104 protein-coding genes and 1 tRNA gene (2 of these 105 only partly in view) are annotated in these 113811 nt (G+C 72.3%); 32 read left to right on the top strand and 73 right to left on the bottom strand.

What is annotated here, in order from left to right; genetic code table 11:
• The 3 genes in view from EV562_RS19330 to EV562_RS19320 are tightly spaced (at most 55 nt apart) and all read left to right on the top strand, a layout consistent with a single transcriptional unit that may run on beyond the window.
• Window positions 1-317, top strand: partial view of a ferredoxin reductase family protein gene (locus EV562_RS19330; protein WP_166661880.1) — the 3' end only. It extends 1066 nt beyond the left edge of the window; 317 of the gene's 1383 nt are visible here — the last part of the coding sequence; its start codon lies beyond the left edge, outside the window; it ends in the stop codon at window positions 315-317.
• Between the two features lie 27 nt (window positions 318-344).
• Complete coding sequence (locus EV562_RS19325) at window positions 345-1127, top strand: FMN-binding protein (RefSeq protein WP_133888050.1); 783 nt, start codon at window positions 345-347, stop codon at window positions 1125-1127.
• Window positions 1128-1182: 55 nt separating this feature from the next.
• The gene (locus EV562_RS19320; RefSeq protein WP_133888049.1) at window positions 1183-1923 is read left to right on the top strand and encodes an FAD:protein FMN transferase; all 741 of its coding nucleotides are present in this window, start codon (window positions 1183-1185) and stop codon (window positions 1921-1923) included.
• Between the two features lie 172 nt (window positions 1924-2095).
• On the opposite strand, the gene EV562_RS19315 is transcribed toward EV562_RS19320, so the two are convergent.
• From EV562_RS19315 to EV562_RS19285, 7 genes are all read right to left on the bottom strand, one after another.
• Window positions 2096-2635, bottom strand: coding sequence for an arginine repressor (locus EV562_RS19315; protein WP_133888048.1), 540 nt, complete (start codon window positions 2633-2635; stop codon window positions 2096-2098).
• Window positions 2636-2642: 7 nt separating this feature from the next.
• The gene (locus EV562_RS19310) at window positions 2643-3851 is read right to left on the bottom strand and encodes an acetylornithine transaminase (RefSeq protein ID WP_133888047.1); all 1209 of its coding nucleotides are present in this window, start codon (window positions 3849-3851) and stop codon (window positions 2643-2645) included.
• Window positions 3848-4756 carry an acetylglutamate kinase gene (gene argB, locus EV562_RS19305; protein WP_133888046.1) on the bottom strand — a complete coding sequence of 303 codons (909 nt, stop codon included), beginning with the start codon at window positions 4754-4756 and terminating at the stop codon, window positions 3848-3850. The genes EV562_RS19310 and argB overlap by 4 nt, the downstream gene beginning before the upstream one ends.
• Window positions 4753-5904, bottom strand: coding sequence for a bifunctional glutamate N-acetyltransferase/amino-acid acetyltransferase ArgJ (argJ, locus tag EV562_RS19300; protein ID WP_133888045.1), 1152 nt, complete (start codon window positions 5902-5904; stop codon window positions 4753-4755). Before argJ ends, argB begins: the two co-directional genes overlap by 4 nt.
• On the bottom strand, window positions 5901-6929 hold the full coding sequence (argC, locus tag EV562_RS19295) for an N-acetyl-gamma-glutamyl-phosphate reductase (protein WP_133888044.1): 1029 nt from the start codon (window positions 6927-6929) through the stop codon (window positions 5901-5903). The genes argJ and argC overlap by 4 nt, the downstream gene beginning before the upstream one ends.
• A gap of 93 nt (window positions 6930-7022) precedes the next feature.
• The gene (locus tag EV562_RS19290; protein ID WP_133888043.1) at window positions 7023-7547 is read right to left on the bottom strand and encodes an AAA family ATPase; all 525 of its coding nucleotides are present in this window, start codon (window positions 7545-7547) and stop codon (window positions 7023-7025) included.
• A 62-nt stretch (window positions 7548-7609) separates the two neighbouring features.
• The gene (locus tag EV562_RS19285) at window positions 7610-10084 is read right to left on the bottom strand and encodes an alpha-L-arabinofuranosidase C-terminal domain-containing protein (RefSeq protein WP_133888042.1); all 2475 of its coding nucleotides are present in this window, start codon (window positions 10082-10084) and stop codon (window positions 7610-7612) included.
• Between the two features lie 156 nt (window positions 10085-10240).
• Here EV562_RS19285 and EV562_RS19280 point away from each other — a divergent pair, with 156 nt between their 5' ends.
• Window positions 10241-10693, top strand: coding sequence for a DUF6314 family protein (locus tag EV562_RS19280; RefSeq protein WP_166661878.1), 453 nt, complete (start codon window positions 10241-10243; stop codon window positions 10691-10693).
• On the opposite strand, the gene EV562_RS19275 is transcribed toward EV562_RS19280, so the two are convergent.
• Both EV562_RS19275 and EV562_RS19270 read right to left on the bottom strand, forming a co-directional pair.
• On the bottom strand, window positions 10656-11276 hold the full coding sequence (locus EV562_RS19275; protein ID WP_133888040.1) for a histidine phosphatase family protein: 621 nt from the start codon (window positions 11274-11276) through the stop codon (window positions 10656-10658). The genes EV562_RS19280 and EV562_RS19275 overlap by 38 nt on opposite strands.
• Window positions 11277-11396: 120 nt before the next feature.
• Entirely contained in the window at window positions 11397-12836 is a 1440-nt protein-coding gene (locus tag EV562_RS19270) for a PLP-dependent aminotransferase family protein (RefSeq protein WP_166661877.1), read from the bottom strand.
• On the opposite strand from EV562_RS19270, the gene EV562_RS19265 reads away from it, so the two are divergent.
• A complete protein-coding gene (locus EV562_RS19265; RefSeq protein ID WP_133888039.1) occupies window positions 12835-13770 on the top strand; it encodes a DMT family transporter in 936 nt (311 codons plus the stop codon). The two genes, EV562_RS19270 and EV562_RS19265, sit on opposite strands and share 2 nt — an antisense overlap.
• A 36-nt stretch (window positions 13771-13806) precedes the next feature.
• Entirely contained in the window at window positions 13807-14001 is a 195-nt protein-coding gene (locus tag EV562_RS19260; RefSeq protein ID WP_133888038.1) for a DUF1918 domain-containing protein, read from the top strand.
• Between the two features lie 22 nt (window positions 14002-14023).
• On the opposite strand, the gene EV562_RS19255 is transcribed toward EV562_RS19260, so the two are convergent.
• A complete protein-coding gene (locus tag EV562_RS19255; protein ID WP_133888037.1) occupies window positions 14024-15268 on the bottom strand; it encodes a family 10 glycosylhydrolase in 1245 nt (414 codons plus the stop codon).
• A 176-nt stretch (window positions 15269-15444) separates the two neighbouring features.
• On the opposite strand from EV562_RS19255, the gene EV562_RS19250 reads away from it, so the two are divergent.
• The gene (locus EV562_RS19250; protein WP_133888036.1) at window positions 15445-16317 is read left to right on the top strand and encodes a 3-hydroxybutyryl-CoA dehydrogenase; all 873 of its coding nucleotides are present in this window, start codon (window positions 15445-15447) and stop codon (window positions 16315-16317) included.
• Here EV562_RS19250 and EV562_RS19245 read toward each other — a convergent pair whose 3' ends face one another.
• The 9 genes from EV562_RS19245 to infC all read right to left on the bottom strand — a co-directional run bounded on the left by EV562_RS19245 (window position 16318) and on the right by infC (window position 26299).
• Window positions 16318-16878, bottom strand: coding sequence for an NUDIX domain-containing protein (locus EV562_RS19245; protein WP_133888035.1), 561 nt, complete (start codon window positions 16876-16878; stop codon window positions 16318-16320).
• A gap of 117 nt (window positions 16879-16995) precedes the next feature.
• Complete coding sequence (locus EV562_RS19240; RefSeq protein ID WP_133888034.1) at window positions 16996-18336, bottom strand: transcriptional regulator; 1341 nt, start codon at window positions 18334-18336, stop codon at window positions 16996-16998.
• A gap of 434 nt (window positions 18337-18770) precedes the next feature.
• On the bottom strand, window positions 18771-21284 hold the full coding sequence (gene pheT, locus EV562_RS19235) for a phenylalanine--tRNA ligase subunit beta (RefSeq protein ID WP_133888033.1): 2514 nt from the start codon (window positions 21282-21284) through the stop codon (window positions 18771-18773).
• Complete coding sequence (gene pheS / locus EV562_RS19230; protein ID WP_133888032.1) at window positions 21284-22405, bottom strand: phenylalanine--tRNA ligase subunit alpha; 1122 nt, start codon at window positions 22403-22405, stop codon at window positions 21284-21286. The genes pheT and pheS overlap by 1 nt, the downstream gene beginning before the upstream one ends.
• 170 nt (window positions 22406-22575) lie before the next feature.
• Window positions 22576-23715, bottom strand: coding sequence for an ATP-binding protein (locus EV562_RS19225; protein WP_133888031.1), 1140 nt, complete (start codon window positions 23713-23715; stop codon window positions 22576-22578).
• A gap of 49 nt (window positions 23716-23764) precedes the next feature.
• Window positions 23765-24613 carry an RNA methyltransferase gene (locus tag EV562_RS19220; RefSeq protein ID WP_133888226.1) on the bottom strand — a complete coding sequence of 283 codons (849 nt, stop codon included), beginning with the start codon at window positions 24611-24613 and terminating at the stop codon, window positions 23765-23767.
• Window positions 24614-24841: 228 nt separating this feature from the next.
• The gene (rplT, locus tag EV562_RS19215) at window positions 24842-25225 is read right to left on the bottom strand and encodes a 50S ribosomal protein L20 (protein ID WP_004002577.1); all 384 of its coding nucleotides are present in this window, start codon (window positions 25223-25225) and stop codon (window positions 24842-24844) included.
• Window positions 25226-25322: 97 nt separating this feature from the next.
• A complete protein-coding gene (gene rpmI, locus EV562_RS19210; RefSeq protein ID WP_003977225.1) occupies window positions 25323-25517 on the bottom strand; it encodes a 50S ribosomal protein L35 in 195 nt (64 codons plus the stop codon).
• A gap of 113 nt (window positions 25518-25630) precedes the next feature.
• On the bottom strand, window positions 25631-26299 hold the full coding sequence (gene infC / locus EV562_RS19205; RefSeq protein ID WP_133888225.1) for a translation initiation factor IF-3: 669 nt from the start codon (window positions 26297-26299) through the stop codon (window positions 25631-25633).
• 384 nt (window positions 26300-26683) lie between these two features.
• Here infC and EV562_RS19200 point away from each other — a divergent pair, with 384 nt between their 5' ends.
• Window positions 26684-27049, top strand: a complete 366-nt coding sequence (locus tag EV562_RS19200; protein ID WP_115741251.1) for a DUF1844 domain-containing protein — start codon at window positions 26684-26686, stop codon at window positions 27047-27049.
• 39 nt (window positions 27050-27088) lie between these two features.
• Here EV562_RS19200 and EV562_RS19195 read toward each other — a convergent pair whose 3' ends face one another.
• From EV562_RS19195 to EV562_RS35620, 4 genes are all read right to left on the bottom strand, one after another.
• Window positions 27089-27820 carry an SseB family protein gene (locus EV562_RS19195; protein WP_133888030.1) on the bottom strand — a complete coding sequence of 244 codons (732 nt, stop codon included), beginning with the start codon at window positions 27818-27820 and terminating at the stop codon, window positions 27089-27091.
• A 47-nt stretch (window positions 27821-27867) separates the two neighbouring features.
• Window positions 27868-28317 (bottom strand): DUF6281 family protein, encoded by a 450-nt coding sequence (locus EV562_RS19190; RefSeq protein ID WP_133888029.1) that lies wholly within the window; start codon window positions 28315-28317, stop codon window positions 27868-27870.
• A 211-nt stretch (window positions 28318-28528) separates the two neighbouring features.
• On the bottom strand, window positions 28529-29710 hold the full coding sequence (gene mycP, locus EV562_RS19185) for a type VII secretion-associated serine protease mycosin (protein ID WP_133888028.1): 1182 nt from the start codon (window positions 29708-29710) through the stop codon (window positions 28529-28531).
• A complete protein-coding gene (locus EV562_RS35620) occupies window positions 29707-31053 on the bottom strand; it encodes a hypothetical protein (RefSeq protein WP_243860094.1) in 1347 nt (448 codons plus the stop codon). The genes mycP and EV562_RS35620 overlap by 4 nt, the downstream gene beginning before the upstream one ends.
• A gap of 765 nt (window positions 31054-31818) precedes the next feature.
• On the opposite strand from EV562_RS35620, the gene EV562_RS19175 reads away from it, so the two are divergent.
• Window positions 31819-33027: an amino acid deaminase/aldolase gene (locus EV562_RS19175; RefSeq protein ID WP_133888027.1), complete on the top strand. Its 1209-nt coding sequence runs from the start codon at window positions 31819-31821 to the stop codon at window positions 33025-33027.
• Window positions 33028-33042: 15 nt separating this feature from the next.
• On the opposite strand, the gene EV562_RS19170 is transcribed toward EV562_RS19175, so the two are convergent.
• The 4 genes from EV562_RS19170 to glnA4 are packed head-to-tail and all read right to left on the bottom strand — an operon-like array spanning window position 33043 to window position 37675.
• Window positions 33043-34068, bottom strand: coding sequence for a DUF2510 domain-containing protein (locus tag EV562_RS19170; protein ID WP_133888223.1), 1026 nt, complete (start codon window positions 34066-34068; stop codon window positions 33043-33045).
• 37 nt (window positions 34069-34105) lie between these two features.
• Window positions 34106-34897, bottom strand: coding sequence for a 3-oxoacyl-ACP reductase (locus EV562_RS19165; protein WP_133888026.1), 792 nt, complete (start codon window positions 34895-34897; stop codon window positions 34106-34108).
• A complete protein-coding gene (locus EV562_RS19160; RefSeq protein ID WP_133888025.1) occupies window positions 34894-36300 on the bottom strand; it encodes an aldehyde dehydrogenase family protein in 1407 nt (468 codons plus the stop codon). The genes EV562_RS19165 and EV562_RS19160 overlap by 4 nt, the downstream gene beginning before the upstream one ends.
• A 7-nt stretch (window positions 36301-36307) precedes the next feature.
• Window positions 36308-37675, bottom strand: coding sequence for a gamma-glutamylethanolamide synthetase GlnA4 (glnA4, locus tag EV562_RS19155; protein ID WP_133888024.1), 1368 nt, complete (start codon window positions 37673-37675; stop codon window positions 36308-36310).
• A 74-nt stretch (window positions 37676-37749) separates the two neighbouring features.
• Here glnA4 and EV562_RS19150 point away from each other — a divergent pair, with 74 nt between their 5' ends.
• Window positions 37750-38484 (top strand): FCD domain-containing protein, encoded by a 735-nt coding sequence (locus tag EV562_RS19150; RefSeq protein WP_133888023.1) that lies wholly within the window; start codon window positions 37750-37752, stop codon window positions 38482-38484.
• 76 nt (window positions 38485-38560) lie between these two features.
• Complete coding sequence (locus EV562_RS19145) at window positions 38561-39262, top strand: gamma-glutamyl-gamma-aminobutyrate hydrolase family protein (RefSeq protein WP_133888022.1); 702 nt, start codon at window positions 38561-38563, stop codon at window positions 39260-39262.
• A gap of 732 nt (window positions 39263-39994) precedes the next feature.
• On the opposite strand, the gene EV562_RS19140 is transcribed toward EV562_RS19145, so the two are convergent.
• Window positions 39995-40849 (bottom strand): LysR family transcriptional regulator, encoded by an 855-nt coding sequence (locus EV562_RS19140; protein ID WP_243860101.1) that lies wholly within the window; start codon window positions 40847-40849, stop codon window positions 39995-39997.
• Window positions 40850-41054: 205 nt separating this feature from the next.
• On the opposite strand from EV562_RS19140, the gene EV562_RS19135 reads away from it, so the two are divergent.
• Window positions 41055-42227 carry a TDT family transporter gene (locus EV562_RS19135; protein WP_133888020.1) on the top strand — a complete coding sequence of 391 codons (1173 nt, stop codon included), beginning with the start codon at window positions 41055-41057 and terminating at the stop codon, window positions 42225-42227.
• On the opposite strand, the gene EV562_RS19130 is transcribed toward EV562_RS19135, so the two are convergent.
• The 4 genes from EV562_RS19130 to EV562_RS19115 form a co-directional block, all read right to left on the bottom strand.
• Window positions 42154-42873 carry a helical backbone metal receptor gene (locus EV562_RS19130; protein ID WP_133888019.1) on the bottom strand — a complete coding sequence of 240 codons (720 nt, stop codon included), beginning with the start codon at window positions 42871-42873 and terminating at the stop codon, window positions 42154-42156. The two genes, EV562_RS19135 and EV562_RS19130, sit on opposite strands and share 74 nt — an antisense overlap.
• A gap of 10 nt (window positions 42874-42883) precedes the next feature.
• Window positions 42884-43453: an XRE family transcriptional regulator gene (locus tag EV562_RS19125; protein WP_133888018.1), complete on the bottom strand. Its 570-nt coding sequence runs from the start codon at window positions 43451-43453 to the stop codon at window positions 42884-42886.
• Window positions 43454-43908: 455 nt separating this feature from the next.
• Window positions 43909-46524, bottom strand: coding sequence for an ABC transporter permease/substrate binding protein (locus tag EV562_RS19120; RefSeq protein WP_133888017.1), 2616 nt, complete (start codon window positions 46522-46524; stop codon window positions 43909-43911).
• On the bottom strand, window positions 46517-47626 hold the full coding sequence (locus EV562_RS19115; protein WP_133888016.1) for a betaine/proline/choline family ABC transporter ATP-binding protein: 1110 nt from the start codon (window positions 47624-47626) through the stop codon (window positions 46517-46519). Before EV562_RS19115 ends, EV562_RS19120 begins: the two co-directional genes overlap by 8 nt.
• A gap of 194 nt (window positions 47627-47820) precedes the next feature.
• Here EV562_RS19115 and EV562_RS19110 point away from each other — a divergent pair, with 194 nt between their 5' ends.
• Both EV562_RS19110 and EV562_RS19105 read left to right on the top strand, forming a co-directional pair.
• Window positions 47821-48726, top strand: a complete 906-nt coding sequence (locus EV562_RS19110; protein WP_133888222.1) for a 5'-3' exonuclease — start codon at window positions 47821-47823, stop codon at window positions 48724-48726.
• A 106-nt stretch (window positions 48727-48832) separates the two neighbouring features.
• Window positions 48833-49675 (top strand): siderophore-interacting protein, encoded by an 843-nt coding sequence (locus tag EV562_RS19105; protein WP_133888015.1) that lies wholly within the window; start codon window positions 48833-48835, stop codon window positions 49673-49675.
• Window positions 49676-49726: 51 nt separating this feature from the next.
• On the opposite strand, the gene EV562_RS19100 is transcribed toward EV562_RS19105, so the two are convergent.
• On the bottom strand, window positions 49727-50308 hold the full coding sequence (locus EV562_RS19100) for a GNAT family N-acetyltransferase (RefSeq protein ID WP_133888014.1): 582 nt from the start codon (window positions 50306-50308) through the stop codon (window positions 49727-49729).
• Window positions 50309-50403: 95 nt separating this feature from the next.
• Here EV562_RS19100 and EV562_RS19095 point away from each other — a divergent pair, with 95 nt between their 5' ends.
• Entirely contained in the window at window positions 50404-51375 is a 972-nt protein-coding gene (locus EV562_RS19095; protein WP_133888013.1) for an RluA family pseudouridine synthase, read from the top strand.
• 72 nt (window positions 51376-51447) lie between these two features.
• Here the strand turns inward: EV562_RS19095 and EV562_RS19090 are convergent, their stop codons facing one another.
• The 16 genes from EV562_RS19090 to EV562_RS19015 form a co-directional block, all read right to left on the bottom strand.
• Window positions 51448-52944: a cytochrome P450 gene (locus EV562_RS19090; protein WP_133888012.1), complete on the bottom strand. Its 1497-nt coding sequence runs from the start codon at window positions 52942-52944 to the stop codon at window positions 51448-51450.
• Window positions 52945-53001: 57 nt separating this feature from the next.
• Complete coding sequence (locus tag EV562_RS19085; protein WP_133888011.1) at window positions 53002-53622, bottom strand: ATP/GTP-binding protein; 621 nt, start codon at window positions 53620-53622, stop codon at window positions 53002-53004.
• Window positions 53603-54055 carry a DUF742 domain-containing protein gene (locus EV562_RS19080; RefSeq protein WP_133888010.1) on the bottom strand — a complete coding sequence of 151 codons (453 nt, stop codon included), beginning with the start codon at window positions 54053-54055 and terminating at the stop codon, window positions 53603-53605. Before EV562_RS19080 ends, EV562_RS19085 begins: the two co-directional genes overlap by 20 nt.
• Window positions 54052-54459: a roadblock/LC7 domain-containing protein gene (locus EV562_RS19075; protein ID WP_003977197.1), complete on the bottom strand. Its 408-nt coding sequence runs from the start codon at window positions 54457-54459 to the stop codon at window positions 54052-54054. Before EV562_RS19075 ends, EV562_RS19080 begins: the two co-directional genes overlap by 4 nt.
• Window positions 54456-56084 carry an ATP-binding protein gene (locus EV562_RS19070; protein ID WP_133888009.1) on the bottom strand — a complete coding sequence of 543 codons (1629 nt, stop codon included), beginning with the start codon at window positions 56082-56084 and terminating at the stop codon, window positions 54456-54458. The genes EV562_RS19075 and EV562_RS19070 overlap by 4 nt, the downstream gene beginning before the upstream one ends.
• A gap of 369 nt (window positions 56085-56453) precedes the next feature.
• A complete protein-coding gene (locus EV562_RS19065; protein WP_133888008.1) occupies window positions 56454-59306 on the bottom strand; it encodes a DEAD/DEAH box helicase in 2853 nt (950 codons plus the stop codon).
• Window positions 59307-59373: 67 nt separating this feature from the next.
• Window positions 59374-60324 (bottom strand): twin-arginine translocase subunit TatC, encoded by a 951-nt coding sequence (gene tatC, locus EV562_RS19060; protein ID WP_133888007.1) that lies wholly within the window; start codon window positions 60322-60324, stop codon window positions 59374-59376.
• Window positions 60325-60371: 47 nt separating this feature from the next.
• Window positions 60372-60659: a Sec-independent protein translocase subunit TatA gene (gene tatA / locus EV562_RS19055; RefSeq protein WP_102930518.1), complete on the bottom strand. Its 288-nt coding sequence runs from the start codon at window positions 60657-60659 to the stop codon at window positions 60372-60374.
• Window positions 60660-60936: 277 nt separating this feature from the next.
• Window positions 60937-61131 carry a hypothetical protein gene (locus tag EV562_RS19050; protein WP_133888006.1) on the bottom strand — a complete coding sequence of 65 codons (195 nt, stop codon included), beginning with the start codon at window positions 61129-61131 and terminating at the stop codon, window positions 60937-60939.
• Between the two features lie 10 nt (window positions 61132-61141).
• Window positions 61142-61402: a hypothetical protein gene (locus tag EV562_RS19045; RefSeq protein ID WP_133888221.1), complete on the bottom strand. Its 261-nt coding sequence runs from the start codon at window positions 61400-61402 to the stop codon at window positions 61142-61144.
• A 92-nt stretch (window positions 61403-61494) separates the two neighbouring features.
• Window positions 61495-62556: a WYL domain-containing protein gene (locus EV562_RS19040; RefSeq protein ID WP_133888005.1), complete on the bottom strand. Its 1062-nt coding sequence runs from the start codon at window positions 62554-62556 to the stop codon at window positions 61495-61497.
• A gap of 18 nt (window positions 62557-62574) precedes the next feature.
• On the bottom strand, window positions 62575-63528 hold the full coding sequence (locus EV562_RS19035) for a WYL domain-containing protein (RefSeq protein WP_133888004.1): 954 nt from the start codon (window positions 63526-63528) through the stop codon (window positions 62575-62577).
• A 137-nt stretch (window positions 63529-63665) separates the two neighbouring features.
• On the bottom strand, window positions 63666-64037 hold the full coding sequence (locus EV562_RS19030) for an FKBP-type peptidyl-prolyl cis-trans isomerase (RefSeq protein ID WP_109033664.1): 372 nt from the start codon (window positions 64035-64037) through the stop codon (window positions 63666-63668).
• A 58-nt stretch (window positions 64038-64095) separates the two neighbouring features.
• Entirely contained in the window at window positions 64096-65100 is a 1005-nt protein-coding gene (locus EV562_RS19025; RefSeq protein ID WP_133888003.1) for an FKBP-type peptidyl-prolyl cis-trans isomerase, read from the bottom strand.
• A gap of 164 nt (window positions 65101-65264) precedes the next feature.
• Complete coding sequence (gene pafA, locus EV562_RS19020; RefSeq protein ID WP_133888002.1) at window positions 65265-66626, bottom strand: Pup--protein ligase; 1362 nt, start codon at window positions 66624-66626, stop codon at window positions 65265-65267.
• 9 nt (window positions 66627-66635) lie between these two features.
• The gene (locus EV562_RS19015; protein WP_133888001.1) at window positions 66636-67895 is read right to left on the bottom strand and encodes an MFS transporter; all 1260 of its coding nucleotides are present in this window, start codon (window positions 67893-67895) and stop codon (window positions 66636-66638) included.
• Window positions 67896-67998: 103 nt separating this feature from the next.
• Between EV562_RS19015 and EV562_RS19010 the strand changes: the two genes are divergently transcribed.
• A complete protein-coding gene (locus EV562_RS19010) occupies window positions 67999-69009 on the top strand; it encodes a LacI family DNA-binding transcriptional regulator (protein ID WP_166661875.1) in 1011 nt (336 codons plus the stop codon).
• A gap of 14 nt (window positions 69010-69023) precedes the next feature.
• Here the strand turns inward: EV562_RS19010 and prcA are convergent, their stop codons facing one another.
• The 6 genes from prcA to arc form a co-directional block, all read right to left on the bottom strand.
• Entirely contained in the window at window positions 69024-69788 is a 765-nt protein-coding gene (gene prcA, locus EV562_RS19005) for a proteasome subunit alpha (protein ID WP_133887999.1), read from the bottom strand.
• A gap of 61 nt (window positions 69789-69849) precedes the next feature.
• Window positions 69850-70695 carry a proteasome subunit beta gene (gene prcB, locus EV562_RS19000; RefSeq protein ID WP_133887998.1) on the bottom strand — a complete coding sequence of 282 codons (846 nt, stop codon included), beginning with the start codon at window positions 70693-70695 and terminating at the stop codon, window positions 69850-69852.
• Entirely contained in the window at window positions 70647-71252 is a 606-nt protein-coding gene (locus EV562_RS18995) for an endonuclease VII domain-containing protein (RefSeq protein ID WP_133887997.1), read from the bottom strand. The genes prcB and EV562_RS18995 overlap by 49 nt, the downstream gene beginning before the upstream one ends.
• A 51-nt stretch (window positions 71253-71303) precedes the next feature.
• Window positions 71304-71522: a ubiquitin-like protein Pup gene (locus EV562_RS18990; RefSeq protein ID WP_053128307.1), complete on the bottom strand. Its 219-nt coding sequence runs from the start codon at window positions 71520-71522 to the stop codon at window positions 71304-71306.
• Window positions 71523-71699: 177 nt separating this feature from the next.
• Entirely contained in the window at window positions 71700-73211 is a 1512-nt protein-coding gene (gene dop / locus EV562_RS18985) for a depupylase/deamidase Dop (protein WP_166661874.1), read from the bottom strand.
• Window positions 73212-73442: 231 nt separating this feature from the next.
• Window positions 73443-75209: a proteasome ATPase gene (gene arc, locus EV562_RS18980; RefSeq protein ID WP_007447848.1), complete on the bottom strand. Its 1767-nt coding sequence runs from the start codon at window positions 75207-75209 to the stop codon at window positions 73443-73445.
• A gap of 245 nt (window positions 75210-75454) precedes the next feature.
• Here arc and EV562_RS18975 point away from each other — a divergent pair, with 245 nt between their 5' ends.
• The gene (locus EV562_RS18975; protein WP_133888219.1) at window positions 75455-75760 is read left to right on the top strand and encodes a ferredoxin; all 306 of its coding nucleotides are present in this window, start codon (window positions 75455-75457) and stop codon (window positions 75758-75760) included.
• A gap of 74 nt (window positions 75761-75834) precedes the next feature.
• Here the strand turns inward: EV562_RS18975 and EV562_RS18970 are convergent, their stop codons facing one another.
• The 3 genes from EV562_RS18970 to EV562_RS35350 all read right to left on the bottom strand — a co-directional run bounded on the left by EV562_RS18970 (window position 75835) and on the right by EV562_RS35350 (window position 79500).
• Entirely contained in the window at window positions 75835-76425 is a 591-nt protein-coding gene (locus tag EV562_RS18970; protein ID WP_133887996.1) for a hypothetical protein, read from the bottom strand.
• 219 nt (window positions 76426-76644) lie between these two features.
• A complete protein-coding gene (locus EV562_RS18965) occupies window positions 76645-77547 on the bottom strand; it encodes a tRNA (adenine-N1)-methyltransferase (protein WP_133887995.1) in 903 nt (300 codons plus the stop codon).
• Window positions 77548-77634: 87 nt separating this feature from the next.
• The gene (locus EV562_RS35350; protein ID WP_208298379.1) at window positions 77635-79500 is read right to left on the bottom strand and encodes a site-2 protease family protein; all 1866 of its coding nucleotides are present in this window, start codon (window positions 79498-79500) and stop codon (window positions 77635-77637) included.
• A 173-nt stretch (window positions 79501-79673) separates the two neighbouring features.
• On the opposite strand from EV562_RS35350, the gene EV562_RS18950 reads away from it, so the two are divergent.
• Both EV562_RS18950 and EV562_RS18945 read left to right on the top strand, forming a co-directional pair.
• On the top strand, window positions 79674-80666 hold the full coding sequence (locus tag EV562_RS18950) for a RecB family exonuclease (RefSeq protein ID WP_166661873.1): 993 nt from the start codon (window positions 79674-79676) through the stop codon (window positions 80664-80666).
• Window positions 80667-80688: 22 nt separating this feature from the next.
• Window positions 80689-81360, top strand: a complete 672-nt coding sequence (locus tag EV562_RS18945; RefSeq protein WP_007447882.1) for a response regulator transcription factor — start codon at window positions 80689-80691, stop codon at window positions 81358-81360.
• 93 nt (window positions 81361-81453) lie between these two features.
• Here the strand turns inward: EV562_RS18945 and EV562_RS18940 are convergent, their stop codons facing one another.
• The 3 genes from EV562_RS18940 to metH form a co-directional block, all read right to left on the bottom strand.
• Window positions 81454-83055, bottom strand: a complete 1602-nt coding sequence (locus EV562_RS18940) for an ABC transporter substrate-binding protein (RefSeq protein WP_133887993.1) — start codon at window positions 83053-83055, stop codon at window positions 81454-81456.
• 478 nt (window positions 83056-83533) lie between these two features.
• Window positions 83534-84235: an HAD family phosphatase gene (locus tag EV562_RS18930; RefSeq protein WP_133887992.1), complete on the bottom strand. Its 702-nt coding sequence runs from the start codon at window positions 84233-84235 to the stop codon at window positions 83534-83536.
• A gap of 127 nt (window positions 84236-84362) precedes the next feature.
• Complete coding sequence (metH, locus tag EV562_RS18925) at window positions 84363-87875, bottom strand: methionine synthase (protein ID WP_133887991.1); 3513 nt, start codon at window positions 87873-87875, stop codon at window positions 84363-84365.
• 652 nt (window positions 87876-88527) lie between these two features.
• On the opposite strand from metH, the gene EV562_RS18920 reads away from it, so the two are divergent.
• The 5 genes from EV562_RS18920 (at window position 88528) to parJ (ending at window position 94841) form a co-directional block, all read left to right on the top strand.
• Window positions 88528-89292 carry an IclR family transcriptional regulator gene (locus EV562_RS18920; protein ID WP_133887990.1) on the top strand — a complete coding sequence of 255 codons (765 nt, stop codon included), beginning with the start codon at window positions 88528-88530 and terminating at the stop codon, window positions 89290-89292.
• A gap of 327 nt (window positions 89293-89619) precedes the next feature.
• Window positions 89620-90414, top strand: a complete 795-nt coding sequence (locus EV562_RS18915; protein ID WP_133887989.1) for an MIP/aquaporin family protein — start codon at window positions 89620-89622, stop codon at window positions 90412-90414.
• A 108-nt stretch (window positions 90415-90522) separates the two neighbouring features.
• Window positions 90523-92058, top strand: a complete 1536-nt coding sequence (gene glpK, locus EV562_RS18910) for a glycerol kinase GlpK (protein WP_133888217.1) — start codon at window positions 90523-90525, stop codon at window positions 92056-92058.
• An 8-nt stretch (window positions 92059-92066) separates the two neighbouring features.
• Window positions 92067-93683 carry a glycerol-3-phosphate dehydrogenase/oxidase gene (locus EV562_RS18905; RefSeq protein WP_133887988.1) on the top strand — a complete coding sequence of 539 codons (1617 nt, stop codon included), beginning with the start codon at window positions 92067-92069 and terminating at the stop codon, window positions 93681-93683.
• 150 nt (window positions 93684-93833) lie between these two features.
• Complete coding sequence (gene parJ / locus EV562_RS18900) at window positions 93834-94841, top strand: filament polymerization regulator ParJ (RefSeq protein WP_133887987.1); 1008 nt, start codon at window positions 93834-93836, stop codon at window positions 94839-94841.
• A 66-nt stretch (window positions 94842-94907) separates the two neighbouring features.
• Here parJ and mshC read toward each other — a convergent pair whose 3' ends face one another.
• The 4 genes from mshC to EV562_RS18880 all read right to left on the bottom strand — a co-directional run bounded on the left by mshC (window position 94908) and on the right by EV562_RS18880 (window position 98396).
• Window positions 94908-96137, bottom strand: a complete 1230-nt coding sequence (mshC, locus tag EV562_RS18895; RefSeq protein ID WP_133887986.1) for a cysteine--1-D-myo-inosityl 2-amino-2-deoxy-alpha-D-glucopyranoside ligase — start codon at window positions 96135-96137, stop codon at window positions 94908-94910.
• Window positions 96138-96239: 102 nt separating this feature from the next.
• Window positions 96240-97070 (bottom strand): SCO1664 family protein, encoded by an 831-nt coding sequence (locus EV562_RS18890; RefSeq protein ID WP_208298378.1) that lies wholly within the window; start codon window positions 97068-97070, stop codon window positions 96240-96242.
• Window positions 97034-97624, bottom strand: a complete 591-nt coding sequence (locus EV562_RS18885; protein ID WP_007447870.1) for a DUF3090 domain-containing protein — start codon at window positions 97622-97624, stop codon at window positions 97034-97036. The genes EV562_RS18890 and EV562_RS18885 overlap by 37 nt, the downstream gene beginning before the upstream one ends.
• An 85-nt stretch (window positions 97625-97709) precedes the next feature.
• Window positions 97710-98396 carry a histidine phosphatase family protein gene (locus tag EV562_RS18880; RefSeq protein WP_133887984.1) on the bottom strand — a complete coding sequence of 229 codons (687 nt, stop codon included), beginning with the start codon at window positions 98394-98396 and terminating at the stop codon, window positions 97710-97712.
• Window positions 98397-98457: 61 nt separating this feature from the next.
• Here EV562_RS18880 and corA point away from each other — a divergent pair, with 61 nt between their 5' ends.
• On the top strand, window positions 98458-99453 hold the full coding sequence (gene corA / locus EV562_RS18875) for a magnesium/cobalt transporter CorA (RefSeq protein WP_166661872.1): 996 nt from the start codon (window positions 98458-98460) through the stop codon (window positions 99451-99453).
• A gap of 12 nt (window positions 99454-99465) precedes the next feature.
• Here the strand turns inward: corA and EV562_RS18870 are convergent, their stop codons facing one another.
• Together EV562_RS18870 and EV562_RS18865 are read right to left on the bottom strand one after the other, a co-directional pair.
• The gene (locus EV562_RS18870; RefSeq protein ID WP_133887982.1) at window positions 99466-100254 is read right to left on the bottom strand and encodes a ferritin-like domain-containing protein; all 789 of its coding nucleotides are present in this window, start codon (window positions 100252-100254) and stop codon (window positions 99466-99468) included.
• A gap of 235 nt (window positions 100255-100489) precedes the next feature.
• Window positions 100490-101545, bottom strand: a complete 1056-nt coding sequence (locus tag EV562_RS18865) for an LLM class F420-dependent oxidoreductase (protein WP_133887981.1) — start codon at window positions 101543-101545, stop codon at window positions 100490-100492.
• Between the two features lie 113 nt (window positions 101546-101658).
• Here EV562_RS18865 and EV562_RS18860 point away from each other — a divergent pair, with 113 nt between their 5' ends.
• A complete protein-coding gene (locus EV562_RS18860) occupies window positions 101659-102645 on the top strand; it encodes an aldo/keto reductase (RefSeq protein ID WP_133887980.1) in 987 nt (328 codons plus the stop codon).
• Complete coding sequence (locus EV562_RS18855) at window positions 102642-104945, top strand: helix-hairpin-helix domain-containing protein (RefSeq protein ID WP_133887979.1); 2304 nt, start codon at window positions 102642-102644, stop codon at window positions 104943-104945. The genes EV562_RS18860 and EV562_RS18855 overlap by 4 nt, the downstream gene beginning before the upstream one ends.
• Window positions 104946-105344: 399 nt before the next feature.
• On the opposite strand, the gene EV562_RS18850 is transcribed toward EV562_RS18855, so the two are convergent.
• Complete coding sequence (locus EV562_RS18850) at window positions 105345-106061, bottom strand: hypothetical protein (protein ID WP_133887978.1); 717 nt, start codon at window positions 106059-106061, stop codon at window positions 105345-105347.
• Between the two features lie 47 nt (window positions 106062-106108).
• On the opposite strand from EV562_RS18850, the gene EV562_RS18845 reads away from it, so the two are divergent.
• Window positions 106109-106297, top strand: a complete 189-nt coding sequence (locus EV562_RS18845; RefSeq protein ID WP_007388288.1) for a DUF5703 family protein — start codon at window positions 106109-106111, stop codon at window positions 106295-106297.
• 94 nt (window positions 106298-106391) lie between these two features.
• Here EV562_RS18845 and EV562_RS18840 read toward each other — a convergent pair whose 3' ends face one another.
• The 3 genes from EV562_RS18840 to EV562_RS18830 all read right to left on the bottom strand — a co-directional run bounded on the left by EV562_RS18840 (window position 106392) and on the right by EV562_RS18830 (window position 109039).
• Entirely contained in the window at window positions 106392-107171 is a 780-nt protein-coding gene (locus EV562_RS18840; protein ID WP_133887977.1) for a chaplin, read from the bottom strand.
• Between the two features lie 178 nt (window positions 107172-107349).
• On the bottom strand, window positions 107350-107583 hold the full coding sequence (gene chpH, locus EV562_RS18835) for a chaplin ChpH (protein WP_003977150.1): 234 nt from the start codon (window positions 107581-107583) through the stop codon (window positions 107350-107352).
• Between the two features lie 130 nt (window positions 107584-107713).
• Window positions 107714-109039 (bottom strand): M20/M25/M40 family metallo-hydrolase, encoded by a 1326-nt coding sequence (locus tag EV562_RS18830; protein ID WP_133887976.1) that lies wholly within the window; start codon window positions 109037-109039, stop codon window positions 107714-107716.
• Between the two features lie 173 nt (window positions 109040-109212).
• On the opposite strand from EV562_RS18830, the gene EV562_RS18825 reads away from it, so the two are divergent.
• Both EV562_RS18825 and EV562_RS18820 read left to right on the top strand, forming a co-directional pair.
• Window positions 109213-109300: transfer RNA gene (locus tag EV562_RS18825), tRNA-Leu, on the top strand.
• Between the two features lie 92 nt (window positions 109301-109392).
• Entirely contained in the window at window positions 109393-109764 is a 372-nt protein-coding gene (locus tag EV562_RS18820) for a YchJ family metal-binding protein (RefSeq protein ID WP_133887975.1), read from the top strand.
• Window positions 109765-109780: 16 nt separating this feature from the next.
• On the opposite strand, the gene EV562_RS18815 is transcribed toward EV562_RS18820, so the two are convergent.
• Window positions 109781-110482, bottom strand: a complete 702-nt coding sequence (locus EV562_RS18815; RefSeq protein WP_133887974.1) for a FadR/GntR family transcriptional regulator — start codon at window positions 110480-110482, stop codon at window positions 109781-109783.
• Window positions 110483-110619: 137 nt separating this feature from the next.
• Between EV562_RS18815 and EV562_RS18810 the strand changes: the two genes are divergently transcribed.
• Window positions 110620-111147 carry a gluconokinase gene (locus EV562_RS18810; RefSeq protein WP_133887973.1) on the top strand — a complete coding sequence of 176 codons (528 nt, stop codon included), beginning with the start codon at window positions 110620-110622 and terminating at the stop codon, window positions 111145-111147.
• A gap of 90 nt (window positions 111148-111237) precedes the next feature.
• A complete protein-coding gene (locus tag EV562_RS18805; RefSeq protein ID WP_133887972.1) occupies window positions 111238-112635 on the top strand; it encodes a gluconate:H+ symporter in 1398 nt (465 codons plus the stop codon).
• 184 nt (window positions 112636-112819) lie between these two features.
• Here EV562_RS18805 and EV562_RS18800 read toward each other — a convergent pair whose 3' ends face one another.
• Window positions 112820-113811 carry the 3' portion of an APC family permease gene (locus EV562_RS18800; RefSeq protein ID WP_133887971.1) on the bottom strand. The gene runs 547 nt beyond the window's last position, so the window shows 992 of its 1539 coding nt (coding positions 548-1539); its start codon lies beyond the right edge, outside the window — the gene reads right to left on this strand; its stop codon occupies window positions 112820-112822.

Here is a 113811-nt window from a genome sequence, read left to right as displayed (position 1 = left end):
TGTTCGAGACGCTGCCGGGCGCGTCCGGCGACATCACGCTGCTGTACCGGGCCAACAGCACCCAGGACCTGGCGCTCTGGGACGAGCTGGCCGGGATCGCCGACGAGCGCGGGGCCCGGTTGATGTACGCGGTCAACAGCCCGGACGGGGAGCGCCCGGACATCTCGGCCGAGACCCTGGCCCGGAAGATCCCGGACGTCGAGCGCCACGACGTCTTCCTGTGCGGGCCGCCCGGTTTCGCCCAGTCGGTGTACGAGGCACTGCGCGGCGCGGGGGTCCCCGCTCGCCGTATCCACCACGAGTCGTTCGAGATGTGAGCGACGGACATCGGGAGTCCAGCACAGATGAGGAAGAGCCACCCCGTTCGGCGTGCCGTGCTCGCCGGGGCCGCGACCGTGTCCGGGATCGTGCTGCTGCTGTCGCTCAAACCGGCGTCCGACCCGGGCTCCGCCTCGGCGGCCGGCGGCGCCGCTCCGCCCGTGGCCGCCCAGTCGCCGCAGGGCGGGCGGGGCGCCGGGGCCGGCACGGTCACGGGTGACGCGGCCGACACCCGGTACGGTCCCGTGCAGGTCCGGCTGACGGTGAGCGGCGGGAAGATCACCGGGGCCGAGGCCGTGCAGGCGCCGAGGGGCGGGCAGAGCGACCGGGTCACCGCGGACGCCGTGCCCGAGCTCAACCGCGCCGCCGTCGCCGCGGGCACCGCCGACATCGACGCGGTCTCCGGCGCCACCTACACCAGCGCCGGATACCGGCAGTCCCTCCAGTCGGCGCTCGACAAGGCGGCCGCGGCGGACAAGGCGGACTCCGGGGCCGCCGCGGACGCCTCGGGCGGCGCCGCCGGCATCCGGCAGGGCACCCAGGTCCTCACCGGGGACGCCGCGCAGACGCAGTACGGGCCCGTGCAGGTCCGGGTCACCGTCAGCGGCGGGAAGATCACCGACGTCGAGGCCCTCCAAGCGCCCAGGGGCGGCCGCAGCGACCAGGTCACCGCCGACGCCGTACCCGAGCTCAACCGGGCCGCCGTCGCCGCGGGCACCGCCGACATCGACGCGGTCTCCGGCGCCACCTACACCAGCGCCGGATACCGGCAGTCCCTCCAGTCGGCACTGGACCGGGCCGGTGGCTGACCCGGCGGCCGGGTCCGCCGGGGCTCCGGCCGCGGTGCGTCACGTGGAGGAGACGATGGGGACCGTCTTCTCCTTCGACGTCCGCGGCGGGGAACCCGCGGCCGTACGGGCGGCGCTGGACGACGCGGTCGCCGCTCTGCACCGGGCCGACGAGGTGTTCAGCACCTACCGGGACGGCAGCGAGATCTCCCGCCTTGCGCGCGGCGAGCTGACCGTCGACGCGTGCGCGCCGGAGGTCGCCGAGGTGCTGGAGCTCGCGGCCGAGGCGGAGCGGGTGAGCGACGGCTGGTTCAGCACCCGGTACGAGGGGCGGCTCGACCCGACCGGGATCGTCAAGGGCTGGGCCGTGGAGCGTGCCGCGCGGCGGATCGCGGCGGCCGCGGGCGTGCGGGGTGTCAGCGTCAACGGCGGCGGGGACGTGCAGTTGCTCGGGACGCCGGGTGCGGAGCGGCCGTGGCGGGTCGGTGTGTCGGATCCGCTGCGGCCGGGCGGGCTCGCGGCGGTCGTCTCGGCGGCGGGGGCGGCGGAGCTGGCCGTGGCGACGTCCGGTTCCGCCGAGCGGGGCGCGCATGTCGTCGATCCGCGCACCGGGCGCTCGGCGGTGACCGACCTGCTGTCCGTGACGGTGGTGGCACCCCGGCTGACGTGGGCGGACTGCTGGGCGACGGCCGCGTTCGCGATGGGGGCGCGGGAGGGGCTGCGATGGCTGGAGTCGCTGGAGGGCGTGGAGGCGCTGTTGATCACGGCGGGGGACGAGGTGCGGTGGACCGGAGGGCTGGCGGCTCGACTGGGCTGAGGTACCGGCGTCGGCACTCACCGCGTCGGCGGGGTGCCGCTGCGCCCACCCTCCCCCACTCTCGGCTTCGCTCGAGCGGGGAAACCCCCATCGCCCCGGCGGCACGACCCCGCAGCCGCGGCGCGACCGGCCACCGCGTGCCCGCGGGCGGCGGGCCACCGCACAGCCCCCGTCAGCCCCCGTTCTGGGCCAACCGCAGCAAGTGGTCCGCCAGGGCCTGTCCGCCCGTCGGCTCCCGGCTGATCAGCATCAGCGTGTCGTCGCCCGCGATCGTCCCGAGGATGTCGTGCAGTTCCGCCTGGTCGATCGCCGAGGCGAGGAACTGCGCCGCCCCCGGAGGGGTGCGCAGGACCACGAGGTTCGCCGACGCCTCCGCCGAGATCAGCAGCTCCGCGGAGAGCCGCCGCATCCGCTCCTCCTTGGCCGACTCCCCGAGCGGGGCCCGCGGGGTGCGGAAGCCGCCCTCGCTGGGCACCGCGTAGATGAGGTCGCCCTCGGTGTTGCGGATCTTGACCGCGTTCAGCTCGTCCAGGTCCCGGGAGAGCGTCGCCTGGGTGACGGTGAGCCCGTCGTCGGCGAGCAGCTTCGCCAGCTGGCTCTGCGAGCGCACCGCCTGCCGGTTGAGGATGTCCACGATCCGGCGGTGGCGTGCGGTGCGGGTCTGCGGCAGGGCGGGCCCGGCCGTCTGCTCGTGCTCCTGCGCGTGGCTCATCGTCGTCTCATTCTCCGGATCGTCCGTCCCCGTGGGCCGTCTCGGCGGCCTGGTCGAGGACGCCGGGCAGCGCCCCGAGGAACGCCTCCACCACGTCGTCGCCGAGGTTCAGCGCGGGCATCAGCCGTACGACATCGGGCGCGGGCGCGTTCACCAGGATTCCGGCGTCCTGAGCCGCCTGCTGCACCTGGGCGGCGAGCGGCTCGGTGAGCACGATACCCAGGAGCAGTCCGGCGCCCCGGACGTGGGCGACCAGCGGGTGGCCCAGTGCCTCGACTCCGTCCCGGAGCCTCTCGCCCTGCCGCTTGACGTTGTCCAGGAGACCCTCGTCCGCGATGGTGTCGAGGACGGCGAGTCCGGCGGCGCAGGCGACCGGGTTGCCGCCGAAGGTGGTGCCGTGCTGGCCGGGCCGGAGCAGGTCGGCGGCGCGGCCGAAGGCGACCGTCGCGCCGAGGGGCAGTCCGCCGCCGAGGCCCTTGGCGAGGGTGACGACGTCCGGCAGGACGCCCTCGTGGGCCTGGTACTCGAACCAGTGCCCGGTCCGGCCGACGCCGGTCTGCACCTCGTCCAGGACGAGCAGCGCACCGGTGGCGGCGGTGATCGCGCGGGCCGCCTTCAGATAGCCGGGGGGCGGGACGACGACGCCGTTCTCGCCCTGGATCGGTTCGATGACGACCAGTGCCGTCTCCTCGGTGACCGCCGCGGCCAGCGCCTGCGGGTCGCCGTAGGGCACGTGCGTCACGTCGCCGGGCAGCGGCAGGAACGGCTCCTGCTTGCCGGGCTGACCGGTCAGCGCCAGGGCGCCCATGGTGCGGCCGTGGAAACCGCCGTCGGTGGCGACCATGTGCGGCCGGCCGGTCAGCCGGCCGATCTTGAAGGCGCCCTCGTTGGCCTCGGCACCGGAGTTGCAGAAGAACACCTTGCCGTCGCGGCCGAAGCGCTGGAGCAGCCGTTCGGCGAGGGCGACGGGCGGCTCGGCGATGAAGAGGTTGGAGACGTGGCCGAGGGAGGCGATCTGCCGGCTCACGGCGTCGACCACCGCCGGGTGGGCGTGGCCGAGCGCGTTGACCGCGATGCCGCCGACGAAGTCGAGGTACTCGTTGCCGTCGGCGTCCCAGAGCCGGGAACCCTCGCCGCGTACCAGGGGCAGGCGCGGTGTGCCGTAGTTGTTCATGAGGGTGCCCTGCCACCGCTCGGTCAGCTCCGCGTTGCTCACGACTCCCCCTGTTCGTCCGGCACGACCATCGTGCCGATGCCTTCGTCGGTGAAGATCTCCAGCAGGATCGAGTGCTGGACCCGGCCGTCGATGACCCGGGCGGTGGTGACGCCGCCCCGCACGGCGTGCAGGCAGCCCTCCATCTTCGGCACCATGCCGGAGGACAGGTCGGGCAGCAGTTTCTCCAGCTGGGTGGCGGTGAGGCGGCTGATCACCTCGTCGGAGTTCGGCCAGTCCTCGTAGAGGCCCTCGACGTCGGTGAGGACCATGAGAGTCTCGGCGCCGAGCGCCGCAGCGAGTGCCGCAGCCGCCGTATCAGCATTGACGTTGTAGACATGGTGATCGTCCTGGGAGCGGGCGATGGACGAGACGACCGGGATGCGGCCGTCGGCCAGCAGGGCCTCGATGGCGCCGGTGTCGATGGCGGTGATCTCGCCGACCCGGCCGATGTCGACGAGCGCGCCGTCGATCTCGGGCTGGTGCTTGGTGGCGGTGAGGGTGTGCGCGTCCTCGCCGGTGAGGCCGACGGCGAGCGGTCCGTGCTGGTTGAGCAGGCCGACCAGCTCACGCTGCACCTGCCCGGCCAGCACCATCCGTACGACGTCCATGGCGTCCTCGGTGGTGACGCGCAGGCCGGCCTTGAACTCGCTGACGATGCCGTGCCGGTCGAGGGCGGCGCTGATCTGCGGGCCGCCGCCGTGCACGACGACGGGCTTGAGGCCGGCGTGGCGCAGGAAGACGACGTCCTGGGCGAAGGCGGCCTTGAGGTCCTCGTCGATCATGGCGTTGCCGCCGAACTTGATGACGACGGTTTTGCCGTGGTGCCGGGTCAGCCAGGGCAGCGCCTCGATGAGGATCTGGGCCTTGGGGAGCGCGGTGTGCTTCCGCGTGGGTCCGCTGCTCATGACGAGTACGCGCTGTTCTCGTGGACGTAGTCGGCGGTGAGGTCGTTGGTCCAGATGGTGGCGGTGGCGTCGCCCGCGGCGAGGTCGGCGACGATGTGCACCTCGCGGTAGCGCATGTCGACCAGCTCGCGGTCCTCTCCCACACCGCCGTTCTTGCAGACCCAGACGCCGTTGATGGCGACGTTGAGCCGGTCCGGCTCGAAGGCGGCGTCGGTGGTGCCGATGGCGGAGAGCACGCGGCCCCAGTTGGGGTCCTCGCCGTGGAGGGCGCACTTGAGCAGGTTGTTGCGGGCGATGGTGCGGCCCACCCGCACGGCCTCGTCCTCGGTCGCCGCGTTCACGACCTCGACCTTGATGTCCTTGCTGGCGCCCTCGGCGTCCCGGATGAGCTGCTGCCCGAGGTCGTCGCAGACGGCGCGGACGGCCTCGGCGAACGCCGCGTACTCGGGAGTGACGCCGGAGGCGCCGGAGGCGAGCAGCAGCACCGTGTCGTTGGTGGACATGCAGCCGTCGGAGTCGACCCGGTCGAAGGTGACGCGGGTGGCGGCGCGCAGGGCCCGGTCCAGGACCTCGGCCTCCAGGTCGGCGTCGGTGGTGAGCACGACGAGCATGGTGGCGAGGCCGGGGGCGAGCATGCCCGCGCCCTTGGCCATGCCGCCGACGGTCCAGCCGTCCCGCGTCACCACGGAGGTCTTGTGCACGGTGTCGGTGGTCTTGATGGCGATGGCGGCCTTCTCGCCGCCGTGCTCGGAGAGCTGCCCGGCGGCCGTCTCCACACCCGGGAGCAGCTTGTCCATGGGCAGCAGGACACCGATCAGCCCGGTGGAGCAGACGGCGACCTCTCCCGCCCCCGTCCCGAGCACGTCGGCGGCCTTCTCGGCGGTGGCGTGCGTGTCCTGGAAGCCCTTGGGTCCGGTGCAGGCGTTGGCGCCGCCGGAGTTGAGGACGACGGCGGTCAGCTCGCCGCTCTTGAGGACCTGCTCGGACCACAGGACCGGCGCGGCCTTGACGCGGTTGGAGGTGAAGACGCCCGCGGCGGAGCGTCGGGGGCCGGTGTTGACCACGAGGGCCAGGTCCGGGTTGCCGCTCTCCTTGATCCCGGCGGCGATGCCCGCCGCCGTGAACCCCTTCGCTGCCGTCACACTCACGGCGCAACTCCGATCGTCGTCAGTCCGGTGGTCTCGTCGAGACCCAGGGCGATGTTCATGCTCTGGACGGCACCGCCCGCGGTGCCCTTGGCCAGGTTGTCGATGGCGCTGATGGCGATGATCCGGCCCGCGGCGGCGTCGTACGCGACCTGCACCTGCACGGCGTTGGAGCCGTACACGGAGGCGGTCGCGGGCCACTGCCCCTCGGGCAGCAGGTGCACGAACGGTTCGTCGGCGAAGGCCTTCTCGTAGGCGGCCCGCACCGACTCGGCGGTGATCCCGGGCTTCGCCTTCGCGGTGCACGTGGCGAGGATGCCGCGCGGCATGGGCGCGAGGGTCGGCGTGAAAGAGACGGTGACCGGCTCGCCGGCGACCGCGCCGAGGTTCTGGATCATCTCGGGGGTGTGCCGGTGGCCGCCGCCGACGCCGTACGGCGACATGGAGCCCATGACCTCGCTGCCCAGCAGGTGCGGCTTGGCCGCCTTGCCGGCGCCGGAGGTGCCGGAGGCGGCGACGATCACCGCCTCGGGCTCGGCCAGCGCGGCGGCGTACGCCGGGAAGAGGGCCAGGGAGACGGCGGTGGGGTAGCAACCGGGCACCGCGATGCGCTTGGACCCCTCCAGCGCGGCGCGGCCACCCGGAAGTTCGGGGAGGCCGTAGGGCCAGGTGCCGGCGTGCGGGGAGCCGTAGAACGCCTCCCAGTCGGCCGCGTCCCTGAGCCGGAAGTCGGCGCCCATGTCGACGACGAGGACGTCCGGGCCGAGCTGCTCGGCGACGGCGGCGGACTGCCCGTGCGGCAGCGCGAGGAAGACGACCTCGTGGCCGCCGAGCACCTCCGGCGTCGTCGGCTCCAGCACCCGGCCGGCCAGCGGCAGCAGGTGCGGTTGGAGCGCGCCGAGGCGCTGTCCCGCGTTGGAGTTGCCGGTCAGGGCGCCGATCTCGACCTCGGGGTGGGTCAGGAGCAGACGCAGCAGCTCACCGCCCGCGTACCCGCTCGCTCCGGCCACCGCCGCACGTACCGCCATGGGAAACCCTCCTCCTGGATGGCATGACTATACGTATCGATGCACGTTTATGCAATCCAGTGAATACTGTCCCACGGCCGGGGGACCGAAACCTCAGCCCCTGACGGTCTCCGCGATCCGCAGCGCGGCCAGGTCGGGTGTGAGGTGTGTGGTGTCGACGACCTCGGCCTCGGCGTGCAGCCAGGTGCGGGCCGCCTCGGCATAGGGCTCGAGGTACCGGAGCCGGAAGGAGGAGTTCGGTCCCACCACGCTGTCCCCCGCGATGCGGGCCCGGAGTGTGTCCTGGTCGGCGTGGAGGACGAAGTGCCGCACGGGAATGCCGTACCCGGCGAGGCCGTCGCCGATCTCCCGCCAGTACTCCTCGACCAGCACCGTCATCGGCACCACCAGGGTGCCGCCGGCGTAGTCGAGCACACGGCGGGCGGTCTCGACGACGAGCGGCCGCCACGGCGGCCAGTGCTGGAAGTCGTCCGTCTCGGGCAGCCCCGGACGGATGTCCATGAGCGTCTCGCCGACCTTCTCGGCGTCGAACACCCGCGCATCCGGGAGCAGTCGCTGCACGAGCACGCTGGTCGTCGTCTTGCCCGCCCCGTGGGTGCCGTTGAGCCATACGATCATGCGTCCCCACGCTAGCCGGACCGGCGGCCCTTTCGGGCCCGGTCGCCGGTCCGGGGCGCGGACTACCGCTCGCGGAGCCTGAGGAACGTCACCGAGTTCGCCGGGAAGGTGTACGTGAACGTGCCCGCCGCCCCGGTGAAGGTCGAGGTCACCGGGGTCACCGGGGTGTCCGTCCCGGTGTTCACCGCGTCCTGGTCGGCGGCCAGCGTGGTGACGCGGGCCCTGGGGGCGACGTCGGCGCCGCCGAGGTCGACGGCGGTGCGGGCCGCGGTGTCCTGGGCGTTGACGACCTTGACGATCAGCTCGCCGGTGCGGTCGTCGCGCGTGACGATCTGGCGGAACGGCTCGGCCGGCTTGTCGTCGGTGAAGCTGCCCCACTCCCGGCCGTCGAGGTAGAGGGTGACCTGGCGGCCCCGGATCTTGACGTCGATGTCGTAGGCGCGGCCCGTCTCGATCGACCCGGCCTTGGACAGCAGCGTCGACTTGCCGCCGTCGGAGGTCTGCTCGACGGCGGACCGGGTGTTGTTCCAGCCGCCCAGGTTCCACCAGTAGTGGTTGCCGGTGTCCTTGACCCCGAAGGCGACGAGGAAGCCCTCTTTGCCGGCCTTCTTGGTCGCCTTCACGTGCAGGTCGTAGTCGTGCCAGGCCGGGTCGCCCGCCGTGACCATGGTGTTCTCGGCGGCCGTGTCCGACTGGAGGTACTGGCCGTCCTGGACGCTCCAGCTGCCGGTGCCCGAGTGGGTCCACCGCGAGGCGTCGCCGGAGAAGTCGTCGGACAGGAGCGTCCCGCCGTCGGCCGAGGTGACCTTCACGTCGTCGTACGCCGCACTGGTCGCCCAGGTCGACAGGCCGACGGCGCCGGTGATGGGGCCGCTGACGGCGGGGGTCGTGGTGGCCGTGGACGGGACGACGTGGTCCCCCGTGTTGGTCATGAACAGTTTCTGGACCTCGTAGTTGACCGAGCCCCAGGACGCGTGGTTGTTGAACCAGATCATGTCCGGGCTCCACTGCACGTAGTCCTCGTTGGCGAGCAGCGGGGCGTAGGAGGCCAGCTTGACGACGTCGGCGTTGCGCTCCAGGCCGGTCATGAACGCGGCCTCGGCGAGGGCGTTGCGCCAGGCGTTGCCCTGGGAGGCGTACTCGCCGAGGAAGACCTTGGGGCCGTTCCGGTCGTAGGAGTCGTAGCGGTCGTTGTTCTGGAGGAACCACTGCGGGCTGTTGTAGTAGTGCTCGTCCACCATCGCCACGTCCGCGTCGCGGTTGAGCCGCCAGGCGGTGTCGAAGGTGGCGCCGGAGTCGTCCGGGCCGGAGTTGGAGACGACGGTGATCTCCGGGTACCGCTCCTCGACGGCGGTACGGAACTGCTGGAAGCGCGCGAAGAACTCCTCGGGGAGGTTCTCCTCGTTGCCGACCTCCAGGTGGGTGAGGTGGAAGGGCTCCGGATGGCCCATCTCGGCGCGCTTGCCGCCCCACTCGCTGGTGCGGGGGCCGTTGGCGAACTCGATCAGGTCCAGGGTGTCCTGGATGTGCCGCTGGAGCAGGGCGTCGTCGTCGACGGCCTTGTTCTGGCCGCAGCCGGTGACCAGGGCGGGCACGACGGGCAGCGGCATGGCGCCGATGTCCTCGGCGAAGCGGAAGTACTCGTAGTAGCCGAGGCCGTAGCTCTGGTTGTAGCCCCAGAAGTTGGCGTTGGTGGCGCGTTCCTCGACCGGGCCGACCGTGTCCTTCCACTGGTAGCTCCGCTTGCGCTGCCAGCCGGATTCCGCGCTGTAGTCCGCCATGGAGCCGGTGTTGACCAGGCAGCCGCCGGGGAAGCGCAGGAAGCCGGGGTGGAGTGCCTCGATCTTCTCGGCGAGGTCCTTGCGCAGGCCGCCCGGCTGGTTCCGGTAGGTCTCGCGGGGGAAGAGCGACACCATGTCGAGGGCGGCGGGTGCCGTGGTGGCGACGGCGAGACGGCCGCGGCTGCTGGTGCGGGTCGCGGTGAGGGTGGCGGTGTACTTGCGCCACTTCCCCTTCGCCGCCACCTCGCGGACCTTCGCGAGGGAGCCGGCCGCGTCCCCGAGCGCGACGGCGAGGGTGGTGCCGCTCTCGGCGCGGGCCCAGACCGAGAAGTCGTACTTCTTTCCCTTCTCGACCCGGATGCCGGTGTTGTAGCCCGTGTTGGTGACGGTGGCGCCGGCGGCCAGCGAGAGGTAGGCGCGGTTGCGCGCGTTCAGCCGGCCCTCGTCGTCGAGCACCTCGGCCGCACCGTCGGCCGTCCAGGCGGTGAGCGGGGTGTACGAGCCGTTGTCGGCGGCGGAGTACTCGAAGGACCGGTTCTGCACGAGCTCGGCGTACAGGCCGCCGTCGGCGGCGCGGTTGATGTCCTCGTAGAAGACGCCGTACATCGTGTCGTCGATCGCGGCGCCCCGGGCGGACGGGTCGACGGTGATCGTGTAGTCGGCCACGGCCCGGGCGTGCGCGGGGGACGGCAGCAGGGCCGAGGCCGTCAAGAGGGCGGTGACGCCGAGACCGAGTTTCCAGCGGGTGCGTGACATGGATGCTCCGCGGCTCGAATGAATCGTCCGGACCGTTCAGATTGTTCGACATATCGGACTCTGGTCAGTACTTCGAACGGCAAGATAGGGAGGGGGATCAGGCGCGTCAATGGGTCGCGCGACAACCAGCGGGCCGGAGCGGGAAAGCGAGTGGAAATGGGCGAGTTGTGGCCGGTGCCCGACGTACTGGCGTACCTCGCGGGGCGCTGGCGCACCGAGCGGTCGGTGCGGGATCTGGCGAGCGGGCTGGAGGGACGGTTCGAGGGGATCACGTCCTTCGACGTCCTCGACGGCGGCGGGCTGATCAGCCGGGAGTCGGGCGCCTTCACCTGGCAGGGGGTGAGCCGGCCCGCCGAGCGGACCCTGCGTTACCTGCCGGGGAGCGGGCCGGGCCGCGCGGACGTGTGTTTCGCGGACGGCCGCCCCTTCCACGGCCTGGACCTGGCCTCGGGGCACCACGTGGCCGACCACCCCTGCGCCGCCGACCTCTATCGCGGCGAGTTCACCGTCCGGGGCGCGGACCACTGGCGGACGGTCTGGCGGGTGGGCGGCCCGGCCAAGGACCTGCTACTCACAACGGATTACCTTCGCGAAACACCGGATGTCTGACGCCGTCGTCCGGTGCCCCCTCGAAGCGCAGGCTCCAGCGGCCCGCGCGACCCGTCACCGTCACCGTGGACAACGGGCGGACGTCGAGGTTCCAGTAGGTCGCCGGCGGCGCGTTCAGCGCGTAGACCAGCGCGGCCCGGATCACCGAGGGCTCGGCCACGGCGACGATGCGGTCGCCGTCCTCACCGGGGCGGGTGTCGAGCCATCCGCCGACCCGGGTGATGAAGCCCAGCAGCGACTCCCCGCCGTGCGGGGCCGACCGGGGATCGGCGAGCCAGGCGTCGACGGCAGCCGGCTCGCGGGCCATGGCCTCACCCAGTGTCAGACCGCGCCAGCGGCCCATGTCGCAATCCCGCAGGGCCAGTTGGAGCAGCGGGGCGCAGCCGAGGGCGTCACCGGTGGCGCGGCTGCGGGGTGTGGGCGAGCAGTAGCGCAGCTCGGCTGCCGCGAGCGGCAGCAGATCGCCCGCCGCGCGCAGCACCTCGTCCCATCCGGCCTGGTCGAGCGGCTGATGGTCGTCGAAGCGCTCCGCGAGCAGCGATGAGCTGCGCGCGGCCGCCACGAACGTGACCCGAAGCGCCATGCCGTGATGGTGAGGCGGGGAGGCAACCAGGTCAAGAGGTGTTACCTGTGGTCACCCAGGGTGCTCGCGGCTCACCGGCCGAAGGCGCGCCGAGGCGTCGGCCTGGCGACGCGCCCGCGGTCAGCCTCCCCGCACCTCCAGCCAGGCGTCGCGCAGGCGGCGCACGCCTTCCGCGATCTCCCCGGTGTTCGCGACCGCGGCGAAGCTCAGCCGGATGTGGGCGGCCGGGGGTTCGGCGCTGAAGTACGGACGGCCCGGAGTGATCGCGACGCCGGCCCGCAGGGCGGCCGAGGCCAGGGACCGCTCGTCCGCGCCCTCCGGCAGGCGCGGCCAGAGGTGGTAGCCGCCGGAGGGGACGTGGGCCAGGGAGATCTCGGGGAGCCGCAGCTTCAGGGCGGAGGTCATGGCGTCCCGGCGCGCCTTCAACTCGGCCGAGACGGCGCGCAGGTGCCGCGGCCAGGCGGGCGAGCCGACGAGTTCGAGTGCCGCCTCCTGGAGCGGCCGGGGCACGAAGAAGGTGTCGACGACCTGGATGGCCCGCAGCCGCTCCAGGACCGGCCCGCGCGCGGCCAGGGCGCTCACCCGGAAGCTGGGCGAGGTCGCCTTGGTCAGCGAGCCGACGTGGACGACGACGCCGTCCGGGTCGTCGGCGGCGAGCGGGGCGGGCAGCGACCCCGCGTCCTCGTGCACGAGCCGGCGCACGAAGTCGTCCTCCACGACGAAGGCACCGGCCGCCCGTGCGATGCGCAGCACCTCACCGCGCCGCTCGGGGGCGAGCACGGCGCCGGTCGGGTTCTGGAACAGCGGCTGGCAGACGAAGACGCGGGCGCCGGTGGCCCGGAAGGCGTCGGCGAGCAGGGCCGGCCGCACACCGTCGGCGTCGACCGGGACCGGCACCGGGCGCAGTCCGGCCGCCCGCGCGATGGCCAGCATCCCGGGATAGGTCGGGGATTCCACGAGGACCGGGGTGCCGGGCGGGGCGAGCGCGCGCAGGGCGGTGGTCAGCGCGGACTGACCGCCCGCGGTGATCAGCACCTCGGCCGCGGTGACGGCCCCGCCGATGCCGCGGGCGAACCACTCGCGCAGCTCCGGCAGCCCTTCCATCGGCGGGCGCCCCCACGCACCCGGCCGCCGGCCGGCCCGGGCGAGGGCCGCCGCCATGGCACGCTCCGGCTGCAGCGACGGGTGCAGGTAGCCGCCGTTGAACTCCACGACACCGGGCGGCGGGGCGTCCAGCGAGACCAGCACCCCGGAGGCGTCCACCGAGCGCGGTACGAGGTCGGCGGCGCCGTCGGCGCTGAGCGCGACCTCCTGCCAGGAGGTGTCGCTGCCGGGCGCGGCCGAGGGGCGCGGCCGGGCCCGGAAGGCGCCGGCGCCGGGCCGGGTGACGACCAGTCCCTCGGCGGCGAGCTGGGCCAGGGCACGGGAGACCGTCACCGGGCTCACCCTGAACCGGTCGACGAGGGCACGGCTGGACGGGAGCTTCTCTCCGGGCGAGTAGCGGTCGAGCTCCCGCCGCAACACGGTCACCAGGTCAGCGACGCTGCTACGCTCTTGCATGAGAGCACAGAGTAGCGCTACCACGCCGTCCCGGATAGCAGTCGGCGCCACGGGCACGGGGACCGGCGGCACCTCCTCCGGCACCTCCGGCACCGCGCTGGCCGCCCTCGGTGTCGTCGCCTTCTCCCTCACCTTCCCCGCCACCGCCTGGGGTCTGGAGGGCTTCGGTCCCTGGTCCCTGATCGCAGTGCGCAGCATCCTCGCCGCCGCGGTCGCCGGTGCCTGCCTGATCGCGCTGCGGGTGGCACCGCCGGAGCGCCGGCACTGGTTCGGCCTCGCGGTGGTCGGCGCCGGGGTGGTACTGGGCTTCCCGCTGCTGACCACGCTCGCCCTGCGGACGTCGACCACCGCGCACGCCGCCGTCGTGGTCGGTCTGCTGCCGCTGACCACCGCGCTGCTGTCCGCCCTGCGCGTCGGCACCCGGCCCTCGCGCACCTTCTGGGCCGCGGCCCTGGCGGGCGCGGCGGCCGTCATCGCCTTCACGGTGCAGCAGAGCGGCGGTGCGCTGACCTCGGCCGACGCCTATCTCTTCGCGGCGCTGCTGGTGTGCGCGGCCGGCTACACGGAGGGGGGCCGCCTCGCCCGGGTGATGCCGGGCTGGCAGGTCATCGGCTGGGCGCTGGCGCTGTGCCTGCCGTTGACGGTGCCGATGGCGGCGGTGGCGCTGTCGTACGAGCCGGTGCACTGGACGGCGCACGGGGTGACCGGGCTGCTGTGGGTGGCGATCGGTTCGCAGTTCCTCGGCCTGGTCGTCTGGTACCGGGGCATGGCGGCGATCGGCATCCCGAAGGCGAGCCAGTTGCAGCTGGCCCAGCCGCTGCTCACACTGGTGTGGTCGGTACTTCTCCTGGGCGAGCACCTGACGGTGGCCGCTCCGCTGACGGCCGCGGCCGTCCTGGTGTGCATCGCGGTCACCCAGCGGGCCCGGGGTTAGGCCTGACCGGCGGCACACAGTGAGGAGGCCTCACGGATGCACGCAATCACAGGCGACCAGCTCGTCCAGCACGGCCGGGTGGTCGGCGAGCACGACAAGGTCGCGGAGATCGTCGAGGTGATGGGCCGCGACGGCGCTCCCCCGTACCGGGTCCGGTTCGAGGACGGGCACGAGGCCGTGTGCTCGCCCGGCCCCGACGCGGAGATCCGGCACAGGGAGATCCAGCTCTAGCGCCGCCGTCCGGAGACGTGGTTCAGCGCGGGGCGGTGGCCGGCTGCGCGTAGTGGTCGGCCGCCAGCCGCGTCATCGCGCCCCCGGGGTCCTCGGCGACGTCCTTCGCGGAGAAGTAGACGTGCCCGCCGACCTCGGGGTACCGCGCGGCCAGCGTGAGGTGGCGGGACAGCTCGGCCGTGTCCTGCCAGGCCGCGGGCTGGGCCGGGTCCCCCGACTTGTACAGCGCCTCGCCCACGTACAGCCGGGTGCGGCTGCCCTTCGCCACCTCGGCCCACCACGGCAGCAGCTTCGCGTAGTCGGCGCCGTCCCTGCCGATGTGCCAGTACAGCTGCGGCACGACGTAGTCGATCCAGCCCTCGCGCACCCAGGTGCGGGTGTCCGCGTACAGGTCGTCGTACGTCTGCACGCCCGCGCGGGTGTCCGAGCCGCGTTCGTCGGTGGCGGCGTTGCGCCAGACGCCGAACGGGCTGATACCGAAGCGGGCCGCCGGCCGGACCTGCTTGACCCGCTGGGCCGTCTCCCGGACCAGCCGGTCGATGTTGTCCCGCCGCCAGTCGGCCTTCGTGGCGAAGCCGGTGCCGAAGGTGCCGAAGGCCCCGCCGTCGTCGAAGCTCTGGCCCGCCACCGGATAGGGGTAGAAGTAGTCGTCGAAGTGGACCCCGTCCACCGCGTACTTCTCCACCGCGTCCATCATCGCGTCCTGCACGAAGGCCCGGACCTCGGGCAGTCCCGGGTTGTAGTAGAGCTGCCCGCCGTAGGGCACCACCCACCCGGGGTTCCTGCGCGCCGGGTGGGAGGAGACGAGGTGGGACGGGTCGTCGTGGGTGGCCACCCGGTACGGGTTGAACCAGGCGTGCAGTTGCAGGCCGCGCGCGTGGGCCTCCCGCACCGCCGTGCCCAGCGGGTCCCAGCCCGGGTCGCGGCCCTGGCTGCCGGACAGGTACTGCGACCACGGCTCGTACGCCGAGGGCCACAGCGCGTCGGCCGCCGGCCGCACCTGGAAGAAGACCGTGTTGAGGCGGTGCCGGACCGCGTTGTCGAGGTGCTCGATCAGCTCCGCGCGCTGCTCGGCGGCGCGCAGCCCCGCGCGGGTGGGCCAGTCGCGGTTGGCCACGGTGGCCAGCCACATCCCCCGCATCCCGGCGGCGGCGCGGTCCGAGGACGCCGGCCGCGGGGACTCCGTGCCCGCCGCCGACGCCGCGGGCGCGGCCGTGAACGCCGACAACGCCGCCACCGTGAAGGCACGGCGCGAGACACCGCCCATGGACAGACCTCCTGAACGCTGCGGATCCGCGTGGTCACGGATCGTGTACGGGGCCTCAGCATGCCCGACCCGGAGGACGGATCCGTGACCATTCGGAGGTAACGTGCTCGATCGGAGCAGGCGACGGGGACCCCGTGCCGCCTGCTGCCAGCCGTGGAGTCAGCGAAAGGGACGATGTGACCGGCATCTCGGGAGATATCGCACGTGTCGGCGTGGTGGGCTGCGGCCAGATGGGGGCGGGCATCGCCGAGGTGTGCGCCCGCTCGGGCCTGGAGGTGATGGTCGCCGAGACCACCGGCGAGGCTCTGGAGATCGGCCGTACCCGGCTGTACAACTCGCTGGCCAAGGCCGCCGAGCGCGGCAAGACGACCGAGGAGGAGCGGGACGCGACGCAGGCGCGCCTCAGCTTCACCACGGACCTCGGCGAGTTCGCCGACCGTGATCTGGTGATCGAGGCCGTCGTCGAGAGCGAGCAGGTCAAGACCGAGATCTTCCAGGTGCTCGATCAGGTCGTGACCCGGCCGGACGCGATCCTGGCCTCCAACACCTCCTCGATCCCGCTGGTGAAGCTGGCGGTCGCCACCTCGCGGCCCGACCACGTGATCGGCATCCACTTCTTCAACCCGGCCCCGGTGCAGCAGCTCGTCGAGCTGATCCCGGCGCTCACCACCTCCGAGGGCACGCTCAGCCGGGCCCAGCTGTTCACCGAGAAGGTGCTGGGCAAGCACGCGATCCGGGCCCAGGACCGCTCCGGGTTCGTGGTCAACGCGCTGTTGATCCCCTACCTGCTCTCCGCGATCCGGATGTTCGAATCGGGCATCGCCAGCCGCGAGGACATCGACAACGGCATGGAGATGGGCTGCGCCCACCCGATGGGCCCGCTGAAGCTGGCCGACCTGATCGGCCTGGACACGGTCGCCTCGGTGGCGTACTCGATGTACGAGGAGTACAAGGAGCCGCTGTACGCCGCTCCCCCGCTGCTCCAGCGCATGGTCGACGCGGGCCGCCTCGGCCGCAAGAGCGGCTCGGGCTTCTACGCCTACGGCTGATCACGCGCGCCGGCCGGCGGGCGGGGTGTCCTGCCCGAGCCTGAGGTGGTGCAGCAGGAGCAACGCGGCCGCCATGGTGGCGGCCGGGACCTCCCCGCGGGCGACCAGGTCGGGAACGAGCTTGAGGGGCACCCATTCCCGCCGCTCCGACTCGAAGTCGTCCACGGGGTGCCCCACCCAGGTGCCCTCGTCGGCCCAGTAGACGTGGTGCCGGGCGTCGGTGAGCCCGTTGGACGGCTCCGCGCTCATCAGGTGGTGCAGCGGGCCGGGCCGCCAGCCGGTCTCCTCCTCCAGCTCCCGCGCCGCCGCCGCGGCGACGTCCTCGCCGTCCTCGACGACCCCGGCCGCCAGTTCCCAGCCCCAGCTGTCGGTGATGAAACGGTGCCGCCACAGCAGCAGGACCTCGGCCGCCTCGTTCACGACGGTGGCCACGGCCACGGGGCGCATCCGTATCAGGAAGTGGTCGAGATGCCGGGCGTCCGGTAGCTCCACGTCGGCGAGGTTCACGCTGAACCAGCGATTCGAGTACACATTCTGTTCGCTCTGTTTCGTCCATTGCACGGTTCTGCCACCTTTCCTCGAGTAGGTGGCAATATCGCAGCAGCGGCGTCCCGGCAGCAGGCGTACGGGGGCCGCTCAGGGCGCAGGGGTGGGCGCAGGACCGTCGGGGCGGGCCGCCTACAGCGGTACGCGCAGTGCCCCGTCGATGAGTTCGGCGGCCTCGGCCGTGCCCGCGCAACCGCTGCCCACCAGGTGCTCGCGCACCGCGCGCAGCCGGTCGCGCAGCCGCTGGGACTCCATCCCCCGGGCCTGCTCGGCCATCCGTACGGCCGTCGCCACCGCCTTGTCCACGTCGCCCTGCCGCAGTGCGATCGTGCTGAGCATGGCGAGCCGGTGCACGCGCCCCCGGTCGTGCGCTGGGGTGTCGACGGCCGCCGCCGCGTGCTCCCCGGCCGCCGCGATGTCACCGAGGCTCAGCAGCGCCTCCGCCACCTGGACGTTGACCAGTCCGGGCTGCACGTAGCCGGTCTCGTCGGGCTCGTGCCCGCGCCGGATGCGCTCGGCGGCCTGCTCGGCCCGGCGGATGCAGGCCAGCGCGCTGCTGCCGTCGCCGAGGTGCGCGTACGCCTTCGCCTGCATCGCGTACAGGTCGGAGGCGAGCGCCGGGGTGATGTGCCGGCCCGCGGCGCGCAGCGCGGCCTCGGCGAACGCGACGGCCTGCCGGTACTCCCTGGTGAACAGCGCCTGGTTGACCAGCAACGCGATGACGTAGGCGCCGAGTCCCCGGTCGCCGCTGGCCTTGGCCAGCCGGAGCGCCTGGTGGAAGTAGCGCTGCGCGAGCCCGTGCGCGTCCGAGTCGTACGCGCAGATCCCGGCCACCGCCACCAGGCCCCCGGTGGCACGGTGCAACTGCCGCCCGGTGGCGTCGGTGTAGCTGCCACGCAGCAGGGGCGCGGCCTCGGAGTTGAGGAAGCCGACGATGCGGGCGCGGGTCGCGATGCCGCCGGCCTTGCGGTACATCTGCTCGTAGTGCGTGCGGGCGCAGCGCACCATCTCCAGGTCGGCCGCGGTGACCCGGTGCCGGCCGCCGCGGGAGACGTCCGTGTCCTCGGGCGGGTTCTCCCACTCCCACACCGGCAGCACGGCGGGCGTGCCGGTGAGGGCCGGGGCGCCCAGGAGGTGCGGGCGCTGCTGCTGGTCGGAGCGCCACAGCGCGGTCGCGCGCTCCACGAACCCGGAGAGCGAGCCGGTGTGCGCGGCGGCGGGTTCGCCGGGCACGCCGAGACCGACGTCGTCGAGGGTGACGGGGCGGTGCAGCCGGGAGGCGAGGACCTCGCAGATCAGGTCGGGCACCTGGCCGCGCGGCCGCTGCCCCTTCAACCACCGCGCGACAGCGGTGTGTTCGTACCTCAGTGCGAGCCCGCGGGTCCGTCCCGCCTGGTTGACGTGCGCGGCCAGTCCCGCGTGCGAGATCCCGGCCTCGTCGAGGATCGCGTCGAGCAGGGTGTTGGGCTGCATGGTGCCCCCCGGTGGATCGGTGCCGACAGCGTAGTGCGTCGGTCCTCACACGGGGTGCGAACGGAGTACGCGCACCCGCAGCGTGTGCGCGCTGTCGCGGAGAGTCCCGGGCCGGTTGACTGAAGGGCCTCGAAAGAGGCCGGCCGGGCCGCCGGCTCCCCCTCGTACAGTGCGGCGGCCCGCATCCACGCCGTCCGCCCGGCTGCCTGCCCGACACTCCGTGGCCGGGCGGACGGCTCGCCGGCTCCGCCGGGTACGGAGAGGGTTGCGGTGCGTCTTCGACTGCGGGTGCGTCGTGGTTGCCCGCGCAGTTCCCCGCGCTCCTTGAGGGACGTCAGCGCGCCTTCTTTCAGGGGCGCGGGGAACTGCGCGACCGGCCACCGACCGCCCGCAGCCGCCGAACCGGCGGAACCCCACGCCCCTCGGGCGAACCCCTAACTGCGCAGCACCGCTCCGACCCGCTCGCCCGCGAGGGCGACCGCCGCGTCGCGGGCGGCCGACGCCTCGTCGACCGTCAGCGTCCGGTCCGCCGCACGGAAGCGCAGCGCGTACGCGAGGGACTTGCGCCCCTCACCGAGCTGCTCCGCGTTGTCGTACACGTCGAACAGCCGGATGGACTCCAGCAGTTCACCCGCGCCCTCGCGCAGCGCCGCCTCGACGTCCGCCGCCGGGACGAACGCGTCGACGACCAGGGCGACGTCCTGCGTGGCCACCGGGAAGCCGGAGATCCTCGGCGCCTGCGGGGTGTCGTCGCCGACCCGTGCCACGGCGTCGAGGTCCAGCTCCATCGCGCAGGTGCGCGCGGGCAGACCCAGCGCCTTCAGGACCCGCGGGTGCAGCTCGCCCGCGTGTCCGACGACCCGCTCCTCGCCGTCGACGGTGACCGTCAGCTCGGCGCAGCGGCCCGGGTGCCAGGGGCCGTACTGGCCCTTGCGGACGCCCAGTTCGGCGCCGGCCTCGCGGGCGACGGTACGGGCGGACTCGACCGCGTCGGCCCAGTCGGCCGGACGGCCCTTGCCCCACCAGCCGGCCTGCTCACGGGCCCCGGTCAGCACCGCGGCGACGTGCCGGGGCTGGTCGGGCAGCGCGGCGTCCAGCGCGGCGAGGTCGTCCTGGCTGGGACGCCGGTCGACGGGCAGGTTCACGGCGACCCGCTGCTCGTCCTGCGGGTGGAAGACCAGGCCGGTCTCGAACAGAGCCAGGTCGTGCATGCCCCGGCCGTCGTTGCGCCGCAGCGCGCCGAGCAGGCCCGGCAGCAGCGAGGTCCGCAGGGCGGGCTCCTCGTCGCTGAGCGGGTTGACCAGCTTGACGACACGGCGGGCCGGGTCGTCGGCGTCCAGTCCGAGCTGGTCGAAGACCTGCTCGCCGACGAAGGGGTAGTTCAGCGCCTCGACGTACCCGGCACCGGCCAGCGCACGCCCGACCCGGCGGTGCAGCCGCTGGCGGGCGGTCAGGCCGCGGCCCGCCGGGGGCCGGGGCAGCGTGGAGGGCAGGTTCTCGTAGCCCTCCAGCCGGATGACCTCTTCGGCCAGGTCGTTCGGGTCGGTGAGGTCGGGCCGCCAGGACGGCACGGTGACGATCAGCTCGTCCTGGCCGTAGACGTCGCAGCCCACCTCCTGGAGGCGGCGTACGACGGTCTCGCGGCCGTACGCCACACCGGCGACCCGGTCGGGGTGGTCGGCCGCCACGGTGATCGTGTGCGGCACGGGCGGGGCGCTGATCTCGGTGACGCCGGCCTCCGCGGTGCCGCCGGCCAGCAGCACGAGGAGGTCGACGGTGCGCTGCGCGGCGGCGGCCGCGGCCTGCGGGTCGACGCCGCGCTCGAAGCGGCGGGACGCCTCGGAGGACAGCTTGTGCCGGCGGGCGGTGCGCGCGATGGCCACCGGGTCGAAGTGGGCGGCCTCGATGACCACGTCGCTCGTGGCCTTCTCGGCGTCGCCGTGGTCGGCGATCTCCGTGTTGGCGCCGCCCATGACGCCGGCGAGGCCGATCGGGCCGCGCTCGTCGGTGATGACCAGGTCCTCGGCGTGCAGCTTCCGCTCGGTGCCGTCGAGGGTGACGATGCTCTCGCCCTCCTGGGCCCGGCGCACACCGATGGTGCCCTGGACCAGGGAGCGGTCGTAGGCGTGCAGCGGCTGGCCCAGCTCCATCATCACGTAGTTGGTGACGTCGACGGCGAGCGAGATCGGCCGCATGCCGACCTTCTGGAGCCGGCGCTGGAGCCAGATCGGGGAGCGTGCCTCGGCGCTCAGGCCGGTCACCGTGCGGGCGGTGAAGCGGTCGCAGCCCGACGGGTCGGCGATCTTCACCGGGTAGCCGTAGGCGTTCGGCGCGGGCACGTCGAGCAGGGCCGGGTCGCGCAGCGGCAGGCCGTAGGCGATGGCGGTCTCGCGGGCGACGCCGCGGATGGACAGGCAGTCGCCGCGGTTGGCGGTGACGGCGATGTCCAGCACCTCGTCGACCAGTTCCAGCAGCTCGATCGCGTCCTTGCCGACCTCGGTCTCCGGCGGCAGCACGATGATGCCGTGGGTGCCGTCGTCGCCCATGCCCAGCTCGTCGCCGGAGCAGATCATGCCGTGGGACGTCTTGCCGTAGGTCTTGCGGGCGCTGATCGAGAAGCCGCCGGGCAGGGTGGCGCCGGGGAGGACCACGACGACCTTGTCGCCCACGGCGAAGTTCCGGGCGCCGCAGACGATCTCCTGGGGCTCGCCGGTGCCGTTGGCCTGCCCGACGTTCACCGTGCAGAAGCGGATCGGCTTCTTGAAGCCCTCCAGCTCCTCGATGGTCAGCACCTGGCCGACGACGAGGGGGCCCTTGAGGTCGGCGCCCAGGTGCTCGACGGTCTCGACCTCGAGGCCGGCCGAAATCAGCTTGGCCTGCACGTCGCGGCCGGTCTCGGTGGCCGGCAGGTCGACGTACTCCCGCAGCCAGGAAAGCGGGACCCGCATCAGATCTCCATCCCGAACGGCCGGGTGAACCGGACGTCACCCTCGACCATGTCTCGCATGTCCTCGACGTTGTGGCGGAACATCAGCATCCGCTCGATACCGAACCCGAAGGCGAAGCCGCTGTACTTCTCCGGGTCGATGCCGCAGGCGGTGAGCACCCGCGGGTTGACCATGCCGCAGCCGCCCAGCTCGATCCAGCCTTCGCTGGAGCAGGTGCGGCAGGGCCGGTCGGGGTTGCCGACGGACGCGCCCTTGCAGACGTAGCAGAGCATGTCCATCTCGGCGGACGGCTCGGTGAAGGGGAAGAAGTTCGGCCGCAGCCGGGTCTTCATCTCCGCGCCGAACAGCGACTGGACCATGTGGTCCAGGGTGCCCTTGAGGTCCGCCATGGTCAGGCCCTCGTCGACGGCGAGCAGCTCGACCTGGTGGAAGACGGGGGTGTGCGTGGCGTCCAGCTCGTCGGTGCGGTACACGCGGCCGGGGCAGATCACGTACACCGGCAGCTCGCGGTCGAGCGCGGAGCGGATCTGCACGGGCGAGGTGTGGGTGCGCAGCACGACGCCGGACTCGGAGCCGCCCTCGGGGCCCTGCACGAAGAAGGTGTCGTGCTCACCGCGGGCCGGGTGGTCCGGGCCGATGTTGAGTGCGTCGAAGTTGAACCACTCGGCCTCGGCCTCGGGGCCCTCGGCCACCTCGTAGCCCATGGCGACGAAGATGTCCTCGATGCGCTCGGAGAGGGTGGTGAGCGGGTGGCGGGCGCCGGCCGGTACGCGGTCGTAGGGCAGCGTGACGTCCACGCCCTCCTCGACCAGGACGCGCGCGTCGCGCTCGGTCTCCAGCTCCTCCTGGCGGGCGGCCAGCGCCTTGTTCACGGCGCCGCGGGCCATGCCGACGCGCTTGCCGGCCTCGGCCTTGGCCTGCGGGGGCAGGGCGCCGATCTCGCGGTTGGCCAGCGCCAGCGGGGAGGTGCCGCCGGTGTGGGCGACCTTGGCCTCCTGGAGCGCGTCGAGGGAGTCCGCGGCGGCGAAGGCGGCGAGCGCCTCGTCCCGCATGCGCTCGATCTCTTCCGGTTTCAACGCCTCGACCTCGACAGGGTCGTACGACTTATTCGGTGCCGACATCTCTTCCCGTGCTTCCGGTTGGCTGGCTGGGACGCCCCGTCTACGGTCCTCAGACAGCGTGGGGACGCTTCGTCTGCGGATCTGGACGCAAAGGTGCCAAAGACCGAGTCTAACGGGGCTGTGGAACGCTGATTACGCCCGTGGGGTCCGTCGGCCGTCTCAGGTGCTCGTCAGCTGAGGTACGCCGGTGCCGCCACGGGCAACGTAAATCGGAACTCGGCGCCGCCGCCGGGGGCGCGGCCGACCGTGATGGTGCCGCCGTGGGCCTCGACGATGCCCTTGACGATGTACAGCCCGAGGCCAGTGCCACCGCGCTTGCTGCCCCGCCAGAAGCGGGTGAAGACGCGGTTCATGGATTCCTCCGGGATGCCCGCCCCCTCGTCGCTCACCGTGACCGACGTGCCGGTGCCCTCCCCTTCGCGGGGGGACGCCGTGGGCGTGACGTCAATGGTGACGGTTCCCTCGCCGTGCCGCACGGCATTTTCCAGCAGGTTGCTCAGCACCTGGTCGATCTTGTCGGGGTCGGCCCACAGGTCGGGCAGCGGATGGGCGAGGCGGAGCAGGAACCGGTCGGCCTCCTGGCCGGCGGCGACGTACGCCTGGATGTGCCGGCCGACGGCGGCCCCGATGTCTACGGGCTGGCGGCGCACCTCGAGGCGGCCCGAGTCGATCCGGGAGATGTCGAGCAGCTCGGCGATGAGCCGGGTGACGCGGTCGGCGTCGGCGTCGACGGTCTCCAGCATCAGCCGCTTCTGGTCGTCGGTGAACCTCTCCCACTTGGCCAGCAGGGTCGCCGTGAAGCCCTTCACGGAGGTGAGCGGGGAGCGCAGCTCGTGGGCGACGGTGGCGATCAGCTCGGCGTGACTGCGCTCGGTGCGGCGGCGGGCCTCCGTGTCGCGCAGGGTGACCACGACGCGGTGGACGGGGCCGAGGCGCTCGGTGCGCACGTAGCGGGCGGTGACCAGGACCTCCCGCCCGCCGGGGAGCAGCAGGTTGCGCTCGGGCTGGCGGACCCGGATGGCGAGGCCGCCGTAGGGGTCGGTGAGCTGCCACCAGCGGCGGCCCTCCAGGTCCTCCAGGGGCAGCGCGCTCTCCAGCGGCTGTCCGAGGGCCTCGGCGGCGGGGGTGGCGGTGATGCGGGCGGCGGCCGCGTTGAAGCAGACGACGCGCCCGCGCCGGTCCGCGACGACCAGGCCGTCGGGCAGCTGGTCCGGGTCGACGCCGAGGTCGGCGACGTCTGCGGGGGTGCGGGGCGCGGGCGGGCGCGGCGCTCCCCGTGCGCCCGGTGCGCTGCTCGTGCCGACGCTCATCCCCGTACCCCACCTCTCAACCGCGCAGGGGCCTGAGCCGGTCACCCTACTAGCTCTCGGTGACGGAGCGGCACCCTCCGGCGGCACGCTGTGCACGCGCCGACGCGTAGAGACATACGGCGGCGGCGGTCGCGAGGTTCAGACTCTCCGCCTTTCCGTGGATCGGGACGCGCAGGACGGCGTCGGTGAGGGCGCGGGTCTCCTCCGGCAGCCCCCAGGCCTCGTTGCCGAACACCCAGGCCGTGGGCCCGCCCATGGTGCCGGCGTCCAGCTCGGCGTCCAGGTCGTGCTCGCCCGCCCCGTCGGCGGCCAGCACCCGCACGCCTGCCTCCCGCAGCCCGGCGACGGCACGCTCCACGGGGACGCCGACGGCGACCGGCAGGTGGAACAGGGAGCCGACGGAGGCGCGGACGGCCTTGGGGTTGTACAGGTCGACGGAGGCGTCGGTGAGCACGACCGCCTCGGCGCCGGCGGCGTCGGCGCAGCGCAGCACGGTGCCCGCGTTGCCGGGGTCCCGGACGTGCGCGAGCACGGCGACGAGCTTGGGCCGGGCGGCGAGGATCTCGTCGAACGGCGTGTCCAGGAACCGGCAGACCCCGACCAGTCCCTGCGGGGTGACGGTGGTGGAGATGTCCTCGATCACCGCCTCGGCGGCGAGGTGCACCCGCGCGCCCACCTCACGGGCGGCCCCGACGATGTCGGCGTACCGCTCCGCGGCCTCGACGGTCGCGAACAGCTCGACCAGGGTCTCCCCGTACTCCGCGGCCTCCCGCACGGCCTGCGGCCCCTCGGCCAGGAACAACCGCTCCTTCCCCCGGAAGTTCCGCTTCCCGAGCCGCCGTGCGGCGGCGACCCGGGGGGAGCGGGGGGAGATCAGCTCGGGGGCGGCGGGCGCCATGAGTTCCATCACCTTCACAATCGTCTCGACGCAGGGTGCGGCTTACTCGCCGCAAGGAGCAACGCCCCAGGGGCGCGGGGCTGCATCTATGTGCGGCTCCGCCGCGTGGGCGCGACCAGCCACGACGAGGCCGCGGCCGGGAACGGACAGGACCGGGCGGCAACCAAAGGGACCCGCAGGCTCGAAGCCTGCGGGTCCCTTCGACAACCGGCTAAAGCCAGCGCAGCGTCACGCCGCCTTCGGCGCGTTCACGTCGCTCGGCAGCGCCTTCTGCGCGACCTCGACCAGCGCCGCGAAGGCACCGGCGTCGTTGACGGCCAGCTCGGCGAGGATCTTGCGGTCGACCTCGACGTTGGCGGCCTTCAGGCCCTGGATGAAGCGGTTGTACGTGATGCCGTTGGCGCGGGCAGCGGCGTTGATGCGCTGGATCCACAGCTGACGGAAGTCGCCCTTGCGCTTCTTGCGGTCGTTGTAGTTGTAGACCAGCGAGTGGGTGACCTGCTCCTTGGCCTTGCGGTACAGGCGCGAACGCTGACCGCGGTAGCCGGAGGCCTGCTCGAGGATCGCCCGGCGCTTCTTGTGGGCGTTGACTGCCCGCTTGACGCGTGCCACTTGTTAACTCCTTGTAGCGGGGCCGCGGTGATCCTCACGCGGCCCGGTATCGATTGGGTCCCGGTCCTGCCGTACGGCGCTCAGTGGCGCCCGTACGTCACTTGCCGAGAAGCTTCTTGATCTTCGCGGCGTCGCCCGGGGCCATCTCGGCGTTGCCGGTGAGGCGACGCGTCACGCGGGACGACTTGTGCTCGAGCAGGTGGCGCTTGCCGGCGCGCTCACGGAGCACCTTGCCGGAGCCGGTGATCTTGAAGCGCTTGCTGGCACCGCTGTGCGACTTGTTCTTCGGCATAGCGCCGTACTCTCCTCGTCGGTGGCGCTCCGGTGCCCGGTCGTGAAACCGGGCACGGTGTGGAGCGTCGCTCTTGTATCGGTTGTGTCCTGGGGACTGGCGGCCCCCCGGGGTCACGCTTCGGCGGGTGCCTCGGCCGGGGCCTCGGCTTCCGCGACGTCGGCCTCCGCGAGGTCGGCCTCCGCGGCGTTCTGCGACTTGCCGGGGTTCGCCTTCGCGTCCGCCTTGCGCGCTTCCTGCGCCTGGCGGGCCTCGGCCATCGCCTCGGTCTTCTTCTTGTGCGGACCGAGGACCATGATCATGTTTCGGCCGTCCTGCTTCGGGTTCGACTCCACGAAACCGAGGTCGGCCACGTCCTCCGCGAGACGCTGCAGCAGTCGGTAGCCGAGCTCCGGCCTGGACTGCTCGCGACCACGGAACATGATCGTGATCTTGACCTTGTCGCCCTGCTTGAGGAACCGGACGACGTGACCCTTCTTGGTGTCATAGTCGTGCGGGTCGATCTTCGGCCGGAGCTTCATCTCCTTGATGACCGTGTGCGCCTGGTTCTTGCGCGCCTCACGGGCCTTCATGGCCGACTCGTACTTGAACTTCCCGTAGTCCATGAGCTTGCACACGGGCGGACGGGCGTTCGCCGCGACCTCGACGAGATCGAGGTCGTACTCCTGCGCAAGCTCCAGGGCCTTGGCAAGCGGGACAATCCCGACCTGCTCGCCGCTGGGACCGACAAGTCGCACCTCGGGAACGCGAATCCGGTCGTTGATGCGGGGCTCGGCGCTGATGGATCCTCCTCGGTAGCACCACGCGACGGTCTGGCGGACAGCCGCGTAACGTCTCTGTTCGATAGACCTAACCGCGCCGGCGCACAAAAAATGCCCCGGACGATCACAGGCGGGGCTCCTCGAACTGCTACCGGAGCACCGCCGCGATGACCGCGGGGCGCGATTTCGGGCTGGTCGCCGCCGCTGGGACGGGACCGCCTGACCGGTGACCCGCCGTCCTGAGGACGGCCAGGTGGGAGTTCGAAGCCTCCACTTGTGGGCCGGATCCGCTGCCGTGGGCGTACGTGTCCGACCGGTCGTTACACAAGGTTAGCAGCTCGGCGGGGGAAGGGCTAACCGAGTCCGAGTGGGGCGCGCTCCCCCGCTGCGCCTATCGTGTGCGGCATGAGTGAGACCCCTGCTGAATCCTCGGCGAATCCCGACTTCGACGCCATGACCCGCGACATCGCCGAGGTCCCGGCGGTCGAGGTGATCGTGACGGTCGCCGTCAACCTGATGAGCGCCGCCGCCGTGAAGCTGGGCCTGACCGAGGAGGGCGAGGACCACAAGGACCTCGACGAGGCGCGCAAGCTGGTGCACGCGCTGGCCGGCCTGCTGGACGCGACGGCGACCGAGATCAGCTCGTTCCACGCGGCGCCGCTGCGCGACGGCCTGAAGTCGCTCCAGCTGGCCTTCCGCGAGGCCTCGCTGGTCCCCGACGAGCCGGGCCAGGGTCCGGGCGAGAAGTACACCGGCGCGGTCTACGGCTGACCGCCGCCCAGGGCCGCGGGACAGCCCGCCGGCCCCGCGCTATCCCCGCACGTACAAGGGCTCGCCCGGAGGCGTCGCCCCGGCCGGCAGCAGTGCCAGGTCGAGGCCGCGCACCAGGCGGGCCCTCAGCGTGTCGTCGGCGGCCAGCCGCTCGGCGACCGCCCGGGCGGCCCTCGCCGCGTCGGCCTCCGGGTCCAGGACCAGCGCGAGCGTGCCGTCGGCCCGTCCCGGACCGAGGTGCGCCCGGCGTACGGCGGGCTCCGCGGCCAGGGCGGCGCGCACGGCCGATGCCACGGCCGGGTCGGCCAGCGGGTCGGTGGTCGTCCGCCCCTCGGCCAGCGCCAGCAGCACCTGCCCCGTCACCTCGAACGGCACCGGACCGGCCAGGTCCAGTACGACGGTGTCGGCCTTCTCGTGCGCGGCGGCCTCCAGGGCCTGGTGCACGGCCACGGCGACGGGGCGGGCTTCCGGATCCCAGCGGGCGAGCGACTCGGTGGACGTGAAGGCGGGCAGCGCGGTGCGGTCCCCGGCCTTCAGGGTCGGTACCGCCATGTCACTGGTCTTCTCCCGGCGCAGCCCGTTCTCGTCCTCCTCCACCTCGCCGAGCACCGCGACGACGGGCACGAGCAGCCGGGCGCCCCTGAGCGCCTCGAGCACCGGGCCCACGGCGGCGCGGTCCTCGGCCCAGGCGGCGAGCGCGGCGCTCAGCCGGGGGTCGGCGGTGCCGTCGTCGTCGGAGAAGGCGGAGTCGGGGATGTTCTTGTTCGCCACGGTCCCGACCCTATCGGGGGGCGGGTACGGCGCTCCTCACCGGTCTGTCAGCCGTCTCCGACCTGAGGCATACTTCCTCCGGCCCGCGCGCCGGTCCGGCCCTGGCCTCGCGTCAGGGCCTCGACCTCGGGAGGCAGGCTGCCTCCGGGTTGGACGGCGAGGAGCAGCACCTCGTCCGCGGCGTACCGCATCGCGATGGCCGTACGTGGATTCAAGCCGTCGACGACGAAGGCCGCGGCCGGTTCGGCCCTTACGGCCTCGTCGTCGTGGCCCGGCGTGTCGTCACAGGGCGGGACCTCGACGGGGCCGAGCGCTTCGCCCACGGTGAAGTGGACGTCGTCCACCTGCGTATAGGTGCGGCCCTCGTACAGGGCGGCGATCGCGCACGACCCTCCGGCCTCCCCGCCACCGCCCTGCGCCGTGCAGGCGGTGGTCAGCGCGGCCGCGATCACGACCGTCCCCGCGAGCCGCGGCAGCCGCCGCGACCGTGTCGACACAGCGGCATCGCGTCGGCTCGACGTGCTGTTCCGCATCAGTGGGCTCCTTCTGGAGTGTGCGCGTTCCGTCTCACCGGGCACCGCACGACCCCAGGGGCGGTTCCGACCCCGGGCACGGCTCCCGATCGATTCATGACCATGACGGAGCTCGGGGCGAACTGGTTCATTCCGCTTCAGGTGACCGGGCCGGGCCGGAGCCGCTCGGGGCCGGTCAGAAGTCGTCGGGGCGTTCGCGGCGGCCCCGCCACAGGACCACGGCGGCGACCACCAGGACGCCGCCCGCACTGCCGGCCAGCGGGGCGGCCCAGGCCGAGGTGTCGTCGTCGGAGGCGGGGGTGTCCGGTCCGGAGCCGAAGTACTCCTCCCCGTAGGCGGCCGACTCGAGGCCCTCGGGCTTCAGTTGCCCGGCCGCCTCGATGGCGGCGGCGGGGTCGACGAAGCCGAAGCCGCGGGAGTCGTCGCGGCCCTCGGCCGGGGCGTTGCGGGCGGTGTCCTCCAGGAGGCCCTTGATCTGTGCGGGGGTGAGGCCCGGGTGGGCGGACTTCACCAGGGCGGCGGCCCCGGAGACGAAGGCGGAGGCGGCGCTGGTGCCCCAGCCCTCGTAGTAGCGGTGGTCGGGGTCGGCGATGATCACGTCGACGCCGGGGGCACTGACCGTGGCGTACCAGCGGCGGGTGGAGAACGAGGCGCGGGTGCCGTAGCGGTCGACGGCGGTCGCGGCGATCACGCCCGGATAGGCGGCCGGGTAGGAGACGTGGTCGCCCTTGTCACCGCCGTTGCCCGCCGAGGCGACGACGACCACGCCCTTCTTCAGGGCGTACTGGACGGCCTCGTCCTCCGCCGGTTCCGGGTGGGCGGAGGACGAGTCGTCGCCGAGGGAGAGGTTGATGATGTCGGCGCCGTGATCGGCGGCCCAGCGGATGCCTTCGGCCAGGGCGTTGCCGCGGGTCTTGCGGGCCTTGGCGCGGGAGGGGTCGCCGTTCTCCAGGATGACGCGCACGGGCAGGATGCGGGCTTCCGGGGCGACGCCCATGACGCCCTCGGCGTGGCCGGCGCCGTGTCCGTGACCGGCGATGATCCCGGCCATGGCGGTGCCGTGCCGGGCCCAGGAGCGGTCGCCCTCGCTCGCACCGAAGCCGACCAGGTCCTTGCCGGTGAGGACGTTGCCGGCCAGGTCGGGGTGGTCGGCCTCGACGCCGGTGTCCAGGACGGCGACGGTGACGCCGGCGCCCTTGGTGGTGCGCCACACCTCCTGGGTGTGCAGGGCGTCCAGGGCCCACTGCTGGGCGCGGATGCCGTCGGCGTGCGCGGCGGTCGGCGGGACGACGGCGAGGGCGGCGGCGAGGAAGAGGCTCAGGGCCCCCGTCCTGCGGCGGATGACTGCGGGGGTCACGAGGGCTGCTCCGTGGGCGCGCCGACGTGCTTGCGCAGGGCGCGTTCGACGCGGTCGGCGAGGCCCTGCGCCTCGTGGCCGAGCCCGGCCTGAGCGGGGGCCGACGCGGCACCGGACTCGGTGGCCTCCTCGGCGGGTTCGGGTTCGTCGACGGTGCGGCCGTCGGCCCAGCCGGACACGGCGTAGACGACGACGGGAGCGTCGGTGAGGACGGAGACGGTCCACGCGGCCCGCTGCGGCGCGCCGAAGTCCTCGGCGACGGTGTCCTTCACCGCGTACGGCAGTGGCATGAGGTCGGCCCGGCGGCCGAGGTCCTCCTTCTCGAAGCGGCCCGCCAGCGAGGTCATGGCGGCGGCGTCGGCCTCGGTGAAGAGCAGGCCGACGGTGGTGACGTGGCTCTGCGTGGCGTCGGTGTAGGTGGCGCGCAGCAGGCGCGCGCAGCCGACCGGGTCGAGCACCTTGGCGAGCAGCCGGTCGAAGGCACCGGCGCAGTCGCCGTCGGGGGCGACGGCGACCCGTGTCCAGGTGCGGTCGGCTCCGCCGGGGCCGGCGCCCTTGCCCTGGACGGTGGGCGGGAACAGCTGGTCGACGGGCACGCTGTGCCACAGCTGTGCGGCCTCGGTGTACGCACTGCGTGCCCCGTCGTCCCCGGAGTCCCCGGCGAGCCAGCTGCCCGTGACGGCTCCGGTGAGCAGTCCCACCCCGAGCACGAGGCAGACCGCGGCGGCGAGGACCTGGGGGCGCGGGCGTCCACCGAGCCGGCGCGGCCGGGCCGGCCCGTCGTACCCCTCGGGCTCGCCGAACGAGATCCGGGGGCGCGCGCCGGGCGGGGGCGCCGGGGCGCTCCAGGAGAAGGCGGGGTCGGGTGCGGCCGGGGCGGGCCGGGGCGCGGGGGGTCGCGTCCGGGCCGCGGGTTCCCGTGCCGGCTCCTCTTCCGTGTCCGCCGGGACCGGGCGCAGCCGTGTGGTCGTCTCGGTCGAGGCCTCGGCGGGCGCGCCGGGACCGTGCATCGGGGTCTTCGCCGGCCCACTGCCGCGCAGGGTGTCGCTGCCGTGCGGGGTGCCGCGGCCGGCGGTGGGGGCGGTGTCGGGGAACCGGGCGGACGCGCGGGGCGGCGGGAGCGCCGGGTCGGTGGACCGGGCCGGCGGCAGGGCCGGGTCGACGGGCCGGGCCGGCGGGAGGGCCGGGTCGACGGGCCGGGCCGGCGGGAGGGCCGGGTCGACGGGCCGGGCGTCGCCGGGACCGAAGCGCGGGTAGCGGCGCCGGGTGGCGGGGCGGCCGGAGTCCTGGTCCCGGTTCCCGTCCGGGGTGGCGGACCCGTCCGCGCGGCCGGCGCCGGTCACGGTACGCCTCGGCGGGATGTCCTCGCGGTCCGGGGCGGTGGCGGCGGGGGTGCCGGTGTGCCGCCGCGGAGCGGAGTGGCCGGCCTCCGGGTCGCCGCCGCGCTCCGGTGCCTGTGCCGGGCGGGGCGGAACGCCGGGCCGGGGCGGAGTGCCCGGGCGCGGCGGCGTCCGGGGTGGTGACGGGGCCGCCAGGAACGTCGGGTCGTCGAGGCCCGGCGCGGACTCCGGCCGGGGCGCGGGCTCTTGGCGGGGCTGCGCCCCAGGGGGCGGCGCCTGCGGACGGGGTGGGGCCGGCGGGTGGGCCGGGGGCCGCGGGTGGGCCGAGGAGTGGGGGTGCACCGAGGGGTGGGGGTGGACCGCCGGCGGGGAGGGTGCCGGGCTGTCGGCGTCGGGCGGCGTCCCGGGAGAGGCGGGGGTCTCGCGACGGGGCGGTGTCTGGGGGTGCGGGGGGAGGGAGGCGCGGCGCGCTTCCGTGCTCATGCACCCCCCGTTTCCTCGGGCCCGGCCCGTTGCTCCGACGCGGGCCGGTGTGGTGTCTCCTGCCCCGGCCCGGCGCGGAACCGATCCGTCCCGGGCACGCATACCCGCACGGGAGGGCCGCCATCCGGCGCGGGGCGCGGCCCTGGCCGCCGGGTGCGGGCCCGCCGTACGTGCGCGTCACTCTACGGCGTGACCCCGCGGGAGGGGGAACCAGTCCGCACGCCCGTGGCATTGGCCCGGATCGTCCCCCTACCCCGCGGTAATCCTGTCTGGCAGGCTGCGGACATGACTGCGCGCGCCGCCGACCGGGCCCGTTACGACCGGGCCACCGCCCATCTGGACGCCCCCGTGGCGATCGTGGACCTGGAGGCCTTCGACGCCAACGCGGACGACCTGGTCCGCCGCGCCGGAGGCAAGCCGATCCGGGTCGCCAGCAAGTCCGTACGCTGTCGCGCCCTGTTGGAACGGGTCCTGGCGAGGGACGGTTTCGCGGGCGTCATGTCGTTCACGCTGGCCGAGTCCCTGTGGCTGGCGCGTTCCGGTGTCGAGGACGTGCTGCTCGCCTATCCGTCGGCGGACCGCGCCGGGTACGCCGAGCTGACCGCCGACCCGAAGCTGGCCGCCGCGGTGACCGTGATGGTCGACGACCCGGCGCAGCTGGACCTGGTCGACGCGGCACGCGAGAGCGGCGGCGGCCGGGAAGTCGTGCGGGTCTGCCTGGAGTTGGACACCTCGCTGAAGCTCTTCGGGGGGCGGGTGCGGGTCGGGGCCCGGCGCTCCCCGCTGCACTCCCCCGCCCAGGTCGCCGACCTGGCCCGCGCGGTGGCCCGCCGGCCCGGGTTCGAGGTCGTCGGCATCATGGCGTACGAGGGGCATGTGGCCGGCGTCGGGGACGCGGTCGCGGGACGGCCGCTGCGGTCGCGTGCCGTGCGGCTTATGCAGGCCGCCGCCCGCCGGGAGCTCGCCGAGCGGCGGGCGGCGGCGGTGCGGGCGGTCCGGGCCGTGGTGCCCGGCCTGGAGTTCGTCAACGGCGGTGGTACGGGCAGCGTGCAGCACACCGCCGCCGAGGACGCGGTCACGGAGATCGCCGCCGGGTCCGGGCTGTACCTGCCGCGGCTGTTCGACAACTACACGTCGTTCAGCGGCCGTCCGGCGGCGCTGTTCGCGCAGCCCGTCGTCCGGCGGCCCGGGGTGGGGTCCGTGACCGTGCTCGGCGGCGGTTATCCGGCCTCGGGCGCGGCCGGAGCCGACCGGCTGCCGGTGCCGTACCTGCCGGAGGGCCTGCGCTACGACCCGCAGGAGGGCGCCGGCGAGGTGCAGACGCCGCTGCTGGGCTCGCCCGCCGACGATCTGCTCATCGGCGACAAGGTGTGGTTCCGGCACGCCAAGGCCGGGGAGCTGTGCGAGCGGTTCGACGCGCTGCACCTGGTCGAGGGCGACGCGGTGACGGCGACGGTGCCGACGTACCGGGGCGAGGGTCGTACCTTCCTGTGACGGCCCCGGCACGGGTCACGGCGTCGGGCCGATGCCGCTGCCCACGCCGCCGCCGGTGTCCGCGTCGCCGATGGGCCGGATGCCCTTGGTGATGGTGTCCATGTCGGCCGGCGGCGGTCCGTCCTCGCCGGCGTCGAAGACGTAGCGGACGAGGATCGGGGACTCGGTGCCGACGGTCGAGGGGAAGACCATCGACTGCACGTAGCCGCCGGGCCCCTTGGCGGTCCTCACCCGCCAGCGCACGTAGTACCCGGCGCGTCCGGCGACCGCGACGGGGCCGGAGGCCACCTCCTCGTGGGACTCGATGCCGCCGAAGGGCTTGTTGCCCACCAGGTCGCGGTCGTAGGCGTCGTCGGCCGCGTCCTCGATGTCCTGCCGCGCGAGGACCTTCGGTGAGGACTCGGCGTTCGCCGTGACGGTGCGGGAGACGACCAGGCCGTGCCGGCACACGCCGCCACCGGCGGGGCAGTCGTAGGTGCCGTCCGTGGTCATCATGACGTCGTCCTCGGCGACGTACCTGGGCCGGACCCAGCCGTCGGGCAGGGGGAACGTGACGCCGTTGAGCTGGTCCTCGACCACGGCCGGGTCGTCCGCGGGGGTCTCGGAGGCGGTCGGTGAGGGGGTCGGCGGGTCGGTCACCGGCGCCGGGTCGGAGGCGGTGGCCGTGACCGGCGTGGTCCGCGTCCGCGAGCTGCCGGCGTCGTCCTCGCCGAGGACGAACACGCCGGTGACGATCGCCCCGACCAGCACGGCCGCGGCGGTGGTCAGGGCGACGGCCTTCCCGCGTCCGCCGGTGGGCGGCCCGCCCGGGGCGCCGACGGCGGGGGGCGGCGCGGCCGGAGCCGGGCCGGACTGCGCCCGGTGGTACCCGGACGCCGGATGCCGCCCGTACTCCGACGCCGTGCCCGGGGTCGGGTCCACCGCCGGTCCGTACCCGGCGGGTCCCGGGGCGCGCCGGTGTTCCGTCCAGGCCGCGCCGTCCCACCAGCGTTCCTGGTGGGGAGCCGTGGGGTCGCGGTACCAGCCGGGCGGCGGCGTCATGCTCATTGCGGCACTGTAGGACGCCGCGCACGGTGTTCTACAGCGGTGTGACGTACGCCCCCGAGATCCCGCCGTCCACCAGGAAGTCGCTGGCGTTGACGAAGGAGGAGTCGTCGCTGGCCAGGAAGGCCACGGCGGCGGCGATCTCCTCGGCCTCGGCGAACCGCCCGAGCGGGATGTGGACGAGGCGGCGCGCGGCCCGCTCCGGGTCCTTGGCGAACAGCTCCCGCAGCAGCGGGGTGTTGACCGGGCCGGGGCAGAGCGCGTTGACGCGGATGCCCTCCCGGGCGAACTGGACTCCCAGTTCCCGGGACATGGCGAGGACGCCGCCCTTGGAGGCGGTGTACGAGATCTGGGAGGTGGCCGCGCCCATCCGGGCCACGAAGGACGCGGTGTTGATGACGGAGCCCCGGCCCTGGCGCCGCATGTAGGGGATGGCGGCCTTGCAGCACAGGTAGACGGAGGTGAGGTTGACCTCCTGGACGCGTTTCCACGCCTCCAGGCCGGTCTCCAGGATGGAGTCGTCGTCGGGGGGCGAGATGCCGGCGTTGTTGAACGCGACGTCGACGCTGCCGTAGGTGTCGTGGGCCGCCGCGAACAGCGCCTCGACCTGCTCGGGGTCGGTCACGTCGGCCCGGACGAAGATTCCGCCGCTGTCCTCGGCGGCCGCCTTGCCCCGGGTCTCGTCCACGTCGGCGCAGACGACGTGGGCGCCCTCGGAGGCGAGCCGGCGGGCGGTGGCGCGGCCGATGCCGCTGCCCGCCCCGGTGACGACGGCGGTGCGGCCGACCAGGCGGCGGCAGACGATCTCCTCGGTGGTTTCGCTCACAGTGCGGGGCCCTCCGTGCTCGGCGAGGCGTTGCTGATGAAGACGTTCTTGGTCTCGGTGAACGCGGTCAGCGCGTCCGGGCCGAGTTCGCGGCCGAGGCCGGACTGCTTGAACCCGCCGAAGGGGGTCCAGTAGCGGACGCTGGCGTGGGAGTTGACGGACAGGTTGCCGGCGCGGACCGCGCCCGACACGCGCAGGGCGCGTCCGACGTCCCGGGTCCACAGCGAGCCGGACAGGCCGTAGTCGGTGGCGTTGGCCAGGCGGATCGCGTCGGCCTCGTCCTCGAAGGGCAGGGCGACGGCGACGGGTCCGAAGACCTCCTCGACGGCCACCCGCGCGTCCTCGTCGACGCCGGTGAGGACGGTGGGCGGGAACCAGAAGCCGGGGCCCTCGGGGGCCTTGCCGCGGATGCCGTCGGCGTCCCCGGGGACGTAGGAGCGGACGCGGTCCAGCTGGGTGCGGGAGATCAGCGGGCCCATGTCGGTGGCCTCGTCGGCCGGGTCGCCGACGCGGACGGCCTCGATCGCGGGGGCGAGCAGGTCGAGGAACCGGTCGTACACGGAGCGCTGGACCAGGATGCGGGTGCGGGCGCAGCAGTCCTGGCCGGAGTTGTCCAGGAAGGACATGGGGGTGGCGGCCGCGGCGGCTTCCAGGTCGGCGTCGGCGAAGACGACGGAGGGGCTCTTGCCGCCGAGTTCGAGGGTGACGGGCTTGAGCAGGGCGGCGCCCTTGGCGGCCACCCGCCGGCCCACGGCCGTGGACCCGGTGAAGACGATCTTGGCGACGTCCCGGTGCTCGACGAGCGCGTCCCCCGCCACCGGTCCGTGCCCCGGCAGTACCTGGAACAGTCCCTGGGGAAGTCCCGCGTCCAGGGCGAGTTCGGCCAGGCGCAGCGCGGTCAGCGGGGTCGTCTCGGCGGGCTTGAGGAGGACCGCGTTGCCCGCCGCGAGCGCCGGTGCCGTGGCCCAGGCCGCGATGGGCATGGGGAAGTTCCAGGGGGCGATGACGCCGACGACGCCGAGCGGTTCGAGGAGGGTGACGTCCAGGCCGCCGGCGACCGGGATCTGGCGTCCGGTGAGCCGCTCCACTCCCCCGGCGGCGTAGTCGAGCAGGTCGCGGACGTTGCCCGCCTCCCAGCGGGCGTTGCCCACGGTGTGCCCGGCCTGGCGGACCTCCAGCCGGGCCAGCTCCTCCAGGTGCTCGTCGACGACGGCGGCGAAACGGCGCAGCAGCCGCGCGCGGTCGCCGGGGGCGAGGGCGGCCCAGGCGGGCTGCGCCCGGACGGCGCGCGCGACGGCGGCGTCCACGTCGGCCGCGGAGGCGGCGGGGACGGTGGCGAGGACCTCTTCGGTGGCGGGGTTCAGTACGGTCAGTTCGGACGACTCGGGTGACTCGTGGGACACGTGGGCCTCACATGCGTTCGAAGGAGCGGCGCAGTTCCCAGTCCGTGACGGCGGCGTCGAACGCGTCCAGTTCGACGCGCGCCATGTTGCGGTAGTGGGCGACGACCTCGTCCCCGAAGGCGGCCTTGGCCAGGGTGCTGTTCTCCCACAGCTCGGCGGCCTCGCGCAGGGTGGTGGGGACGTGCTCGTAGTCGGCGGCGTAGGCATTGCCGGAGCAGGGCTCGGGCAGCTCCAGCCGCTGCTCGACGCCGTGCAGTCCGGCGGCGACCATGCCGGCCACCGCGAGGTACGGATTGACGTCGCCGCCGGGGAGCCGGTTCTCGAAGCGGAGCGAGCGGCCGTGGCCGACGACGCGCAGGGCGCAGGTGCGGTTGTCGCGGCCCCAGGCGACGGCGGTGGGGGCGAAGGAGCCGGGCTGGAAGCGCTTGTAGGAGTTGATGTGCGGGGCGTAGAGGAGCGCGAACTCGCGCAGCGCCACCAGTTGTCCGGCGAGGAAGTGCCGCATGACCTCGGACATGGCGCCGCCCTCGCCGCCGTCGGCCATGGCGTTGTGGCCGTCGGCGTCGGTGAGCGAGAGGTGGATGTGGCAGGAGTTGCCCTCGCGCTCGTTGTACTTGGCCATGAAGGTGAGGGACATGCCCTCCTGTGCGGCGATCTCCTTGGCGCCGGTCTTGTAGACGGCGTGCTGGTCGCAGGTGACGAGGGCCTCGTCGTAGCGGAAGACGATCTCGTGCTGGCCGGGATTGCACTCGCCCTTGGCGGACTCGACGGTGAGGCCGGCGCCGGCCATCTCGTTGCGGATGCGGCGCAGCAGGGGTTCGACGCGGCCGGTGCCGAGGACCGAGTAGTCGACGTTGTACTGGTTGGCCGGGGTCAGGCCGCGGTAGCCGGCGTCCCAGGCGTGTTCGTAGGTGTCCCGGAAGACGATGAACTCCAGCTCGGTGCCGACCTGTGCGGTGTACCCGCGCCCGGCGAGCCGCTCCAGCTGGCGGCGCAGGATCTGGCGGGGCGCGGCGGGCACCGGGGAGCCGTCCTCCCAGGCGAGGTCGGCGACGAGCATCGCGGTGCCCTCGTTCCAGGGCAGCCGGCGCAGGGTGGCGGGGTCGGCGTGCATGGCGAAGTCGCCGTAGCCGCTGTCCCAGGAGGACATGGCGTAGCCGTCGACGGTGTTCATGTCGGCGTCGACGGCGAGCAGGTAGTTGCAGCCCTCGGTGCCGTGGGCCAGGACCTCGTCGAGGAAGAAGCGCGCGGCGAAGCGCTTGCCCTGGAGGCGGCCCTGCATGTCGGGAAAGGCCAGCACGACGGTGTCGATGTCACCGGCGGCGACGAGGGCGTGCAGTTCCTCGACCCCGAGCGGGGGTGTGCGGTCTGCCACGGGGAGAGCCTCCTTCTGGCCGGGAGCCATAAGGTATTGCCGGGAACCTTTGGTTGGGAAGGGGGCGCGGCCGCGTGCGGGAGGAAACCGGCGGGAGTGTCACGGACCGGCTGGCGCCGGTGCTGCGGCCGGTGCGGGCCGGCAACGGCTTCGAGGAGGCGCTGGAGCAGATCCTCCAGGTCGTCAGGCTGGGCCTGGTGGCGGAGGGCGAGCGGCTGCCGGCCGAGCGGGAGCTGGCGGAGCGGCTGGGGATCAGCCGGGTGACGCTGCGCGAGGTGCTGCGGGTGCTCCAGGACCAGGGGCTGGTCGAGGCCCGGCGCGGACGGTACGGCGGAACGTTCGTGCTGTCGCGGGCGGACGGGGGCGGCGAGGACGAGCTGCGGCGCCGGCTGGCCGGGGTCGACGTCGAGGACGTGCTGCGCTTCCGGGAGGTGCTGGAGGTGGGCGCGGCCGGGCTGTGCGCGGCGCACGGACTGGCGGACGCGGGGGCGGCGCGGTTGCGGGAGGCGCTGGCCGGTACACGGGAGGCACCGCTGGCGCAGTACCGGCGGCTGGACACGAGGCTGCACCTCACTCTCGCGGAGCTGTGCGGCTCACCGGCGCTGGCGGCCCAGTACGCGGCCGTCCGGGCCGGTCTCAACGACCTGCTGGACTGCATCCCGCTGCTGGTGCGCAACCTGGAGCATTCCCAGCGCCAGCATGCCGCGCTGGTGGAGGCGGTGCTCGACGGCGACGCGGACGGGGCGCGGGAGACCGCCCGGGAGCACTGCGCGGGGACGGCGGCGCTGCTGCGCGGGTTCCTGACGTGAGCGCCTTGCCGCGCCGGTCCGATGCGGCAAAGGTGTGGGAGCAGCCCATTGCCCGGTCCGATCCTCTGGAGGGTGCATGGCCGACAGGCCGCTGATCGGTGTCAGCACGTATCTGGAGGCCGGGGCGCGCTGGCGCGTGTGGGAGCTGGAGGCGGTGCTGTTGCCGGCCGCGTATCCGCGGCTGGTGCAGGGGGCGGGGGGACTGGCCGCGCTGCTCCCGCCGGACGCGCCGGAGCACGCCGCCGCGGCCGTCGCCCGCGTGGACGGGCTGGTGATCGCGGGCGGCCCGGACGTGGAGCCGGTCCGCTACGGCGACGGGACCGATCCGCGCACCGGCCCGCCCGCCCGGGCCCGGGACACGTGGGAGCTGGCGCTCATCGAGGCGGCCCTGGTGGCGCGCGTCCCGCTGCTGGGCATCTGCCGGGGCATGCAGCTGCTCAACGTCGCCCTGGGCGGCACCCTGGTGCAGCACATCGAGGGGCACGCCGAGGTGGTGGGCGTGTTCGGCGGTCACCTGGTCCAGCCGGTGCCGGGCACGCTGTACGCCGGTGCCGTGCCGGAGGAGATGTTCGTGCCGACGTACCACCACCAGGCGGTGGACCGCCTCGGCACCGGCCTGGTCGCGTCGGCGCACGCGGCGGACGGAACGGTGGAGGCCCTGGAACTGCCGTCCGGCCCCGGCTGGGTCCTCGGGGTCCAGTGGCACCCGGAGATGGGCGAGGACCTGCGCGTGATGCGGGCCCTGGTGGAAGCCGCCCGGGAGGCCCGACGGGGCTGACCACGCCTCCCCCTTCCCCCCAGCGGGCGTCACCCCCCCGGCCCGACCGGGGCCCCTCCACCACGTCCCGCTCGGCGCACCACACCGCGCACACCCGGGAACCACCCGACATCCCGGCCGGTCCCGACGGTTCGGTGGCACCCCGAAAGGACGACACGGACGCGTGATGCCGGCCCTGGTGGAATCTGCCCGGTCGGCGCGACGAGCCTGACGGCGTCTTCGCCCGTCCCCACCGGGCGGTCCCGGTGTCTCCCGCACGGCGGTCGGTGCCGGGGAGGCCCCGGAACACCCGGAACAGCCCGACGGCCCCTCACACGGCGACCCAACGGACCCGGAGGGTCGGACCGAACCGGCGGACCCGCACGGTCGGACCGAACCGGCGACCCCCACCGTCAGACCGAACCGGCGGACCCGCACGGTCGGACCGAACCGGCGACCCCCACCGTCAGACCGAACCGGCGAACCCCCACCGTCAGACCGAACCGGCGCACCCCCACCGTCAGACCAAGCCGGCGAACCCCCACCGTCGGACCGAACCGGCGCACCCCCACCGTCAGACCAAGCCGGCGAACCCCCACCGTCAGACCGAACCGGCGAACCCCCACCGTCGGACCAAGCCGGCGAACCCTCACCGTCGGACCGAACCGGCGCACCGACACCGTCGGGCCGAACCGGCGCACCCCCACCGTCGGACCAAGCCGACGGCCCCGGGCCCGCCCACGCCCGCGGGGCCTACCCGCGGGTCAGTGACAGCAGCCGGCGGGCCGGTCCCGTGGGGCGGTGGCCGGTGGGCCATACCGCTCGCAGGTCGCGGGCCAGCACGACGTCCGCCACCGGGACGCTCACCAGGCGCCGGGTGGTCAGCTCCTCGCCGACGGCGAGTTCGCTGAGGACGGAGGGCCCGGCGCCGCCCACCGCGGCCGCCTTCACGGCGGTCGTCGACGACAGTTCGATCAGGGGGCGGGCCAGGCCGCCCAGCGCCGCGTCCAGGACCTGCCGGGTGCCGGAGCCCTTCTCCCGCAGGATCAGCGGGGTCTCGGCCAGCTCGGCCGCCGCGAGCGGGCGCCTGCGGCGGGCCCACGGGTGCCCCGGCGCGGTCACGACGACGAGCCGGTCGTGGGCGATGACCGCGGAGTCGAGGCCGGTCGGCACACTCACCCCCTCCACGAAGCCGAGGTCTGCCTCGTCGGCCAGCAGGCGCTCCGCGACCGCCGCCGAGTTGCCCGCGAGCAGCGACACCGCGGTGTCCGGCAGCTGGGCGCGCAGCGCGACCAGCCAGCCCGGCAGCAGGTACTCGGCGATCGTCATGCTCGCCGCGACCCGCAGCCGCGAGTCCCGCCGGTCGCGCAGCGCCTGCGCGCCCGCGTCGAACGCCTCGGCGGCCTCCACGATCCGCCGCGCCCAGTCCGTGACCAGCGCGCCCGCGTCGGTGAGCCGGGACCCGCGCGGCGAGCGGTCCACCAGGGCGACGCCCAGCTGCCGTTCCATCGAGCGGATGCGGCTGCTGGCGGCGGGCTGGGTGATGCCCAGTTCGCGCGCGGCCCCGCCGAGGCTGCCCAGACGGGCCACCGCCAGCAGCAGTTCCATCGCCCCGAGGTCGGGCACCCGGTGCGCCAGCGAGCCCGCCCCGGGCCGCGCCCGGCCGCCGTGTCCACCGTCCGCGCCGCCCGCGCCGCCGCCCGTGCCGACTCCCGCGCCGCCGCTCCCCGTGTCCCTGCTCATAACTCCAGCTTATGCCCTCATAGGAACGTGGTCCCTGGTCAGGGGATTCGCCCGCCGGGACCGTGGAGGCATGGTCACCGCAGCCCAGCCCCGCTCCCCCGTCCCCTTGCCCGCCGTCGGCCCGCCCGTCCGGCGGGTGCCGGGCGTCCGTCATCTCGGGCCCAACTGGTACGCCTGCGTCATGGGTACCGCCGTCGTCGGTACGGCCGGGGCCGCGCTCCCCGGTCACGTGCCCGGCCTGCGTGCCGTGTGCACCTCCGTCTGGGCGCTGTCCTTCCTGCTGCTGGTGGCCCTGCTGACGGCCCGGACCCTGCACTGGCGCCACCACCGGGACCAGGCCCGCGCCCATCTGCTCGACCCCGCTGCGGCGCCGTTCTACGGCTGTCTGTCGATGGCTCTGCTGGCCGTCGGCGGCGGCGCCCTCGCGCTCGGCCGGGACTGGATCGGCGTCCGGGCCGCGGTCGCCCTGGGCACCGTGCTGTTCACGGCCGGCACGCTGATCGGGCTGGCGGCGGCGGTCGCCGTGCCGTACCTGATGGCCGTACGCCATCGCGTCGAGCCGGGGCAGGCCAGTCCGGTGTGGCTGCTGCCGCTGGTCGCGCCGATGGTGTCCGCGGCCGTCGGACCGCCGCTGGTGCCGCACCTGCCGCCGGGACAGCCCCGCGAGACGCTGCTGCTCGCGTGCGTGGCGCTGTTCGGGGTGAGCCTGCTCGCGACCCTGGTGACACTGCCGGTGATCTTCGGCCGGCTGCTCACCGGCGGGCCGCTGCCCCTCGTCCTCACCCCGTCGCTGTTCCTGGTCCTGGGGCCGCTCGGGCAGTCGACGACGGCCGTGGGGAAGTTCGCGGACGTCGCGCCGGGCATCGTGCCGGACCCGTACGCCGAGGGGTTCTCGGTCCTCGCCGTGCTGTACGGGGTGCCGGTGACGGGCTTCGCCCTGATGTGGCTGGCGTTCGCCGTCGCGCACGTGGTGCGGGCCCGGCGCGCCGGCATGGGGTTCTCGATGACGTGGTGGTCGTTCACCTTCCCCGTGGGCACCTGCGTCACCGGCGCCGAGGCGCTGGCCCGCGAGACCGGGCTCGTCGCCTACGACGGGCTCGCCGTCGCCCTGTACGCCCTGCTCGTCGCCGCGTGGGCCGTCACCGCCGTGCACACCGCGCGGGGCCTGCTCAGCGGAGCGCTGCTCGCAGGGCCGCGGCCAGCGCCCGGGGCGCCCGGGCCAGCGAGGGTCCGTACCACGTGAGGTACCGCCCGTCGACGAGGGCGCAGGGCAGGCCGGGGAAGGCCTCCGGGCCGTCGTCGGCGGTGAAGCGGTACGGCTCGTCCGGCAGGACCACGACGTCGGGGCGGGCCGCGCGCAGTTCGTCCACCGGGACCTTCGGGTAGCGCTCGGCGTGTGCGGCGTACAGGTGGTCGACGCCGAGGCGGGCCAGGACGTCGCCCGCGAAGGTGTCGCGGCCCAGCACCATCCAGGGCCTGCGCCAGACCGGTACGACGGCCGTGGCGCGCCGCTCGGGGACCGGTACGCCGGTCCAGGCCGCCTGTGCCTCGTCCAGCCAGCGGGGCCGGGAGGGCGAGCCGCAGGCGTCCAGCACCCGCTCGAGCTCGGTGAAGGCCCGCGGCACGGTGCGCACCTCGGTGACCAGCACCTCCACGCCGGCGCCGCGCAGGGCGTCCAGGTCGGGGGCGCGGTTCTCCTCCTCGTTGGCGATCACCAGGTCGGGGGCGAGGGCGAGGACGCGGTCCGTCGCCGGGTTCTTGGTGCCGCCGACCCGTACGACGTCGAGCCCGGCCGGGTGGGTGCACCAGTCGGTGGCGCCGACCAGGGCCCCGGGGAGGGTGCGGGCGACGGCCTCGGTCAGCGACGGGACCAGGGAGACGACCCTCACCGGCGGGCCCTCACCTGCGGGGGCCTTCCCGGACCGCCTCGATGTGCTCGGCCACGGCGACGACGATCAGCCGGGTGTCGGGCACCGTGGCCCGCCAGCGGTGCCGCACCCCTCCGGTGAGGTACAGCGTGTCACCGCGCCCGAGCCGGTAGGCGCGGCCCTCGGCCTCGATCTCCACGGCGCCCTCGGTGACGTACATCAACTGGTCGTTGCGGTACTGGAGTTCCCGGCCGGCGTCGTGGTCGCCGGTGAACTCGGAGGCGTGCATCTGGTGGTGGCCGCGCACCAGCGAGCGCACCCTGGGCGCCAGCTCGGGGTCGGGGTCCTCGGCGCGGACCACGTCGACGCTGCACGCGGGGTCGGCGGCGGCGAGCAGCTCCACGGCCGTGGTGCGCAGGGCGTCGGCCACCTTCTCCAGGGAGTTCTGGCTGGGCCGGGCCCGGTCGTTCTCGATCTGGCTCAGGAAGGGCACCGACAGGCCGCTGCGCTCGGCCACCACGGCGAGGGTGAGTTCGAGGTCCCGGCGCCGGCGCCGTACGGCCGCGCCCACCCGAAGGTGCTGGTCTTTGTGGTCGCCCATCGCTCCGGCTCCCTCCTTCACCCGTCGTCGTACCGTCGCCGGGCCCCGTGCGGGGCACCGTCCTCCTGATGAGTTCTCTGCACCCTACGCATGTTCGGCAAACCGTTTCATGCGGCCGTCACATCGATGTCACGGTCCGGTGGCCGCGACCTCACAGTTCTCGCCACCGGCGGGCCCGTCCGCATCCCGCGCCACGCGCCCTACCGCTTCAAGGCGCGCACACCCTTCCATGTTCCCGCGGCCGCCGCCGCCCCGGCCGGGGCATGCTCGGGCACGGGGTTGGCGCTCCGTGGTTGGCCGAATCCCGACCGTGTCCGGCCCCGAGACGACCCGAGGGGCGGGCCCGGTGGCGCGCCGTCAGGAGGCGTCACCGGGCCCACCCCTCGGGGTGACCGTCACGGGTACCGCGGAGTACTACGGCGCGGTGGCGGCCGGAGTACCGGGGCCGGTGGCCGCTACGGGGTCATCCGGCCGACCATGTCCGGGTGGTCCTCCAGCCAGGCCGCGACGGCGTCCTCCTCGTGACCCTGGCCGCGGTCCTTGATCTCGGCCTCCAGGCTGCCCAGCTCGTCCTCGCTCATCTTGAAGTTCTTGATCCACTTCGTGAGCTGCGGGTACTCCTCGGGGAACTTCTTGCTGGAGATGGTCCGGATCGTGTTGCCCTCGCCGAAGGCCTTCTCGGGGTCCTTCAGCTTGGTCAGCTCGTAGTCGCTGTAGGCCCAGTGCGGCGACCACAGGGTGACCGCGACCGGCTCCTTCTTGGCGAGGGCGCGCTTGAGCTCGGCCAGCATGGCGGGCGTGGAGCCGTCGACGACCTCGTACTCGTCCTCCAGGCCGTAGCCCGGCAGGACCTCGTTCTTGAGGAGCTGCATCTCGCCGGTGCCGGGCTCGATGCCGATGATCTTCCCGTCGAACCGGTCGGCCTTGCCCTTGAGGTCCGCGAGGGACTTGACGTCCTTCACGTACGAGGGGACGGCGATCTCCAGGGAGGTCGGTTCGTACCAGGTGCCGAGGTCGACGAGGTTGTCCTTGTGCTTCTTCCAGTAGTTGCTCTGGGCGTAGGGCAGCCACGCGTCGAAGTTGAGGTCGATGCCGCCGGAGGCCAGGCCGGTGTAGACCGGGCCGACGTCCATCTGCTTCAGGTTCATCTTGTAGCCGCGGCGCTCGAGGACGTTCTTCCACAGGTAGGTGACGGCGACGTCCTCCTCCCAGGGGAACCAGGCCACGTCGAGGGCCTGCTCGGCCTCGGCGGGGGTGGCGCCGGCGCCGCCCTCGACCGGGGCGAGCTTGTCGACGACATCGGGGTTGGCCTTGAGCCAGGTGCGGACGGCGTCCTGCTGCTGTCCCTTGCCGGCCTTGTTGATCTCGGCCTCCAGGCTGGTGAGCTGCTTCTCCGACATGGAGAAGTCCTTCAGCCACTTGGCCACGACCGGGTTGTCGTCCGAGAAGCCCTTGCGGGACAGCGAGTGCACGCCGTCGCCCTTGCCCCAGGCGCCCTTGGGGTCCTTCAGCTTCTTGAGCTTGTAGTCGTTGTACGCCCAGTGCGGGGACCAGAGCGTGGTGACGATCGGCTCCTGCTTGCTGTAGGCCCGCTTCAGCTCGGCCAGCATCGCCGGCGTGGAGCTGTCGACGACCTTGTACTCCTTGTCGAGGCCGTACTCCTTGAGGACCTTGCTCTTGAGCAGGTTCATCTCACCGGCGCTGGCCTCGATGCCGGTGATCTTCCCGCCGAAGAGACCGGCCTTGCCCTTGAGGTCGTCGAGGGTGTCGACGTCCTTCATGTACGCCGGGACGCTCAGCTCCAGCGACGTCTGGTCGTACCAGGAGCCGAGGTCCTCCAGCTGCTTGCCGTACTTCTTCCAGTACTGCTCGTGGGTGGTGGGCAGCCAGGAGTCGGTCTGGAAGTCGATGTTGCCCTGGGCGAGCGCGGTGTAGAGCGGTCCGGCCTCGAACTGCTTGGCCTCGACCTCGAAGCCGCGCTGTTCGAGGATCTCCTTCCACAGGAACGTGGAGGCGACGCCCTCGTCCCAGGGGATGTAGCCGATGGAGATCTTCTTGCCGTTGCCGACGTTCTTGCCGCCGCCCGCCGTGTCGGCGTCGCCGGAGCCGCCGCCGAACATGCCCATGCCGCCGGCCACCAGGGCGAGGATCACGATGCCGATCACGGCGACCTGCGGCCGGGGGCGGTAGGACCAGATCGTCAGTCCCTTGGCGGCGCGAGCCTTGGCGGCGGCGCGGCGGCCCAGCGGAGAGACGTGCGTGCCCAGCGCGCTGGTCATGCGGTCCAGGTAGATCGCCAGGATCACGATGGCGACACCGGCCTCGGCGCCGAGGCCGACGTTGAGCTGGCCGATGGACTCCATGACGTCGCCGCCGAGGCCGCCGGTGCCGACCATGCCGGCGATCGCGGCCATGGACAGGCCGAGCATGATGACCTGGTTGACGCCCGCCATCACCGTCGGCAGCGCCAGCGGGAGCTGCACGCGCAGCAGGGTGTTGCGGGGCGTGGTGCCGAACGCCTCGGCGGCCTCGACCAGTTCCTTGTCGACCTGGCGGATGCCCAGCTCGGTCATCCGGACGCCGGGGGCGAGCGCGAAGATCAGGGTGGCCACGATGCCCGGGGCGGAGCCGGTCCCGAAGAACAGGATCGCGGGGATCAGGTAGATCATCGCGGGCAGCGTCTGCATGAAGTCCAGGATCGGCCTCACGAAGGCGCTGACCCGGTCCGAGCGTGCCGCCCAGATGCCCACCGGCACCGAGACGACCAGCGCGATGATCGTGGCGACCAGCAGGAGCGCCAGGGTGACCATCGCGTTCTCCCACAGACCGAGGGAGTCGATGAAGGCGAACCCGACGAAGGAGAGGACACCGGCGACGGTGCCGCGCAGCCAGAAGGCCAGCACGGCGAAGATGCCGGCGAGCAGCAGCGGCTCGGGCGCCTGGAGGAGGGCGTTGATGCCGTCGTAGGCGCCGGTGAAGAGGCTCTTGAAGAAGGTGAAGAGCCAGGAGACGTTCTCCAGCAGCCAGTCGACGCTGCTGTTGACCCAGTCTCCGAGGGGAATCCTAGGCACGGCTGATCACCTTCTCGCCGCCCTTGTCCCGCGGGGAGTGGCAGACGCCGGGGGCGACGTCCTCGTCGCCGAGGAAGCCGATGAGGCGCTGGGCCGGGACGACACCGACCAGCCGTCGGTCGTCGTCGAGCACCGCGACGGCGTGCGGCACGCGGGCGCTGATGGCGCACAGCTCCGAGAACGGCGTGTCGGGCGTGGCGGTCTCGCAGTCGCAGTCGGCCTCGTCGCCGCGCACGTCGGTCTCCATGACGGCGCCCGCGGTCAGTACACGGGAGCGGTCGACGTCCTTGGTGAAGGAGGCGACGTAGTCGTTGGCAGGGCGGATGAGGATGTCCTGCGCGGTGCCGATCTGCACGATCCGGCCGTCCCGCATGACGGCGATGCGGTCGCCCAGGCGCATGGCCTCGTTGAGGTCGTGGGTGATGAAGACGATGGTCTTCTTCAGGGTCTTCTGCAGGTCGAGCAGCTGGTCCTGCATGTCGCGGCGGATCAGCGGGTCGAGGGCGCTGAACGACTCGTCCATCAGCAGCAGGTCGGCGTCGGTGGCGAGCGCGCGGGCCAGGCCGACCCGCTGCTGCATACCGCCGGACAGCTCGTCGGGCCAGGACTTCTCCCAGCCGGTCAGGCCGCACAGGGCGAGCGCCTCGTCGGCGCGGCGTTCGCGCTCGGCGCGGGGCACGCCCTGCACTTCGAGACCGTAGGCAGCGTTGTCACGGACGCTGCGGTGGGGGAAGAGCGCGAAGTGCTGGAAGACCATGCTGATCTTCTTGGAACGGACCTCGCGCAGCTCGCGGTCGCTGAGCTCGGTGAGGTCCTGGCCCCCGAAGCGGACGTGCCCGGCGGTGGGCTCCGACAGGCCGTTGAGCATGCGCAGCAGCGTGGACTTGCCTGATCCGGACAGCCCCATGACCACGAAGATCTCGCCGGGCTCCACGGTGAAGGAGGCGTCGATGACGGCAGCCGTGGTGCCGTCGGCGCGCAGCTCCTCCCGGACGTCTCCCTGCTCCTCGCGGACGTTCCCCTGGCGCAGTCGTTCGACTGCCTGGTCCGGTTTCCTGCCGAAGACCTTGTACAGGGCCTCGGCCTCTAGTCTCGCTGACACGCTTACCTCTTGGCTCGGGGACAGGGGCGAGGTACGAAGCCTCCCTAACAGTTGAATGCATCAACCAGCTTCGACCCGGCTGCGCGCCTGCCCCGATGCTTATATGCCAAACACTTAAGTGAGCCAGTTCACACGCTCCTCCCGGTCCGTCCGCACGGCCTGCGGCATGATTGCGAGGCGTGACCGGACGACTGATGCTTCTCGACACCGCCTCCCTCTACTTCCGCGCCTACTTCGGCGTGCCGGACTCGGTGAAGGCCCCCGACGGCACGCCGGTGAACGCCGTGCGCGGGCTGCTGGACTTCATCGACCGCCTGGTGAAGGACCACCGCCCCGACCGGCTGGTGGCCTGCATGGACGCCGACTGGCGGCCGCACTGGCGGGTGGAGCTGATCCCCTCCTACAAGGCGCACCGGGTCGCCGAGGAGCGCCCGGCGGGTCCCGACGAGGAGGAGGTGCCCGACACGCTGTCCCCGCAGGTGCCGGTCATCGAGGCCGTCCTCGACGCGCTCGGCATCGCGCGCGTCGGCGTGGCCGGATACGAGGCGGACGACGTCATCGGCACCTACACCGCGCGGGCCGCCGGCCCGGTCGACATCGTCACCGGCGACCGGGACCTCTACCAGCTCGTCGACGACGCCCGGGGGGTGCGCGTGCTCTACCCGGTCAAGGGCGTCGGCACGCTGAACCTCGTCGACGAGGCCGCGCTGCGCGAGAAGTACGGCGTCGACGGCCGCGGGTACGCCGATCTGGCGCTGCTGCGGGGCGACCCGAGCGACGGCCTGCCCGGCGTGCCCGGCGTCGGGGAGAAGACGGCGGCCAAGCTGCTCGCCGAGTTCGGCGACCTGGCCGGGATCCGGGCCGCCGTCGACGACCCGAAGGCGAAGCTCACGCCGACGCAGCGCAGGCGGTTCACCGAGGCCGGGCCCTATCTCGAGGTGGCGCCCAAGGTCGTCCGGGTGGCGGACGACGTTCCGCTGCCGGACACCGACACCGCGCTCCCGCACGGACCGCGCGACGCGGAGGCACTGGACGCGCTGGCCGCCCGCTGGGGGCTCGGCGGGTCGCTGCAGCGGCTGCTCACCACTCTCGGCGCCTGAACCGTGCCGCGTGGGCACCCGGAACCATGAGCGACGAGCAGGACCGGGGTGCTAGCTTAGGTATACCTAACTCCGGGAACCGCACGCAGGGAACAGGGAGGCCGTCATGGCAGACCGTCCGGCACGCACACCGCGCAAGCCGCACACCGCGCACGTCGTCCGCACGGAGCGGCTGACCCCGCACATGCAGCGCGTGGTGCTCGGCGGCGAGGGACTGGCCGCGTTCTCCGCGGACACCTGCACCGACCACTACGTGAAGCTGCTCTTCCCCGCCGAGGGGGCGACGTACCCGGAGCCCTTCGACGTGGAGCGCATCCGCGAGGAATTCCCGCGCGAGCAGTGGCCGGTGACCCGGACGTACACCGTGCGCCACTGGGACGCCGAGCACCGCGAGATGACGCTGGACTTCGTCATCCACGGCGACGAGGGGCTGGCCGGCCCGTGGGCCAGGCGGGTGCGGCCGGGCGAGCGCATCCACTTCATGGGCCCGGGCGGCGCCTACGCCCCCGACGCCGCCGCCGACTGGCACCTGCTTGCCGGTGACGAGAGCGCACTGCCCGCGATCGCCCGCTCCCTGGAGGCGCTGCCCGACGGGGCCCGCGCCTTCGCCTTCGTCGAGATCGAGGGCCCCGAGGAGGAGCAGAAGATCGACTCCGACGTGGACGTCGTCTGGCTGCACCGCGCCGGCCGTCCGGTCGGGCAGGCCCTGGTCGAGGCCGTGCGCGCGCTGGAGTTCCCCGAGGGCCGGCTGTGCGCGTTCGTCCACGGCGAGGCGGCCTGCGTGAAGGAGCTGCGCCGGTACCTGCGGCTGGAGCGCGAGATCCCCCGCGAGGACCTGTCCATCTCCGGCTACTGGCGCCTCGGTCACAACGAGGACGGCTGGCAGGCTTCCAAGCGGGAGTGGAACGCGCGCATCGAGGCCGAGCAGGAAGGCCGGGCGGCCGCGTAACGGTCCGCACGGACCCACGACTGCGCGACCGCGCGGGGGCGGGCTCCCCTCTCAGTCGCCGCGTACACGCGCGTGCAGATGCATGTCGTGCCACCCGTCGGGGTGCAGCCCGGCGCTGCGCCTGGTGCCCTCCAGCGCGAACCCGGCCTTACCCGCCACCCGACACGAGGCCACGTTGGCCACGGCGTGGGAGAGTTCCAGACGCTGGAAGCCGACCCCGTCCAGGGCCCAGTGGGCGAGGGTCCGCGCGGCCCGTGCGGCGACGCCCCGGCCGCGGGCGCTCGCCGTCGTCCAGTAGGCGACCTCCGCCACGCCGTCGCCGAGCACCACCTCCCGCAGGGCGACCCGGCCGAGCAGCCGGTCGTCGGCCGCGTCGGCGACCGCCCACTGGGCGTTGCGCTCCCCCTCCCAGGCGCGCTGCCACTCGGTGATCCAGCCCCGCACCTCGTCCTCGGAGTCTGCGGAGCGGACGTGCCACTGGTGCATCACCGGATCCTGGAAGGCCGCGTGCACGGCGGGCGCGTCCTCGGCGCGCCACGGGCGCAGCAGCAGCCCGTCGCCGGTGGGGAGCGTGGGCTGCGGGATACGGGAGAGGGTGCCGGCGGCGAGGACCGGGCGCGTCAGATAGGGCATGGGGACATCCTGCCCACGGCAGCGGGCGGCGGCCCAGGCGTTTTCCCGGGCGCCTCCCGCCGCCGCGGGCTCACCGCCTCGTAGGCTGGCAGGTGATGAGACGCCGTACCCCTCCCCCGCCCTCGCCCCTGCCGCAGCGCGACGGCATCGACGCGGTACGGGTGCGGCTGCCCGCGCACGGGCCGTGGTCCACGGTGCGGGAGCACCTGGCGGAGCGGCTGTCGGGCGCCGGCGCCGGTGTGGTCGACGGCATGTTCGACGCCGGGCTGTTCGTCGGGGCGGACGGTCGCCCCGTGCCGGTCGACGCGCCGTACGTACCGGGCATGTGCGTGTGGTTCCACCGCGAGCTGCCCGCCGAGGTGCCGGTGCCCTTCCCGCTGGAGGTCGTCCACCGCGACGAGCACATCGTCGTCGTCGACAAGCCGCACTTCCTGGCCACCACCCCGCGCGGCGGCCACGTCACCCAGACCGCGCTGGCACGGCTGCGCCGGGAGCTGGGCATCCCCGCGCTCGGCGCCGCGCACCGCCTCGACCGGCTCACGGCGGGTCTGGTGCTGTTCACCGTGCGTCCCTCGGAACGCGGCGCCTACCAGGGCCTGTTCGCCGCCCGGCGGGTGCACAAGGAGTACGAGGCCGTCGCCCCCTACGATCCCGCGCTCGCCCTCCCCCGCACGGTCCGCAGCCGGATCCTGAAGGAACGCGGCGTGCTCGCCGCCCGCGAGGTGGACGGCGAGCCGAACGCCGTGACCCGCGTCGAGCTGCTCGACCGCCGGCCGGACGGGCTCGGGCGGTACCGGCTGGTGCCGGGCACCGGCCAGACCCATCAGCTGCGCGTGCACATGAGCGCGCTCGGCGTGCCGATCCTCGGCGACCCCCTGTACCCGGTGGTGGCCGCCCCCGTGCCGGCCGGCGACTTCCGGCGCCCGCTGCAACTGCTCGCGCGGGAGCTGGCGTTCACCGATCCGGTCACGGGGCGCGAGCACCGCTTCCGCAGCGGCCGGAGCCTCGGTGCCTGGACCGCGTACCAGGACTGGGCCGGGCCGGCGGACGGGGACGCCGGGGCGTAGCCGTGCCGCGGGGCGCCGAGGTGTGACCGTGCCGCCGCGGGGCCCGTCGGCAGCGGTGCCCGCCGGTGGCCGTCAGTAGCCCCGCCACCAGCGCAGGAAGCGCTGCCAGGCACCGAGCGGGCGGGCACCGTCCGTCTCGGGCGCCCGCTGGGGCTCGGTGGCCGCCGTCGACACGGGCTGCGGCGGGTGGGGCGGGAGCGGCGGCCGGGTGCGCTGTTCGGGCGTGTGGAGTCCGACGTGCCAGGGGGCGGGCCGTGCCGGGGCGGGGGCGTGACTGGGCTGCTGCCGGATGTCCTGCTGCGCCCGGGGCTCGAACCGCACCGGCAGTTCCACCAGGTGCCGCGAGGCGATCGAGGACCGCCACCGCAACTCGTCCTCGTCGCAGTCCAGCCGGACGTCGGGCAGCCGCATCAGCAGCGCGTCGATGCCGGCGTCGGCGATGGCCCGCCCGATGTCCTGTCCTGGGCATTCGTGCGGGCCGCCGCCGAAGGCGAGATGGGCGCGGTTGCCCATCATGCTCGCGCTCAGGTCCGGGCGGATGCGCGGGTCGACGTTGCCCGGCGCGATGCCGAGCAGCAGGCCGTCACCGGCGCGGATGCGCTGACCGCCGAGCTCCGTGTCCTGCTTGGCGAAGTAGGCGAACACGGTGCTGAACGGCGGCTCGTCCCACAGTGACTGCTCGACCGCCTGGGGCACGGTCATCTGCCCGCCGCTGAGCTGGGCGCGGAAGCCCGGGTCGGTGAGCACCACGCGCAGCACGTTGGCGATCAGGTTGACGGTCGCCTCGTAGGCGGCCAGCAGGACCACCCGCAGGTGCTCGCGGACCTCGTCGTCGGTAAGTCCGGCCGGGTGGGTGACGAGGCGGCCGGCGATGTCGTCGTCCGGGTCGGCCCGGCGGGCGGCGGTGAGCCGCCCCAGCGCCTCCATGACGTAGGCGTGGCTGGCGATCGCCGTGTCGGTGCCCTTGAGGGTGTCGCGGGCCGCCTCCACCAGCCGGTCGTTGTACTCCTCGGGCATGCCCAGGAGATGGCACATCACGCCCATCGGCAGGTGCTCGGCGAACTGGCTGACGAGGTCGGCGCGGCCCTCCTCGCAGAATCGGTTGACGACGCGCTGGGTGTAGCGCTTGATGTGCCGGCGCAGCTCCCGGAAGTCCAGGCCGGACATGGCGCTGGTGACCGCGCCACGCAGCCGTTTGTGTTCGTCGCCCTCGGCGTGGGAGCAGATGGGCTGCCAGGCGATGTGCGGCATCAGCGGGTGGTCGGGCTTGACCATGCCCTCGTTGAGCGGGGTCCAGATCCGGCTGTCGCGGCAGAACTGGGCGGGGGTGCTCACCATGTGCAGGTTCTCGGCGTGTCCGAGGACCACCCACATGGGTACGTCGTCGTGGAGCAGGGCGGGCGCCACCGGCCCGTGCTGCTCACGCAGTTTCTCGTACAGCTCCTCCAGGTCGTCGGCCTCGTGGAGCCGGTGCAGTCCGCCCGGCCCGAGGCCGTGCGCGGGGCAGCCGGGCGGTGGTTCGAGCAGGGGTTCGCCCGTTCCGGTCGGTGAGTGGCGTTCAGGCGTCACAGTCTCGCTCCGCAGCAGAAGGTGTCGTTCGCGTCCGGGGGTCGGTGGGCGCGCCGGTCAGGTGAGCGCGCCCTTCATGGCGAGGGAGTGCAGGAAGTGCATGAGGGTCATCAGGACGTCGCGGCTGGAGGCCCGGCGCCGCACGTCGCAGTCGAGGATGGGGATCTCCTCGGGCAGGTCGAGCGCGGTGCGCAGTTCCGCGACGGGGTAACGGGGCGCGTCGGGGAAGGTGTTGACGGCGACGACGAAGGGCACGCCGCGCTCCTCCAGGCGCCCCATGACGTCGAAGCTGACCTCCAGACGGCGGGTGTCGACGAGGACGACCGCGCCGAGGGCGCCTTCGAACAGGCCGTTCCACAGGAACCAGAAGCGCTCCTGGCCGGGGGTGCCGAAGAGGTAGAGCACCAGTTCGTCGGTGATGCTGATGCGGCCGAAGTCCATGGCGACGGTGGTGGCCGTCTTGGACGCGGAGCCGTAGTTGTCGTCGACGCCGATGCCCGCCTGGGTCATGGTCTCCTCGGTGGTCAGCGGTCTGATCTCGCTGACCGAGCCGACCATGGTGGTCTTGCCGACTCCGAAACCGCCCACGATGACGATCTTCACGGCGGCCGCGGCCGTGTGCGGCAGCCGGTCCTCGGTCCGTGGGCCCGGGATCGTGTCAGAGCTTTTGAAGTCCATGCATCACCGCTTCGAGGAGGTTTCGGTCGGCGACCTTCTGGCGGACGATCGGGGCGCGGGCCTGCACCAGTTCCCTCGCCAGCAGGTCGGTGAGCAGCACGGTCACCACGCTGAACGGCAGGCTCAGGTAGGCCGACAGCTCGGCTGTGGACAGGGGTGCGGCGCACAGCCGCAGCAGGGCGGCCTGTTCCGGTGTGGCGGACACCGGGGGGTCCGCGCGGGCCACGATCAGGGTGACGAGGTCGATGTCGGCGCGTTCGCCGCCCCCTTCGCCGCCGATGACGAAGAGCCGCTCGGGGTTCTGCCGCTCGCCTTCCTTGGCGGGCGCGCCGGACGGGCCGGGCGCAGCGGACGGGGCGGGCGCGCCGGACGGGGCGGCCGCGGCGGGCAGTTCCGGTCCGGGGGATCGCCTCTGGCGCCTGGGAGGAGTCATACGGTCTGCCCGTTGCGCCGTGCGGGGCTGGTGAGATGGGGTCCGATCCGGGCGACCAGGTCGGCCATGCTCAGGCCCATCCGGCCGGGTTCGCAGCGGACGTCGGAGAGCACGGCGAGGTAGGCGTTGGGGCCCGCGGCCATCAGGTAGAAGTAGCCGCCGTTCATCTCGATGAGCACCATCTTCATGTCGCCGTCGCTGGTGGGGATCTCCTGGCTGACGGCGCTCGCCAGGCTCTGCAGTCCCGCGCAGGCGGCGGCGACCCGGTCGGCGGCGTCCGGGTCCCCGGAGTAGCGGGCGATGCGCAGGCCGTCCGCGGAGAGCACCACGATCATCTCGATGCCCGGGACGCCGTCGTAGAGATCCCGGAGCATCCAGTCGAACTTGCCTTGCTGCTCGATCACTTGAGGTTCCCCTCGTCGTCTGCCGGGGCATGGGCCGGCTCGTTGCCGCCGGCGTGCTGGTGGGCCTGGGTGGTGGTGCCCGGGTGCTGCCTGAGCCCCTCCCAGAAGGCGCCGATGAAGTGGCCGGGCGGGAGGCCGCCCTGGTCCTTGTCCGGCGCGGGCTCCGGCTCGGCGGGGGCCGGAACGCCGTTGCGGGCGCGCTCCGCGGCCCGGCGGGCCTCGCGTTCGGCGTCCTCGCGCTCCCAGGCCGCCTGCTCGGCGAGGCGCTGGCTGAGGGGCATCTTGACCCGGCTGCGCCGCTGCGGGAGTCCGCCCGCCGTCCACTCGGTCACCTCGGGAACGTCGTCCTCCAGGGAGACCGTGGCGGGGATGCGGGGACTGGTGGGGCGGCGCTTCTTGGGCTTGCGGTCCGGTCCGGGCAGGGCGTCGGGGCCCGGCGTGGGGATCGAGGTGGCGCCGATGCCGTGGGCGAGGCCGACGCCGGGCTCGGTGGTCATCATCTTGCTGGGCACGATGAGGATGGCGCGGACCCCGCCGTACGCGGAGGCGCGCAGCGAGACGTCCATGCCGAACTGCGTGCACAGGCGGCCGACCACGGACAGGCCCAGGCGCGGGTGCTGGGCGAGGTCCTGCACGTCGGTGCCGCGCTTGGCCTGCTCCAGCAGTCCCTCGATGCGGGCCCGGGACTCCTCGCTGAGGCTGACGCCGGCGTCCTCGATCTCGATGCAGACCCCGCTCTGCACCTCGGTCGCGGTGACGTGCACCTTGGCCGCGGGCGGCGAGTAGCGGGTGGCGTTGTCGAGGAGTTCGGCGGCGGCGTGGATGACCGGCTCGACCGCGGTGCCCTTGATGTTGACCTTGGCGATGGAGGCCAGGTTGATCCGGCGGTACTCGAGGATCCGGGACATGGCGCCGCGCAGCACGCTGTAGAGGGCGACCGGCTCGGGCCACTGGCGTCCGGGGCGGCCGCCGCCGATCACGGAGATGGAGTCGGCGAGGCGGCCGATGAGCGAGGTGCCGTGGTCGATGCGCAGGAGGTCGTCGAAGACCTCGGGGTTGCGTCCGTGGTCCTCCTCCATCTCGCGCAGTTCCTTGTTCTGCTGGTGGACGATCGCCTGGACGCGGCGGGCGATGTCGACGAAGGAACGCTCCGCGGACTCACGCATGGAGTCCTCGTGGTCGACGATGTCGCAGACCATGCGGATCAGCTTGCGCTGCGGCTCGCCGAGCTCGGCGTAGGAGGGGTCCACCTCGCCGAGCCGGTTCATCACCTCGCGCGGTGTGGCGCCGCCCCGCATGAAGTGCAGGACGTTGGGGATGACTTCGGCGCCGAGGCGGACCATCTCGTCGTGGTGGCTCGCGGCGCGGTGCTCCAGATACGCGCGGTGACGGTCGTGCTCGGCGCGCAGGTTCCGCAGTGCGCGGCCGCGGCGCACCGCTTCGGCGGCCGCGGTGATCACCAGGAGGGTGGCGACGGCACCGCACAGGCCGACGGCGAGCCGGGCCGGTTCCGTCACCAGGGCGACGGCGGCCCCGGTGGCCGCGGCCATCAGTATGGCCGGCAGCAACAGGGTTCGCGCGTACGGAAGTTCACGGCGACCTGGAGGGGAAGCAACACTCACCATGTAGGCCCTCTGAAAACGAATCGGCTGGGACGGGGGAGCTTGCGGCGGGGTGTGCCGGGGAGTTGTCGGGAGCTGTGGCGCAAGGGGAACAAACGCGCTATTTCGCCTCAACTCGGTGCGCTGCGGGCGAGCTTAGTCCGGGGGGATCATCGCCGTGTCATATTCGGCAACCGCCTGAACCGGGCCGGAGGACTGCAGTATGGTCGGGCCCATTTGCACGCCGGGGAGTCGTTCGAACACATGGAGTAGTGCGTTCAGGTGTGCGAAATTCACTCACCGTGATGAGGGAAAGGGGGGCCGGGACGGCCCGGAACGCGGAAAGGCCCGGCGGGTGTTCCCGCCGGGCCTTTCCGCGTGTCGGAGCCTGGTTCAGCCCACGGAGGAGTAGGCGACCACTCCGCGCAGCAGTTCGTCGACCGCCTTGCGCGCGTTCTTCGGGACGGTGGACCCCGCACCCGGCGCGGCGGCCGAGATCTGCCCGAGGACGTCGATGACCTGCTTGCACCAGCGCACGAAGTCGCCGGCCGGCATCTCCGCCTCGCGCAGCACCTCGTCGAGGCCCTTGCCCGACGCCCACATGTACGCCGCCCAGGCGAAGCCGAGGTCCGGCTCGCGCTGGCCGACCCCTTCGGTCTGGCTGATCCGGAAGTCCTCCTCCAGGGCGTCCAGCCGACCCCAGATGCGGACCGTCTCGCCGAGCGCGGCCTTGGCCTTGCCCGAGGGCACCTTCGGCGCCGTCGCCTCGTCGGCCGCCCGGGACTCGTAGACCAGCGCCGAGACGCAGGCGGCCAGCTCGGCGGGGGACAGCCCCTCCCAGACACCCTCGCGCAGGCACTCGCTGGCCAGCAGGTCCAGCTCGCCGTAGAGCCTCGCCAGGCGCTTGCCGTGCTCGGTGACCTCGTCGCCGCGCAGGTAGTCCAGCTCCGTCAGCAGCGCGACGATCCGGTCGAAGGTGCGGGCGATGGTGTTGGTCCGGCCCTCGATCCGGCGCTCCAGCTGCGAGGTGTCGCGCAGCAGCCGGTGGTAGCGCTCGGCCCAGCGGGCGTGGTCCTCGCGGTCGTCGCAGCCGTGGCAGGGGTGCGCGCGGATCGCCTTGCGCAGCCGGTTGATCTCCCGGTCGTCGGCGGCCTGGGCGCGCTTCTTGCGGGCCCGCTCGGGCGGGATGTGCCCGGCCTTGGTGCGCAGCGCGGACGCGAGGTCACGGCGGGACTGCGGCGACCTCGCGTTGAAGGTCTTCGGGATGCGCATCCGGTCCAGCGCCTCCACGGGCACCGGGAAGTCGATCGACGCCAGCCGCTTGACCTGCCGCTCGGCGGTCAGCACCAGCGGGCGCGGCCCGTCGTGGTGCTCGAGACCGCGGTGGCCGTTGGACCGCCCGGCGGGCAGTCCCGGGTCGAGCACCAGGGCCAGGCCCGCGAACTTGCCCGTCGGCACGTGGATGACGTCGCCCGGCTTCAGCTTCTCCAGCGCCGCCGCGGCCTCGGCACGGCGCTGGTTGGCACCCTGGCGGGCCAGCTCGTTCTCCCGGTCCTTCAGCTCACGGCGCAGCCGGGCGTACTCGTCGAAGTCGCCGAGGTGGCAGGTCATGGAGGCCTTGTAGCCCTCCAGGCCCTCCTCGTTGCGCTGCACCTGCCGGGAGATCCCGACGACCGACTTGTCCGCCTGGAACTGCGCGAACGACGTCTCCAGCAGCTCACGCGAGCGGTGCCGGCCGAACTGCTCGACCAGGTTGACCGCCATGTTGTACGACGGCTTGAAGCTGGAGCGCAGCGGATACGTGCGGGTGCCGGCCAGTCCCGCGAGGTGCTCGGGGTTCATGCCGCGCTGCCACAGCACCACGGCGTGGCCCTCGACATCGATGCCGCGCCGGCCTGCCCGGCCGGTGAGCTGGGTGAACTCGCCGGGGGTGATGTCGGCGTGCTGCTCGCCGTTCCACTTGACGAGCTTCTCCAGCACGACCGAGCGGGCGGGCATGTTGATGCCGAGCGCGAGGGTCTCGGTCGCGAACACGGCCTTCACCAGTCCGCGGACGAACAGCTCCTCGACGACCTCCTTGAAGGTGGGCAGCATGCCCGCGTGGTGGGCGGCGATGCCGCGCTCCAGCCCTTCGAGCCACTCGTAGTAGCCCAGGACGTGCAGGTCCTCGGCCGGGATGGAGGCGGTGCGCTCCTCCACCAGGGCCCTGACCCGCTCCCGGGCGTCCTCGTCGTTGAGCCTGAGGCCGGCGTACAGGCACTGCTGGACGGCGGACTCGCAGCCCGCCCGGCTGAAGATGAAGGTGATCGCGGGCAGCAGCCCCTCGGAGTCCAGCCGCTCGATGACCTCGGGCCGGCTCGGCGTCCACACGCGCGAGCGCTGCCTGCGCTCCCGCTCCCGGTCCGCCTCCTTCATGGCGCGTCCGCGCCTGCGGTCCTGGTAGGACGGGCGGCTCGCCTCCAGGCGGGCCATGCGCGTGAGGTCGGGGTTGACGGCCTTCTTGTGGCCCTCGGCCTCCTCGAACAGGTCGTACATCCGGCGCCCGGCGAGCACGTGCTGGAACAGCGGCACGGGCCGGTGCTCGGAGACGATCACCTGGGTGTCGCCGCGCACGGTGTCGAGCCAGTCGCCGAACTCCTCCGCGTTGGACACGGTCGCCGACAGGGACACCAGGGTCACCGACTCGGGAAGGTGGATGATCACCTCCTCCCACACGGCGCCGCGGAAGCGGTCGGAGAGGTAGTGCACCTCGTCCATGACCACGTAGCCGAGGCCGAGCAGGGTCCGGGAGCCCGCGTAGAGCATGTTCCGCAGGACCTCGGTGGTCATCACGACCACCGGCGCTTCGGAGTTCACACTGTTGTCGCCGGTCAGGAGGCCGACCTTGTCGCTGCCGTAGCGGCGGCACAGGTCGGCGTACTTCTGGTTCGACAGTGCCTTGATCGGCGTCGTGTAGAAGCACTTCCCGCCCTCCTGGAGGGCAAGGTGCACGGCGAACTCGCCGACGATCGTCTTGCCGGAGCCGGTGGGTGCGGCCACCAGCACGCCCTTGCCCGCTTCGAGCGCCCGACAGGCCTCGATCTGGAAGGGGTCGAGGCCGAAGTCGTACATCTCGCGGAAGGAGGCGAGCGCGGTGGCCTGCTCGACAGCGCGCTGACGGGCTGCCGCGTACCGCTCGGCCGGTGAGAGATCCTCTGTCATCGTGCTTTCGAGCGTACCGGGCCGCACCGACAACCGGACGATCATTATCGGGATCGGCCGTGTGGGGGTCGCGTGGGGGCGGCGACGTGCGGCGTCACCGCCCCGGCGGCCCTCAGGTCACGTCGTCGTACCCGTTGACCCGGTCCCTCGTGGCCTGCTCGGGCAGGGCGCGGGCGGTGGTCACGGGCTCGATCTCGCCGATGTCCTCGGGCGTGAGGTCCAGCTCCGACGCCTCGTCGTCGTCGGGTTCCAGTTCCTCGCGGCGGGCCTTGCGGCGGTCGTTCAGCAGGGAGACCGTGACCGCGCCGAAGTACAGGACCCAGATCGGGCCGGCCAGCATGAGCATGGTCAGGGGGTCCGTGCTGGGCGTGGCGATGGCCGCGAACAGCGTGATCCCCATGATCATCGCGCGCCACCAGCCGAGCATCCGCCTGCCGGTGAGCACGCCGGTGAAGTTGAGCATCACCAGCAGCAGCGGCAGCTCGAAGGAGAGGCCGAAGACGAGCACCATGCGCGTGACGAGATCGAGCAGCTCGTCCAGCGGCAGCAGGTTGTCGACGTCGCTCGGGGTGAACTCGATCAGCACCTTCGCGGAGGTGGGCAGCACCGCGTAGGCGAAGTAGGCGCCGACCAGGAACAGCGGCGCGCCGGTGGCGACGAAGGCGTAGGCGTACTTCTTCTCGTTCTTGTGCAGCCCGGGGGCGACGAACGCCCACAGCTGGTAGAGCCAGACCGGCGACGCCAGCACGACACCGGCCGTCAGGGACACCTTCAGCGCCAGGGTGAAGGGACCGAGCAGACCGTTGATGGTGATCTGCGCGCACGGCTCGGAGCCGGCCGTCGCCTCGGCCAGCTCGCCGAACGACTTCTCACAGCCGACCGACCTGAGGATCGGCTCGGTGAGGAAGTTGATGATCTCCTGGTAGAAGAAGGCGGCGGCGACGGTGACGACGACGATGGCCAGCAGCGCCTTCGCGAGCCGGTTGCGGAGCTCACGAAGGTGCTCCGCGAGCGGCATCCGCCCCTCGGGATCCTTCTCCTTGTTGCGGGCAGGCTTCAGCAACCCACGTTCCCATCTCGTGCGGCGGGCCGGAGGTCACCGGCCCTGCGTCAGCGCTTGGTCGTGTCCGTCGGCTCGGTGACCGGCCGGGAGCTGGTCACGTCGCCGGGGGCGGCCTGGATGGTGCGCTGCGCCGCGGACTGCTCCGGGTTCGGCGGGTCGGCGGGGGCGGCCTCGTCGGACTTGCCCTCGCTCTTCATGGCCTTGGCCTCGCTCTTGAGGATGCGCGCCGACTTGCCGAGCGACCGCGCCATGTCCGGAAGCTTCTTCGCGCCGAACAGCAGGATGATGACGACGAGGATGAGAATGATCTCGGGGGCGCCGAGCCTTCCGAACATAAGTCTTTACCTTCTCACCGAGACGGCTGGGTGGGGGTGCTGTCCGACCGGCCGGACAGCTGTCCGATCGATCGTCTGTGCAGCGATCGTAACGCTCAGGGGTAAACGTGAGGCAATCCCTGTGCGTACTCCCGTCCGCGACCGGGCCTCGTTTTCCGGACCGCGACCAGCAGCGTACCGTCCGCAACCCGTGAGGTGACAGGGCGAAGTGCCCCAAAACGCGACGCGTACTGCTCCACCGGGTCACCCACGCCGCCCCGCACCGGCGTTCACACGGTCACAAGGCGTCCACGGCGCGGGCGGCGCTCTCGCTGGCCCGCTCCAGGTCCTCGGCGGCCCGGCTGATCCTGCGGGCCGAGTCCGTCACCTGCCGGCCGAGGCGCTGCGCCTCCACGAACACCTGCACGGCGAACACCGCGAGGACGGCGAGACCCAGAAAACCCATGGCAACCGCGAGCATCGGCCAGAACATGACGTCGAGACTAGACGGTCGGATGCAGCCGCAGCGTCCTGACCCCGCCGCCGGTGAGCAGCTCCACCACCCGCTCGCCCGCCGGCTTGCGCACCGCCGATCCGCAGTCGGGGCAGGTGAACGAGTAGAACGTGGTGCGGCTGGTGGCGCCGATGGCCAGGCGCAGGGCGCTCGCGGCCAGTTCGAAACGGCCCCGGCAGTCCGGGCAGCCCGCCTTGAACACGACCGGTGACACACGCCTCATCCCGGCGAACGCAGCCGCCGCCGTCATACCCGGCCCCGCCGGTCCGCCCGGGCCGTCCGCCGCCGCCGTCGTGCCCGGCCCGCCCGGTCCAGCGGGCCCGGCCGGCCCCAGGGGGTCGCTCACAGTGCCTGCTCCTGCCTGTCGTGCGGCCCCTCGGCCGCCGCACCGCCCTGGCACCCGCCGGGCGCTCCGGCCGCCTCGATCCCGTCGTACGCGGCCAGCGCCTCGCGGGCGGCCTGCCGGGCGCTGTCGGCGAGCGCGGACGGGGAGACGATCCGCCCGTCGCGCCCGAGCCGCAGCCCGAGCCGCCGCAGGGAGGCCGGGTCGGGTGTGCGCAGGGTGATGCGCAGGCCGCCGTCGGGGAGCTCCTCCGCGCTGTCGTGCGGGTAGTACTCGGCGACCCAGCGCCCGCCGGGACCGACCTCCACGACCACCTCGGGGTCCTCCGCGGCGGGCTGCACCAGCCCCTCCGACAGGTCCCGCAGCTCCACCTCGGGCGGCGCGGACGGCTCGTCCAGGATGCGGATCTCGGCGACGCGGTCGAGCCGGAAGGTGCGCCGCGCCTCGGAGCGGCGGCACCAGGCCTCCACATACGTGTGGCCCACGCTGACCAGCCGGATCGGGTCGATCTCCCGCTCGGTGACCTCGTCGCGGGCCGGCGAGTAGTAGCGGATCCACAGCCGGCGGCGCTCCGAGATGGCCCGGTCGACGTCGGCGAAGACACCGCCCTCGGACTCGAAGGTCACGGACAGGCGTGAACTGGCGCCGGCCGCCTCGCCGGCCGCGGTCTCCACCTTCGCGGTCGCCCGCAGCAGCGCCTGCCGGTCGCTCTCGCGCAGGCCCGGCAGCGTCGCGACGGCCCGGGCCGCGACCAGCAGCGCCGTCGCCTCGTCGGCTGCCAGCCGCAGCGGCTCGGCGGCGTCCGCGCCCAGGGCGGCCGGGTTGTGCCACCAGATGCGCTCGCCGTCGGTGTCGATGTCGAGGAGGTCGCCGCCGCGGAAACTCCTACCGCACATCGGGAGCACGTCCAGGTCGGAGACCAGCTCGTCCTCGGTGATGCCGAAGGCCCGCGCCACGTCCTCGACCCGGGCCCCGGGACGCTCACGCAGATACGTCACCAGGGACAGCATCCGTCGGGTCTGGTCGATGGCGTTCACGGGCCTGACCGGTTTGCCTGCCACTGTGTTGTCCGCTCCCCCTCAGCCCTTGGCGACGGCACGCAGCCGGTCCACCACGTCCGCACGCAACTCCGCCGGCTCCAGCACCACCACGTCCGGCCCGAACTCCACCAGCCAGGCGTCCAGGCCGTGCCCGTACGGAATCTCCAACTCATCCCAGCCGTCACCGAGTTCCCGAACCCCGGCGGCCTTCGCCCGAAGGGGGTAGCCGGCGCCCGTCCGCAGCCGGATCAGCGCGGAACGGTCGGCGGTCTCCCCCGCCCAGCTCGCGACCGTCTCCCGCACCGTGACGACGTCGGGCACGTCGGCGGTGAACCGGGCGCCGCGCGAGCGCACCTTCCCGGTGATCCGCGACAGCCGGAACACCCGCTCGGCACCCCGGTCGCGGTCGAAACCCGCCAGGTACCAGTGCCCGCGCCAGCACTCCAGCGCCCACGGCTCCACATGCCGCGTCTCGGGCTGGGCGGCGTTCGCCTTGCGGTAGTCGAAGACGACCGGCCGGCGGTCGCGGCAGGCCAGCATCAGCGGCTCGAAGGCCGCCTCGTGCACCGGGATGCGCGGCTCCAGCGCACCGTGCACCTCGTACGGGTCGACGTCCTCGGGCAGCCCCGCCGCCCGCAGCTTCTGCAGGGCGCCGCTCGCGGCACCGGCGAGCCGCGCCTGCTGCCACACCTTCGCGGCCAGCCCGAGCGCGGCGGCCTCCTCGGCGTCCAGGGTGATGGGCGGCAGCCGGTTGCTGTCCCGGCGGGCCAGATAGCCGATCTCGCCGTCCAGGCTCTCCACGGTCTCGATGACCAGTCCGAGTTCGCGCAGGTCGTCCTTGTCGCGCTCGAACATGCGGTTGAAGGAGTCGTCGGAGCCCGCTTCGAGGTACGCCTCGACGGACTCGCGCAGCTCGCGCTTGCTGAGTGGCCGCCGTGTCCCGAGCAGACACAGCGCCAGGTTCATCAGCCGCTCGGCCTTGGCAATGGCCATCGACGCCCTTCTCCCTATGGTGCTTACGACGGATGACCGTACCGCCCCGCGGTGGCGCGGCAAAAGCCGAGGGCCCACGCCCGGACAGGCATGGGCCCCAGGTGACCGGCTCCGATCACCGTCCGCTCGGACTTCGATCAGACTCCGAGCAGATCGACCACGAAGATCAGCGTCGAGCCGGGCGGGATCGCCGGAGTCGGGCTCTGGTCGCCGTAGGCGAGGTGCGCCGGGATGGTCAGCTGACGGCGGCCGCCGACCTTCATGCCCTGCACGCCCTGGTCCCAGCCCGCGATGACACGGCCGCCACCGAGCGGGAAGCGGAACGGCGCACCGCGGTTCCAGCTGGCGTCGAACTCCTCACCCGTGCTGAAGGTCACGCCCACGTAGTGGACGGTCACGGTCTGACCGGCCTCGGCAACCGGGCCGTCGCCCTCCCAGATGTCCTTGATCTCGAGGTCCGCCGGCGGCTCGCCGCCCGGGAAGTCGACCTCGGGCTTGTCGATGCTCACGTGTTCAGCTCCTGCTTGTCTGCGGAAAGGCAACGCCCAAGTCTTACATCCCCGGACGTCACATCTTCGCGAGGATGTCCACGGAGAAGACGAGGGTGGAGTCCTTCTTGATGTCGCTGCCCTGAGGCGGGTTGTCCCCGTAGCCCAGGTCCGGCGGGATGACGACGAGGACGCGGCTGCCGACCTTCTTGCCGGTCAGGCCCTGCGCCCAGCCCTTGACGACCTGCTGCAGCGAGAACGACGTCAGCTGCTTCCTGGCGTACGTGGAGTCGAACTCCTTGCCTCCGTCCCACAGCACACCCTTGTACTGCACGAGCACACTGTCCTGGGCACCCACCTCGGCGCCGTCGCCCTCCAGGACGTACTCCGCGACGAGCTTCTTCGGCGCGGCCCCGTCCGGCACCTCGATGGAGGGCGCCTTGCCGTCCGTGTTCGTGCCGACCTTCGGCAGCGCCGCGTCGTCCTGCGGGACCTTCTCGCCGTCGGCGCTGCTCCTGGCGTTGAAGGTGTCCTGGATGTCGACCACGAACACCAGCGTGTCGTCGCCCTTGATGCCCGCCTGCTCGTTGCCCTGCTTCCCGTACCCCCACGTCGGCGGCACCGAGAACTGGACGCGGCTACCGGTCTTCTTGCCCGTGAGCGCGTACCGCCAGCCGTCGATGATGCTGCCCTGCGCGAGCTGGATGACCAGCGGGGTCTTGCGGTCGTACGAGTTGTCGAAGACCTTCGCGCTCTGCCAGATCTGACCGAGGTAGTTCGCCGAGACGAAGTCGTTCTCCGCGACCGCCCTGCCGCCGCCCGCGATGACCGTCTTGACCGCCAGGTCCTTCGAAGGCTCACCACTGCCCTTGGCCACGGTCGGCTTCTCGTCGAACTTCGTCCCCGCCGTGATCGCCGGCAGCGGACCGTCCACGATCTTCGGCGGAGGGGCCGCCGAGGTTCCCGACGGCTCGGGCGACGCGCTGTCGCTCGCGTTGCTCGATGAGCCGGAGTCGTCGTCACCGCAGGCGGCGAGCGTGACCAGTCCCGCGGGGACGGCGATGAGAAGGGAACGTCGGCGCACGGTGGGGGCCTCGTATCGGTGTCGGGTCGGTCCTGATGGCTGGCGTGCGCGCAACTCTACGACGTGAGAAGGGCACCGCACGGCTAACGTACGGTGCCCGTGTGGCGTTCCGCCCTTTCGCACGGAGACGCGTGTCTCACCCGACCGGACTCACCCCGCGCCGCTCACATGCCGGCGATCAGCTTCTCCACCCGGTCGTCCACCGAACGGAACGGGTCCTTGCACAACACGGTGCGCTGCGCCTGGTCGTTGAGCTTCAGATGCACCCAGTCGACCGTGAAGTCCCGGCGCTGCTCCTGAGCACGCCGGATGAAGTCACCGCGCAACCGGGCCCGAGTGGTCTGCGGCGGAACCGACTTGCCCTCGAAGATCTTCAAGTCGTTGGCCACCCGGGCGGCCTGGCCCTTCTTCTCCAGCAGGTAGTACAGACCACGACGCCGGTGGATGTCGTGGTAGGCGAGGTCTATCTGCGCCACCCGCGGGTGCGACATGGTCATGTTGTGCTTGGCCCGGTACCGCTCCAGCAGCTTGTACTTCATGACCCAGTCGATCTCGGTGCCGATGCGGTCCAGGTCCTCCGCCTCGATCGCCTCCAGCGTGCGGCCCCACAACTCCAGCACCCGCTCGACGGTGCCGGTGCGGATGCCACGGCGCTCGCAGAAGTCCACGGCCTTCTCGTAGTACTCCCGCTGCACCTCCAGCGCCGACGCCTCCCGGCCGCTGGCCAGACGCACCTTGCGGCGCCCGGTGATGTCATGACTGACCTCGCGGATCGCCCGGATCGGGTTCTCCAGGGTCAGGTCCCGCATCACCGTGCCCGCCTCGATCATGCGCAGCACCAGGTCGGTCGCGCCGACCTTGAGCAGCATCGTCGTCTCCGACATGTTCGAGTCGCCCACGATGACGTGCAGACGCCGGTAACGCTCGGCGTCGGCGTGCGGCTCGTCACGCGTGTTGATGATGGGCCGGGAACGGGTCGTCGCCGAGGAGACGCCCTCCCAGATGTGCTCGGCCCGCTGACTGACGCAGTACACGGCCCCGCGCGGCGTCTGCAGCACCTTGCCCGCACCGCACAGCAACTGCCTCGTCACCAGGAACGGGATCAGGATGTCCGCGAGCCGCGAGAACTCCCCGTGCCGGGCCACGAGGTAATTCTCGTGACAGCCGTACGAGTTGCCCGCGGAGTCGGTGTTGTTCTTGAAGAGGTAGACGTCGCCCGCGATTCCCTCCTCGTGCAGGCGTCGTTCGGCGTCCACCAGGAGTCCCTCGAGAATGCGCTCGCCCGCCTTGTCGTGGGTGACGAGTTCGATCACGTTGTCACATTCGGGTGTCGCGTATTCCGGATGTGATCCCACGTCGAGATACAGGCGGGCCCCGTTGCGCAGAAAGACATTGCTGCTGCGGCCCCATGACACGACACGGCGGAAGAGGTACCGCGCCACCTCGTCAGGCGACAGGCGGCGCTGTCCCCTGAACGTGCACGTGACGCCGTACTCGTTCTCCAGCCCGAAAATGCGGCGGTCCATGACTGAACATTACGCCTGATGACCCGAACTGAAACGGGGTTCGACGGCACGGTTTGGATCATTTTCCGATGAAGCCGCAACCATCCCTCCCCGCACGGGAGCTGCGAGGACCCGCCCGGTGCACGCCAGCACGAGCAACGAGACACACCCCGCCGCCCCCGGCAGCGCGAACCCCCACAGCGCCCCACCGTGCTCCACCACGGGCCCCGCGAGGCCCGTCCCCACCGACGCACCCACCGTGAACGTCGTCACCAGCCACGAGAACGCCTCCGTCACCGTCCCCCGCGGCGCGTGCGCATCGACCAGCACGAAGGCGCACGCGATGCACGGCGCCAGGAACACACCCGCCACCACCGTGAGCAGCACCATGGCCACCGCACCGGGCGTCAGCATCAACGGCAGATAACAGACCGTGAGCAGAGCCACCAGCACCCGCAGCCGCCGCGCCGGCCCACCCGACCACCGCCGCGCCCCGTAGACCACTCCCCCGACCAGCGCACCCAGCCCCAGCGCGGCCATCAGCCAGCCGTACACGGCATCCCCACCGTGCTCGTCGGCGTACGGCACCGACGCGACCGTGATCGAGCCGAGCGCCATCCCGATGAACAGGAAGGCCCCCAGCAGCGCCAGCAGCCCGCCGGAACGCAACGCGCCCAGCCAGTGCGCCTCACGCGGCGCCGACCGCCACGCCCGCGAAGGCGGCGACACCACCACGGACAGCGCACCCAGCACACCCAGACCGTTCAGCACCAGCAGGGCCGCCTGCGGCGACCACACCGACACGCACACCGTCACCAGCAGCGGCCCGACCGTGAACATGACCTCCTGCGCCACGGCGTCCATCGCGTACGCCGCGTGCACCTGGTCCTCCTTGCCCAGCACACTCGGCCACAACGCCCGCAGCCCGCCCTCCAACGGAGGCGTGAACAGCCCCGCCGCCCCCACCGCCGCGTACGCCTGCACGGCCGACCCGGCACCCGCGAAGGCGAACACCGCCATCGCCAGCGCCGACAGCACCGCCGCCAGCAACTGCACCCGCGGCTGCCCGTACAGGTCCACCAGCCGGCCCAGCACCGGCTGCCCCACGGCGTTGGCCACGCCGTACACCGCCGCCAGCACCCCCGCCAGGCTGTACGAGCCGCCCTCGGCCCGCACGAACAGCACGATCGCGATCGCCGCGGTCGCGTTGGGCAACCGCCCGACCAGCGTGCCGGCCAGCAGCCGCACGGCATGCCGCGCCCGGAGAATGTCCAGATACCCGGCGACCACGACCCACTCCCTCGGTCCGCTCCAGCAAGTGTTACGTATAACTTCCGTCGTCATACGTACCATGTCGCCTGTTCACGAGTCCAGACGAAAGCGCAGGCGAACGGTGGCACGAGCCAGCACCCGCCCCACGAGCCGGGACGTCGCCCAGGCCGCCGGCGTCTCCCAGGCAGCCGTCTCCCTGGTCCTCGGCGACAAATGGCGCGGACGCGTCTCCGAACCGACGGCCCAGCGCGTCCGCGAAGCCGCCACCGCACTCGGCTACCGCCCCAACCTCGCCGCCCGCAACCTCCGCCTCGGCCGCACCCGCACCGTCCTGCTCGTCGTCCCCGCACTCACCACGGAGTTCTTCGCCGAGGTCTACACCGGCGCGGCACGGGTCGCCGCCGACCACGGCTTCGGCGTGGTCCTCTACCCCTCACCCGAAGGCGTCGGACCCGCCCGCGACCCCTTCGCCTCCGCACAAGCCGCCCTGGACGGCGTCATCGCCTCCTCCATGGCCGCCGACGCACTCACCGCCATCCGCGGCGACCAACTCCCCCTCGTCATGCTCGACAGCGACCCCGAAGGCAGCCTCGGCGCCGCAACCGTCAACCTCGACATCGCCGACGGCATCCGCCAGGTCACCGAACACCTGCTCGCCCTCGGCCACCGCAGCTTCCTGCACCTCGCGGCCGACGTCCCCTCCTGGACCTTCGACGTCCGCGCCCGCGAACTGGCCACACGGCTCACCACCGTCCCCGGCACCCAACTGCGCACCGTCCACGCCCCCATCTCCATCGAAGGCGCCCGCACCGCCACCCAGGCCGCCCTCGCCACCCCCGGACCCCGGCCCACGGCACTCGTCTGCGACGACGACAAACTCGCGGCCGGCGCCTACAAGGCCATCCGGCGCGCCGGACTCCGCGTCCCCGACGACCTCTCCGTCACCGGCCTCGACGACCTCGGCCTCGCCACCGCCATCGACCCCGAACTCACCACCGTCCGCCTCGACGCGGAAGCCTTCGGCGAACGCGGCATGCGCGCACTCCTGGCCGTAATGGAAGGCAGGCCCCCCGAGAAGGGGGACCTGCCGGTCAGCCTGGTGGTGCGAGGGTCCACAGCCCCGCCGCGGTGAGATGAGGCGGGCGACTACTCCTCGTCCGCCCCGGAGTCGCTCTCCTCCGGCTCGGGCGTCTTCGCGATATCGGCACCCGCACCCGACTCCAGCAGCCGCGACAACTGACCGCCCACGATCCGCTTGAACTTGCGCTGCTGCGGACGCGTCCGGTCCAGCACCGCGACTTCCAGCCGCTCCGCCGGAATCTCCCGCTCACTGCCGTTGGTGTCGCGGGACAGCGCCTGCACCGCAAGCTTCAGCGCCTCCGCCAGCGTCATGCCGTCCCGGTGCCGCTGATCCAGATACCCACTGATCTGCTCCGCGTTGCCCCCGACCGCCACCGAACCGTGCTCGTCGACGATCGACCCGTCGTGCGGCAGCCGGTAGATCTGGTCACTGTCCGGACCCTCACCGACCTCGGCGACGACCAGCTCCACCTCGTACGGCTTCTCCGCCTGACTGGAGAAGATCGTGCCCAGCGTCTGCGCGTACACGTTCGCCAGACCGCGCGCCGTCACATCGTCACGGTCGTACGTGTAACCCCGCAGGTCGGCGTAGCGCACCCCACCGATCCGCAGATTCTCGTACTCGTTGTACTTACCGGCGGCCGCGAAGCCGATCCGGTCGTAGATCTCGCTGAACTTGTGCAGCGCACGGGACGGATTCTCACCGACGAACACGATGCCGTCGGCGTACTGCAGCACGACCAGGCTGCGGCCGCGCGCGATGCCCTTGCGGGCGTACTCCGCCCGGTCCGCCATCGCCTGCTGAGGAGATACATAGAACGGCGTCGACACCGGTCATCCGTCCCTTCCTGTCGAAATCACTGGACCACCTGACAACGAAGAGCCGCGCCCGCTACAGCAGCGCGGCCCGCGGACCGTCGGGCTGCTCGAGCCGGGCCTGCAGCACCGCGCGGGCCAGCTCCGCGGCCTCGTCCTCGCCGAGCCGGCGGAAACCGTCCTCGGTGATCACAGTGATGATCGGATAGATCCGGCGGGCGACATCGGGACCACCGGTCGCCGAGTCGTCGTCAGCCGCGTCGTACAGCGCCTGCACCACGAGCGTCGTGGCCTGCTCCTCGGTCAGGTCGTCACGGAACAGCTTCTTCATCGCACCGCGCGCGAAGACCGACCCCGACCCCGTGGTCGCGTAGTTCCGCTCCTCGGACCTGCCGCCCGTCACGTCGTACGAGAAGATGCGGCCCCGGCCCCGGTCCACGTCGTAACCGGCGAACAGCGGCACCACGGCCAGCCCCTGCATCGCCATGCCCAGGTTGGACCGGATCATCGTCGACAGGCGGTTCGCCTTGCCCTCCAGGGAGAGCTGGGCACCCTCGACCTTCTCGAAGTGCTCCAGCTCCAGCTGGAACAGCTTCACCATCTCCACGGCGAGGCCGGCCGTACCGGCGATGCCCACCGCCGAGTACTCGTCGGCCGGGAACACCTTCTCGATGTCCCGCTGGGCGATCATGTTCCCCATGGTGGCCCGACGGTCACCGGCGAGGACGACACCACCGGGGAACGTCACCGCGACGATCGTGGTGCCGTGCGGTGCCTCGACGACGCCCTGCACCGGCGGGAGCTGCCGGTTGCCCGGGAGCATCTCCGGCTGGTGCTCACCGAGGAAGTCCATGAAGGAGGAGGACCCGGGCGTCAGGAAGGCAGCTGGTAGACGCCCGGTGCTACGAGTGTTGGCTTCCACGCGATTCCTTCCACGTAAGCGGCAGCCCGCCTTATGGCATCGGGCCGATCCTTGAACTGCCCCAGCGCGGCGTTGCAGCTGAAGCACAGTACGCCACGGACCCTACCCGTCTCGTGGCAGTGATCCACATGTGCGGCGGGAGCCGCGAGACATATGCAGCAGACGCCGCCTTGGTCGGCGATCAACCGGTCGCGCTCGGCTTCGGTGAGGCCGTAGTGACGCTTCAGGTGCCCTTCCCGCCCCTGAACGGCCCGGCACGCCTTGCAGCGGGTCGACAGACCGTCAGACGCCGTCGCGTTGCGGTGCCACTCACTGTGTGGCTTGACTTCGCCGCAGGTGCGACAGAGCTTGTGCCCCGATGGAACGTCGACCTTCTCCCGGACGGAAAGCCCCATGGCCTCGCGGCGGCGCCGGTAGTGCGCGGCGCTGTACTCCGCCACACACTCCCGGCACCGCACTTGGAGGCCGTCACTGCGGTTCTTGTCCCGAGCGAACCCGGACACGGGCAACGTCCGCTTGCAGCCCGTGCACCGTTTCTCACCCGATTGCCCGACCACCTCGAAATCCCCCGCTGCCTTCAGTTCGAAGGGAAAATGACCGCGACGCCTCTACTGCCCGCCCTTTTGCACGAAGGACCTCACGAAATCCTCGGCATTCTCCTCGAGTACGTCGTCGATTTCGTCCAGGACGGAGTCCACGTCGTCGTTCAGCTTCTCCTGGCGCTCCTTGAGGTCCTCGGAGGCCTGCGCGTCCTGCGCCTGCTCCTCGACCTCCTCGGTGGACCGCGTGGCCTTCTGCTGCCCGCCGCCGGTGTCCTTGGTCGCCATAACCCTCACCCCGCTCGGTTCGCCCGACACAGTTGCTCGGTCAAGATCAGACCCTACAAGCCGGGTCCGACATCGGCCCCGCGTTTCTCCAACGAACGGGGGCCATCTCGATGGTTCCCGGACCGGGTGGGTTTCCACCCTGTCCGGCGGTCTCCTTCGTGTACCCGCTCGGCCCGACTACCCGCCGGCCAGCACCCTGACCAGGTCTTCCGCGGTGCGGCAGCGGTCCAGGAGCTCCTTGACGTGATTACGCGTTCCGCGAAGCGGTTCCAGGGTTGGCACCCGCTGGAGCGAGTCCCGGCCCGGCAGGTCGAAGATCACGGAGTCCCAGGAGGCCGCGGCGACGTCGTCCGCGTACTGCTCGAGGCAGCGTCCGCGGAAGTAGGCGCGAGTGTCCTCCGGGGGCTTGGTGCGGGCCCGCTCGACCTCGTTCTCGTCGAGGAGGCGCTTGATGCGGCCGCGGTCCACCAGGCGGTTGTAGAGGCCCTTGTCGGGGCGTACGTCGGCGTACTGGAGGTCGACGAGGTGGAGCCGGGCGGCGTCCCAGTCGACGTTGTCGCGGCGGCGGTAGCCCTCCATGAGTTCCCGTTTGGCGACCCAGTCCAGTTCGCCGGCGAGGCTCATGGGATCGTTCTCGAGCCGGTTGAGGGTGTCCTCCCAGCGTCCGAGGACGTCCTTGGTCTGGTCGTCGGCGTCCGCGCCGTAGCGTTCCTCGACGTATTTGCGGGCCAGCTCGTAGTACTCCATCTGGAGCTGTACGGCGGTCAGTGTGCGGCCGCTGCGCAGGGTGACGAGGCGCTTGAGCGTGGGGTCGTGCGAGACCTGGTGGAGGGTGCGTACGGGCTGGTCGACGGCGAGGTCGACGGCGATGAAGCCGTCCTCGATCATGGACAGGACCAGGGCCGTCGTGCCGAGCTTGAGGTAGGTGGAGATCTCCGACAGGTTCGCGTCGCCGATGATCACGTGCAGGCGGCGCCATTTCTCGGCGTCGGCGTGGGGTTCGTCGCGGGTGTTGATGATGGGGCGCTTGAGTGTCGTCTCGAGGCCGACCTCGACTTCGAAGTAGTCGGCGCGCTGGCTGAGCTGGAAGCCGTGTTCGTGGCCGTCCTGGCCGATGCCGACGCGGCCGGCGCCGGTGACGACCTGGCGGGAGACGAAAAAGGGTGTCAGGTGGCGCACGATGTCCGAGAAGGCGGTCTCGCGCTTCATCAGGTAGTTCTCGTGGGTGCCGTAGGAGGCGCCCTTGTTGTCGGTGTTGTTCTTGTAGAGGTGGATGGGCTGGGCGCCGGGGAGCTGGGCGGCGCGTTCGGCGGCTTCGGCCATGATCCGTTCGCCGGCTTTGTCCCACAGGACGGCGTCGCGTGGGTTGGTGACTTCCGGAGCGCTGTATTCGGGGTGGGCGTGGTCGACGTAGAGCCGTGCTCCGTTGGTGAGGATGACGTTGGCGAGGCCGATGTCCTCGTCGGTGAGCTGGCTGTTGTCGGCGTTTTCGCGGGCGAGGTCGAAGCCTCGCGCGTCCCGGAGCGGGTTCTCTTCCTCGAAGTCCCAGCGGGCCCGGCGGGCCCGGTGCATCGCCGCCGCGTAGGCGTTGACGATCTGGGACGAGGTGAGCATGGCATTGGCGTTGGGGTGGCCGGGGACGGAGATTCCGTACTCGGTCTCGATGCCCATTACTCGCCGTACGGTCATGCGGCCCTCCTTGCCCGGCAGCGCCCGTAGTGGGCGTCGCTCAAGTACCGCTGGCGCTCCGATGCGTGTGCGGTGCCCGTCCCCGCAGTGCGCGACTCGGCGGTATGGAAGAGCCTAGAACGCCTTTGCGCTGGCGGGGAGATCATTTGCGTCATTGCCTTGCTCCAGCCGGGGCTCCGGAAAACAGTCGGCTGCGGGTACCCGGTGAGGGCACCCGCAGCCGCCCTGCTTTTACAGGTACTGACCGGTGTTTGCCACCGTGTCGATGGAGCGTCCGGTGTCCGCGCCCTGTTTTCCGGTGACGAGCGTACGGATGTACACGATCCGTTCGCCCTTCTTTCCGGAGATGCGGGCCCAGTCGTCCGGGTTGGTGGTGTTGGGCAGGTCTTCGTTCTCCTTGAACTCGTCCACGCAGGCCTGGAGGAGGTGGGAGACGCGGAGGCCCTTCTGGTTCTTGTCGAGGAAGTCCTTGATCGCCATCTTCTTGGCGCGGCCCACGATGTTCTCGATCATGGCGCCGGAATTGAAGTCCTTGAAATAGAGGACTTCCTTGTCGCCGTTGGCGTAGGTGACTTCCAGGAAGCGGTTCTCCTCGGATTCGGCGTACATCTGTTCCACCGCTGTCTGGATCATGCTGGAGACGGTGGCTGCCTTGTCCTTCTCGTGCTCCGCGAGGTCGTCGGAGTGGAGGGGGAGGCGTTCGGTGAGGTACTTGCCGAAGATGTCCTTGGCCGCTTCGGCGTCCGGACGTTCGATCTTGATCTTCACGTCGAGGCGGCCGGGTCGCAGGATGGCGGGGTCGATCATGTCCTCGCGGTTGGAGGCGCCGATGACGACCACGTTCTGCAGGCCTTCCACGCCGTCGATCTCGGCGAGCAGCTGCGGGACGATGGTGTTCTCCACGTCCGAGCTGACGCCGGAGCCGCGGGTGCGGAAGAGGGATTCCATCTCGTCGAAGAAGACGATGACGGGTGTGCCTTCGCTGGCCTTCTCGCGTGCGCGCTGGAAGACGAGGCGGATCTGCCGCTCGGTCTCGCCGACGTACTTGTTGAGGAGCTCGGGTCCCTTGATGTTGAGGAAGAAGCTCTTGCCGGCGGCCTGGCCGGTGACCTCGGCGACCTTTTTGGCCAGCGAGTTGGCGACGGCCTTGGCGATGAGCGTCTTGCCGCATCCGGGGGGCCCGTAGAGCAGGACGCCCTTGGGGGGCCGCAGCTCGTGCTCCCGGAACAGGTCGGGGTAGAGGTAGGGGAGCTCGACCGCGTCGCGGATCATCTCGATCTGTCCGCCGAGGCCGCCGATCTGCTCGTAGCCGATGTCGGGGACCTCTTCGAGGACGAGTTCTTCGACCTCGCTCTTGGGGACGACCTCGTAGACGTAGCCGGAGCGGGGTTCGAGCAGGAGGGCGTCGCCGGGGCGGATGGTGAGTCCGCGCAGGGGTTCGGCGAGCCGTACCACTCTTTCCTCGTCGGTGTGGCCGAGTACCAGGGCGCGCTCGCCGTCCTCGAGGATCTCCTTGAGGGTGACGATGTCGCCGACGCTCTCGTACTCCATGGCCTCGACCACGTTGAGTGCTTCGTTGAGCATCACTTCCTGGCCGCGTCGGAGCTCGTCGAGCTCGACGCTCGGGCTGACGTTCACCCGGAGTTTGCGGCCGCCGGTGAAGATGTCGGCGGTGCCGTCCTCGTTGGCCTGCAGGAAGACTCCGAAGCCGGCCGGTGGCTGGGCCAGCCGGTCGACTTCTTCCTTGAGGGCCACGATCTGGTCGCGGGCCTCGCGGAGTGTGCCTGCGAGTCGCTCGTTCTGTGCGGACACGCCGGCCAGGTTGGTCTGCAGTTCGACGATCCGCTCTTCGAGAATTCTCGTGTGTCGCGGAGATTCGGCGAGCTTGCGTCGCAGGACGGCGATCTCCTGCTCAAGGTAGGCCACCTGCCCGGCCGGGTCTTCGGACCCGCGTCCCGGGCGGATGCCGCGGTTCATGTCGTCGTCGTGGGCTGCCACGGTCCTCACCTCCTCCAAGGGGAGCTGGACGCTTCCAGACCCTACCTGGGTGGGTGTCGATTGAAACCCCTAGATCACAAAGACTGTGGGGTGTGTCCGATCTTCACCCTTGCGCTCTCCCTCACGCCAGGGGAATACCCACGGAACGTGGATGGAACCCAGGCGGGGGTAGGGTCGAAGTGTTCAACACCCGTCAGAGCTGGCCGGATTCCCGGGCGGCTGGGCGCAGGAAACGGCAGGAGCGGATGAGCGTGCAGCAGGAGGCCGGAGTCGGTGACGAGGCTCTGGAGGTCTGGATCGATCAGGACCTGTGTACCGGCGACGGCATCTGTGCCCAGTACGCGCCCGAGGTGTTCGAGCTGGACATCGATGGTCTGGCCTATGTGAAGGGCGCGGACGACGAGCTGTTGCAGAGTCCGGGGGCGGTAACGCCCGTGCCGTTGCCGCTTCTCACGGACGTGGTCGACTCCGCCAAGGAGTGTCCGGGTGAGTGCATTCACGTGCGTCGTGTTTCGGACAGGGCCGAGGTGTACGGCCCGGACGCAGAGTGACCAAATCGTGACGTGACGGGTACGTTCCGTGACCGTTGTCCGGTGTGTCACCCCTGGTGTCCCAGGGGCACCGGTCAGACGGTGCGTGCCTGTGCGGGTGTGTCGCTGACGAACGTGCCGTTCTTCCACTGCCACTTCGCGTCGTCGGTGACGTCGGGGCAGCAACTGGGCACGTCGGGCGAGGAGTAGCCGAGGAGGGTGGCGCGGACGGCGCCGTCGCGCACGGTGAGTGCGGTGGCGGTGCGGCGTTCCTCGGGGTCGACGAGGGTGGCGACGACGCGGGGCTTGCCGCCGCGGGTGTCGCGGGTGATGACGTACACGGCGTCGGGCGGGGTCCCCATGGGTGCGTCGCAGTGCACGACGGCCACTGTTTCGGGGGTGCCGTCGCCGTCGAGGTCGCCGGAGGCCTTTTTCTGGACGACGGCGTCGACGGGGCCGCATTCCAGGGGGAAGGCGACGGTGGCGGGGTCGGGGGGCGCGATGTGTGCCGGGGCGCTCTTCGGGCCGGTGGCCGTGGCGCGGTCGGCGCTCTGGGCCGCCGTCGCGGCGTCGGGCTGGAGGACCGAGGACAGGGCGACCACGCCGGCGACGGCTGTGGCGGTGGCGACCCAGTGGATCGGCCGGGTGTGCGTGTGCTGGAGGTCCGGAACGGCGGGGTGCTGCACGAGGAGTGTCTCCTGTGAGGGCTGTGCCGGTGGGGTGGCCAGCATCGTGCCACACGTCACAGTGCGGGGGAACGGCGGGGTGGGTACTCGCCGGGGTTTTCCGTGCGGTGTCGGCCGGGTGGGGCGGGGTCCGTCAACACGAGGACGCCGTGGTGGAGTTCCGGGCGCTGCCGGAACTCCACCACGGCGTCTGTGTGTTGTACGGGTCGGGGGGCCGGGTCAGCGGCCGGTGCCTCCGCCGGCGTTGGGGCCGTCGTAGTCGTCGCCGTAGGCGCCCTTGGCGGGGCGGCGGCGGCGCATGGGCGGCTCGACGCCGTCGGCGAGGCGGCGGGCGGTGAGGAGGAAGCCGGTGTGGCCGATCATGCGGTGGTCGGGGCGGACGGCGAGGCCCTCGACGTGCCAGTTGCGGATCATGGTCTCCCAGGAGGTCGGCTCGTTGAAGCAGCCGATCTCGCGGATGGACTCGACGGTCCGGGCGAGCTGCGTGGTGGTGGCGACGTAGCAGCACAGGATGCCGCCGGGCACGAGTGCCTTGGAGACGGCCTCCAGGCACTCCCAGGGGGCGAGCATGTCGAGGATGACGCGGTCGACGTCGGTGTCGGACAGGTTGTCCTGGAGGTCGCCGACGGTGAGCTGCCAGGCGGGGTGCGGTCCGCCGAAGTAGCGCTGCACGTTCTGCTGGGCGATCTCGGCGAAGTCCTCGCGGCGCTCGTAGGAGTGCAGCATGCCCTGGTCGCCGATGGCGCGCAGCAGGAAGCTGCTGAGCGAGCCGGAGCCGACGCCGGCCTCCACGACGCGGGCGCCGGGGAAGATGTCGGCGAAGGCGAGGATCTGCCCCGCGTCCTTCGGGTAGACGACGGCCGCCCCGCGGGGCATGGACAGGACGTAGTCGGGGAGCAGGGGGCGCAGCGCGAGGTAGGCGACGTTCCCGGTGGTGCGGACAACGCTGCCCTCGGGGGCGCCGATCAGTTCGTCGTGGGGGAAGGAACCCTTGTGGGTGTGGAAGTTCTTCCCGGCCTCGAGCGTGAACGTGTAGTGGCGGCCCTTGGGGTCGGTCAGCTGAACCTGGTCCCCGACCTTGAAGGGCCCGCGCCTGCGGGCGGCACCGGTCGGTTCGGACATGTGACCAGCCTACCGGTCCCCGGCGGGGCCGCCGACCACCGCTGGGGGGCGGTGGTCAGGAGGCGCCGTGGCCGGGAGGAGCGGTGGTCAGGAGGGGCGGGCCATGGCCTTGACGAAGGCGCGTTCCACGTCGGCTGCGGACAGGACGCCGTAGATCTCGCCGGTTTCCTCGACGACGAGATATTCGGTGGCGGGGTTGGCGCGCAGGGCGTCGAGGAGCTCTTCGCCGGAGAGTTCGGCGGAGACGCGCATGCCGTCGGTGAGGTCCTGGGCGAGGGTGCTGACCGGTACCCAGGGGCGGCGGTGGTCGGGTACGCCGACGATGGCGGCCTCGCGGACGAGTGAGGCGGGGGTGCCGTCGGCGTCGACGACGACCAGGGCGCGGGCGCCGGAGGCGTTGGCGCGGCGCAGGGCTTCGGAGAGGGGGGTGTCGGCCTGGACGGGGACGGCGCGCCGGGTGAGGGCGCGGGCGTGCAGTTCGGGGAGGTGTTCGCGCAGGCGGGCCATGCGGAGGCTGTTTCCGGCGCCGGTCCAGATGATCGCGGCGAGGATGGCGGCGAGCAGGGCGTCCATGACGGTGTCCATGCCGACGTCGTCGGCGGCGCCGCTGCCGAGGGACTGGGTGAGCAGCGGCAGGCCGATGAGTACGGCGATGGCGAGGGCGCGGCCGACCCAGGCGGCGGCGACGGTGCCGCTCATGGGCTTGCCGGTGATCTTCCAGACGACGGCGCGGAGCATGCGGCCGCCGTCGAGGGGGAGGCCGGGCAGCAGGTTGAAGGCGGCGACGAGGAGGTTGGAGACCATGAGGCCGGCCAGGAGGACGCCGGGGACGCTGTCGGCCTGGACGGGCAGCAGGGCGGCGTAGAAGACGCCGGAGAGGACGAGGGAGAGGAGGGGGCCGACGAAGGCGAGCACGAATTCGCGGCCGGGGGTCTCGGCTTCCTTCTCGATCTCGGAGACGCCGCCGAAGAACTGGAGCTGGATGCGGCGGACGGGGAGTTTGAAGCGGAGGGCGGCGACGGTGTGGGCGAGTTCGTGGACGAGGACGGAGGCGTAGAAGGCGACGGCGAAGAAGAGGGAGACGAGGTAGCGGGCGGCGCCGAGTTCGGGCAGGACGCGGTCGAGCTGGCCGCCGAAGACCCAGGTGATGAGGGCGGCGACCAGGAACCAGCTGGGGGCGACGTACACGGGGACGCCGAAGGGGCGGCCCATGAGCAGGCCGCCTCCGGGCTCGGGGCGGCGCTGCGGGGGCCGGCCGGGGCCGCCGGTGCCGTGGGTGTGGGCCTCGGCGCGGTGGCGGGGGGCGTCGGGGCCGTGGGCGGCGTGCCGGGGTCCTGCGGCCGGTGCGGAGGGGTGGTCGCCGTGGGTGGACGGTGTCGGCCGGGTGCCGGTGCCGGTCGCGTCGCCGGGGGGTGTGTCCGCCGGCGGAGGGGTGGTCCCGTCCGGGCGGGGGGTCCGGTCGCTTCCGGGGGCCGGCCGGGGCGTCGGGTCCTCTTCCGCGCCGCGCGCGGTGGCGGCGGTGGCGGGGGTGGTTCCGGCGGGGTCGCCCGGGCCGGTCGGCTCCGGGCGGGGCGGGGTGGTGCCGGACGGGGCGGTTCCGGGTGGGGTGGTTCCGGGTGGGGTCGCGGTGCCCGTCGCGGGGTTCGCGCCGGGGGTGCGCGGGTGCGGGTGGCCGGCCGCGGCGCCCGGGGTGTCGCGGTCGGGCTCCGGGTGTGCGGTGGGGGCGCCTGCGGGGCTCTCCCCCGGCGTCGTGGGTGCCGGTGTGCCGGTGTCCGGCGGTGCGGCCGGCGTGGCCTCGCGCTCCGGTGTGCCGGGGTCGGCGGGTGTGGGTCCGGTGGGTTGCGGCGCGGCGGTGTCGGTGGGGTCTGCGGCCGGGGCCGTGGGATGTGCCTGGGGCTCGGCCGACTCGTCGTTGCCGGACCGCGGCTGCCCGCTCCCGCCGCTCACGTCCACGATGTCCCCTCGTTCGAAGCGTCTCCCGACCTGCCGGACGGGAGGGTCTCGTGTCGATGGTATGCGTCCGTCGCGGCCCGTTCAGCCCCGGCACCCCCGTGCCCGCCTTCTGTCACGGGTGTCACGGTCGCGGGCTGGGTCGCTGTCAGTGGTCGGCCGTAAGGTCTGTGGTCATGGAGACGAGTACCGAGGACGTCGCACAGGACGGGGGCGGATCCGCCCGGCCGGCGGCGGCAGTGGCGGATCAGGCGGGCGTGGCGGTGGAGCCGCAGGCCGTGGCGCCGCAGGCGCCGGCCCTCTCACCCGCGCCCGTGGCGACGGCGCCCGCCTCGCTCTCGCCCTCCCGGGCCGGTGACTTCATGCAGTGCCCGCTGCTGTACCGGTTCCGGGTCATCGACCGGCTGCCGGAGAAGCCCAGCGAGGCGGCGACCAGGGGCACCCTGGTGCATGCGGTGCTGGAGCGGCTCTTCGACGCCCCGGCGGCCGAGCGCACCGCTCCGAGGGCGAAGGCGCTGGTGCCGGGGCAGTGGGACCGGCTGCGGGAGAGCAGGCCGGAGGTCGGCGAGCTGTTCGCGGACGATCCGGAGGGCGAGCGGCTGGCGCAGTGGCTGTCCGAGGCGGAGCGGCTCGTCGAGCGCTGGTTCACGCTGGAGGACCCGAGCCGGCTGGAGCCCGCCGAGCGGGAGCTGTTCGTCGAGGCGGAGCTGGACTCCGGGCTGCGGCTGCGCGGCATCATCGACCGCGTCGACGTCGCCCCGTCCGGCGAAGTGCGGATCGTCGACTACAAGACGGGCAAGGCGCCCCGGCCGCAGTACGCGGAGGGCGCGCTGTTCCAGATGAAGTTCTACGCGCTGGTGGTGTGGCGGCTGAAGAAGGTCGTGCCGCGGCGGTTGCAGCTGGTGTATCTCGGCAGCGGTGACGTGCTCACGTACGACCCGGTCCTGGCCGACCTGGAGCGGGTGGAGCGCAAGCTGCTGGCGCTGTGGGAGGCGATCCGGCTTGCGACCGAGACGGGTGACTGGCGGCCGCGGCCCACGAAGCTGTGCGGCTGGTGCGACCACCGGGCGCACTGTCCGGAGTTCGGCGGCACTCCCCCGCCTTATCCGCTGCCGGTGAGGGCGGTCGGCTCCGGCGACGCGGAGCAGGGCAGAATGGGGCCGGACTAGGGTCCCATCGAAGGAGACTTACGTGGCCATCCGCGTCCTACTGGTCGACGACCAGCCGCTGCTGCGCACGGGCTTCCGGATGATTCTGGAGGCGGAGCAGGACCTCGCGGTCGTCGGCGAGGCCGGTGACGGCCTCCAGGCTCTCGACCAGGTGCGGGCGCTGCAGCCCGACGTGGTGCTGATGGACATCCGCATGCCGCGGATGGACGGTGTGGAGGCGACCCGGCAGATCACCGGGCCCGAGCGGGACGGCCCGGCGAAGGTGCTGGTGCTGACCACCTTCGACCTGGACGAGTACGTCGTGGAGGCGCTGAAGGCGGGCGCCAGCGGTTTCCTGCTCAAGGATGCCCCGGCCAACGAGCTGGTGCAGGCGATCCGGGTGGTGGCGGGCGGCGAGGCGATGCTCGCGCCGAGCATCACCCGGCGGCTGCTCGACAAGTACGCCACGCATCTGCCGTCGGGGGACGAGCCGGTGCCGGACACGCTGCACACGCTGACGGACCGTGAGGTCGAGGTGCTGAAGCTGGTGGCCCGCGGGCTGTCGAACGCGGAGATCGCGGCGGACCTGTTCGTCAGCGAGACCACCGTGAAGACGCATGTGGGCCATGTGCTGACGAAGCTGGGCCTGCGGGACCGGGTGCAGGCCGCGGTGTACGCGTACGAGAGCGGGCTGGTCCGCCCCGGCGCGCAGTAGCGTCCGGGCCGCCACGGCAGGTGCGGACGGCGAAGGGCGCCCTCTTCCGGTGGGAGGAGGGCGCCCTTCGGTCGTGTCCGGTGCCGGTCGGCGTCAGCCGCTGACGCCCCGGCCCAGCTCCCACAGCTGGAGCGTGGAGGAGGCGTTGAGGAGGTAGGCGGCGCCGGTGACGTCGTCGCGGGTGGCGACGTACTGCTTGCCCTGCCACAGCGGGATCAGCGGCACGTCCTCGGCGGTGATGTCCTGGATGTCGGTGAGGACGTCCACCGCGGAGAGCCGGTCGGCCTCGCCGCGGGACTGGGGGATCAGCTTGTTGATGATGTCCGGGTTCTGGTAGGGCGAGTTGAGGGTGTTGCCCTTGTCGAGGAACGGCGCGATGAAGCTGTCGGCGTCCGGGAAGTCGGGGAACCAGCCCATGCCGAAGGCGGCGTACTGGCGGTTCAGCTCCGCCTTGCGGAACTTGGTCCAGGGCGCGCCCTCGATGTCGACGTCGAACAGGCCGCTGTCGTTCAGCTGCTTCTGGATCTGCTCGAACTCCTGCTTGGTGGCGGCGCCGTAGTGGTCCGTCGTGTAGTTCAGGGTCAGCTTGACGGGCGTGGTGACGTCCGCGTCCTCCAGCATCGCCTTCGCCTTGTCGACGCTCGGGTCGCCGTACGTGTTGAAGAACGAGTTGGAGTGGCCGGTGATGCCGGCGGGGACCATCGAGTACAGCGGCTGGGCCTGCGAGCCGTAGACCGTGGAGACGAGTTCGCTGCGGTTGATCAGCTGCGCCATCGCCTTGCGCACGGCCTTGTCCTTGACCTCCGGCGCCTCCGTGTTGAAGCCGAGGTAGCGGATCTCCAGGCCGGACACCTCGACGAGGTCGACGTCGCCGTCGGTGGCCCGGGCGAGCTGCTGGACCTGCTTCGGCGTCATCGCGCGGGTCATCACGTCGATGTCGCCCTTCTCGATCGCGGTGCCCATGGCGTCCGCGTCGTCGAAGAAGACCATCTCGACCTTGTCGTTGTTCACCTCGACGCTCCCCTTGTAATCGGGGTTCTTGGTGAACACGGCCTTGGTCAGTTCGTTGTTCTTGACCTCGGCCTTCATGGTGTACGGGCCGGAACCGTCCAGCTCCCAGCCGTCGCGCAGCTTGTCCTTGGGGTACTGCTTCGGGTTGACGATGCCCGCGACCGGGGTCGACAGCTTGTACGGGAAGGTGGCGTCCGCGGTCTTGAGGTGGAAGATGACCTCGCGGTCGCCCTGCGTCTCGACGGTGTCCACGGTGCTGAGCAGCGTGGCCACCTCGGTGTCGGCCTTGATGGCCAGCGCGCGCTCGATGGAGTACTTCACGTCCTCCGCGGTGATCGCGTCACCGTTGGCGAACTTCAGGCCGTCCCGCAGGGTGCACGCGTACCGTTCGTTTCCGGTGTCGGTGAATCCGCACTTCTCGGCGGCGTCCGGCACGGGTTCGCCGTCGCCGCGAGGCTGCGTCATGAGGGTCTGCGTGGTCTGACGCAGCACGTTCCACAGGCCGACGTCGTAGGCGTACGCCGGGTCGAGCGGCGCGGGGGTCTCCTCCGAGGCGCTGAACCGGTCCGTGGTGCCGACGACGATCGCGTCCCCGCCGCTGCCGCCGTCCGATCCTCCGCAGGCGGCGAGCACCGGTGCGAGCAGACCGATGACGGCCGGCAGCACCAAAGTCTTGCGGTTCATGCTCGAGTTTCTCCAGAGCTGTCGGTCCGTGTATCCGGCATGCAGGGGTGTCGCGGCGGATCACGGGGGTAGTGGCCGATGTTCTCGCGACGAGATTAGTCCGCGCCCGCACGGGGGTTCGCAGCCACCGGAGTTGGGCGCTCATCACGGAGCGAAACCGGGTGTGGACACACCGAAAACCCGACAGTGGAAGGATTAGTGCAGGGTTTCACCAATCAGGACACAAAGGCTCCTCGACAACGTTCGCCAAGCCGGGGTGAGCACACCCACCCCTACCTGTCGACCCCTGTCCGCGTGGCGAACGTCACAGTTGCACTTCGGCCGCGGGGGCCTGAATTCGGCCGGCCGAGGCAGTGGAAATACCCGGGAACACGGCCCGGGAACACGGCCCGTGAACGCGTGTGGACTTCTGCCGGACCGCGCCGGGCCGCCTTCGGGGAATTCGCCGTGCCGACGTCGCCGTACGTTCGGTGAACGGCTAGCGCGTGTGTGTCATCAGGCCGCGCAGAAATGCCAGGTCGACTTCTTCCAGGGAGGCGACCACCGTGCGCCGGGCGGCCGGGGTGATGGGCGCGACCGAGGGCACCGCCACGACGTGGCAGCCGGCCGCCTCGGCGGCGGCGACCCCGGTCGCGGTGTCCTCGACGACGGCGCACCGGGCCGGGTCCGCGCCGAGTCCGGCCGCGGCGGCGAGGTAGGGGTCGGGGTGCGGCTTGGTGCGTGGCACCTCGTCCCCGGCGACGGTGAGGGCGAAGTGCTGGGGGCCCAGTGACTTCAGGACGCGGTCGATGATACGCCGGTGCGAGGCGGAGACCAGGGCCGTGGGGATCTCGTGCGCGGACAGTTCCTCGAGCAGCCGGGCGGCGCCGGGCATCAGCGGCAGGTCACGGCCGATGCGCTGCTCGAAGCCGTCGTTGAGCAGGACGCTGAGCTCGGCGAGGGTGATGTCGGCGCCGGTGGCCTCGATCAGGAAGCCGGCGCTGCGGGTCATGGGGCCGCCGACCACGACATGGCGCCAGGAGTCGTCGAGGGTGTGGCCGAGGGAGGCGAAGACCTCCGTCTCGACGTCCCACCAGAAGCCCTCGGTGTCCACCAGGGTGCCGTCCATGTCGAGGAGCACGGCCTGCAGGGCGGAGCCTTCGGCCGTACGGGTTCCGAGCGCGGGGACCGTACTGGTCATCCACGTACCTCCTTGAGGGACGATCAGGCCGGCTCCCACGAAGGGAACCGGCCTGCGGTGGACCGACCAGTGTACGTCGTGCGGGACGCGAACGCCCGGTGTGACGGACGGCGCGGGCAGGGAGCCGCTAGCGGGCGTTGAAGTACTTCGCCTCGGGGTGGTGGATGACGATGGCGTCGGTGGACTGCTCCGGGTGGAGCTGGAACTCCTCCGAGAGGTGCACGCCGATGCGCTCCGGCTCCAGGAGGGCGGCGATCTTGGCGCGGTCCTCCAGGTCGGGGCAGGCGCCGTAGCCGAGGGAGAAGCGGGCGCCGCGGTACTTCAGGGCGAACATGTCCTCCATCTCGGCCGGGTCCTCGCCGGCGAAGCCCAGCTCGGAGCGGACCCGGGCGTGCCAGTACTCGGCGAGGGCCTCGGCGAGCTGGACGGACAGGCCGTGCAGTTCGAGGTAGTCGCGGTAGGCGTTGGCCTCGAACATCCGGGCCGTCTCCTCGCCGATGCGGGAGCCGACGGTGACCACCTGGAAGCCGACGACGTCGGTCTCGCCGGACTCCTCCGGGCGGAAGAAGTCCGCCAGGCACAGCCGCCGGCCGCGGCGCTGGCGCGGGAAGGTGAAGCGGGTGCGTTCGTTGCCGTCGTCGTCGAGGACGATCAGGTCGTCGTCCTTGGAGACGCAGGGGAAGTAGCCGTAGACGACGGCCGCCTCCAGCAGGTTCTCCGTCTGGAGCCGGTCGAGGAGGCCGCGCAGCCGCGGCCGGCCCTCGGACTCGACCAGTTCCTCGTAGGAGGGTCCCTCGCCGGTGCGGGCCTGCTTGAGGCCCCACTGGCCCTTGAACAGGGCGCCCTCGTCGAGCCAGGAGGCGTACTCCTTGAGCTGGATGCCCTTGACGACGCGGGTGCCGCGGAAGGGGGGCTCGGGGACGGGGTTGTCGGTGGCGACGTCGGAGCGGACGTGGCCCTCCTCGGGCCGCTCGTCGACCTCGACGGTGGCGGCGCGCACCCGGCGCTGCTTGAGTTCGGGCAGCTTGGCGCCGGGGACGCCGCGCTTGATGCCGATCAGGGCGTCCATGAGGCGCAGGCCCTCGAAGGCGTCGCGGGCGTAGCGGACCTCGCCGTCGTAGATCTCGTGCAGGTCCTGCTCGACGTAGGCCCGGGTGAGGGCGGCGCCGCCGAGGATGACGGGGTAGTCGGCGGCCAGCTTGCGCTGGTTGAGCTCCTCCAGGTTCTCCTTCATGATCACCGTGGACTTGACCAGGAGCCCGGACATGCCGATGACGTCGGCCTTGTGCTCGTCGGCGGCCTCCAGGATCGCCGAGACGGGCTGCTTGATGCCGAGGTTGACGACCGTGTAGCCGTTGTTGGACAGGATGATGTCGACGAGGTTCTTGCCGATGTCGTGGACGTCACCGCGGACGGTGGCGAGCACGATGGTGCCCTTGCCGTCGTCGTCGGTCTTCTCCATGTGCGGCTCCAGGTGGGCCACCGCGGTCTTCATGACCTCGGCGGACTGGAGCACGAACGGCAGCTGCATCTGACCGGAGCCGAACAGCTCGCCGACGACCTTCATGCCGTCGAGCAGGGTCTCGTTGACGATGTCGAGCGCCGGGCGCTCCTGGAGGGCCTCGTCCAGGTCCTGCTCGAGGCCGTTCTTCTCGCCGTCGATGATGCGGCGCTTGAGGCGCTCCTCCAGCGGGAGGGCGGCCAGTTCCTCGGCCTTGGAGGCCTTCAGCGACTTGGCAGTGGCGCCCTCGAACAGCTGCATCAGCTTCTGCAGCGGGTCGTAGCCCTCGCGGCGGCGGTCGTGGATCAGGTCGAGGGCGGTGGTGACCTGCTCCTCGTCGAAGCGGGCGATCGGCAGGATCTTGCTGGCGTGCACGATCGCCGAGTCCAGGCCCGCCTTGACGCACTCGTCGAGGAAGACGGAGTTGAGCAGGATGCGGGCGGCCGGGTTGAGACCGAAGGAGATGTTGGACAGGCCGAGGGTGGTCTGCACGTCGGGGTGGCGGCGCTTGAGCTCGCGGATGCCCTCGATCGTGGCGATCCCGTCCTTGCGGGACTCCTCCTGGCCGGTGCAGATGGTGAAGGTCAGGCAGTCGACGAGGATGTCGGACTCGTGGATGCCCCAGTTGCCGGTGAGGTCCTCGATGAGCCGTTCGGCGATCTCGACCTTCTTCTCGGCGGTGCGGGCCTGGCCCTCCTCGTCGATGGTCAGCGCGATCAGCGCGGCGCCGTGCTCCTGCGCCAGCTTCGTGACGCGCGCGAACCGGGACTCGGGGCCGGCGCCGTCCTCGTAGTTGACCGAGTTGATCACCGCACGGCCGCCGAGCTTCTCCAGGCCGGCCCGGATGACCTCGACCTCGGTGGAGTCCAGGACGATCGGCAGCGTGGAGGCGGTGGCGAACCGTCCGGCCAGCTCCTCCATGTCGGCGACGCCGTCGCGGCCCACGTAGTCGACGCACAGGTCGAGCATGTGCGCGCCCTCGCGGATCTGGTCGCGGGCCATCTCGACGCAGTCGTCCCAGCGGCCCTCCAGCATGGCCTCGCGGAACTTCTTGGAGCCGTTGGCGTTGGTGCGCTCGCCGATGGCCAGGTAGGAGGTGTCCTGGCGGAAGGGCACGCTCTGGTAGAGCGAGGCGGCGCCGGGCTCGGGCCGCGGGTGGCGCTCGGTGGGCTCGGCGCCCCGGACGCGCTCGACGACCTGGCGCAGGTGCTCGGGGGTGGTGCCGCAGCAGCCGCCGACCAGGGACAGGCCGTACTCGCGCACGAAGGTCTCGTGTGCGTCGGCGAGCTCGGGAGCGGTCAGCGGGTAGTGGGCGCCGTCCTTGCCGAGGACGGGGAGCCCGGCGTTGGGCATGCAGGTCAGCGGGATGCGGGAGTGGCGCGCGAGGTAGCGCAGGTGCTCGCTCATCTCGGCGGGGCCGGTGGCGCAGTTCATGCCGATCATGTCGATGCCGAGCGGTTCCAGCGCGGTGAGCGCGGCGCCGATCTCGGAGCCGAGCAGCATGGTGCCGGTGGTCTCGACGGTGACGGAGACGATGACCGGGAGGTCGAGCCCGAGGGCGTCCAGGGCGCGGCGGGCGCCGAGCACGGAGGCCTTGGTCTGCAGCAGGTCCTGCGTGGTCTCGACGAGCAGGGCGTCGGCGCCGCCTGCGACCAGGCCCTCGGCGTTGCGCTGGTAGGCGTCGCGCAGGACGGTGTAGGGGGCGTGGCCGAGGGTGGGGAGCTTGGTGCCGGGGCCGATGGAGCCGAGGACCCAGCGCTGCCGGCCGTCGCGGGCGGCGAACTCGTCGGCGACCTCGCGGGCGACGCGGGCGCCGGCCTCGGACAGCTCGTGGACCCGCTCGGGGATGTCGTACTCGCCGAGGGCGGAGTGGTTGGCGCCGAAGGTGTTGGTTCCGACGCAGTCGACGCCGGCGGCGAAGTACTCCTCGTGCACCGAGCGGACGATGTCGGGCCGGGTGACGTTCAGGACCTCGTTGCACCCCTCCAGCTGCTCGAAGTCGTCCAGCGAGGGGTTCTGGGCCTGGAGCATGGTGCCCATGGCGCCGTCGGCGACCACCACGCGGGTGGCGAGGGCCTCTCGGAGGGCGGACACGCGGGTGCGGGTGTCGGCGGGCGGGGTGGACGGCGACGAGGCCATGAAAGGGCTCCCTAGGATGCGACGGCTGTCGGCTTTGCGTCTGCCCGGGGCCGTCCGCCGTGGACGTCGCGGGGAGAACGCACGTCGTCAGGGTAGCCGGGACCGGGGGCGGATGGTCGGGGCGTCCACGAGACGGACGAGGATGGCGGATGAAGAGCGGCCGAACGGACGAGCTTCCTCCGTCCCGGGCGGGCCACGACGGCGGCGACACGCTCGGAGACCGGGAGGCCGCGCCGGGCACCGGCGGTGACGCGCCCGGGCACCGGCGGGGTCTCGCTCCGGCACCGGCGGGGTCTCGCTCCGGCACCGGCGGGGTCTCGCTCCGGCACCGGCGGGGTCGCGCTCGGGCACCGGCGGGGTCTCGCTCCGGCACCGGCGGGGTCTCGCTCCGGCACCGGCGGGGTCGCGCCGGTGCGCGGCTCCCGCGGGGACGTCCGAGGTCACGGTGGGCCGCGGTGGTCGCGCGGGGCACGAGCGTACGGAGGGTCGTCCGTGATCCGGGGCCTTCGGGGGCATGGCCGGAGGACCGAAGTGCAACAGTTGCCCGCCGACCATTGGCGGGAGGTCGGCATCGACCGGTAGTGTTCGGCATTGCCGAACGACGTCAGTGGCGTCGAGGTCGGCACTCGAAGGGGACGGAGGCAGTACGTCGATGGCACGGAACATCCAGTCGCTCGAACGGGCGGCCGCGATGCTGCGCCTGCTCGGAGGCGGCGAGCGGCGGCTCGGCCTGTCGGACATCGCCTCGTCACTGGGTCTGGCCAAGGGCACCGCGCACGGCATCCTGCGCACCCTCCAGCAGGAGGGCTTCGTCGAGCAGGACGACGCCTCCGGGCGCTATCAGCTGGGCGCCGAGCTGCTGCGCCTGGGCACCACCTACCTGGACGTGCACGAGCTGCGGGCCCGCGCCCTGGTGTGGACGGACGACCTGGCCCGCTCCAGCGGCGAGAGCGTCCACCTCGGCGTCCTGCACCAGCAGGGCGTCCTGATCGTGCACCACGTCTTCCGCCCCGACGACAGCCGGCAGGTCCTGGAGATCGGGGCCATGCAGCCGCTGCACTCCACGGCGCTGGGCAAGGTGCTGTCGGCGTACGACCCGGTCGCGCACAGCGAGGCGCTGGAGGCCGACCGCAAGGCGTTCACGGACCGGACCGTGCACGAGCCGGAGGGCTTCGAGCACGTCCTGGACATCACGCGCGCGCGGGGGTACGCCGCCGACGTCGAGGAGACCTGGGAGGGCATCGCCTCCATCGCCGCACCGATCCACGACCGCAGGCGCATGCCGGTCGGCGCGGTCGGCATCACCGGGGCCGTGGAGCGGGTGTGCCGGGAGGGCGAGCTGCGGCCCGAGCTGGTCGCGGCGGTGCGGGACTGCGCCCGTGCGGTGTCGCGGGACCTGGGCGCCGGACGGTTCTAGGACCCGCGACGGACTGATCGAGGCCGGGACGCCCGAGGCGCCCCGGCCTTCGCCGTGTCCGGCGCCGGTCCGCGCCGGCACCGCGGGCCGACCGATAGCCCGTGGCGATCAATAACGATCGTGCTTTCGATAACACAGCTCTTGACGCACGCCTGACGTCGAACGAGACTCGCGTCCATCGGTCGGCATTGTCGAACACCTACCGGCAATAAGCGTTAGAGTGTGACAGTGCCAAGGGCCGCCATCGCTCTCATACCGAGGGCGCCGGAACACCCGGAGGGACCCGGGGGTTCGGCTTCCCCTGGACGAAGGACAAAGGAGTCGCGGGTGTCCAGCTCCGACATCTTCATCGGCGAGACCATCGGTACCGCCATACTCATCCTGCTCGGCGGCGGTGTGTGTGCCGCCGTGACGCTCAAGGCCTCCAAGGCGCGCAACGCCGGCTGGGTCGCCATCACCCTCGGGTGGGGCTTCGCCGTCATGACGGCGGCCTACATATCGGGGCCGCTCTCCGGCGCCCACCTCAACCCGGCCGTCACCGTCGGCATCGCGATCAAGGACGGCGACTGGAGCAACACGCCGACCTACTTCGCGGGCCAGATCCTCGGCGCCATGATCGGCGCGGTCCTGGTCTGGATCACCTACTACGGCCAGTTCCAGGCCCACCTCACCGACCGGGAGATCGTCGGCGTCACCGACACGAAGGACGCGACGGCCAAGTCCGTCGAGGCGCAGGAGAAGGGCGCCGGTCCCGTCCTGGGCATCTTCTCCACCGGCCCCGAGATCCGGCACACGGTCCAGAACCTCGCCACCGAGATCGTCGGCACCTTCGTCCTGCTGCTCGCCATCCTCACCCAGGGTCTGAACGACGAGGGCAACGGCCTCGGCATCCTGGGCGCCCTGATCACCGGGTTCGTGGTCGTCTCGATCGGTCTCTCGCTCGGCGGTCCGACGGGATACGCGATCAACCCTGTCCGCGACCTCGGTCCGCGCATCGTGCACGCCCTGCTGCCCCTGCCCAACAAGGGCGGCTCCGACTGGTCCTACGCCTGGATCCCGGTCGTCGGTCCGCTGATCGGCGGCGCGATCGCCGGAGGTGTCTACAACGTCGCGTTCGCCTGAGCGGGCCCCCGCTCGGCGATCATCGAGCCGCAGACCACGCGCCGTACGCACCGGCCACCCACCACGGAACCCCAGGAGCACACAGTGACCGACGACCACACCGCAGGCATCGCCTCCCACGGCCACGGACCGTTCATCGCCGCGATCGACCAGGGCACCACCTCCTCGCGCTGCATCGTCTTCGACCGCGACGGGCGCATCGTCTCCGTCGACCAGAAGGAGCACGAGCAGATCTTCCCCAAGCCCGGCTGGGTCGAGCACAACGCCACCGAGATCTGGACCAACGTCCAGGAGGTCGTCGCCGGGGCCGTGGAGAAGGCGGGCATCACCCGCGACGACATCAAGGCCATCGGCATCACCAACCAGCGCGAGACGACCCTCGTCTGGGACAGGAACACCGGTGAGCCCGTCCACAACGCCATCGTCTGGCAGGACACCCGCACCGACGCCCTCTGCCGTGAACTGGGCCGCAACGTCGGCCAGGACCGCTTCCGCCGCGAGACCGGGCTCCCCCTCGCCTCCTACTTCGCCGGCCCCAAGGCCCGCTGGCTGCTCGACAACGTCGACGGTCTGCGCGAGCGCGCCGAGGCGGGCGACCTGCTGTTCGGCACCATGGACACCTGGGTCATCTGGAACCTCACCGGCGGCGTGGACGGCGGCAAGCACGTCACCGACGTCACCAACGCCTCGCGCACCATGCTGATGAACCTGCACACCATGGCGTGGGACGAGAAGATCGCCGAGTCGATCGGCGTGCCGATGCGGATGCTCCCGGAGATCCGCTCCTCCGCCGAGGTCTACGGCGAGATCAAGGGCGGCCGTCTCGGCGAGCTGCTCGGCGGCATCCCGGTCGCCTCCGCGCTCGGCGACCAGCAGGCGGCCCTGTTCGGCCAGACCTGCTTCTCCGAGGGCGAGACCAAGTCGACGTACGGCACCGGCACCTTCATGGTGATGAACACCGGTGACAAGCTCATCAACTCCTACTCGGGCCTGCTGACCACGGTCGGCTACAAGATCGGCGACCAGGACACGGTCTACGCCCTGGAGGGGTCGATCGCCGTCACCGGTTCGCTGGTGCAGTGGATGCGCGACCAGATGGGCCTGATCTCCACCGCCGCCGAGATCGAGACCCTGGCCATGCAGGTCGAGGACAACGGCGGCGCCTACTTCGTCCCGGCCTTCTCCGGCCTGTTCGCCCCGTACTGGCGCTCCGACGCCCGCGGTGTGATCGCCGGCCTCACCCGGTACGTCACCAAGGCGCACCTCGCGCGCGCCGTCCTGGAGGCCACCGCCTGGCAGACCCGTGAGATCGCGGACGCCATGACGAAGGACTCCGGTGTGGAGCTGACCGCCCTCAAGGTCGACGGCGGCATGACCTCCAACAACCTGCTGATGCAGACCCTCGCCGACTTCGTGGACGCCCCCGTGGTGCGCCCGATGGTCGCCGAGACCACCTGCCTCGGCGCCGCCTACGCCGCCGGCCTGGCCGTCGGCTTCTGGAACAGCACCGACGACCTGCGCGCCAACTGGCGTCGGGCCGCCGAGTGGACCCCCCGCATGGACGCGGAGACCCGCGACCGTGAGTACAAGAGCTGGCTCAAGGCCGTGAAGCGGACCATGGGCTGGCTCGAGGACGAGGAGTAAGAACCACCATGACCACTCAGTCCACCCTGCAGTCCGTGCCTGCCCTGGGGACGCACCCGGCCTCCGGCTCGAACCCGAGCCGGGCCGAGACCCGGGAGCAGCTCTCCAAGGCGTCGTACGACCTTCTCGTGATCGGCGGCGGCATCCTGGGCATCTCCACCGCCTGGCACGCCGCGCAGTCCGGCCTCAGGGTGGCCGTGGTCGACGCCGGCGACTTCGCCGGCGCCACCTCCTCCGCCTCCTCCAAGCTGCTCCACGGCGGACTGCGCTACCTGCAGACCGGCGCGGTGAAGCTGGTCGCGGAGAACCACTTCGAGCGCCGTGCGGTCTCCCGCCAGGTGGCTCCCCACCTGGCGAACCCGCTCACCTTCTACCTCCCCGTGTACAAGGGCGGGCCGCACGGCGCGGCGAAGCTCGGGGCCGGCGTCTTCGCGTACTCGGCGCTGTCCGCCTTCGGCGACGGCGTCGGCCACCTGCTCTCCCCGGCCAAGGCCGCGCAGGACGTGCCGGAGCTGCGCACCGACAACCTCAAGGCCGTCGCCGTGTACGGCGACGACCAGATGAACGACGCCCGCATGGCGCTGATGACGGTCCGCGCGGCGGTCGACTCCGGCGCGGTGGTCCTCAACCACGCCGAGGTCACCGGGCTGCGCTTCACGGACGGCCGGGTGACCGGCGCCGAGCTGAAGGACCGGCTGTCCGGCGACGAGTTCGGGGTGAACGCCCGCCTGGTGCTCAACGCCACCGGCCCGTGGGTCGACCACCTGCGCCGCATGGAGGACCCGGCCGCGGCCCCGTCCATCCGCCTGTCCAAGGGCGCGCACCTGGTGCTCAAGCGCACCGCGCCCTGGAAGGCGGCGCTGGCCACCCCGATCGACAAGTACCGGATCACCTTCGCCCTCCCCTGGGAGGACATGCTGCTGCTCGGTACCACCGACGAGGAGTTCGAGGGCGACCCGGCGGACGTCGCGGTCAACGACAAGGACGTGGCCCAGATACTCGACGAGGCCGCGTTCTCCATCCGCGACCAGCAGCTGGACCGTGACCTGATCACGTACTCCTTCGCGGGTCTGCGCGTGCTGCCGGGCGGTCCCGGCGACACGGCGAAGGCCAAGCGCGAGACGGTCGTCACCGAGGGCCGGGGCGGGATGCTGTCCGTCGCGGGCGGCAAGTGGACCACCTTCCGCCACATCGGCCGTACGGTGATGAAGAAGCTGGAGGCGCTGCCCGGCCACCCGCTGGGCGACGGCTTCGAGCCCATCGCGTCGCTGCCGAAGAAGCTGCCGCTGCCCGGCGTGGCCAACCCGCGCGCGGTGGCCCACCGGCTGCTGGTGGACGGCTCGGCGCCCGGCCCGCGCATGGCGGCCGACACCGCCAGGCACCTGGCCACGCACTACGGCTCGCTCGCCTTCGACATCGCCCGGCTCGCCAACGAGAGCCCGGAGCTGGCGCGGCGCGTCCACCCGGACGCCCCGGAGATCTGGGCGCAGGTCGTGTGGGCCCGGGACAACGAGTGGGCCGAGACGGCGGACGACGTGCTGCGCCGCCGTACGACGCTGACGATCCGGGGCCTGGCCACGGACGAGGTCCGCGCGCAGGTCCAGGACGTGCTCGACAAGAAGTAGCCCCGCGTTCCGACGGCGGGCGGTGGGTGTCCGCACACCGGGTACGGGGCAGTGATCCGTTCACTGCCCCGTACGAAGGGGCTGCGGGCGGCCCCTCGGCACGCCGTAAGGTTGGGGGGTACGCGAGGGCACGTCGGAAGGAGGCGCTGGGTGATCGAGCTCGAGGGGGTTCCCGAGCTGGTCGACCCGGTCATGGTGGCCGCGTTCGAGGGCTGGAACGATGCCGGTGACGCCGCCTCCACGGCGGTCGCGCATCTCGACAAGGAGTGGAAGGGCGAGGTGTTCGCGGCGCTGGACGCCGAGGACTACTACGACTTCCAGGTCAACCGTCCCACGGTGTTCATCGAGGACGGTGTCCGCAAGGTCACCTGGCCGACGACCAGGCTCTCGGTGGTCCGGGTCGGCGGTGACAAGCCGCGCGACCTGGTGCTCGTCCGGGGCATCGAACCGTCCATGCGCTGGCGCTCGTTCTGCAACGAGCTGCTCGGCTTCGCCCACGAGCTGGGCGTCGAGCTGGTGGTCGTCCTGGGCGCCCTGCTGGGCGACACGCCGCACACCCGGCCGGTCCCGATCAGCGGGACCACGTCGGACGCGGACCTGGCCCGGCGCATGGACCTGGAGGAGACCAAGTACGAGGGGCCGACGGGCATCGTCGGCATCCTCCAGGAGGCGTGCGCCCACGCGGGGGTGCCGGCCGTGTCGCTGTGGGCGGCGGTGCCGCACTACGTGTCGCAGCCGCCGAACCCGAAGGCCACGCTGGCCCTGCTGAACCGGCTGGAGGACCTGATCGGCGTGCGGGTCCCGCTGGGCGAGCTGGCCGAGGACGCGCGTGCCTGGCAGGTGGGCGTGGACCAGCTGGCCGCGGAGGACACCGAGGTCGCCGAGTACGTGCAGTCGCTGGAGGAGGCCCGGGACACGGCGGAGCTGCCGGAGGCGTCGGGCGAGGCGATCGCGCGGGAGTTCGAGCGGTACCTGCGGCGGCGGGACGGGGCGGGGCCTGGTGGCCCCGGGCCCGGGAGTCCCGGCGGGCATGCCACGGCGGACGGGGGCGACGGACCGTCCGGGGCGCCGTTCCTGCGGGACAACCCGGGTGGGCGGACGCGGCCGCCGAAGCCGCCGAAGGCGGGCGGGGACGACGAGGAGTCGTCGGAGGACTGAGAGCCGCAAACGTGCTGAGGGGCGCTTCCCGGTGGGAGCGCCCCTCAGTGGTCGGTGGGGACAGCCTTACAGCGCCACGCCCAGGAGGGCGTCCACCGCGCGGGAGACCACGCCCGGCGCGCCGGTGTCCGTGCCGCCGGTCTCCTGCTGGAGTGCGGCCCAGCGGTCGACGGCGTCGAGGGCGGCCGGGGAGTCCAGGTCGTTCGCGAGGGCCTCGCGGATCTGCTCGACGAGGGCCTCGGCGGGCGGGCCGTCGGGGCGGGAGACGGCGGCGCGCCAGCGGTCGAGGCGGGCGACGGCGTCCTCGAGGACCTTGTCGGTCCACTCCCAGTCGGAGCGGTAGTGGTGGGCGAGGAGCGTGACCCGGATGGCGGCCGGGTCGACGCCCTCGCGGCGCAGCTGGGAGACGAAGACCAGGTTTCCCTTGGACTTGGACATCTTCTCGCCGTCGAGACCGACCATGCCGGCGTGCACGTACGCCTTGGCCATCGGGAACTCGCCGGTGAGGGCCTGGGCGTGCGAGGCGCCCATCTCGTGGTGCGGGAAGGCGAGGTCGGAGCCGCCGCCCTGGACGTCGAAGCCCATGCCGAGGTGGTCGAGGGCGATGGCCACGCACTCGATGTGCCAGCCGGGGCGTCCGCGGCCGAGCGTGCCGCCGTCCCAGCTGGGCTCGCCCTCGCGGGCGGCCATCCACAGCATCGGGTCGAGCGGGTTCTTCTTGCCGGGCCGGTCGGGGTCGCCGCCGCGCTCGGCGGAGAGCAGCCGCATCGCCGCCGCGTCCAGGTGGGAGACGCTGCCGAAGTGGGGGTCCGCCTCGACGGAGAAGTAGGTGTCGCCCTCCAGCTCGTAGGCCGCGCCGGCGTCGCGGAGCCGCTCGACGAGCGGGACGATGCCCGGTATGGCCTCGACGGCACCTATGTAGTGCTGCGGCGGCAGCATCCGCAGTGCCGTCATGTCCTCGCGGAACAGGGCGGTCTCCTGCTCGGCGAGGGCGGTCCAGTCGACCCCGTCGCGCACGGCCCGCTCCAGGAGCGGGTCGTCCACGTCGGTGACGTTCTGGACGTAGTGGACCTGCCGCTTGGTGTCGAGCCACACGCGCTGCACGAGGTCGAACGCGTTGTAGGTCGCCGCGTGCCCCATGTGGGTGGCGTCGTACGGCGTGATGCCGCAGACGTAGATACGGGCGACGGGACCGGGGTCGAGGGTGACCGGGCCGCCGGTCGCGGTGTCGTGGATCCTCAGGTCGCGGCCCTGACCAGGCAGGGCGGGGACCTCGGAAGCGGGCCAGGCATGCATGTCATGAGCCTAACCGGACGGATGTTCCGTACACGAACCGGACCGGGCCGGATGGCCGGTAAGGCGTTCTTGCGCGGGAGCGGCCGGTGTGCCTTCGGGCGGTTACACGGGCGGCCAGGGGATGGCCGGCCACTCGCCGCTCGGTTCGGGGTGCTTGCCGGACACCAGCAGGGCCTCGACCCGCGCGCGGGCGGCGTCGAGCTCGGCGGCGGTGATGAGCGCGGCGAGCCGGGTGGCCAGGGCGCCGCCGTCCTTCAGCGCCTGACCGAGCGCGTCGAGCACCGCCAGCGCCTCCGCGGTGAGCGGCTCGCCCGCCCAGCCCCACAGCAGCGTGCGGAGCTTGTTCTCGGCGTTGAAGGTGACCCCGTGGTCGATGCCGTAGAGCCGCTCCCCCGCCGCGGGCAGCAGGTGGCCGCCCTTTCGGTCGGCGTTGTTGATGACGGCGTCCAGGACGGCTAGGCGGCGCAGCCGTTCGTCGTCGGCGTGCACGAGCAGGGCGGTGCGGCCCTCGCCGACCTCGGCGAGGGCGATCCCCTTCCAGCCGGGGCCGGCTTCTTCCTGGTCCACCAGGGCGAGCAGCTCCGTGTCCGGCACCGCCTCGATCCACAGCTGGACCATGCCCTCGCCGTACGGGCCCTCGCGCAGCACGGTGGGCGGGACGAGGCCCCAGCCGGTGGCCTCGGACACCGCGTACGCGGCGACCTCCCGCTGGGCGAGGGTGCCGTCGGGGAAGTCCCACAGCGGACGCTCGCCGGCGACGGGCTTGTAGACGCAGGCCGCCTCGTGCCCCTGGTGGGTCACGGTGCAGTACAGCGCCGCGTTGGACGCGTCGGGGATGCGTCCGCGTACGGTCAGCTCGCCCTGGGCGAGCAGCTCGGCCGCCGCCGCGTCGGTGGTCACGCTCCGCGGCGGTATCCGTTCTGGCGCGGACATACGTGTCCTTCCGGGTCGAGCGGGAGGCTGCACAGCGGGCACGGCGGCCGCCCGGCGTTGACGACGTCGAGGGCGCGCTTGGCGAAGGCCCTGGCCTGCGCGCCGGTGAGGCGGACCCGGAGCATCGGCGGGCCGTTCTCCTCGTCCTGGAGGAGCCGCTCCTCGGCCTCGGCCAGGTCCTCCTCGGACTCGGCGTCCAGCTCCACGAGGGCCTGCGCCTCGACGATCATGCGCTGGTCCTCGCCGTCCCAGGCCAGCGCCATGGTGCCGACCCGGAACTCCTCCTCGACGGGGGTGTCGAGCGGCGCCGTGTCGGCGGGCCCGGTGGGTGCGGTGGCGGGGACGACGGTGCTGCCGCCGCTGCGCCGTACGACTTCGTCCAGGAGCTCGTCCATGCGCTCGGCGAGGGCAGCGACCTGGGTCTTCTCCAGGGCCACGCTGGTCACCCGGGAGCCTGCGGTGGCCTGGAGGAAGAACGTACGGCGCCCGGGCAGCCCGACCGTACCGGCCACGAAACGTTCCGGTTGGTCGTAGAGGAACACCTGACGGGACACGTCCTGTCTCCATGGGAGTCGGGGAAAGCGGAAGATCGGGATCGGGGACACTGCCGCGACCGGTTCACCCTACTGCGGAGGACGATCACGGTGCGCCCGCACCACCCCCGACCGGGGCTTCGTCACCGGACGGCTCCTCGCGCGGCGCCAGGGAGGCGAAGTCGCCGGTGTCGCCGAGGCGGACGAGGTACGGGCGCAGCCGGGTGTAGCGGATGGCGGTGACGGAGCAGGGCTCGACGGAGATCCGCTGGAACAGGTCGAGGTGGAGGCCGAGCGCCTCGGCGACGAGGGACTTGATGATGTCGCCGTGGGAGCACATGAGGTAGACGGCGTCGGGCCCGTGGTCGCGCTCCACGCGCGCGTTCCACTCGCGTACCGCCTCGGCGGCGCGGGTCTGCATGGCGCGCATCGACTCGCCGCCGGGGAAGGCCGCCGCGGAGGGGTGCGTCTGCACCACCTCCATCAGGGGCTCGTCCTTGAGTTCGGCGAGCTTGCGGCCGGACCAGTCGCCGTAGTGGCACTCCCCGATCCGTTCGTCGGTGTGTGCCCGCAGTTCGGGCCGGGCGTCGAGCAGCGGCCGGAGGGTCTCCTGGCAGCGCTGCAGCGGGCTGGTGACGATCTCGGAGAGCGGCAGGCCGGCGAGCCGCCCGGGCAGTGCGGCGGCCTGCCGGGCGCCGCGTTCGTCGAGGGCGACGCCGGGCGTCCAGCCGGCGAGGAGCCCCTCGGTGTTGGCGGTGGAACGTCCGTGCCTAACGAGGATCAGCGTGGGCATGCGGCCAGGGTAGGCGTACGGCGCGGCGCAGGGGCGCCGGGGCGAGGGGAGAATGGGTCCGGTGATCGTCGACTGTGCCATCTACCGGGACGGGCACCGCACGGACGGGCCCGAGGACCTCTCCGACGCGCTCGGTGAGGCGCGGGACGCCGGCGGCTTCGTGTGGATAGGGCTGCACGAGCCGACGGAGGAGGAGTTCGACCTGGTCAGCCAGGAGTTCGCGCTGCATCCGCTGGCCGTGGAGGACGCCCTCAAGGCGCACCAGCGGCCCAAGCTGGAGGTGTACGACGACTCGCTGTTCGCGGTCCTGAAGCCGGTGGTGTACGAGCCGGACAGCGACACCGTCTCCAGCGGCGAGCTCATGATCTTCCTGGGGGACGGCTTCGCGGTGGTCGTCCGGCACGGCGAGGGTGCTCCGCTGAAGGCGGTGCGGCAGCGGCTGGAGCACGAGCCGGAACTCCTCGGCAAGGGCCCCACGGCGGTGCTGTACGCGATCGCGGACGCGACCGTTGACCACTACCTGGACGTGGCCGTGGAGCTCCAGACGGACCTGGAGGAGCTGGAGGCGGAGGTGTTCTCGCCGGACGGCGGCGGCTCCCGGCACACGGCGTCGCGGATCTACAACTTCAAGCGGCAGGTGCTGGAGTTCCGCCGGGCGACCGGCCCGCTCGCGCCGCCGCTGTCCCGGCTGTCCGGTACGGGGGCGTACGGCGGCGGGGTGCCGTTCGTGAACGACAAGGCGCGGCCGTTCTTCCGGGACGTGAGCGACCACCTCACGCGCGTGAACGAGTCGGTGGAGAGCCTGGACCGGCTGGTCTCGGACATCCTGTCGGCGCATCTGGCGCAGACCGGTGTCCGGCAGAACGACGACATGCGGAAGATCTCGGCGTGGGCGGCCATGGCGGCGGTCCCCACGATGCTCGCGGGGATCTACGGCATGAACTTCGACCACATGCCGGAGTTGCACTGGGTGTGGGGCTACCCGGCGGTGATCGTGGTGATGGCCGTCCTGGAGGTGCTGCTGTACCGGCAGTTCAAGCGCCGCGGCTGGCTGTAGGGCCCGGGTCCCTCAGGCGATCTCGGGGGCGGCGGTGGCGGGTCCGCCGAGCGCGTCGCGCCGTTCGGGCGTCCGCAGGGTCACCATGCGGCGCCAGCCGGCCGCCCGCTCGGCCGCGTACATCGCGTGGATGCCCGCCGCGAGCAGCGCCGACCTGGCGCGCGACCAGCCCAGCAGCCGTCCCATGCGGGCCATCACGGCGAGGCTGACGTCGCGGTGGACGCGGATCTCGGCGTGCGCGCACTCGCGCAGCGTCCGCCGGATGTACGGGCCGTGCCCGGCGGCGGCGAAACGGAGCAGCTCCTCGTGGGAGTAGGCGAGGTGGTTGTCCTCGTCGGCGGAGATCATCCGGACCGCCCGGCCGAGGTCGGGGTGGTCGGCGAAGTACTTCACGAGCATCGCCATCTGTTCGGCGGCACGCTGCTCGGTGACCCTGCTGTGGGCGAGGTAGGTGATGACGTCCCGCACGGTGAGGGGCCGGTCGGCCTTGAGCTTGTCGTGGGCGAGGCCGATGCCGTGGCGTTCCAGGAGCATCGTGTAGTCGGTGTCCGGCGGAACCTCGACGGGTTCGAGGCCGCGCTTCTTCAGCAGGGCGTTGAAGATCCGGCCGTGCTTGTCCTCGTCCGCCCCGTGCCGGGTGATCTTGGGGGCGAGGGCGCGTTCGCTCTCCGGCACCAGCGCCGCGATGCGCGCGTTCTCCCAGCCGCCCTGGGACTCGCCGCTGGCCGCGATGGAGCAGAAGAGACGGAACGACTCGTCGTTGTCGAGGATCTCCTGGAAAAGGCTCTTCGCCGAAAGCATCGGGGGCACCTCTCTGCCGCTGCGTGGTCCGCGGGTTCCGCACACTCCGCGAGGCCGAGTCAAATGCGGGAGAGGGTGCCCGGCAACAGGTGCGGCGGAGGACTCCGCCGAACGAAGGACGCCGGGCGCACGAGGGGGCGTAACCCCGCGCGCCCGGGCGCGTTGTTCCTCGTGACGGCCGTGGCGGGGAAGACCCCCGAGCCCCCACCACGGCCGCAGAACTTTCCCCGTGGCGCTACGCCAGTCCGGCGCGCTCCAGGGCGTCGGTGCCGGCGCGCAGCGCGGCGAGCCGCTCGTCCAGGGTGAAGCCGGCGGGGGCGAGGGTCAGGGTGGTGACGCCGGCCGCGGCGTAGGCCTTCATCCGGTCGGCGATGCGGTCGACGGAGCCGAGCAGCGTCGTCTGGTCGATCAGGTCGTGCGGCACGGCCGCGGCGGCGCCCGCCTTGTCGCCGGCCAGGTACTTGTCCTGGATGTCGGCGGCCTCCCGCTCGTAGCCCATCCGCCCCGCGAGCTGGTTGTAGAAGTTCTGCTTGCGGCTGCCCATGCCGCCGACGTAGAGCGCGGTGTACGGGCGGAAGGTGTCGGCGAGGGCGGTGACGTCCTTGTCGTCGCCGAGGGCGAGCGGCACCGTCGGGCAGACGTCGAAGCCGTCGAGGGTCTTGCCGGCCTTCTCGCGCCCGGCGCGCAGGTGCTTGACGGCGGTCTCCTCCAGGTGCTCGGCGGAGGGGAAGATGAGGAGGGCGCCGTCGGCGATCTCGCCGGTCTGCTCCAGGTTCTTCGGGCCGATCGCGGCGATGTACAGCGGGATGTGCTCGCGCTGCGGGTGCACGGTCAGCTTGATCGGCTTGCCGGGGCCGCCGGGCAGCGGCAGCGTCCAGTGCTGTCCCTCGTAGGAGAGCCGCTCCCTGGTCATCGCCTTGCGCACGATGTCGACGTACTCGCGGGTGCGGGCGAGCGGCTTGTCGAACTTGACGCCGTACCAGCCCTCGGAGACCTGCGGTCCCGACACGCCGAGTCCGAGGCGGAAGCGGCCCTTGGAGAGGGAGTCCAGGGTGGCGGCCGTCATCGCGGTCATCGCGGGCTGGCGGGCGGGGATCTGGAAGATGGCCGAGCCCACGTCGATGCGCTCGGTCTGGGCGGCGACCCAGGTCAGTACGGTGGCCGCGTCGGAGCCGTAGGCCTCGGCGGCCCAGCACACGGCGTATCCGAGCCGGTCGGCCTCCTGGGCGACGGCCAGGTTGTCCGCGTCCATTCCGGCACCCCAGTAGCCGAGGTTGATCCCGAGCTGCATGGCCGATTCCCCTTACCGATCAGTAACGTGGCTGGTGCCCCGACCTTAGCGCGCGGAATTCGGTTGTCCACAGGCCCCCACAGGGCAAGCCGTGGCCAGTAATGTCGGCGTTCATGGAGCAGAGGCATCTCGGCCGCACCGGCCTGCGCGTGTCCCGCATCGGTCTCGGCACCCTGACCTGGGGCCGGGACACGGACGAGCACGACGCCGCGGACCTCTTGAAGACGTTCTGGGAAGCGGGCGGGACCCTCGTCGACACGGCGGACGTGTACGGCGACGGCGAGTCGGAGTACCTGCTCGGACGGCTGATGGAGGGCCTGGTGCCGCGCCGGGACCTGGTGATCTCGACGAAGGCCGGCAGCGTTCCGGATCCCGACCGCCGCTTCGACGGTTCGCGCGCCCATCTGCTCTCCGCGCTGGACGCCTCCCTGGCCCGCCTGGGCACGGACCACGTCGACGTGTGGCACCTGCACGCCTACGATCCGCACACCCCGCTGGAGGAGACGCTGCACGCCCTCGACGTGGCGGTCGGCAGCGGCCGCGCGCGCTACGCGGGGGTCTCCAACTTCTGCGGGTGGCAGCTTGCCAAGGCCGCGACCTGGCAGCTGGCGGCGCCGGGCGTGCGCAACCGGGTGGCGAGCACGCAGATGGAGTACTCGCTGCTCCAGCGGGGCGTGGAGCGGGAGGTGCTGCCGGCCGCCCTGGACCTGGGCATCGGCCTGCTGCCGTCGTCCCCGCTGGGCCGGGGGGTGCTCACGGGCAAGTACCGCAAGGACGCCACACCGCAGGACTCACGGGGTGCCTCGGACCATCTGGCCCCGTTCGTCGAGCCCTACCTCGACGACACGGCCGGGCACATCGTCGACGCGGTGGCGACGGCGGCGGACGGGCTCGCGGTGACCCCGCTCCAGGTGGCACTGGCCTGGGTCCGCGACCGGCCCGGGGTGGTCGCCCCGATCATCGGCCCGCGCAACGCGCAGCAGCTCACGGCGGCGTTGTCAGTGGAGAGCCTTAGTCTTCCTGACGAGATCTGCCGGGCGCTCGACGACGTGTCGGCGCCCGTGCACCGCTATCCCGATCACGACTGGAGCACGCTGTGAGCACGGAGCCCGAGCCCGCCTCGAAGGACACCGCGGACGCCGTGGGGACCGGGCCGGAGACCCCGGGCACGGTGGAGGCCTCCGCGCCGGACGCGTCCGAGCCGGACGGCGCGGCCGAAGCCGGAGCCGTCTCCGACGGGCAGCCGGGGGAGCCCGCGGGCCCCGGGACGGCCGCCGGGGACGGGGGCGAGGCGGCCGCCGGAGGGGAGGGCTCCGGGCAGGTGTCCGAGGTCGAGGCGGAGCTGGCCGCGCAGCGCGTCGAGCGGGAGCGGATCGAGCGGCGGAAGGCCGAGAGGCAGGGGCCGATCGAGGCCGGGGGGAAGCTGAGCGGGACGGCGGCCGACCTGCTCGCCGCCGTACGCGCCGTGGAGAGCGGTGAGAAGCCGGCGGCCGCGGTCTTCGGTGCCCCCGAGCCCGCGCGCCGCCCCGCGCCCGAGCCGGTACGACGCCCCCGGCCGGAGCCCGCCGAGCCGGCCGCCGCGCCCGCCGGACCCGCGGGCCCGGCACCGGAGACGGTGCAGTCGGTGCGGCGCGTGCTCGCCGAGGGAGGCGCCCCCGAAGCGCTCGCGCCGCAGGCCGCCGCGCTCCTCGGCGAGGGCGCCGAGGAGACGCTGCGCGCCGATCCCTGGCAGTTGCTCCGGGTCGGCGGAGTGCGGCCCGAGCAGGCCGACGGGTTCGCCCGCGCGCTGCTGGGCGCGGAGTGCGGCCCGGACGACGAGCGGCGCGGCCGTGCCGTCACCGTCTGGCTCCTGGACCAGGCGGCCCTGGCCGGGCACACGGCGCTGGAGCTGCCGCGGCTCACCGCCACCCTCGCCCAGCGGGGCGTTCCCGATCCCGACGCGGCGGTGCAGAGCACGCTCGCCGAAGGCGAGGCGCTCGCCTTCCAGGACGCCCTGGACGAGCCTGGTGCCCGTCCGGAGCGCGCGGCGGGCGGCGCGGACGGAGAGGACGGGGAGGGCGGTGAGGGCGAGGAGCGGCCCGTCCGGGTGCTGATCGGTCTCGAGCGGTACGCGCTGGCCGAGGAGAGTCTCGCGGACGGACTGGCCCGCCTGGTCAGTTCGACGCCCAAGCAGGACGGCTCCGCCGCGGACTGGGAGCAGGCCGCAGCCTCCGCGCAGGGTTCCGCCGCCGAGCTGATCCGCGCCGTCGCGGGTCACGGGCTGGTCCTGCACACCGGTGGCGAGGCGTCCCTGGCCGAGCCCGCCGCCCTGCTGCACGCGGCTCACTCCCTGGGGCTACGGGCCTGGGCCGCCGCGCCGGGTCCGCTGGGCCGCGACCGCTTCGCCGCCCTGCTCGGCGATCCGTCGTCCGCGCCGGCCTCCCCGGCGCCGTCCGCGCCCTCCCCCGGCGCCGTCACCGTGACCGGGCTGCTGACCGGCGCCGAGGGACCGGGGCGGGAAGCCGACGGGGCCCTGGACCTCGACCTGCTCGTCGTGCTCGACGCGCCGCAGCTCGACGTCGAGGCGGGTGCCCTGCTCGCGGAGTCGCTGCCGGACGGGGCCCGGCTGGTGCTGGCCGGTGATCCGGCGGTGCTCTGGTCCGTGGGTCCCGGGCGGGTCTTCGCGGACCTGCTGGCGGCACGGGTGTGCCCCCAGGTCGCCTCGCGGCGGCCGGACCCGGGTCCGCTCGGCGAGCTGGTCTCCGGCGTCGGCATCGGTGAGCTGGGCCAGGTGGAGGCGCCCGGCAAGGAGATCGTCATCGTTCCGGTGCGTGACCCGGGCGAGGCCGTGCACCGCACCGTCCAGCTCGTGGTGGACTCGGTGCCCCGCGCGATCGGCGTCCCGGCCGAGGAGACCCAGGTGATCACGCCGGGCCACGGCGGTGCGGCGGGCACCCGGGTGCTCAACGCGGCGCTGAAGGAGCGGCTGAACCCGGGCCCGGGTCGCTTCGGCGGCTTCGATCCCGGCGACCGTGTCGTCCACACCCCCGCCCCGGGCCGGGTGCTGCCGGGCCGGGTGGTGGACGCCGACGCCGACGGACTGCGCCTGTCGTGCGCGGGGACCACCGTGGTCGTCCCCCGGGACCGGGTGGAGGGGACCGTACGGCACGGCTGGGCGCTGACCGCGCACCAGGCGCTGGGCGGACGCTGGCCCGCGGTGGTCGTGGTGCTGCCCGGCGACGCCACGGCGGCCCTCAGCCGTCCCTGGATCTACACCGCCTTCGGCCGCGCCGCCCGGCACCTGTCCGTGGTGCAGGGCGTGGAGCAGGCGCTCCCCCAGGCCGTGGCGGAGGTCCCGGCCAAGCCGCGTACGACCCGCCTGCCGGTGCTGCTCAGGCCCCAGGTCCCGTCCACCGACTGACCCGGCCCTGCGGTCCGGGGCCGCCCCGCCGCCGGGGCCGCCGCCTCGGGCCGCGGGGCCCGGGGCCGGCAAGGACGCGCCTGCCGGTCCCGCGCTCGCGTCAGGCGTCGGGCGTCAGGCGTCAGGCGTCAGGCGTCAGCAGACCGGAGGGCCGGGACAGTCCGTTCCGCTCACCCGATCGACCGCGGCGGTCACTGGGGGCACTGGGGGCACTGGGGGGCACTGCCCGGAGCGTGGTGGTTGGTCCTGGCACGCGACCGGTGGTGTCGCGCGCGGCTGGGCGGCCGGCGCGGGTGCCTTCGGCACAGCCGACGGCGGCGGTCGCCGGGTGTTCCCGTGACCGCCGCCGTGAACGCCTCCGCGGCCGTCAGGCCGGCCGGTGCGGCGTGCTCGCACCGCTCAGCGGTCCGCCTCAAGCCGCGCCGGTTCGCCGTCCTCGTCCGGGTCCGTGTCGAGGTCCTCGTCCAGTTCGGCCAGGGCGTCCCCGTCCTCGTCCTCGTCGAGGTCGTCGTCGAACTCCTCGTCGAAGACCGCGCTGACGTCGAAGCGGCAGACCACCCGCTGCGGGTCGACCTGCTCGAACGGCGCCTCCAGCCACTCACCGGGCTCGGCGCTCTCGTCGGCGGCCGTCACCCAGAGCGTGGAGTCGCCTTCCTCCAGCCCGAACTCCTTGTGCCGGGAGGCGATCTCGTCCGGCTCGAACTCGCCGAAGAGGAGTCCGAGAGCTCCGTGCACCGTGCCCGAGGTCTCCACGTCCGGGGCTTCCTCGTCCGCCGCCTCCACCCTTCTGGCCTGGGCCATCAGCCGCTGCGGCTCCGCCACGGCGTAGTCGCGGCGGATCAGGACACTCAGGGCGCTCGGTTCCTCGGGGCCCGTGTACGGCGGCATCGTGTCCTCGCCGGGGATCTCGAAGGGGGTGACCTCGTCGTACCGGTCGTAGAGCAGTTCGTCGTACGCCTCCGCGGCCGCGGCCAGCTCGTTGAACGCGTCGTAGACGGCCGGGTCTTCCTCACCCGACCGGCGTTCGACCGCGGCAAGGTGGCGGTCGAGCGCGGTCTTGACCGCCTCGGCGGCGGCGCGTACCTCGGCAGCGGTGGGCTGCGCAGCATCAGACATAGTGCAGACGCTATCCGTACCGGGCCCCAGCCCGCACAATAGATTCGATGCCGGAATACGAATTTGTCGATGTGTACCTACCGCGCGGGGTCACCCGCAAGGAGGCGACACGCCAGCTGACGGACCATGCCGAGTACGGACACTGGGAGCTGTACCGCCTGACCCTGCTGCGTGACGGCAGCCGCAAGGTGCGGTTGCGGCGGCGGATCATTCGCCAGGTGCGCGCCACCTGGTGAGGTGGCCGGGCCCGGCCGGGCGCGAGTGACGGAGGCGGACACGCAGCGGGCCCCGCCGGTGTGCGGAGCCCGCTGCGTGTGCCGGTGCGCCCTCTCAGGCCGAGGCGCGCGCCTTGCGGTAGAGCACCGTGCCCGCGAGCAGCGCGCCGGCACCCACCGGCAGGGCGAGGCCCAGCGGCAGGTCGCTGCCGGTCTCGGCGAGCGCCGCGTCGTCACGGGGCTCGGAGCCGCCCGGCGTCTCACCGCCCGGTCCGGACGGGTTGCCCGGGGTGCCGGGGTTGTCCGGCGTACCCGGGTTGCCGGGGTTGTCCGGCTCGCCGGGAGGCGTTTCGTTGTCTCCCGGGGGCGTCTCATGGTCGCCGGGAGGAGTCTCGTGGCCGCCGGGCGGCGTCGAGTGGCCGCCGCGTCCGCCCTTGTTGTCGCAGTCGTTGCCCAGGGCCGGGTTGAGGGCGCCCACGACGTTCACGCTGTTGCCGCACACGTTCACCGGCACGTCGATCGGCACCTGGACGTGGTTGCCGGAACCGACGCCTGGCGAGTCCGTCGCGTGACCGCCGGCGTGGGAGCCGCCGTGCGACCCCCCGTGGCCCCCGGAGTCGCCGTAGCCGCCGTGCCCTCCGGAGGCACCGCCGCCCTTGTTGGCGCACTTGTTGCCCATCGCCGGGTTGAGGACGCCGACCACGTCCACCGTGTTGCCGCAGACGTTCACCGGCACGTGCACCGGGGCCTGCACCGTGTTGCCGGACAGCACGCCGGGCGAACCGGAACCACCGCCGTGCGCGCCGGAGTCCGCGTGGGCGGCGCCGCCCGCGGCGGCGATCACGCCGGTGGCCGCCGCCATCGTCATCAGGCCCTTGCGGGTGACCTGTCGCATTTCCTGAATACCTGCCTTGTCCTGGTCCCGTGGTACCGCGAATGCCGAGCGTGCCGGAATTCCGGCGCGGCCGTCGCCCTTTCGCCTCACATGTCCCCCGAAAGGCCGTCGGCCCCGGAGCGCATGGCGTGCACTCCGGGGCCGACGGAATCAGATCCTCACGGGGCGAGGCACAACGTCACTTGTTGATGCAGACGTTGCCGAAGGCGGGGTTCAGCAGACCGATCACGGAGATCGTGTTGCCGCAGACGTTCACCGGCACGTGCACGGGAACCTGAACGACGTTGCCGGAAAGGACGCCGGGCGAGTGCACGGCGGCACCCTGGGCACCGGAGTCGGCGACGGCCATGCCCGCGCCCGCGAGAACCAGACCACCGGTGGCTGCCGCAGCGGCGACGACCTTCTTGAGCATTGTTCCTCCTAGTTGGCAAACGCGATCCCGTATTGCCGATCGCATTAGCTGTAACGAGGAGGGAGTAATGAGGCTACGAGCTTATGAGCGCATTCACTCGTGCCGGTCACCCGCCGTACACACGGGCGATTCAGGACGCGTCGATGAAGCGGTCGAGCACCCGTACGCCGAACCGGAGTCCGTCGACCGGCACCCGCTCGTCGACCCCGTGGAACATGCCCGCGAAGTCCAGCTCCGGCGGCAGCTTGAGCGGCGCGAAGCCGAAGCCCCGGATGCCCAGGTCGTCGAAGGACTTGGCGTCGGTGCCGCCGGAGAGCATGTAGGGGATCGCCTTCGCGGCCGGGTCCTCCGCTACCAGCGCGGACTGCATCGCGTCGACCAGCGCTCCGTCGAAGGTGGTCTCGACGGCCTTGTTGGCGTGCACGTCCTCGCGCCGCACGTGCGGTCCGAGGATGCGGTCGAGGTCGGCGAGGAACTCCTCCTCGTACCCGGGCAGATAGCGCCCGTCGATGTGTGCGGTGGCCTCCCCGGGGATCACGTTGACCTTGTAACCCGCGCCGAGCTGGGTCGGGTTGGCGGTGTTGCTCAGGGTCGCGCCGATGAGCTTGGCGATGCCGCCGAGCCGGGCGATCGTCCCCTCCATGTCCTCCGGGTCCAGCTCGGTGCCGAGCGCGTCGCCCAGTTCGTCGAGGAAGGCCCGGGTCGTCTTGGTGACGCGGACGGGGAACTTGTGCCGGCCGAGGCGCGCGACGGCCTCCGACAGCTCGGTGATCGCGTTGTCGCGGTGGATCATCGACCCGTGTCCCGCGGTGCCGGCCACGGTCAGCTTCATCCAGTGGATGCCCTTTTCGGCGGTCTGGATGAGGTACAGGCGGCGCTGCTCGTTCACGGTGAACGAGAAGCCGCCCACCTCGCTGATCGCCTCGGTGACGCCCTCGAAGAGGTCGGGGTGGTTGTCGACGAGGTGACGGGCGCCGTACGTGCCGCCGGCCTCCTCGTCGGCGAGGAACGCCAGCACGATGTCCCGCGGGGGCTTGCGTCCGCTGCGCAGCCGGTCGCGGACGACCGCGAGGGTCATGGCGTCCATGTCCTTCATGTCGACGGCGCCGCGCCCCCACACGCACCCGTCGGCGACCTCCCCGGAGAAGGGGTGGTGGGTCCAGTCGTCCGCGTTGGCCGGGACGACGTCGGTGTGGCCGTGGATGAGCAGCGCGGGCCTTGACGGGTCCTCGCCCTCGATCCGGGCCACCGTGGAGGCGCGTCCGGGGTGGGACTCGAAGATCTTCGGTTCGAGTCCCACCTCGGCGAGCTTCTCGGCGACGTACTCGGCGGCCTTGCGCTCGCCCGGCCCCGAGTGGTCGCCGTAGTTGCTGGTGTCGATCCGGATCAGCTCGCGGCAGAGGTCGACGACCTCGTCCTCGCCGGTGACGCTCCTGGCCGTGCCCGAGTCGCTCACGTGGTTCCTCCCGCTGTCACTGCCGATGTCAGTGCCGATGTCACTGCTGGTGGGTCCCCCTCATCCTCCTCCCTGGGCCGCCCGGGCCCAAGGAGGGGGTGATCGGCCACCCCGGAAAGCCTGGTAATGTTTACGTCGTCGCCGCGGGGAAACACCCGCACGACAGACACCTTGTCCGGGTGGCGGAATGGCAGACGCGCTAGCTTGAGGTGCTAGTGCCCTTTATCGGGCGTGGGGGTTCAAGTCCCCCCTCGGACACCAGCTGAGACCCCTGCCGAGCAGGGGTCTTCTGCTTTTCCGGTTCGGGTTTCCCGGTTCCCGGGCCGCTCCGGCGGGCGGGCACAATGGCCGTCATGACCACGCCTTCCTGCCCGTGCGGGCGGCCCGAGCCGTACGCGAAGTGCTGCGGCCGTTTCCACGCCGGGGCCGCCGCCCCGACGGCCGAGGCCCTGATGCGCTCGCGCTACAGCGCCTTCGTGAAGGGCGACGCCGGGTACCTGCTGCGGACCTGGCATCCGCGGACGCGGCCGGCGCGGCTCGACCTGGACCCGGGCATGCGGTGGACCGGTCTGGAGATTTCGGGCACGGCCGACGGCTCGGCCTTCCACGCCACCGGGACGGTGACGTTCCGGGCGTCCTACCGGGGTGGCTCGCTGCACGAGCGGAGCCGGTTCGAGCGGGTCGACGGGGCGTGGGTCTACGTGGACGGGGAGTTCCTCGACTGACGCCTCCGCCGGCGCCCTACGGCGCCAGGATGTCCAGTTCCTGCAGCGCGCCCTCGGTGATCTCCCGGGTCAGCAGCTCCGCCCGCTCCGCGTCACGGGCGCGGACCGCCTCGGCGACGCGGACGTGCAGGGTGACGGCGGCCGGGTCGGGGTCCTCGAACATCACGTCGTGGTGGGTACGGCCGGCCAGCACCTCGGCGACGACGCCGCCGAGGCGGGCGAACATCTCGTTGCCGGAGGCGGTGAGGATGACGCGGTGGAAGGCCACGTCGTGGAAGAGGTACTCCTCCAGCCGGTGACCGCTCGAGTTGGCGACCATGCCGAGCGCGCACTCGGTCAGCTCGGCGCACTGCTCCGGCGTGGCGAGGCGGGCCGCCAGGCCCGCGGCCACCGGTTCCACGGCCGACCTCAGCACGGTCAGCGAGCGCAGCTGCCGGGGGCGCTCGGAGCCGGCCAGGCGCCACCGGATGACCTGCGGGTCGTAGACGTTCCACTCGCACTCGGGCAGGACGGTGACGCCCACCCGGCGGCGTGACTCGACGAGGTGCATGGATTCCAGCACCCGGACCGCCTCCCGCATCACGGAACGCGACACCTCGAAGCGCTGCGCCAGCTCGTCGGTGCGCAGAACGCTCCCCGCGGGGTATGCGCCCGCTGTGATCGCGGGGCCGAGGGTGTCCAGTACGCGGCCGTGCAGCCCCCGGCCCGGTGTGCTCATGCACTCAGCGTACGGGGCACGTCACGGGAACAAAAAGTCAGACTTATATGTCACAGTCTCTTGAATTCGTCGTACCTAATGGGTTTCAGTTGCGTCGACATCACGTGTCGACGAAGACAGCAGACAGCGAGAGTGCGATGCAGCAACTGCACACCCCCCATGTCGTCGTGGTCATGGGCGTAGCGGGCACCGGGAAGACCACCATCGGTCCCCTGCTCGCGGCCCGGCTCGGCGTTCCCTACGCCGAGGGCGACGACTTCCACCCGCCGGCCAACATCACCAAGATGACGGCCGGCACCCCGCTCACCGACGAGGACCGGTGGCCCTGGCTCGACGCCATCGGCGGCTGGGCGCACGGGCGGGCCGGGCTCGGTGGGGTGGTGAGCAGTTCGGCTCTGAAGCGGTCGTACCGCGACCGGCTGCGGGCGGCGGCTCCCGGTGTCGTCTTCGTGCACCTCACGGGCAGCCGCGAGCTGATCGAGGACCGGATGTCGCACCGGCAGGGGCACTTCATGCCGACGGCCCTGCTCGACTCCCAGTTCGCCACGCTCCAGCCGCTGGAAGCGGACGAGGCGGGAGTCGCGGTGGACGTCGCCGGTACCCCCGAGGAGATCACCGAGCGGGCGGTCGACGCCCTGAAGGGTCTCCCCGAGCCGGGGCGATAGCACCCGCACCCCCCTCCCCCGGGCCGTGTTGCCCCGCGTGCGCGCGGTCCCGAGCTTCCCCCGAATCCCCATCACCGCAAGGGAACCACCGTGACCAGACTCAGCGTCGAGATGCTGGCAGCGGACCCCGTCGAGCCGATCACCTCGGCGGGCCACGCCCAGCTGGGCATCGCCGTGCTCCTCGGCATCGCCGTCATCGTCCTGCTCATCACCAAGTTCAAGCTGCATGCCTTCCTGTCGCTGACCATCGGGTCGCTCGCGCTCGGCGCGTTCGCCGGTGCGCCGCTGGACAAGGTGATCACCAGCTTCACCGCCGGGCTCGGCTCCACCGTCGCCGGTGTCGGCGTGCTGATCGCCCTCGGCGCGATCCTCGGCAAGATGCTCGCCGACTCGGGCGGCGCCGACCAGATCGTGGACACCATCCTCGCGAAGGCCACGCCCCGTTCGATGCCGTGGACGATGGTGCTGATCGCCTCGGTCATCGGACTGCCGCTGTTCTTCGAGGTCGGCATCGTCCTGCTGATCCCGGTCGTCCTGATGGTCGCCAAGCGCGGCAACTACTCGCTGATGCGGATCGGCATCCCGGCGCTGGCCGGTCTGTCCGTGATGCACGGTCTGGTCCCGCCGCACCCGGGCCCGCTGGTCGCCATCGACGCGGTGCACGCCAACCTCGGTGTGACGCTGGCGCTGGGCGTGCTGATCGCGGTCCCGACGGTGATCCTCGCCGGTCCGGTGTTCTCGAAGTACGCGGCCCGCTGGGTGGACGTCCCGGCTCCCGACCGGATGACCCCGCAGCGCGCCTCCGAGCAGCTTGAGAAGCGCCCCGGCTTCGGTGCCACCCTGGCGACCATCCTGCTGCCGGTCGCGCTGATGCTGCTCAAGGCGCTCGTCGACATCATCGTGGACGACCCCGAGAACACGGTGCAGCGCACCTTCGACGTCGTCGGCAACCCGCTGATCGCACTGCTGGTCGCCGTGCTCGTCGGCATCTTCACGCTGCTGCGGCCCGCCGGGTTCGGCAAGGACCGCCTGTCGAACCTGGTCGAGAAGGGGCTGGCGCCCATCGCCGGCATCCTCCTGATCGTCGGCGCGGGCGGCGGCTTCAAGCAGACGCTGATCGACTCCGGTGTGGGCCAGATGATCCTGGAGATCTCCAAGGACTGGTCGATCCCGGCGCTGCTGCTGGCCTGGCTGATCGCGGTGGTGATCCGGCTGGCGACCGGTTCGGCCACGGTGGCGACCGTCTCGGCGGCCGGTCTGGTCGCGCCGCTCGCGGCCGACATGTCGACCACGCACACCGCCCTGCTGGTCCTGGCCATCGGCGCCGGCTCGCTCTTCTTCAGCCATGTCAACGACGCCGGCTTCTGGCTGGTGAAGGAGTACTTCGGGCTGAACGTGGGCCAGACCATCAAGACCTGGTCCGTGATGGAGACGATCATCTCGGTGGTCGCCGGAGCCCTGGTCCTGCTGTTGTCCCTGCTCATATAGCCGCGACCCGCACAAGTCGGGCCCCTGCCGCTCCGGCGGCCGGGGCCCGTCCGTATGCGCGGGCCCGTCCGTATGCGCGGGGCCGTCCGTATGCGCGGGGCCGTCCGTATGCGCGGGGCCGTCCGTATGCGCGGGGCCGTCCGCATGCCGGTGCCCAGCGCATACGGCCGGGCCCCGCCCCGCGTCAGGAGGACGCGGCCTTGTCCAGCTGGAACGCCTCGTTGCCCTGTCCGATGCGGGCGTGCCGCTCGGGGGCGCGGGAGCGCAGGACCAGGCCCTGGGCGACGCCGGCGACGGCGGCGAGACCGATGATGCCGGGCAGGACCCAGCTCAGGGCGGAGTCGGGGCCCGCGCCGACCAGGACGTCGAAGTCCTTGACCGTGTAGCCGGCGATCACCAGGAGGGCGAGGCCCGCCACCGTGGAGGTGGCCAGGCGTACGCCCTGGGCCCCGGCGGCCCCGCGCCGGACGAAGAAGGCGACGACGGAGAACGAGGCGGCGGCCATCAGCAGGATCACGCCGAGAGCCCCGATGTTGCCGCCCCAGGTGAACAGGTGCAGTACGGGCTCGGTCGGGTCGCCGTTCGGCTTGTCGTCGGCGAGGGCGAAGCCGGTGACGACGACCGCGGAGACGGCGGTCTGGAGCAGCGAGCCGGTGCCGGGAGCGCCGCTGGTGCCGCTGGTGCGTCCGAAGGCGGCGGGCAGCAGCCCCTCGCGGCCCATGGCGAAGGTGTACCGGGCGACGACGTTGTGGAAGCTGAGCAGGGCGGCGAACATGCCGGTGACGAACAGGACGTGCAGCACGTCGGTGAAGGTGCCGCCGAGCCGTGACTCGGTGAGGAAGAAGAGCAGTCCGGCACTCTGTTCCTGCGCGGTGCCGACGATCTCGTCGGGGCCGGTGGCCACGGTGAGGGCCCAGCTGCTGAGCGCGAAGAAGACCGCGACCCCGGCGACCGCCAGGAACATGACACGCGGGACCAGTACGTGCGGCCGGCTGGTCTCCTCGGCGTACACCGGCGCCTGCTCGAAGCCGAGGAAGGCCGCGATGCAGAAGCAGAGCGCGGTGCCGACCCCGGCGCCGGTGAGGGTGTCGGGGTCGAAGGCGTGCAACGACAGGCCCTGGGCCCCCGGGTCGGCGACGGCGGCGATGTCGAAGACCACCACGAGGGCGACCTCGA

Origin of the sequence: Streptomyces sp. BK208 (assembly GCF_004364245.1) — a bacterium.
GTDB lineage: Bacteria > Actinomycetota > Actinomycetes > Streptomycetales > Streptomycetaceae > Streptomyces.
This window is presented reverse-complemented; position numbering and strand designations above follow the sequence as displayed.

Bases quoted from the DNA above. Each gene is read 5' to 3' on its own strand.
- EV562_RS19325 (WP_133888050.1), top strand. From the start codon at position 345: ATGAGGAAGAGCCACCCCGTTCGGCGTGCCGTGCTCGCCGGGGCCGCG.
- EV562_RS19320 (WP_133888049.1), top strand. From the start codon at position 1,183: ATGGGGACCGTCTTCTCCTTCGACGTCCGCGGCGGGGAACCCGCGGCC.
- EV562_RS19315 (WP_133888048.1), bottom strand. From the start codon at position 2,635: ATGAGCCACGCGCAGGAGCACGAGCAGACGGCCGGGCCCGCCCTGCCG.
- argB (WP_133888046.1), bottom strand. From the start codon at position 4,756: ATGAGCAGCGGACCCACGCGGAAGCACACCGCGCTCCCCAAGGCCCAG.
- argC (WP_133888044.1), bottom strand. From the start codon at position 6,929: ATGGCGGTACGTGCGGCGGTGGCCGGAGCGAGCGGGTACGCGGGCGGT.
- EV562_RS19290 (WP_133888043.1), bottom strand. From the start codon at position 7,547: ATGATCGTATGGCTCAACGGCACCCACGGGGCGGGCAAGACGACGACC.
- EV562_RS19285 (WP_133888042.1), bottom strand. From the start codon at position 10,084: ATGTCACGCACCCGCTGGAAACTCGGTCTCGGCGTCACCGCCCTCTTG.
- EV562_RS19280 (WP_166661878.1), top strand. From the start codon at position 10,241: ATGGGCGAGTTGTGGCCGGTGCCCGACGTACTGGCGTACCTCGCGGGG.
- EV562_RS19275 (WP_133888040.1), bottom strand. From the start codon at position 11,276: ATGGCGCTTCGGGTCACGTTCGTGGCGGCCGCGCGCAGCTCATCGCTG.
- EV562_RS19265 (WP_133888039.1), top strand. From the start codon at position 12,835: ATGAGAGCACAGAGTAGCGCTACCACGCCGTCCCGGATAGCAGTCGGC.
- EV562_RS19270 (WP_166661877.1), bottom strand. From the start codon at position 12,836: ATGCAAGAGCGTAGCAGCGTCGCTGACCTGGTGACCGTGTTGCGGCGG.
- EV562_RS19260 (WP_133888038.1), top strand. From the start codon at position 13,807: ATGCACGCAATCACAGGCGACCAGCTCGTCCAGCACGGCCGGGTGGTC.
- EV562_RS19255 (WP_133888037.1), bottom strand. From the start codon at position 15,268: ATGGGCGGTGTCTCGCGCCGTGCCTTCACGGTGGCGGCGTTGTCGGCG.
- EV562_RS19240 (WP_133888034.1), bottom strand. From the start codon at position 18,336: ATGCAGCCCAACACCCTGCTCGACGCGATCCTCGACGAGGCCGGGATC.
- pheT (WP_133888033.1), bottom strand. From the start codon at position 21,284: ATGCGGGTCCCGCTTTCCTGGCTGCGGGAGTACGTCGACCTGCCGGCC.
- pheS (WP_133888032.1), bottom strand. From the start codon at position 22,405: ATGTCGGCACCGAATAAGTCGTACGACCCTGTCGAGGTCGAGGCGTTG.
- EV562_RS19225 (WP_133888031.1), bottom strand. From the start codon at position 23,715: ATGAGCGTCGGCACGAGCAGCGCACCGGGCGCACGGGGAGCGCCGCGC.
- EV562_RS19220 (WP_133888226.1), bottom strand. From the start codon at position 24,613: ATGGCGCCCGCCGCCCCCGAGCTGATCTCCCCCCGCTCCCCCCGGGTC.
- rpmI (WP_003977225.1), bottom strand. From the start codon at position 25,517: ATGCCGAAGAACAAGTCGCACAGCGGTGCCAGCAAGCGCTTCAAGATC.
- EV562_RS19200 (WP_115741251.1), top strand. From the start codon at position 26,684: ATGAGTGAGACCCCTGCTGAATCCTCGGCGAATCCCGACTTCGACGCC.
- EV562_RS19175 (WP_133888027.1), top strand. From the start codon at position 31,819: ATGACTGCGCGCGCCGCCGACCGGGCCCGTTACGACCGGGCCACCGCC.
- EV562_RS19170 (WP_133888223.1), bottom strand. From the start codon at position 34,068: ATGACGCCGCCGCCCGGCTGGTACCGCGACCCCACGGCTCCCCACCAG.
- EV562_RS19145 (WP_133888022.1), top strand. From the start codon at position 38,561: ATGGCCGACAGGCCGCTGATCGGTGTCAGCACGTATCTGGAGGCCGGG.
- EV562_RS19140 (WP_243860101.1), bottom strand. From the start codon at position 40,849: ATGGAACTGCTGCTGGCGGTGGCCCGTCTGGGCAGCCTCGGCGGGGCC.
- EV562_RS19135 (WP_133888020.1), top strand. From the start codon at position 41,055: ATGGTCACCGCAGCCCAGCCCCGCTCCCCCGTCCCCTTGCCCGCCGTC.
- EV562_RS19125 (WP_133888018.1), bottom strand. From the start codon at position 43,453: ATGGGCGACCACAAAGACCAGCACCTTCGGGTGGGCGCGGCCGTACGG.
- EV562_RS19110 (WP_133888222.1), top strand. From the start codon at position 47,821: ATGCTTCTCGACACCGCCTCCCTCTACTTCCGCGCCTACTTCGGCGTG.
- EV562_RS19105 (WP_133888015.1), top strand. From the start codon at position 48,833: ATGGCAGACCGTCCGGCACGCACACCGCGCAAGCCGCACACCGCGCAC.
- EV562_RS19100 (WP_133888014.1), bottom strand. From the start codon at position 50,308: ATGCCCTATCTGACGCGCCCGGTCCTCGCCGCCGGCACCCTCTCCCGT.
- EV562_RS19095 (WP_133888013.1), top strand. From the start codon at position 50,404: ATGAGACGCCGTACCCCTCCCCCGCCCTCGCCCCTGCCGCAGCGCGAC.
- EV562_RS19085 (WP_133888011.1), bottom strand. From the start codon at position 53,622: ATGGACTTCAAAAGCTCTGACACGATCCCGGGCCCACGGACCGAGGAC.
- EV562_RS19080 (WP_133888010.1), bottom strand. From the start codon at position 54,055: ATGACTCCTCCCAGGCGCCAGAGGCGATCCCCCGGACCGGAACTGCCC.
- EV562_RS19070 (WP_133888009.1), bottom strand. From the start codon at position 56,084: ATGGTGAGTGTTGCTTCCCCTCCAGGTCGCCGTGAACTTCCGTACGCG.
- EV562_RS19065 (WP_133888008.1), bottom strand. From the start codon at position 59,306: ATGATCGTCCGGTTGTCGGTGCGGCCCGGTACGCTCGAAAGCACGATG.
- tatA (WP_102930518.1), bottom strand. From the start codon at position 60,659: ATGTTCGGAAGGCTCGGCGCCCCCGAGATCATTCTCATCCTCGTCGTC.
- EV562_RS19050 (WP_133888006.1), bottom strand. From the start codon at position 61,131: ATGTTCTGGCCGATGCTCGCGGTTGCCATGGGTTTTCTGGGTCTCGCC.
- EV562_RS19045 (WP_133888221.1), bottom strand. From the start codon at position 61,402: ATGACGGCGGCGGCTGCGTTCGCCGGGATGAGGCGTGTGTCACCGGTC.
- EV562_RS19035 (WP_133888004.1), bottom strand. From the start codon at position 63,528: ATGGCCATTGCCAAGGCCGAGCGGCTGATGAACCTGGCGCTGTGTCTG.
- pafA (WP_133888002.1), bottom strand. From the start codon at position 66,626: ATGGACCGCCGCATTTTCGGGCTGGAGAACGAGTACGGCGTCACGTGC.
- EV562_RS18990 (WP_053128307.1), bottom strand. From the start codon at position 71,522: ATGGCGACCAAGGACACCGGCGGCGGGCAGCAGAAGGCCACGCGGTCC.
- dop (WP_166661874.1), bottom strand. From the start codon at position 73,211: ATGACCGTACGGCGAGTAATGGGCATCGAGACCGAGTACGGAATCTCC.
- EV562_RS18975 (WP_133888219.1), top strand. From the start codon at position 75,455: ATGAGCGTGCAGCAGGAGGCCGGAGTCGGTGACGAGGCTCTGGAGGTC.
- EV562_RS18965 (WP_133887995.1), bottom strand. From the start codon at position 77,547: ATGTCCGAACCGACCGGTGCCGCCCGCAGGCGCGGGCCCTTCAAGGTC.
- EV562_RS18950 (WP_166661873.1), top strand. From the start codon at position 79,674: ATGGAGACGAGTACCGAGGACGTCGCACAGGACGGGGGCGGATCCGCC.
- EV562_RS18940 (WP_133887993.1), bottom strand. From the start codon at position 83,055: ATGAACCGCAAGACTTTGGTGCTGCCGGCCGTCATCGGTCTGCTCGCA.
- EV562_RS18930 (WP_133887992.1), bottom strand. From the start codon at position 84,235: ATGACCAGTACGGTCCCCGCGCTCGGAACCCGTACGGCCGAAGGCTCC.
- metH (WP_133887991.1), bottom strand. From the start codon at position 87,875: ATGGCCTCGTCGCCGTCCACCCCGCCCGCCGACACCCGCACCCGCGTG.
- EV562_RS18920 (WP_133887990.1), top strand. From the start codon at position 88,528: ATGGCACGGAACATCCAGTCGCTCGAACGGGCGGCCGCGATGCTGCGC.
- EV562_RS18905 (WP_133887988.1), top strand. From the start codon at position 92,067: ATGACCACTCAGTCCACCCTGCAGTCCGTGCCTGCCCTGGGGACGCAC.
- mshC (WP_133887986.1), bottom strand. From the start codon at position 96,137: ATGCATGCCTGGCCCGCTTCCGAGGTCCCCGCCCTGCCTGGTCAGGGC.
- EV562_RS18890 (WP_208298378.1), bottom strand. From the start codon at position 97,070: ATGTCCGCGCCAGAACGGATACCGCCGCGGAGCGTGACCACCGACGCG.
- EV562_RS18880 (WP_133887984.1), bottom strand. From the start codon at position 98,396: ATGCCCACGCTGATCCTCGTTAGGCACGGACGTTCCACCGCCAACACC.
- EV562_RS18870 (WP_133887982.1), bottom strand. From the start codon at position 100,254: ATGCTTTCGGCGAAGAGCCTTTTCCAGGAGATCCTCGACAACGACGAG.
- EV562_RS18865 (WP_133887981.1), bottom strand. From the start codon at position 101,545: ATGCAGCTCGGGATCAACCTCGGCTACTGGGGTGCCGGAATGGACGCG.
- EV562_RS18860 (WP_133887980.1), top strand. From the start codon at position 101,659: ATGGAGCAGAGGCATCTCGGCCGCACCGGCCTGCGCGTGTCCCGCATC.
- EV562_RS18850 (WP_133887978.1), bottom strand. From the start codon at position 106,061: ATGTCTGATGCTGCGCAGCCCACCGCTGCCGAGGTACGCGCCGCCGCC.
- EV562_RS18845 (WP_007388288.1), top strand. From the start codon at position 106,109: ATGCCGGAATACGAATTTGTCGATGTGTACCTACCGCGCGGGGTCACC.
- EV562_RS18840 (WP_133887977.1), bottom strand. From the start codon at position 107,171: ATGCGACAGGTCACCCGCAAGGGCCTGATGACGATGGCGGCGGCCACC.
- chpH (WP_003977150.1), bottom strand. From the start codon at position 107,583: ATGCTCAAGAAGGTCGTCGCCGCTGCGGCAGCCACCGGTGGTCTGGTT.
- EV562_RS18820 (WP_133887975.1), top strand. From the start codon at position 109,393: ATGACCACGCCTTCCTGCCCGTGCGGGCGGCCCGAGCCGTACGCGAAG.
- EV562_RS18815 (WP_133887974.1), bottom strand. From the start codon at position 110,482: ATGAGCACACCGGGCCGGGGGCTGCACGGCCGCGTACTGGACACCCTC.
- EV562_RS18810 (WP_133887973.1), top strand. From the start codon at position 110,620: ATGCAGCAACTGCACACCCCCCATGTCGTCGTGGTCATGGGCGTAGCG.